The organism is Pedobacter sp. NEAU-ZC8 (genome assembly GCF_059278965.1).
The window spans coordinates 1-115,343 of sequence record NZ_JCAJXC010000009.1; the positions used below are offsets into that span (position 1 = coordinate 1).

The following is a 115,343-nucleotide window of genomic DNA, read 5'->3' on the forward strand; positions in this document are numbered from 1 at the left end:
GTTTTTGGCTGTTTTTGGCTGGTTTTCTTGGGTTCGTGAAAATATTTTTAAATTTTTTCCTCCGGATGATAGTGTAGGTCTGCGTTAAACCGCATATGTGCTGGTTGTAATCTCCTCAGTTTTTGATTATGGCGGGGTGTTGGTTAATCTATTAATTTTTAGTTAGTTGGATGATAATTCTGGCGGCTTTTAGTTAAGGATGCTTAACCATAAGTATTGGTTTTTATGGATGGTATTTGGTTGTTTTGTGCTGCTTTGGTGGGGGATGCTGGGGGCTTAGTGTATTTTTTAGGGGCTTACAGTAATCAAATACGTAGCCAAAAGGTGTATATACCGTATAAATATTTTTAAATATGGTATAAATCCCAAAATGTTGCGTAATATTGCATTGTCAAACAACAACAAAAACATCACCCTATAAAATCACACAAAATGAGGTCTACCAGCCCAATCACAAACAACAAATTCAAAGCAGCAGCATTAGCACTAGCTTTATTCGCAACCACTTTCACCGCATGTAAGAAATCCGCAGATGAGGATTTTGCACCACAGGAGTCCGTAAATCAAAGTGAAACCGTAGTTTCCACAGATGACCTGGGAGAAACCGCAGAGAAAGGCAGCTACCACTTAAAAGACCATACTTTAAAAGGAACCTTCAAGTTTCCGATTGGTGCGGCAGTAGTAAAAGAGTTACTTGATGATCCTTTGTATGCTAAAACCTTAGTTAAAGACTTCTCCAGACTAAGTTCTGAAAGTAACTTTAAATGGGGTGCTGTGCACCCGTCAATTGACAAGTATACTTTTGCAAAAGCGGACGCAATTGTAGCCTTTGCAGAAAAGAACAACATGAAAGTTCATGGCCACACCTTGCTTTGGGCACATGATGGAAATGAACCGCAATGGGTTAAGAATTTTCAAGGTGATAAAGCAGCTTGGGAGAAATTGATGAAGGACCACATCACCACTGTTATGACACACTTCAAAGGTCGTGTACAATCTTGGGATGTTGTAAATGAGCCAGTTAAAGAAGGTGGTGTTTATACCAACAGCATCTGGTACCGTAAGCTTGGTAAGGACTGGGTAATCAAAGCCTTCAAATACGCTCAGGCAGCGGATCCAAAAGCCAAACTTTTCTTGAATGACTATGGCCAGGAGTATGGTGGCAAGAAAATGCAGGAGCTTTTGAATATTGTAGATGAAGCCAGGAAACAAGGTGTTACCATTCATGGTATGGGCTTTCAATTGCACACAGTATTGCGGATGGAAACCAAGCTTATAAACAACAATTTAAAATTGGCAGCAGATAAGGGATTATTGATACATATTTCTGAGTTGGACATCTCTGTGAAATATGGCATGCCGAAAACCTTCCCGCTTAGCGATGCAATGGCAAGGGCACAAGGCGCTAAGTTCAAAGAGATTGTTGCAGGTTACCTGAATACTGTTCCTAAAGCGCAACAATGGGGTATCACCACCTGGGGTGTATCAGATAAAACTTCGTATTTCAATAAAGGATATGTAAACGCTGATCACGACTATCCATTATTATTCGGAAAAGACTACAAAGCGAAATGGGCTTACAGGGGTTTCATTGAAGCAGGTCTGAACAGATATCCAGGTTCATTCTAAAAAGAAAACATTAATAAATGCTTATAGGGAAGGTGGCTCAGCGATGAGTTGCCTTCTTTTGTTTAATGACGTTTGTTTCGTATAACCAAACAGGAATTTACCAATTAGCGCTGCATAAAAATGCCCCCAAAAGCATTGAGCTTGTGGGGGCATCTAGAGTTCAGCCTACTTAGTTATTGTTCTGGGATGTTTCAAGGGGTTCAGCATAGTCGCTCCATTGCGCAGTTCCTTTCGGTTCTGCACTTTTAACTTCTGTGCTTCTTACCTTGCTCAGCTCTTTGTTTAGCTTTTCCGTTTTTGAAAGTTCGCTCTTTTTGCTGTCTTCCATTTCTGTTAATCCATTTGTTTGCTTCACATGTGCAACCGGATCAGCAATGTATTCCCAGTCTTTGCCCATATCTGGCATTTCACCTTCATTCCATGGACCGCGGGGGCTTTTTTCTGGTGAAAGGTTGAAATATTGCTGGGTAAAACGTGGGTCAGCCTGTAGTACGCCTGGAGGGAAGTTAGGCTGGATTGTCGATAAGGCGGCTTCGAACATCTTGTAATGCGCCACCTCACGGGTCATCAGAAATGATAAGGTGTCTTTTACGTAAGGATCGTCTGTAAATTTCATCAGGTGTTCATATACCAGCTTCGCTCTGGATTCTGAAGCCAGGTTACTCCTTAAATCTACAGTTAGGTCGCCGTTGGAGTGAATATAAGATGCACACCATGGAATACCCTGACTGTTTCTTAATGTTGGTCCGCCACCGGTAATGATTGGAAACTGTGGATTGGCATGTAACGCCGCATGTATGATATTTTCTTTTGCCGCTTTACCATCCAGCACTTGCATGATTTCGCTTTGGTCTGCAGCATCTTTGAGTTCACCGTTTACCCCTTTTAGTAACATCTGGATGGTTGCACCAACAATTTCCAGGTGCGAGAACTCTTCCGTGGCAATGTCCATCAGCATATCATATTTGTCTGGGTGTGGCTGCTTAGCGCCGAAGGCTTGCGTAAAGTACTGCATGGCTGCGGCAAGTTCGCCATTTTCGCCTCCGAACTGTTCTAATAGAATATTCGCAAATGCCGGATCCGGTTTTGATACGCGGGCATTAAATTGTAGATCTTTTGAATGATGGAACATAGTTTTTCGTTTTAGCGTAGATGTAGAAATTGGTATTATATAGCCTTAACTATTTCGAAGGATAATTGGTTTAGAACTTCCACTATTGATAATGATTATAAAGAGTATGCGGTAGGTAATATTACCTGAATTTCAAGCGATGCCCCGGTCCTGAGCAGCTTGAACAAATCCCTTTAAATTTTATTTTTTGTTGTTGGTTTACAATCTTAATTTCGTTAGCTTTGTTATGCAAGCATAGTAATTAATGAAACAGCAGGAAACAGTAGATTATTTTTTAAAGGTGGTTTGGCAGAATGTATCAAACGTTTATAACCAGATTGCTTCGGGCTTCGGAATTACACAATCTATTGGCTACATGTTGATTAATATTGATAAGGAGGGCACTGCAGTTTCACAGTTAGCGGCATTGCTTGCTGTAAAAGCAACCAGCCTTTCCAGGATGTTAAATAACATGGAAGAACTTGGATTGATCTACAGGGAGGCATCACCGTCTGACAAGCGTTCGGTAAAAGTTTACCTGACGGAGTTTGGTCGCGAGAAAAGAAAGCTCGCCAAAGAAGTGGTAATAAATTTCAATGAATACTTAAATGAAAGCCTGAGTGCCCAGGAAAAGAATAATTTGATCAAAACGCTGGAGAAGTTGAACAAACTCACCTTAGCATATACAAGTACGATAGAAAATGATGAACAAAAGAATAAATAAAGTCGCCGTTTTGGGCTCTGGTATTATGGGCTCCCGTATTGCCTGCCATTTTGCAAACATCGGAGTGGAAGTTTTATTACTTGATATCCCTGCAAAAGAAGGCGATAAAAACAGCATTGTAAATAAAGCACTTGATACTGCAGTGAAGACAAACCCTTCACCAGTTTATTCCAAATCTGTTGTTAACAAAATCAGCACCGGCAACTTTGAGGATGATATGAAGAAGATTGCCGCATACGATTGGGTTATCGAAGTGGTGGTAGAAAATCTGGATATCAAGAAGAGAGTTTTTGAGCAGGTGGAACAATACCGTAAGCCAGGCAGCATCATCTCATCGAATACTTCGGGCATTCCGATCCACATGATGGCGGAGGGAAGATCGGAAGATTTCAAAGCGAATTTCTGCGGAACACACTTTTTTAATCCGCCAAGATACTTGCGTTTACTAGAGATTATTCCTACGCCATACACAAAACCAGAACTGGTGGATTTTCTGATGCATTATGGCGACAAATTCTTGGGTAAGACGACCGTGCTTTGTAAAGATACGCCTGCGTTCATTGCAAATCGTGTAGGCGTTTATTCCATCATGGCTTTGCTGCACCTGGTAGAGAAAATGGAGCTTACCGTTGAGGAAGTTGATAAATATACAGGCCCGGCCTTAGGCCGGCCAAAGTCGGCCACTTTCCGTACCACAGATGTGGTTGGATTAGATACGATGATTAAAGTGGCAAAAGGTCTTTACGACAATTGTCCTGAGGATAAAGCACACGATCTTTTTAAGCTACCTGAGTATGTAGCAAGAATGGAAAGCAACAACTGGCTGGGAGATAAAACCAGTCAGGGCTTCTATAAAAAAACTAAAACGCCTGAAGGTAAAACGGAGATCCTGGCTTTAGATCTAAAAACGCTTGAGTACCGGCCACAAGCTAAAGTGAAGTCTGCAACGTTAGACATGACGAAAGCCATTGACAATGTTCCTGAGCGGATGAAGGTTTTCGCTGCGGGCCGCGACAAAGCTGGTGAATTGTTCCGTGCGTCCTTCTTTGGTTTGTTTGAATATGTATCAGACAGAATTCCGGAGATTTCAAACGAGTTATATCGAATTGATGATGCCATGCGCGCAGGATTCGGTTGGGAAATGGGGCCGTTCGAAGTTTGGGATGCTATAGGCATCTCGGAGTCCATTGAAGGCATGCGTAAGTATGGTCATGAGCCGGCAGCATGGGTACATGAAATGCTGGAAGCTGGACATACCAGTTTCTATAAAGTGGAGAATGGGCTTAAGTTATATTACGATATTCCTTCGAAAAGCTATGTGCCTGTTCCGGGTGCAGAAGCCTTTATTGTGCTGGACAACCTGCGCAGTAAGCAAACGCTTTGGAAGAATGCTGGTGCTTCCATCATTGATCTGGGCGACGGCATCTTAAACGTCGAGTTTCATTCGAAAATGAATACGATTGGCGGCGATACCTTGCAGGCCATCAACAAAGCGATCGACATGGCCGAGAAAGACTACCGTGGTTTGGTAATTGGAAATGATGGTGCGAATTTCTCTGCCGGGGCCAATGTGGGTATGATCTTCATGATTGCGGTAGAGCAAGAGTGGGATGAGTTGAATATGGCCATTCGCATGTTCCAGAATACCTCCATGCGCATCCGTTATTCTTCGATACCCGTGGTTGTTGCGCCGCATAACCTCACCCTTGGTGGGGGCTGTGAATTCAGCTTGCATGCCGATCATGTACAGTTGAATGCAGAAACCTATATGGGGCTCGTTGAATTCGGTGTGGGTGTTATCCCAGGCGGTGGTGGCACTAAAGAATTCGCTTTGCGTGCTTCTGATGAGTTTAAAACTGAGCAGATTGCGCAGAACGTACTGAAAGAAAGATTCCTGACGATCGGGATGGCTAAGGTGTCAACATCTGCAGAAGAGGCCTTTGAGCTTGGTTATCTGCAGCAAGACAAGTATTCCATCTCTATGAACAGGAGTCGCCTGATTGCAGATGCGAAAGCAAAAGCAATCGAATTGGCAGAAGCCGGATACACGATGCCGGTGAAGCGCAGGGATATCAAGGTTTTGGGGAAACAAGGGTTAGGGATCGTTTATGCAGGTGCAAATAGCATGTATTCGGGTAAATACATCTCGGAACATGATAAGAAGATCTCCGAAAAATTGGGTTATGTACTGTGTGGCGGTGATTTGTCTGCGCCTACCGAAGTTACTGAACAATACCTGTTGGATTTGGAAAGAGAAGCATTCCTTTCTTTATGCGGAGAGCGTAAGACGCTGGAACGTATTCAGAATATTGTAACTAAAGGCAAACCACTGCGGAACTAATTATTTGAACACATTAAAGAAGAAAACATGGAAGCATATATTATAGCTGGATACCGTACAGCAGTAGGAAAGGCACCTCGTGGTGTGTTTCGCTTTACGCGGGCAGATGACCTGGCAGCGGAAGTTGTAAGGGCGCTAGTGGCCTCGGTACCGAATTTAGATAAAGAGCAGATTAATGATGTCATTGTTGGGAACGCAACCCCGGAGGCAGAGCAGGGCCTGAATATCGGCCGCATGATCTCGCTGATGGGACTGGATACAGAGAAAGTTCCAGGGGTGACGGTGAATCGTTACTGCGCATCAGGATTGGAGACCATCGCCATGGCTGTGGCGAAGATCAGGAGCGGTATGGCCGATTGTATCGTTGCTGGCGGAGTAGAGGTGATGTCGGGTATGCCTTTCGGTGGTTGGAAATTGGTTCCGAATCCGGAAGTCGCTAAAAAGAACCCAGACTGGTACTGGGGCATGGGTCTGACCGCAGAAGCTGTTGCTAATGAATATAAAGTTAGCCGTGAGGATCAGGATGCTTTTGCCTACCAGTCCAACATGAGGGCGGTAGAAGCCATCAAGAATGGTCATCTGAAAGCTGGCGTGTTGCCGATTACGGTAAACGAGACTTACCTGGATGAGCATATGAAAAAGCAAACCAGAAGTTTCGTGGTAGACACTGATGAGGGGCCGCGAGCTGATACAACAATTGAAAAGCTTTCCAAGCTAAAGCCAGTGTTTGCCGCTGATGGAACCGTGACGGCAGGTAACTCTTCCCAGACGTCAGACGGTGCTGCCTTTGTACTGGTGGTTTCTGAACAGAAATTGAAGGAATTGGGTGTGGAACCAATCGCCAGATTGGTAAGCTACACTGTTGCCGGAGTACCTCCTAGAGTAATGGGGATCGGGCCGATTGCGGCTATACCGAAGGCTTTGGAGATGGCAGGTATGAAGTTAGATCAAATGGATTTGATCGAACTGAATGAGGCTTTCGCTTCACAATCACTTGCCATCGTGCGTGAACTTGGGATCAACACCGATATTCTGAATGTAAACGGGGGTGGAATCGCCTTAGGACATCCGCTGGGTTGCTCGGGTGCGAAATTGTCTGTTCAGTTGTTCAATGAACTGAAAAGGAGAGACAAGAAATACGGCATGGTTACGATGTGTGTAGGTACAGGCCAGGGTGCAGCGGGAATTTTTGAGATGTTATAAAAAATTAAAACGGATGAGCTTGCTCAATTAAATATTACAAGTATGGACACTACAGACAAAAAAACAATAAAAGGAGGTGAATTCTTAATTTCAGAAACGCAGTACCAGGATGTTTTTATTCCGGAGGAGTTTGATGAAGAACAGGTGATGATTGCACAAACCTGCCGTGATTTCCTAACTGCAGAAGTGTTTCCAAACCTGGACCGCATTGATGCGCAGGAGGAAGGATTGATGCAGTCGCTGCTGGAGAAAGCCGGTGAGTTGGGTATTCTCGGGGTTTCTATTCCTGAGGAATTTGGTGGTTTTGGAAAGAACTTCAACACTTCCATGCTCGTTGCCGATATTATTGGTGCGGGACATTCTTTTGCTGTGGCTTTGTCGGCACATACCGGTATCGGTACCTTGCCAATTTTATATTATGGCAATCAGGAGCAGAAAGCAAAGTATATCCCGAAGCTGGGCACCGGGGAGTGGAAGGCTTCTTATTGCTTAACCGAGCCGAATGCTGGTTCTGATGCAAACTCCGGTCGTACTAAAGCAAAGTTGTCTGAAGATGGAAAACACTACATCATCCATGGACAAAAGATGTGGATCACCAATGGGGGATTTGCAGATGTCTTCATCGTGTTCGCGAAAATTGATGATGATAAGAATCTCACGGCATTCATTGTAGAGCGGGATTTCGGTGGTATTACGATGAATCCGGAAGAGCACAAGATGGGGATTAAAGGATCTTCTACCCGCCAGGTGTTTTTCAACGATTGCCATGTGCCGGTGGAGAACATGCTTTCTGAAAGAGAGAATGGATTTAAGATCGCAGTTAATATTTTGAACATTGGTCGGATTAAACTTGCGGCGGCGGCGATTGGCGCTTCAAAAAAGGTGATTGACCATGCAATAAACTATAGTAATGAAAGGGTTCAGTTTGAACGGGTAATATCGAAGTATGGCGCAATCAGACATAAACTTGCAGAAATGGCAACCAAGGTTTATGCTGTGGAGAGTGCTAGTTACCGTGCAGGTCAGAATATTGACGATGCTTATGACGCACTTGTTGCTGGGGGAATGGATGCCAGCAAGGCGAAGTTGAAGTCAACCGAGCAGTTTGCTGTAGAATGTGCTATCCTGAAGGTTTGGGGTTCTGAAGCTTTAGACTATGTAGTGGATGAAGGTGTGCAGGTTTATGGAGGTATGGGCTTCTCTGCTGATGCACCAATGGATCGTGCTTACCGCGATGCACGTATCAACAGGATCTTCGAAGGGACAAACGAGATCAACCGCCTGCTTACGGTGGACATGATGCTGAAGCGTGCGATGAAGGGTGAACTGGACCTGATGACCCCTGCCACGGCAGTAGCATCAGAATTGATGTCTATTCCCGATTTCGGCGAGCCGGATGATACTTTATTTGCTGCAGAGAAGAAGATTATCCAGAACCTGAAAAAAGCAACTTTGATGGTTGCCGGCTCAGCGGTTCAGAAGCTGATGATGAGCTTATCGAAAGAACAAGAGATCTTGATGAATATCGCCGACATGGCCAGCTATGTATATGTAGCGGAATCAGCAATGCTCAGAACAGAGAAGCTGGTGAGTTTGCGGGGTGAGGAAGCATGTGCAGGACAACTGAACATGATGCGCATTTATTTTGTGGAGGCCATAGATGCTGTTGCCAAAGCAGGTAAAGAGGCTTTATGGGCCTTCGCAGAAGGCGATGAGTTGCGCATGATGCTTGTAGGCTTGCGCAGGTTCACCAAAATGGAACCGTTTAATGTGAAAGCTGCAAGGCAAGAGGTTGCACAGCAATTGATTGCTGCAAATCGATATTGCTACTAATCAACGATAAAGAAATTACGCTCACCGTCCTGCATGAATTTGCAGGGCGGTTTTTTGTTGTTGTTAAAAAAGGTTAAAAATTGTTCTCTCACATTTAAAAGACTATTTTTGTCGATATGTTCAGAAATGCCCTTTTTATTGCTTGTACGATCCTATGCATAGGACTCTCGTCATGCGGTGATCTGGTAGAATATAACGAAGATACCCAACTACAGCTGGATGTAGATTCCATTGAACAGTTTATCGTTAAACAGAACCTTAACTTTCAAAAGGATCGAAGTGGCTTGTATAGCCTGATTATTAATCCTGGCAAAGGGGAGTATGAATTGGAGCAAGATGACGACGTTGTTGTGACCTATACGGGGAAGCTGCTGAACGGCATTATCGTTGAACGAGGAGATACCGTGCGGTTAAAGTATGCTGGCATGATAGAAGGTTGGCGGGAAGGCTTAAAGAAAATTAAACCGGGTGGAACGGTGCGTTTGCTGATTCCATCAACCATGGCTTATACGGATCGACAAGTTGGACAAATTCCCCCGAACTCAAGCCTTGATTATACCATTTTCTTTCGATCAATTGTGCGGAAGAATACGACATTGCCGAACACTGAACCGGGAGAGGACCCAGACGATGATCCGGCAACGGATGATGGTGGAGGTGTTATCCTTGAACCTGACTACTAAAAAATACAATCTAAATAAATGATGTTTAAAAAGTTATCTATATATGCTGTTGCCTTTTTTGGCGCAATAACGATCCTGAGTTCATGCGAGAAGGAATACGAGCAAATCGAGACCATCGACGATACCAAGCTGACACAATACATTGCAAGCAATAAGTTGCAGGTTACGAAGGATCCCTCTGGTTTCTACTACGAGATCGTTAACCCTGGAACAGGGGAGAACTTTAAGAATACGGACTCGGTACTGTACAACTTTGTATTGAAATCTCTGGATGGTAAGAGTTATTACGACACGCAAACAGATGCATACAATATTGCAAACCTTGTAGGTTATACGGACAGGATTGTGTTAGGCAGATCAGTTCCTGCGTTCCGGACTGTTATTTCGGCACTTAAACCTGGTGGTGAGGCTAAAATTTTATTACCCTCTTACCTGGCCTTTGGCAGAAATGGCGAGTCTGAGTTAAACGTGCCATCTAACGAACCATTGTTGGTGACACTAACAACATTGTCAGAACGTTCACAACCTGAGCGTGATGAAAACCTGATCAAGGCCTTTTTGGAACGTAATAGTTTAACTGCAACCCGCGATGTATCCGGCGTTTACTACATAATTGATAAACCAGGAAGTGGTAAAGAAATTAATGCACAATCAACGGTGTACCCTTTTTACACCGGGCGATTACTTGACGGAACAGAGTTTGATTCGAATAAGGCAGATACAGCAGTGAACTTTTCACTGAACGGTGGTGTCATTGTTGGGTGGCAACGTACCTTACCTTTGATCAAAGAAGGTGGAAAAATCAGAATTTTAATACCGTCCGGCCTTGCCTATGGTCCGAATGCACAAAGTAAGATTAAAATGAATGCTGTTCTAGACTTTGACATTGAAGTTCCGAAGGTTGTAAACTAAACCGGACCATCATTTAAAGCAGCCTTATATGTACGGAGCATTCTGTCTCTGGCAAAAGCATGATCAACTATCGGTGGGTCATGCTTTTCTTGTTTATACTGGGGTGCCCATTTGTAGATGTACTGGTTGTTTGGGTCGAACTTTTTCGCCTGAAGTTCCGGGTTGAACACGCGGAAGAACGGAGCTGCATCATTTCCGCTGCCGCATGCCCACTGCCAGCCACCCACATTACTTGCCAGTTCGTAATCGAGAAGCTTTTCGGCGAAGTAGGCTTCACCCCAACGCCAGTCGATCAGCAGGTGTTTAGTAAGAAAACTGGCGACCACCATACGTACTCGGTTGTGCATAAATCCCGTTTGGTTCAGCTGCTGCATACCAGCATCCACAATGGGGTAGCCTGTTCTGCCCTGACACCAGGCTTCGAATTCCTTTTCATTGTTCCGCCATTGAATCCGGTCGTAGGCAGGTTTGAAGGCATGGTGCTGTACCTGCGGAAAATGATCGAGGATCATCATGTAGAAGTCGCGCCAGATCAGTTCAGAGAGCCACTTTTCGGCAGCATTCGCCAGTGCGGTTCTTGCCGCTTCACGAATGCTTATTGTTCCAAATCTAAGGTGTAGTCCGATGTAACTGGTTGCATCGTCTGCAGGATAGTCTCGCCGGAGCTCATAACTGGCCAGCTTTTCAGCGAAATTGACATCCGGAAATTTGATGTCCAGGTCTTCAAAGCCCATATCCTGTAAAGATATCACCGGGTATGGCTTACAGGAGTACAGATTATCAAAGTATTTTTCCGTTGGATACGCTTTGATGTAGAAGTCGTTCAATTTGATTTTCCACTGTTTTGAATAGGGCGTAAACACGGTGTATGGCTTTCCATCAGGTTTAAGCACTTCAGCTTTTTCAAAGATCACCTGATCTTTAAGGGTGATAAAGGGAATATTTTTCTTATGCAAAACCGCCTCTACTTTCTGATCTCTTTGCTTCGCGTAGGGTTCATAATCGTGATTGGTGTACACCGCTTTAACCTTGTAGGTGGCAAGAAGATCCATGAAAACATCTTCCGGAAGGCCATATTTGATGAGCATAGAACTTCCCAGCTGCTCCAGACCTGCTTTCAGTTTTACTACGTTGCGGTGAATGAAGACCAGCCTACGGTCTGCTTTTGGTAATGGATCCAGGATGGCTTTATCGAAGATAAACAGTAATAATACCGGATAACCGGACTTTAAAGCCGCATGTAAAGCCGCATGATCTTCAAGTCTTAAATCGCGGCGGAGCCAGCAAATGCATATTTCGTCGTTCATAGATATATTTCTGCCAGGGCATCCTGAAGCTGGTTGTATTTGAAGTTAAATCCGGTGTTAAGTACCTTTTGTGCGGAGGTGTTGGTGCTGGAAAGTGCCACAGCACTCATTTCACCCATTATCGTTTTTATAAGAACTTCCGGTACGTGTATAGGCCAGAGTGGGCGTTGTAGCACTTGCGCAATCCTCCTGGTGAATATTGCATTGGTTGCCGGTGCTGGAGCTGTAGCATTAAATACGCCCTGCAGCGAATTTTCGAGCGCATGAATGTACAGGTTCAGCATATCCTGCAGATGAATCCAGGGGACCCACTGTTTTCCGGAGCCTAATGGCGCCCCCAGAAACAACTTAACGGGCAGTGCCATCAGGGGTAGTCCGCCTGTGGCCTTATCGAGAATAAAACCGGTACGCAGTTTCACAATCCTGAGGTTTTGTAAGGCACCTGCATCTACAGCAGTTTCCCATCTGATACAGCAGGTCGCCAGAAAATCATCCCCCGGGTCGCTGATCTCCGTTAGTACCTCATCGCCCCGGTCGCCATAGTAGCCCACCGCAGAAGCGGAAATCATGGTGTTCACCGTATGACTGCAACTTGCCAATCCTTTGTAGAGCAGCTTTGTGGAGTTTACTCTGCTGTCGAGTATTTGCTGTTTTCGCCTTGCTGTCCAGCGTTTGCTGGCAATATTTTCACCAGCCAGGTGAATGATGGCACTGACACCATCAAAGCAGCTGGTATCTATGGTTTGATTTTCTACATTCCAAAGGAAAACGCGGGTGTTTGGCAAGGGGCGTGCGGTTCTGCTGAGCATCGAAACCTGGTAGCCTTTATTGATAAGCGCTGGTACTAATTTTCTACCGATCATCCCACTTGCTCCCGTTATTAGTACGCGTTTTTCCATATTGTCATAACTATTTTGAGCCTAATTGGTTTTGTTTTCAGGAATATACCTGCTAAATGATGGAAAACAGGGGTGATTTGTTTCGATTGTGTAATTATTCGTCAGCTGATTTCTGCGATCCTAAAATATCGTATATTTTTGTATAACACACACTATGTCCTCGCCCTTGATGAAATCAAAACGCATATTAGTCTGGTTTAGAAATGACCTTCGCTTACATGATAATGAAATGTTGGTGGAAGCTATCGCTAAGTCGGAGGCTATTTTGCCGGTGTACTTTTTTGATCCAAGGCAGTTCGACCACGCTGGTTTTCACAAATCAAGTGTGCTTCGAACCAATTTCCTTTTAGAAAGTGTTGCAGATCTTAGAAGTTCGTTCCAGCAAATGGGCGGCGATCTGTTGATTATTCATGGCTTACCAGAGGACCATATTGCAGGTCTTGTGGAGCAGTATGGTATTACAGAGGTTTACCACCATCGCGAAGTTGCCCCTGCAGAAACCAGGGTCTCGGCAAATGTTGAGGACAGGCTCTGGAAGATTGAGGTTAATCTGAAACACTTCATCGGCCATACTTTATACAATAAAGAAGATCTTCCTTTCCCAATTAAAGACATCCCGGATGTATTTACCCAGTTCAGGAAGAAAACTGAACGCGATGCTATCGTTAAAGCATGCTTTGATGCTCCGACCGAGATTGCCTTTGTTCCCAGTGAAGAATGGGGGCAACTGCCATCCATTGAAGAACTATATGCTATAGCCGTGGCGGAAGCTAATGTTCTTGCATCTGGATTAATAGGTGGAGAACAGGAGGGGCTTAGGCATTTAAGTGACCTATTACGGCCGGACTCCAACATCTACATCAAGGTTTCTGCAAGAAATTCTGACCCTTCAGGTTTCATTTCACAGCTGTCGCCCTGGTTGTCACTTGGTTGTTTATCGCCACGCATGGTGTATTGGCGGGTGAAAGCTGCGGAAGAACGTTTTGGCAACAATACAAATTTCACCAACCTTATTCTTGGACTGTTCAAAAGGGATTACTTCCGCTTTATGTTCAAGAAGCATGGAGCGCCATATCTTGAAAGTACTACGCTGGTTCTGGAGGCAGATGACACGGTCTCAAATTCGAGCTTTGAGCAATGGAAAGCCGGCGAGACAGGCCATGCCTTGGTAGATGGCTACATGAAGTCCCTTGCAGAAACTGGTTACCTGTCTAATTACGGCCGGGTGCTTGCGGCCACATTTCTGGTGCATGTATTGAAGTACGACTGGATGAAGGGCGCCGCTTACTTCGAAGAGCAACTTGTAGACTATACCGCTGCGAGTAACTGGGGCAACTGGAAGTGTATTGCGGATAGTGTATCGGGCTTGAAATCCAAAAATGGCTTCGATGTAGATAAGTACCTGAAGATCCTTAACATTCCTGCGGTTGCTTAGCTTCTCCTTCTTTAAGTAGAATACGGCTTTATTCAATCTAAACGGTTGATTAAAAGGTTGCTGAATCTTCCTGTTTATAAACAAACCTGATTTCCAGTTGTTGTAAGCTCGTGAGGAAATATTCGATAAGCGACATAGAGGGACTGATTGGAATAAAAGCCCATACGATACGAGCCTGGGAGATTAGATACAACCTGGTGCCTCCTAAGCGTACGCCCACCAACATCAGATACTATGATGAGGAAGATCTGAAGATGTTGCTCAATATTGTGGCGCTTAATGAAAATGGATACAAGATCAGCAAGATTGCTCAGATGAGTAAAAAGAAGATTGCTGATCTGGTGCTTCAGCTTAAGACCGATTGGGGTAATGAGTCAGTTCAACTCATCAACCTTTCTAATGCGACCATAAAGTTCGACGAAGCTTCATTTTCTAAGATCCTGGCCAGTTGTATCGCCGAACTTGGTTTAACGAAAACCATGGATCAGGTGCTGTTCCCTTTCATGAAAAAGATTGGCATGTTGTGGCAGATTGGTGCAATTGATCCATCTCATGAACATTTTGCGGCGAATTTGATTCGAGACAGACTAATTGTCGAAATCGACAAGCTTGATAAGCCAAAAGCCAAAAAACCTGAAAGGTTCCTTTTATTCCTGCCCGAAGCCGAGCTTCATGAAACCGGATTGCTTTTTGCAAGGTATCTTTTGAAGAGTTGTGGTCATGAAACACTTTACCTGGGGCAAGGCATACCAGCAACAGATCTTAAAAAAGTTATTGAAAGTTATAAACCGGACTATGGTTTCGTTGTGTTTACCTCCTTAAACCTTGGAAAAGACATCAATAAAATTCTGGGAAGAGTAATTGAAAATCTAAACGTTCCTCTGATTGTAGCAGGAAGTTTAATCTCTGAATTTGATATTGTTGTTAATGATCAATTAAAGCCATTAAAAAATGTATGTGATTTAGTCGGCTTTCTGGAAGAAATATGAAGTATTTTGCCCGTTCTTATTGGTAAAATCCTAATTTTGCATGACTTATAGCACTTGAAACACATGGATAATTTGTCTTATCTCAGCGGTGAAAACGCGGAATATATCGATGCGCAGTACCAACTTTACAAACAAGATCCCCAATCTGTAGAATTTGGCTGGCAGAAGTTTTTTGAAGGATTTGATTTTGGAAGAGAAGCATCAGGAACCACAATAAATGATGTAGCCCCTGAGCAATTTTTAAAAGAAGTAAATGTTTTGAATATGATAAATGGATACCGTCAACGCGGCCATTTATTTACCAAAACAAACCCCGTAAGAGAGCGTCGCAAGCATATGCCGACCCTGGCACTTGAAAACTTCGGTTTAAGCGATGCTGATCTTGATACTGTATTTAATTCTGGTGTTGAAATTGGAATCGGGGCAGCTAAGTTGTCTGACATCATAGCTTTCCTTGAACAGACCTATTGCGGATCAATCGGCGCAGAATATAAGTTTGTTCGTACCCCTGAAGTACTTTCCTGGATTGAAAAGAAAATGGAAAGTGCGCGTAATACGCCGCGTTTCTCTGTAGAAGAGAAAATGCGTATCCTGACCAAACTTAACCAGGCTGTAAGTTTTGAAAACTTCCTTGGAACAAAGTTCCTTGGTCAAAAGCGATTCTCGCTTGAAGGTGCAGAAGCATTGATTCCTGCACTTGACTCCGTAATAGAAAAAGGTTCTAATCTTGGTATTGAAGAGTTCGTGATCGGTATGGCTCACCGTGGCCGTCTGAACGTGCTTGCCAATATTATGCAGAAAACATATAAAGACATCTTTGCTGAATTTGAAGGTAAGGCTTACAGTGCGGAATCACCGTTTGGTGGTGATGTGAAGTATCACTTGGGTTATTCTACCGACGTTACTACAAACAACGGAAAGAGTGTACACCTGAGCTTGTGTCCAAACCCATCTCACCTAGAAACGGTAAATCCGGTAGTAGAAGGTATTACCAGGTCAAAGATCGACTTTAAGTATGGAGGTGACGATTCAAGAATTGCACCGATCTTAATTCATGGTGATGCGTCAATTGCAGGTCAGGGTATTGTTTACGAGGTAATTCAAATGGCTGGTCTGGAAGGTTATAAGACTGGCGGAACCATCCACCTGGTGATCAATAACCAGATTGGTTTCACCACCAACTACAAAGACGCACGTACCAGCACTTACTGTACTGATATCGCCAAAGTTACTTTATCACCTGTTTTTCATGTTAACGGCGATGATCCTGAGGCGCTGGTTTACGCGATCAATCTTGCTATGGAATATCGTCAGCGCTATAAGAACGATGTTTTCATCGATATCCTTTGCTATAGAAGATTCGGACACAATGAGTCGGATGAGCCTAAATTCACTCAGCCATTGCTGTACAAGATCATTGAAAAGCATGCGAATCCAAGAGATATCTATATTCAGCAACTGATTAAAGAAGGCAACCTGCAACCAAGTCAGGAGAAGGAAATTGAAAAGGAGTTCCGTGCCATCTTGCAGCAGCGTTTAGATGAGGCTAAGGCTTTAACCTCTACCTACCAGGATGTGAAATTCGGTGGTGCATGGTCAGAAATGCGTATCGCAAATCCGAATGATTTTGAGACCTCTCCTAATACCGCTGTTAAAGAAGAAACCTTGCTGGATATTGCCAAACGCATCAGTGCTTTGCCTTCTGACAAAAAGTTCTTTAAGAAAATTGAAAAGCTATTTGCCGAAAGAAGCAACATGGCTAACAATACACATGTCTTCGATTGGGCCATGGGCGAGCAATTAGCTTATGGTACCTTGTTGATGGAAGGCAAACGTGTTCGTGTTAGTGGACAAGATGTGGAAAGAGGAACATTCTCTCACCGTCATGCCGTACTAACGCTGGAAGATGCTGAAGAGGAATACGTACCATTGGCGAACCTGGACAGTGCTCAGGCGACCTTTGATATCTACAACTCACACCTTTCTGAATATGGTGTATTAGGATTTGAATACGGTTATGCCATGGCTAACCCGAATGCTTTAACCATCTGGGAAGCACAGTTTGGTGACTTTAACAATGGTGCGCAGATTATCATTGACCAGTATCTGGCCAGTGCAGAGACCAAATGGCAACGTGAAAACGGCTTGGTGATGTTGTTGCCACATGGCTATGAAGGTCAGGGACCAGAGCACTCCTCTGCAAGGATCGAGCGTTTTATGGAACTTTGTGCAGATTACAACATGCAGGTGATTAACTGTACCACACCAGCTAACTTCTTCCATGCACTACGCAGGCAGTTCTCCCGTGACTTCAGAAAGCCATTGGTTGTATTTACACCGAAAAGCTTACTGCGTCACCCTAAATGTGTGTCACCATTGGTAGACTTTACCGAGAACAAGTTCCAGGAAGTGATCAATGATGTGAACGTAAACCCTGCGGATGTAAGGCGTGTATTGTTCTGCTCGGGTAAGATCTACTACGAGTTGTTGGAAAAGCAACAGAACGATCAGCTGAAACATGTTGCTATCGTTCGTGTAGAGCAGCTATATCCATTACCACTCGCACAAATGGAAGCGGTTTACAAAACCTATGAAAATGCTACTGAGGCAATCTGGGTACAGGAAGAACCGGAGAACATGGGACCATGGCCATTCTTATCCCGTAAAACAAGAAAGACCTTCTTTAAAGATATTGAAGTGATCTCGAGGAAAGAAAGCAGCAGTACCGCTACGGGTTATGCGAAACAGCATGCCGATCAACAAGCATATATCATTGCGAAAGCATTGGAGGTTCCTGTAACACAGAATGTAAAGGATATTGCTGATAAATCAGAGAGTAAAGTTTTTAATGTAGATTAAGATATAATACATCAATTATGAGTTTAGAAATAAAAGTTCCACCAGTAGGTGAATCGATCACTGAAGTTGTTTTATCACAATGGTTGAAAAATGATGGTGATGTAGTTGAAATGGACGAAGTTATTGCTGAGCTGGAATCAGACAAAGCAACCTTCGAGCTAACTGCAGAACAGGCTGGAACTTTAAAAACCGTAGCAAATGAAGGCGATACATTAGCAATTGGTGCTGTTGTATGTACGATTGAAGAAGGTGGTGCAGCTGCACCAAAAGCAGCTCCTGCTGCTGAAGAAAAACCTGTTGAAGAACAAAAAACTTCTGCACCAACGGCAACTGGAAACGGTTCAAGTTATGCAACTGGTACACCTTCACCGAGTGCAGGTAAAATCCTTGCCGAGAAGGGCATTGATGCTGGTGCGGTAAGCGGTACCGGTGTTGACGGAAGAATCACCAAAGAAGATGCATTAAAAGCGGAAAAAGCGGCTGCAAAGCCTGCACCTAAGGCTGCAGATAAAGCACAGCCAGCGGTTGCTGCTGCTCCGGGATCCAGAAGCGAAAGAAGACAGAAAATGACGCCTTTGCGTAAGACTGTTGCAAAACGTCTGGTAACCGTTAAAAATGAAACCGCAATGCTAACCACTTTCAATGAGGTGAACATGAAACCGATCATGGACCTTAGAGGAAAGTACAAAGAGCAGTTCAAAGAGAAACATGGCGTAGGCCTTGGTTTCATGAGCTTTTTCACCAAAGCAGTTTGTGAAGCATTAAAAGAGTTCCCTGCAGTTAATGCACGTATCGACGGCGAAGAAATCGTTTATAACGACTTTGTAGATGTTTCTATCGCAGTTTCTGCGCCCAAAGGCCTTGTTGTACCGGTAATCAGAAATGCTGAAAGCATGAGCCTTGCGCAGATTGAGAAATCGGTTCTTGAGCTTGCTTTAAAAGCCCGCGACAATAAATTATCAATCGAGGAAATGACAGGTGGTACCTTTACCATCACCAATGGTGGAGTATTCGGATCAATGATGTCTACCCCGATCATCAATGCACCGCAATCTGCAATCCTTGGTATGCACAACATCATTGAGCGTCCAATTGCCGAAAAAGGTGAGGTTGTGATCCGCCCGATGATGTATATCGCATTATCTTACGATCACAGAATCATTGACGGCCGTGAGTCTGTTGGCTTCCTTGTTCGTGTGAAACAACTATTAGAGGATCCAGCACGCTTGTTACTAGGTGTTTAGATCTTAATATTACCATAAACAAAAGCGGCGCACCCAATCAGGTGCGCCGCTTTTGTTTATGGATAGCGTTTTACTCGCTTGTTTGCTTAATGTTAATGTAGAAGTTAGGGTCCGTCTTAAACGAGTCCTTGTCTACGGTGCTATCTATTGATATCTCCTTCCAGGTTGTTGTCGGCTGGATCAAGGTGTATTCACCATCACCTTTCAACGTAACCTTCAATGGCATATTAAAATCTTTAACCCCCGATTGCCATCTGTAAGCAAGCTTGTTGTTACTGATCTTGTACTCAAAAGTAGGAATATCCTTGTGACGTAAGTATTGATCAAAGATCTTAGACAAGTTCAGTCCACTCTGCTTCGCGATATAGTTTTCGATTTCAGCAGTGGTTACCGTCTTGTGGTAGAAGGTCTTGTTCAATCCGCGCAGGATACTTCTGAACTTCTCATCATCGTTAATCAGCTGGCGGATGATGTGGATCATGTTGGCGCCCTTAGAGTACATGTCCCCAGAACCTTCTTTGTTAACATTGTATTGCCCAATGATCGGAATATCGTTTGCGATGCCTTGTCTGATGCCTTGAACGTAAGCATCACCTGCTGCTTTGCCGTATAAACTCTGGGTAAACAAGGTCTCAGAATAGTTGGTGAAACTTTCATGTATCCACATGTCGGCGATATCTTTTGCGGTGATGTTATTACCGAACCACTCGTGCCCGCTTTCATGAACAATGATGAAGTCGAACTTCAGTCCCCAGCCCGAGCCAGAAAGATCCCGTCCCAGGTAACCTTTTTTAAACTGATTGCCGTAGGCTACCGCACTTTGGTGCTCCATGCCCAGGTGTGGTGCCTGTACCAGCTTGTAGCCATCTTTATACCATGGATAAGGGCCAAACCAATGTTCAAAGCTCTTCAGCATGGGTTTGGTATCCGCGTCCCAATGCGCACGAGCCTTGGTGCTATCTTGTTTAAGCGCCCAGTAGTCGATCGTTAACGGACCTTCTTCGCCCTGGTAGGTGTCAGTCCAATGGGAGTACTTACCGATGTAGAAACTTACGTCATAATTGTTGATCGGATTAGAGACGAACCAGTTATGTTGCATGTAACCATCAGGTTTTTCTACACGGCTCCTTAGCCTGCCATTCGATATCTCCTGCAGATCCCGCGGCGCGGAAATGCTGATCATCATGCTATCCACCTCGTCGCTCTGGTGATCTTTATTTGGCCACCAGACGCTCGCACCCAAGCCCTGACAGGCGACAGATACAAAGGGGTTTCCTGCTTCATCCTTTCTAAAAATAAAGCCACCGTCCCAAGGTGGGCGATTTGCCACCTGCGGCTTGCCACCATAGTACACCGTAAATTCATCTTTACTGCCCTTCTTTATTGGAGCAGGGAAAGTCACGAACACCGCATTAAACTCCCGGGTAAAGGGGATATCCTTGCCTTTGTAGACCACCCGGTCAACCTTAAGGTTGGCGAACAGGTCGAATTGCAACTTGTTAAATGTATCAGTTGCGGTGAAAACAAATTTGTTACTGCCCGACACGGACCTGTCTTCAATATCAATCTTCACATCAAGATGGTAATAGTTGATGTCGTAACAGGTTCTCAAGGGCGTCAGCATGCCCCGAAGGGTATCTGCTCGCGTTGTTTGTTCGCCCTTGTGCAGGACTTGCCCGCTGGCGGAAGCATGGATTAAACAGGCCAGTGCTAAGGCACTTAGTGTTCTTTTGAACATATATTTATATTAATCTTTGAAGTTGTTAAACTACCATTATTTTTCATTTCCCTTACAACAGCGACACTACTTCAAAACCGTCACCACCAATGAAGATGGATTTGCAGCATCATGGTAAATGCGGTGTGTGGCTTTCTGGAAGTCGGAATCTTGGGCGTTGTAAATATCCACGAATTTTTGCGGATTACGGTCTACCAACGGGAACCAGGAGTTCTGCACTTGGATCATGATCTTATGGCCTTTTTTAAAGGTATGGCCTACATCAGGCAGCGTGTAATTTACCTCGGTAATTTTGCCCGGAACAAAAGGCTCTGGCTTTTCGAAGCTGTTGCGGAATTTACCGCGCATCACTTCACCACGAACCAACATCTGGTAGCCGCCCATCAACACGTTATTGGTGTTTGGCTGCGGTGCTGCTGCATCTTCCGGATAAACATCAATCAGCTTAACCACATAGTCTGCATCCGTTCCGGTGGTTGATACCCGCAACTTCGCCATCAATGGGCCAGTTAAGGTAATATCTTCGGTTAAAACATCACTTTCATAAACCTGAACATCTGGTCTACGCGCTGCAAATCGCTGATCATCGATCATATACTCGCGGGTTCTTCGTGGCTGCACACCATTCTGATAAGGCACAGGTTTGTTCGGATCACTTACATATTCATCAAAACTCTCTTTTTCTGCAGGCGCATCGAAGCTAAGTTTGCCATTAGCATGGAAATAAAGCGTTCTGTTTTCCGTCTCTTTAGGCGGCCAGCTGGCGAATTTCTTCCACTCATTACTGCCCGTCAGGAATATGCTGGCTTCAGGAATCTCTGTCGCAGGAGCACCTTTCAGATGATGCATAAAGAAAGGGAACTCGAGGTTATTTTGGTACCAGGTGCTTGTTGGCTGTCCAAACTCGATGTCATTGAAACGCTCACCAGTCCCTCTTGCCCAGCCACCATGAAACCATGGTCCCATGACCAATTTATTGTTGGCTTTGGCATCCTGATCTTCAATGGCTTTATAGGTTGCCAAAGCGCCAAAGGTATCCTCTGCATCGAAGAAGCCGCCAACAACCAACACTGCTGGCTTAATATTCTTCAGGTGTGTACGGATATTCCTGGCTTTCCAGAAGTCATTATAGGTGCCATTGGCCATCAGGTCATTCCAAAACTTAATGCTGTCACCGAAGTATTTCTCTTTGACATTCTTTAAGGCACCGATGCTCAGATAGAACCTGTAGTTATCTTCAATTGGGAATTTGAAAGGTTGAGGACCTTTATCCGGGGTAATTGGCTTAGGTCTAGGTACGCCAAAGCTGGAGTAAAAGTTGAAGGCATCCGTCAGAAAGAATGCGCCATTATGGTGAAAGTCATCACCAATAAACCAGTCTGTAACCGGTGCCTGGGGCGACACTGCTTTCAATCCAGGATGTGCTCCAGGTAAGGAGGCGGTGGAATAAAAACCGGGATAGGAAATACCGTAAATACCGGCTTTGCCGTTGTTGCCTGGTATATTTTTGATTAACCAATCAATGGTATCATAGGTATCTGAGCTTTCATCGATTTGAGTTTTACCTTTCTTATTATCCAGATGTGGTCGCACGTCCACAAACTCGCCTTCACTCATCCACTTACCGCGTACATCCTGATAAACGAAAATGAACTTTTCCCGGATGAAAAGCGGAGAGGGGCCAAGGCTAGTCTTGTATTCAGTTTCGCCATACGGGCGCACCGTATATGGTGTGCGGTTGATCATAAAAGGATATTTACCTTTCTCTTTTGGAATGTAAATGGCGGTAAACAGTTTCACGCCATCACGCATAGGTATCATCCGCTCGATTTTGGTGTAATTATCCCGCACATAAGCTGAATCGGTTTGCCCAAAGAGCATCGATCCGCAAAAGAGGATAAATAAGGTTAGTAAAAGTCTGGTTGTTTTCATATTTGTTGAACTTATCAGGTTAAACTTACAAAAAAACACGCTTATTAGCCCATTGTCATAGTTTTGTGATCTCCCAGAGCATAAAAAACTAAAATCGTAACTTTGATCCCTACTTAGCGCTATGCAGAACAAGAAATGGAGTTTGTCGTACCTGGAATCCCGCTTGCCTTTCCGGCTGCTGTCGCTAATTAAATTTGGCTTCACAGGGATGTCAGGGCTAGTCATTGACTTCTCCGTTACCTGGCTGTTAAAAGATGAACTACACCTCAATAAATTCCTGGCCAATGCTGCCGGATTTACCATGGCAGTCATCAGCAACTACATCATCAACCGGCTATGGACCTTCAGCGAAAGAGAACGAACAAAAGTGAGTCGGCAGTTTGCATCTTTTCTGATGGTGTCCTTAGTAGGGTTATTGCTCAACTCAGGTTTCGTCTATCTATTCAATGAGCAGCTGGGATTGCATTTCTACCTCAGTAAGGCCATTGCCATCATCCTGGTGTTCTTCTGGAACTTTAGTGCCAACTATTTCTTTGTCTTCAAGACCGGAAAGCCTGAATAGCAGCACTCTTATCGCGGATCTACGGAATTGCCAATTAAGCCTGTGTCGATGCCGATTTTCTTTTCGAGTTTCTTAACTTTGGAATATAAAAAAATTGATTATGCAATACGATGTAGTAGTTATAGGTTCTGGTCCTGGTGGTTATGTAAGTGCCATAAGATGTGCTCAGTTAGGCTTAAAAACGGCCGTGGTAGAGAAATATAGTACTTTTGGTGGAACCTGCTTGAACGTAGGTTGTATTCCATCCAAAGCATTATTAGACTCTTCGGAGCATTTTCATAATGCGGCGCATACATTTACTACACACGGTATTGAACTGAAAGACCTGTCTGTGAACATGTCACAGATGATTGCCAGAAAGAACGATGTTGTTGCCCAGAACACTGCGGGTATCACGTATTTATTTAAGAAAAACAAAATTGACACCTTCGAAGGTTTAGGTTCTTTCGTAGATAAAAACACCATCAAGATCAAAAAAAATGATGGTAGCGAAGAGCAGATCACTGCTAAGAACGTGATCATTGCTACTGGTTCTAAACCAACCAGCCTGCCATTCCTTCCGGTAGATAAAAAAAGAATCATCACTTCAACAGAAGCTTTAAACATCACTGAAGTTCCAAAACACCTGGTTGTAATTGGCGGTGGTGTAATCGGCTTGGAGCTTGGTTCTGTATATGCGCGTTTAGGTACGAAGGTATCTGTTGTTGAATTCATGCCAAGCATCATCGCAACGATGGATGCAGGCTTAGGTAAAGAACTACAACGTGTGCTTAAAAAATCTTTAGGCATGGAGTTCTTCATGAACCACAAAGTAACTGGTGCAAGCGTTGAAGGCGAAACCGTTACCGTTACTGCTGACAATGCAAAAGGTGAGCAGGTCAAATTTGAAGCAGATTACTGCATCGTTGCGGTAGGCCGTACTGCTTATACTGAAGGATTAGGACTAGAAAATATCGGCATCAAGACCGAAGAAAGAGGAAATAAGATTCCAGTGAACGAACACCTGGAAACCAGCGTGCCTGGCGTTTATGCTATTGGTGACGTGATCAAAGGTGCCATGCTTGCGCATAAAGCGGAAGATGAAGGCGTTTACGTTGCTGAGCACATTGTTGGTCAGAAGCCACATATCAATTATAACCTGATCCCTGGTGTAGTTTACACCTGGCCGGAAGTTGCTTCCGTAGGTTATACCGAAGAGCAGTTGAAAGCAAGCGGTACCAAATATAAAGCAGGTTCATTCCCATTCAAAGCCAGTGGCCGCGCTAAAGCGAGCATGGATACTGATGGCTTCGTGAAAGTGCTTGCAGATGCAAATACAGATGAGATCCTGGGTGTACACATGATTGGTCCGAGAGCTGCAGATATGATTGCTGAAGCGGTGGTAGCCATGGAGTTCCGTGCTTCTGCAGAAGATATTGCAAGAATCTGCCATGCACACCCAACCTATACCGAGGCGATTAAAGAAGCTGCAATGGCGGCGACAGAAAACAGAGCGATCCATATTTAGGTTCAGTTTATACAAAAGAAAAAGCCGCTTCCACAAGGAGCGGCTTTTTTGTGCTTTAATAAAAAAGAGGTTGCCCGTTTGAGCAACCTCTTTTTTATTTATAGAAAAGCTTAAGCTGTTCTATCAGCTGTATTAATCTGCATGAAGTACATCAGCATGTTCTTCAGGTTTATAATTCGCTTCCAGTTCAGCAAGTTTCTTTTTACCGTAAGCCAGTCTGGTGATTAACACAAACAATACCGGTACGATAAAGATTGCCAGAATGGTTGCCGAGATCATACCCGCTGCCACGGTCCAGCCGATGGTCATCCTGGATACTGCACCCGCACCATGGGAAAGGATCAAAGGAATTACACCCAGGATAAAGGCCAGAGAGGTCATCACGATAGGACGTAACCTCAACTTAACCGCTTCCATGGTTGCAGGAATTAAGCCCATACCCCAATCCACACGTTCCTTCGCAAACTCGACGATCAAGATCGCGTTCTTCGCGGAGAGACCGATCAGCGTGATCAAACCAACCTGTGCATAGATGTTGTTATCCAATTTAGGCAGGAAGGTTAGTGCCAGGATCGCTCCGAATAAACCTAGTGGCACTGCTAAAAGGATGGAGAATGGTACTGACCAGCTTTCGTATAGTGCTGCAAGCAATAGGAATACAAAGACAACAATCAGGGCAAAGATCAGCGTAGTACTGCTACCCGCCTCACGTTCCTCCAAACTCAAACCAGAGAAATTATAGTCGTAGTTCGCTGGTAAAGTCTGTGCTGCTACTTCCTCTAGTGCATTCAAGGCATCTCCGGAGCTATAGCCCGGTGCTGCTGCACCACTTACCTCGATCGATCGGAACAAGTTAAAGTGGTTGATGATTGATGCGGTTTCAACCAGTTTGTGTGTTACCAATGTGCTTAAAGGTACCGGTGTACCCGCTGCATTCTTAACGTACAATTGTCTCAGATCGTCAATGCTGCTTCTGAAGTTGGTATCCGCCTGTGCAACTACCCTGAAGTTACGACCGTATTTGGTAAAGTCGTTAACATAGCTACTACCCAGGTAAGTTGATATGGTGCTGTAGATTGCGCCAACAGAAACACCCATTTTCTTAGCCTGCTCGCGGTCCACCTCAAGTTTATAGTTTGGTGTTCTTGCGTTGAACAAGGTATACGCCATTGCAATCTCGGGGCGTGCATTTGCTGCTCCCAGGAACTTGCCAACGTTTGCTTCAAACTGCTTAATGTCGCCGGTTTGTTTTTCCTGGATCTGTAAAGAGAAACCTCCACTAATACCAAGACCCGGGATCGGAGGTGGTGCTACGGCAAGTACACTACCTTCTTTGGCACCAGCAAACTCCTGCGATACTTTCGCAATGGTACCGGCAGCATCGCCCTCACGGTCATCCCAGTTCTTCAACTGTACGAAGAACGTCGCGGCGTTAGACTTAAATGATCTGTTCAGAATGTTGATACCACTGATCGAAGTAATGTTCAATACCTCTGGATATTTTTTCTGAATGGTGGTTGTGATTCTCTCGATAAATGCATCCGTACGGGCTGCTGAAGAACCCTCAGGAAGGGTAACCCCCATCAGGAATACACCAGCATCCTCATTCGGGATAAATCCGGAAGGTTTGGTCATAAACAATCCAACGGTACCTACATAGATACATGCAAGCATTACCATTACCAGCGGTGCTTTTTTCAAAGCCCATTTTACACCATTGGAGTAGTTTTGAGTTACCCTGGCGAACCATTGGTTAAATCTATAGAAGAATTTATTCAATCCTTTAGAGTCAGCGTTTAAGTTCATTGGGGTTAATAGCAACGAACATAAAGCCGGTGTTAAGGATAGGGCGATAAAGGCGGAGATCAATACCGAAACGGCGATGGTAATGGCGAACTGTTGATAGAGCTGGCCAACCATACCCGGGATAAATCCAACCGGAATAAATACCGCTGCAAGGATCAAAGCGATCGCAATTACCGGAGCAGTGATATCTTTCATCGCTTTACGTGTGGCATCAGGCGCAGAAAGGCCCTCATGGTCCATATAATGCTGAACTGCTTCCACCACCACAATCGCATCATCCACCACAATACCGATTGCAAGTACGAAACCAAACATGGTCAGTACGTTTATGGAGAAACCTAGAATATTGAAGAGAATGAATGTACCGATAATGGAAACCGGAATCGCAAGTACCGGAATTAAGGTAGCCCTCCAGCTTTGCAGGAAGAAGAATACCACAATCGTTACCAGGATCAGCGCTTCAACAAGGGTATGAATTACCTCGCTGATGGATACCTTCACGATGGACACGGTCTCGTAACTGATCACATAGTCCATATCTTTCGGGAAAGACGCTTTTAACTCATCCAGGGCTTTTTGAATACCCTCTGCAGTTTGTACCGCATTACCGCCCGGCGTCTGGTTAATCGCCATCATGGACGACACTTGACCGTTAACTTTAGAGCTGGTAGAGTACGAAAACTCACCCAATTCAACACGTGCAACATCGCGCAGGTAAACTGGTGATCCTTCTGCACCATTTTTAATAATGATGTTTTCAAACTGCTCAACAGAGTTCAAGTCCGCATCTAAAACCACGGAAAACTCGAAAGTCTGGTTGTTATTCTGCGGACGGCCACCCACAGTACCACCCGGCATACGGCTGTTCTGTTCGCCAATGGCAGCGGTTACGTCTGCTGGCGTAAGGCCTAAGTTTGCAAGTTTACCAGCATCTAACCAAACACGCATACTGAATGGTTGTCCGAAGGACTGCACATCACCCACACCGGGGATACGTAATAATGCGTCCCTTACATAAAGGTTCACATAATTGGAAAGGAATTTCTGATCGTAGGTGCCTTTTGGCGAAACAAGACCCACAACCATCAAAATATCGTTGTTGGCTTTCCTGGTAGTCACACCCAAACGTCTTACCGCTTCCGGCAATGCAGGCTCTGCAATCCCCACACGGTTTTGAACATCCAACGTGGCAATGTCAATGTTTGTACCTACATCAAAGGTTACGGTAATCGCTGAACGTCCATCAGCAGTACTGTTTGAGGAAAGATATTTCATTCCCGGCGTACCGTTGATCTGACTTTCAATAGGAGTGGTTACCGTTTGCTCCACCGTTTGTGCATCGGCACCGGTATAGGTACCTGAAACGTTTACCGTTGGTGGTGCAATGTTGGGATATTGACTGATCGGTAGGGTTGTGATCACAATCGTACCAACCAGAACAATCAATATGGAGATGACGATGGCCGTGACCGGTCGCCTTATAAATACTTCTGATATCATATAGCTGAAATTCTATTTAATTATTTTGCTGCTGCAGGTTGTTGTGCGTTTGCTTGACCCGGAGGCGTTGAAGTAACAACGGCACCATTTCTAACATTCTGTACACCGTCTACAACAATCGTTTCACCTTTTTTCAAGCCTTCACTTACCACAACATTGGTTTGGAACTGTCTGCCAAGTTTTACAAGGCGTGCTTCTGCTTTGCTGCTATCGCCAACAACAAACACGTTAAACTCACCCAGTTGCTCCACAACGGCTTTGTATGGAATTACAAGTTCTTCTTTCTGGCCTCTGTTTAAAGCCTGTAGGTTAACGTTCATTCCGGCAAATAATCTACCTTCTTTATTTGGATAGCTGATCCTCACTTTGATGGTACCGGTTTGAGGATCCACTGCACGGTCAATTGCAACGATCTTTCCTTGTGCACGGTACATTGTTCCGTCCTGACCCTGAATGCTGAAAACCGAATCTGCTACTACAGCGTTGTTTTTCTGTAAAGCAAGGAAACGTGGAATCTCACGTTGGTTCACGGCAATATCAACCGCAATTGGGTCGTTTGTAGAAACCGTATTTAGTACTGTAGTGCCAGGCGTAGCAAAAGCACCCAGCTTCACCTGAGAGATTCCGATGGTACCGGTAAGAGGCGATACGATCACCGAGCGCTGTAAATCTGATGACGCAGCACTTAGTTGCGCTTCAGCAGCAGCTACCTGCGATTCTGCATTGGCAAGGTCGGTAAGGGCATAATCTACACGTTGTCTTGCTACGGCATCCTGCTCTGCTAACTTGGTGTAACGTTCTGCATCTTTTTTGGTCCTGTCGCGGTTCGATTTTGCAACGGCAAGATTTGCTTTAGCAGAATTGTATGCCGCCTGATATTTTGTGCGGTCGATCTCGTATAACTTCTGACCTTTAGTTACCCGCTGACCATCCTGAACAAATATTCCCGTAATATAACCGCCAACTTGAGGGCGTAATTCAACTTCATTAAGTGCTACCACAACACCAGGATACGAATCTACGGTTGTAACCGGTTGTTCGTCCACGGTATAGGTGGTTACCGGAGTTGCAGGAGGCGGGCCTTGCTGTGCAGGTTGCTGACCGCCACCACAGGAGGCTAATGTAACTGAGCCCAAGACCAGGACACCTAGCTTTATTCTATTAAAATTATTCATTGTATGGGTTATTGATTAACGGTTATTGTTCCTAATGCTTGTTTTACGTCTAGTTTTGATGCCAATAAACTATATAGTGAATTCAAATAGTTTAATTGTGCGGTACGAAGGTCTGTTTCTGAGGTCATCAGATCCAGATACGTTTTAATACCCTCGTCATATTGTAGTTTAATGGTGTTGTATACTGATCTTGAGATCTCCACATTCTCCCGGTTGGTTCTAAGATCATTCAGGTTAGCCTTATAGGTTGCAATTGCTGCCTCATATTGCGAGTTAATCTGATTTTTCACGTTCTCCAGGTCAAGATCAACTCTTTGTTCCTGTAACTGTGATTTTTTAATTTCATGCGTACGTTTGCCACCCTGGAAAATCGGAAGCACTAACCTTAATCCAATGATGGAACTTGGATAGTTTCTATCATAAAGGTTGCTGATTTCCTGGTTCTGGTAGTTGAAACCATAATTGTAGAAACCAGATAAGGTTGGTAGGTAGCTCCATTTATTATAGCTGGTGTTAATGCTTTGCAATTGGCGCTGTGTTTCTAGCAAGCGGAATTCCACACGGTTCTGGTAATCCAGCATCTGGGTGGTATCGATCAAAACATCTTTCTCCATATCAGCTGCAGTGAACGACAAGGTGAAGTTCTCTTTGCCCTGGTAGCCGATAAGCTCTTTCAGGTAAGCATATTTATATTTTACCAGTTCTTCTGTACGTTTTTTATCTGCAAGTGAATTACTCAAGCTGATCTGCGCACGTTGAAAGTCGGTTTTGTCTACCAGACCCGCCTCATACTGTGCACTAGCATCTTTAAGTTGCTTTTGTAAGCGGGCAATGTTCTCGTTGATGATGTTTAACTGTTCATTGCTGGTCAGAATGTCGTAGTACGCCTTACTTACTTCTACAACGGTGTTAATCCTGTTGGCTTCAGTATTCTGTCTGTACTGCTGTCTGAAATACTTGGCAGATTTTGATGCCTGAATTAAGCCGGCGTTTAAGAATTGCTGATCTGCCTGCAATACCAATGAAGAGGTGTTTTTGGCACCGAAGGTTAATAAAGAAGAAACCCCGTTGGTGGTAAGCACCTGTGATTGCTGCTTAAAGTTGTGGTTAAAGCTACCTGAAGCATTGATCTGCGGTAACCATCCAGACAAGGCAGATTTAATATCACGGTCGGCAATCTCTTCGTCAAGCACGGATTGTTTCACTTCCGGTCTGTTGCTCAACGCGTAATCAATGCACTGTTGTAAGGTGGCATTGGTAAGTGGCTGTTCTGCTTTTACGATGGACTGTGCGAATACCGATCCGGGGAGTAGGAGAGGTATCCATAAAAGCATGGTAACTAGTAAATTACGTGATTTCATATATGTATTAAAGGTATTGAGTTTAAATTGTTTGATCTTTTATTGTTTTTTGATGCCGTCCCATATCATGCTGATTACCACCTTGATGTCTTCCTCCGAAAATACCATGTGTTCCCTCAGGTGAAAGTTCGCCGCTGCCACTAGAGTTCCTTTAATGATCGGCATGAGCAACTTGGCATCGATGTTCTTGAAGTACTTGTTCTTTATGCCATAATCAAAGAAACTGATCACGTGCCTGAACCTTTCTTCATGATTATCTGCCTGGCTTTTTGCATATGGAGAGTTTGCATATTGCTCCAGAAAGTACAGCGAGTCGGGGTTACTCAGATAAAAGTTATAGTGGTTGAGCATGCATCGGGTGAACCGCTCTTTATAAGGCTGCGTTTCATCATCTCCAACCAACAAGGCAGCAGCAAGACGCGTACTTTCATGCACATACAACGCGTTGATCAATGCATCCTTGGAATCAAAGTAATGGTATATCGTTCCAGCAGCTACCCCTGCATGTTTTGCAATCATGCTCATCGGCGTACCGTGGAAGCCATACTGACGAATAAGCGCGAGTGTACTGTTCAAAACAGTCTCACGTTTGCCACAAATATCTTCTAATTGAACGTTCATTCGGCTGCAAAAGTAAGGGTTTTTCTGAGCTTAAAACATCCGAAGATCGCTTATGACCAAAAAATGATGTTGAACAAAATTAGTTAATGACATGAATTTTGTAAAAGGGCAATAAGCTAACGGTAGCTATTGCTGTACAAACGGTCGTTAAGCTTTGGGGAGGTTGCTGTTGAGATGCTGACCAGACGCAGATCAGATACAAATCAGACACACAGGCCGGTGCGCTTCATGTGCGTTCTATGTGCCTTTCATGTGGCTTTGATGTGCGTTTGATCAGAAGCTGATGATATTGATTGTCATACCTGGCTAAAAACAAAAAAGGCCGTGTCAAAAAGTTGACACGGCCTTTCCGGAAAGAAAAATACGATTAATGCGTATGTTCCATTTCGTATTCTTTGACCTCTTTATGATCGTAAGGCTCTACCATGAGTTCTTCAATGGTTACGCCTTTTTTATTATATCCAAGTTTATCAAGGATCCTGTCGAAGATCATATACATTACCGGAACGATGATCAGGGTTAGGAAAAGTGAACTTAATAATCCACCGATAATTACCCATGCCAAACCGTTTTTCCATTCCGCACCGGCACCACCTGCCAATGCAATTGGAAGCATACCAATTACCATCGCAATCGTAGTCATCAGGATTGGTCTTAGACGGGCGTGGTTAGCCAGAATTAATGCTTCGTGCGTACTCTTGCCTTCGGCCTTCATCTGGTTGGTAAAATCGACAAGGATAATCGCGTTCTTCGCAACCAAACCGATCAACATAATCAAACCAAGGATCGTAAAGATGTTCAGGGCGTTATTGGTTAAAGCCAGCGCAAGTAAAGCACCGATCACCGAAAGTGGGATCGAGAACATCACCACAAATGGATACACGAAACTGTCGTACAAGGTTACCATGATCAGGTACACCAACAGGATAGAAGATAGTAAGGCGATACCTAAAGTACCGAAACCTTCACCCTGGTTTTCTGCATCACCAGCCCAAAGATAACTTACACCTAAAGGCTTCTTTAACTCACCGGTTTGCTCGAGACGTTCCAATTCAGCTTCGAATTCAGCCACAACGGTACCGGTAGGACGGCCAATGGCCTGAGCCTTTACGGATACAGATGTACTCTTATCACGTCTTTCCAGCTGACTAGGTCCTGAACCCTGTTTAATAGCTGCAAACTGCGAAAGCTTGATCTGTTGTCCTGCGTTATTTACGAAGATCAGGTTGCTCACATCGTTGATGTCTTGTCTGTTAAAAGCCTGATATTGGATATTGATGTCGTACTCGTACTCACCTTTTCTGAACTTACCGTCAGTGTTACCACTGAATGCAGTTTGCATGGTTAAACCCACGGTTTGTAGTGAAAGGCCCAAAGCCGCCATCTTGTCGCGGTCTACCTGAACGTTAATTTCCGGGCTACCTTCTTCAACAGACAGCTTGATCTCTGCAGATCCTTTGATCTTGCGTAACACTTCCTGTGCAGCCGTTGCATAACGCATGGCGCTATCCAGGTCTGAACCCATCACCACAAGTTCGATCGGGGCATTCTCGGCAATACCCAGAATACTGATCGGTACCGTTTTAACTTTAACACCCGGTAGGCTCTTCGCTAACTCACGACTAACTTTGGTCGCGTAAATACTGGCCTCATCAGCGCGATCTTTACGGTCTACCAGTCTTACGTTGATTTCCGACTTGTATGCAGTGGCCTGTGTACCTCCAAAGTCACCACTTGCCTGACCTACCGTTGTGATCAACTGCGTGATTTCCGGCTTTTTGGTTAGGAAAGCTTCTGCTTTTTGGGTTGCATAATTGGTTTGTTCAATAGATGCATCTTTGGGCATTTCCAGCTGAACAAGGAACTCGCCTTTATCACTCTTCGGGAAGAACTCGGTACCGATGTATCCGGCAGGGATCAATCCGCAAGACGCGACAAGCATCAGGAATACCAGTCCGATGGTTTTACCCCGGTTGGCAAGCGACCACTCCAAAATTCCAGTGATCCAGTTGGTGAATTTGTGTAGCTGCTTTTCAAACCACAAGATGAATTTTCCGAATGCATTTTTACCTTCAATACGCTCCAATTTACCGAAACGGGAGGAGAGCAGTGGTACAATGGTAAAGGAAGCAACCAATGATAACATGGTCGCAATGATCACCACCACACAGAACTGTCTTAGGATGTTTGATACTAAACCAGTACTGATGGCGATCGGGAAGAATACTACCACAATTACCAGGGTAATGGATACTACGGTAAAGCCAATTTCGCTTGTAGCATCGTATGCGGCACGCACCTTGTTTTTACCCATCTCCATGTGACGGTAGATATTTTCCAATACCACAATGGCATCATCGACCAGAATACCCACTACCAGGGAAAGTCCAAGCAGCGACATCAGGTTCAGCGTGAAGCCAAACATCTGGATACCGATAAAGGTTGCGATCAGGGATGCTGGAATGGAAACCATTACGATCAGCGCGTTCCTTAAACTGTGCAGGAAGAATAGCATCACAAACGCTACCAGGATTACTGCAAGTACCAAATCGTGGATTACCGCGTCGGCAGATTCCAGGGTATATATTGAACTGTCGTTTACGACATTGATCTTAAGGTCATTGGTTTTGTAATCCTGCATCAGCTTTGCGATGGTGGCATGTACACCTTCACTCACTTCCACGGCATTCGCGTCAGACTGCTTAATGATCTGGATAGCGATCGCACCACGACGGTCGATACGGGCAAGTTTGTCAACTTCCTTTTGTCTGTCCTGCACATCAGCAACGTCGGATAGACGAATCTGAGCACCATCGGGGCTGGTTGCAACAACCAGGTTGCGCAGTTCGTCGATGTTCTGGTATTTACCCGAAAGACGGATCAGGATATCCTGTTCGTTGGTTTTAACACTTCCGGTAGGGAAATCAAGGTTCGAGCTCAGGATGGCCTGTTGTACCTGCGGTACAGAAAGGTTGTATCCTTGTAGCTTGTCAGCCATTAAGCCCACCTGAATTTCACGTTCCTGGCCACCAATCAAATTCACCTGTGCAACACCGTTTACACGGGATACGATTGGTGCGATACGGTTGTCGATCAGGTCATAAAAGGAAGCATCATCCATATTTGCTGAAGCAGACATGGTGATCACCGGAAGGTCATCCAGGGAGAATTTGCTCAGGGATGGCTGTTCAACATCATCCGGAAGATCTGCCAGGATGGAGTTTACCTTCCTTTGCGCATCATTCAATGACAGGTCGACGTTAGCTTTATCGGTCAGCGTAATGGTTACCACCGACAAACTCTCGTAAGAAACTGCATTCAGCTTCTTGATGTTCTCCATTGATGAGATTGCATCTTCAATTTTCTTGGTAACACTATTTTCCACCTCACTTGGTGACGCACCAGGGTAGATGGTAGAGATGGAGACCACGTTATTGCTGAACTTCGGCAAAAGCTCGTAGCTCAATGAGAAGTAGCTCAGCAGTCCCAGCAAGGATAGTGCGGTGAACACCACAATTACCAATGAAGGTCGTTTGATTGATATTTCTGTTATTTTCATCAGAATCTTTTTTAATGTTTATGAAAGCTATGCTTTCAATTATTTGATCACGGTTACCGGGCTGCCATCAACCAGGTTAATCTGCCCGCTTACGATTGCGGTCTCACCTTCTTTCAAGCCATCAAGAATTTCAACCTGATCACCGATGATCCGGCCGGTTACCACTTTGCGTACCCGCGCGGTATTTCCATTTTCCAGTACAAAGATCTGGTTGCTGCTAACGCTACCAATGAATGATCCACGTGGGATAGTGATGGTAGGTGCCTGATTAGGGAACTTGAAAATTGCAGTACCATACATACCCGCTTTTAACTTGTTCGACTTGGTGTTCGCCACTTCGATCTCAATTGGGAAGTTGAGTGTATTGTCTGCTTTTGCAGCGATAAAGGTGATTTTTCCGGTGAAGCTATCCGCAGGAAAAACATTACTTTTTATCTGAACCTCATCACCTACATTAAGATTGGCTACCTGGTTCTCGTTCACATTTACCCTGAGTTTAAGTTTGGAAACATCCACCAGCTCAAATAACTGGGTACCTTGAGCGGTTACAAATGCACCAACTTCGATATACCTTTTATTTACGATACCATTGATGGGGGATTTGATGTTTGCATCACTTACACGACGGGATGCACTTTGCAACCTTAATCTTGCGTTTTTCACTGCAAGGCGTGCCTGGTCCAACTGTTGCTGGGTAACACCGCCTGTAGTAAATGAGCTGCTATATCTGGCTTCGTCACGGATAGCATTTTGCAAAGCAGCTTCAGCGGTTTCTCTGTCCGTGTTCAAAATTTCGGCATCGATAAGCGCAAGCACCTGACCTTTGGTCACGCGGTCACCTTCGTCTACCATGATTCTGGTTACCCTTCCGGCATTCTCTGATAGAAAGTTAATCTCGGTGCCGGGCACAAAATTACCGTTGGCACTAAAGTCTAAATCCACGGCTTGTTTTTGAACTGAAGCAACACGAACGCTTACAGCACCACTACCTTCTGATACGATTGCAGTCTTGGCATCATTGTTTTTCTTGTTGTTATTTAGAACCAGCCATATGCCCACAAGTGTAGCGACAACAACTAAGGTTATAATAATTCCTCTTTTCATTTTAATAGTGATTTTATATTTCCGTTTGATTTTATAAGTTGAATTTCGGCGATCTTATAATTAAGCAGCGCCTGTGTATAGCTGTTCTGTGCTTCAGTTAAAGCATTTTCGGTATCCAGCAGATCTGTCAGTGCCGCCAACCCGTTGTTATAGTTGTTCTGCGTGCTTTGATAGATCTCTTCTGCAAGCTGAACGTTCTGACGTTGCGAGTTGATGGTATTGATGCTGTTGCGCAATGCAATTTTCGCATTCTCGTAGGCCAGGTTTAATGCGTTGGTTGTTTCCCTGCGATCTTCCTCTGCTTTTAAGATCTCAACATTCGCCTGTCTTACTCGTGAGCGCGTAGCGAAACCGTCAAAGATGGGCACCCTCAGGGTAAGGCCAATTGCGGAAGCGTCATACCAGAAAGCGGTGCTGTTGCTTTTGCGTTTAAACAAATCAAATTTATCACTCTGTCCGGTGGAAGAATAGTTTGCAGTTAATGACAGGGTAGGGTAGTACTCGGAGATATAAGCTTTTTTCTGAAGCCCCAGCAGTTCACGTTGCACGTCAAGTAATTTGATCTCTGTTCTGCCGCTTAAATCCACCGTATCTGCCATCGAAGGCAATCCTTTAACTTCTGTAAGTTCAGTGGTAGGAAGTTCAATCTCGGTTTCTACGGGCATACCCATGTAGAATTTCAGCTGGTTCTCCAGTTGCGTAACTGCATTGATCACCTGGTCGCGCTGATTCTCAAGATTGGTTAGGTTAACCTTGATACGGTCTACGTCGATCTTCTTCGCTAATCCATTCTGATACTGGTTCAGGATTATGCGTTCTACAACACGCACATTTTTGATATTGGTGTCGATTACATTACGTTGTTGGCGGTTTACCAACACCTGATAGTAAGTATTTGCAACTTGTTCAATGATCTGCTCCTCGGTAAGGTTCTCGTTGAGGAGGTAGTACTGTTCGCTGGTTTTCGCAGCCTTAAGCCCGGTAAACACCTGTTGATTAAAAAGCTGTTGGTTGAGCTGTACACCGCCGTTGGCATTCCATTTTCTTCCGAGCTGGAAACTTTGATCGCCTACGACCAACTGGCCGATGATCGGGTTGTATGTTAATCCGCCGTTACCGGTGATTTGCGGCAAGGCTTGTGCTCTCACTTCCTGGGTTTTGTACTTTCCGGCTTGGATGTCTAACTTGGATCTACGCACATTACTGCTGTTCTCAACGGCATAATTTACCGCATCACGGAGGGTGAGCGTTTGTTGTGCCGAAACATAGTTTGATAAAAGCAGCCCCAGCAGCAATAGCGGAATGACTTTTAACTGTTTAAATTTAATCTTCATTGTTAATTGTTTCTGGTTATTGTTTTTTTAAGCCTTTGACAAATAAGTTGGCAAGGGCCAGCTGCCTTTCAAGCATATTCTTTAAATCTTTTTTACCCGGCATCAGTTCTTTATTGCCTTGCATGATACATAATGAGGTCAAGCCATCCTGACTGTTCATGTACAGATCCGCAATTCTGTTGCTATCCTGCGCTTCGATCTCACCTCTTTCAATGGCTTCCTGAAAGAGTGCTGCATGGAAGCTCAATACCTTAGAGCGCATTTTCTCTACAAAGTTTCGCAGCTCCGCAGAATTTAATGCCGAATCCGGAGCGCCCCCACTCAAGTGAAGCATATAGTATTTCTGAAAAAAGCGGTGTTTGACCTCAATAAGCCTCGGAATAATCACCTCAATAGAGCGATGGTCTTTGTTTTCCTTGATTATTGCCTCAAAGAAATCATTGAAGATCTTTTCTACAACTCCGAGTATGAGGCTGGTTTTGTCCGGAAAATAGTAATATAATGAAGGTTTGGATACGGAAAGGTCCTCAGCAATCTCATTCATCGTAGTCTTATTGATTCCGAAATGAATAAACCGCTTGATCGCGCCTTCTATAATTTGTTCTCTTTTTTTATCTGTCTCTACCATTCTACCTTTAAACTTTCTGACTTTTATTATATTGTAGTCAAAGGTACGACCATAAAAGTTGTTATGCTATCATAGCATATTGCTCATCTGGAATATTGCATTTCTATGACGCTATGAAGCTGACAGGCCTGAAAGAAAGATCTTTGCGAGGAATTTTTCTTTGATGAAGATCTGTTTGAACTGCTCCTGACTAGGGCAGATGTTTTTATGACGGCTGAGGATATTGAAGTGTATTCCGCTGAGTGCTTCAACAAGTATTTCGGTTGTTAGATTGATATTGTCGACCTGGAATTCACCTTTTTCTACCCCGCGGCGCAGTAAGGAAGCGATGATTTTAAGCTCAAAGGCACGGGCTCTGGAAAATTTCTCATAAAGATCATCCGGTAGTTCGGGGCCGATGAGCTTATTAAATTCCATCAGGTTGTAATACTTTTGAATGTATCCCTGTCTTTTTTGAAGGACCATGAGCACACCTTCAGTGCAGGTATTGGTTTTTTCGACAGATTTAAGAATGTCTTTGCTGATGGTATGCATCAGGTGCTCAATAACGCTCACGTAAAGGCTTAGCTTGTCGGGGAAGTAGTAGTAGAGGAGGGCTTTTGAAAAGGATATATCTTTGGCGATATCTGTCATTGTTGTTTTTGCCAGTCCGTAATGTGCAAACCGCAACAAAGCAGCATTGATGATAAGGTTTCTTTTTTTATCCTGATTTTCCATTAAATATTCCTGTCCAAAAGTGTTGAGCGTAAACTATGCAGTAAATTTATTATTTAGTAAATGATATTTAATACTGTTCTTTAGAATTACTTTTGCAAGCATTTCAAAAAGCAATAAATGGGCCCTGTTATAAAAGAAAACGTATCATTAGTGAATTATAATACATTTCGTATAGATGTATCTGCGAGATGGTTTGTGGAGATTAATTCGGAAGCTGATCTGATCAGCGTGTTACAGTCTGATTTTATAAAAACGAAACAGGTGCTTGTTTTAGGCGGTGGAAGCAATATGTTGTTTACAAAGGATTATGATGGACTTGTACTCAAGATTAGTATTCCCGGTATAGCGGTGTTGGAACCAGAGGGACAAGGTAGCAGTGATGAGGTTATTGTGCGTGCCGGAGCTGGCGTATCCTGGAAATACCTGGTAGACTATTGTGTAAGTCATGGTTATGGCGGTATTGAAAATCTGAGCCTGATCCCAGGAACAGTAGGGGCTTCGCCGGTGCAGAACATCGGTGCCTACGGTGTAGAGTTGAAAGATATTTTCAATTCTTGTACTGCGGTTGAGATTGCAACTGGTGCAAAGCGGACCTTCGGTTATGACGACTGTGGCTTTGGTTATCGCGAAAGTGTCTTTAAGTCTTCTTTAAAGGGTCAATACATTATTACCTCCGTAAGTTATCATTTAAGCAGGTCGGCAAAGCTGAACGTGCAGTATGGTGCGATCCAGCAGGAGCTTCAACAACGGGGGATTGAACAGCCCAGCATAGCAGATGTTGCAAAAGTGGTTTCAGAGATCCGGGTGAGTAAGCTGCCTGATCCTGCAACCATTGGAAATGCGGGTAGCTTCTTTAAAAATCCAGTAATCTCTATGGCTGAATTTGAGCGCGTGCAGGCGAATTTTCCAGATGTTGTAAACTTCCCGGATGGGCATGGTAAGGTGAAGCTTGCTGCAGGTTGGTTAATTGAACAATGCGGATTTAAAGGTATGGTTTCCGGGAATACCGGTACCTGGAAAAATCAGGCCCTGGTGCTTGTAAATCATGGCGGCGCTACTGGACTGGAAGTGTATAATTTTTCAGAACAAATAATTGAGGCTGTGGCTGATAAATTTGGAATTTCGCTCGAAAGAGAGGTTAATATACTTTAAATCCGAGTATTTCTTTCGATATCAATCCGGTAACTACCTGAATCCGGAAAGCTAAATTCATTTGGTACATATGTTGTATAACATTTAAGTGTGCAAGATTAAACAAACTTGGAGAGCCACAGATATTCCAATTCGAGTTTGTTTTTGCATTTAAACCTTTAAAACTTAAATCATTATGACAAAAAATGAATTTAATCTTCAGCTAAACAACCATGCCGGTTCTCTACAGTCATTCGCTTTAAATTTTACTAAGGACGTGGAGGACGCTAATGATCTGGTACAGGACACCATGTTAAAGGCAGTAACTTATTACAGTAAATTTAAAGAAGGTACAAATCTTAAAGGTTGGTTATTTACCATTATGAAAAACACCTTTATCAACAACTACAGACGTCTGGTAAAGACAAACTCGCTGATTACCCAATCAGAGGAAATTTCATCATCTAATCTGCACTATAGTGCAACAAAAAATACAAGCGACAGCAAGTTTATCATTGGCGACATCAATAAGGCGCTTGCAACTTTGCAGCCAGAATATTATGTGCCTTTCATTAAGTACTTTGAAGGTTATAAATACCATGAAATTGCGGAGATATTAAATATTCCGATCGGCACGGTGAAAACCAGAATTCATGTAGCTCGTCAGATCTTGAAAAAATACCTTAAAACTTATTCTAAAGATGTATTGGGTGCTGAAGTAGTTTAAAGCTAGTTTTCTTTTAGGAATGCCAGATGATGTTGGTTTTTTGTTGATCAGCGGCGGGTTAATGGGATTAAATCCTATTTTTGAAGCTAATTCTGTTACGCTGAATGAGTACTTATCTGATATCCCTGGCCGTATTGCTGGTCATTTCCCTGATCCTCTATATTCAATCTTCCCAAGGCAAATTATGGAAAGCTTTATTGCCTGCCGTATTTGGGGCAGGGGTGATCTTTATGATTGCAACACTGGTGCTTAAAAGGATAGCGGTGTTTAGCTACGATCTTTCCCGCTTTGCAGGCGCCGATAATTCTGGTATCCCCTATGAAGTTATTCTTAGTGCTTTTGTGTTTCCATTTGCCGGGATTGCGATTTACAACTTTTTAAACGCAAGATTTCCTGCTCAGCCTTATGAGAAATACAGCCTGGCATTAAGTAATATCCTGATGGGGCTTTGTATTGCGATGATCTTTTTTGCTTATACCAAATGGTATCCGGTTTTTACATTTGCTTTGATGGTCCTGACCTTGTTTCTTGTTGAATATAAAAATAAGATCCGCTTCATGTACCGCTTCTACCGGGCCTACCTGGTTTTGGTGTTGGCGTATTTAGCCGTTGTACTGCAGTTTCATTATTTGGGCTACTTCGGGTTCAATGAACAGCATACCATTAAGTTCAGGCTTCTCTATGTGCCTTTTGAGAGCTTCTTCCTGTTGCTTAGCATTATGCTGATCGCTGTTTTTCTTTTTGAGGTGTTTAAAAAGCGCTACAAGCTTATTCAGGAAGTTGCAGGTAACTAAGGTTCATTAAGGAATGATATATGAATAGTTATACTAAGCAGCAGCTTGCATTGCGAAATGGGCAGGATAAGCCGGAGATCTGGGTCGCTTTTGAAGGTAAGATCTACGATGTGACCTCGAGCCGCTTGTGGCGTAATGGCAAGCACTACGAACATTGGGCAGGGCAGGACCTTACGGACGAGCTGAAGGATGCGCCGCATACGCATTCCGTATTTGTGAAGTTTGAAGTAATTGGAGTTTTAAACTCCTGAAAGCTTTGCTCCCAGGAGTTTATATGGTGTTATGGTTCGATCGTAAAAGCGCTTAGTTTTACAAATTCCTGGATTCTACCAGCAACTTCAGCTTCTGTAAGGTTTAAAATACGTTCTGTACCAAACTTCTCTACACAGAATGATGCTAAGGCAGAGCCATAGATGATGGCATTCTTCATGTTGTTAAAATTGATGGTTCCAACCTTGGCAAGGTAGCCGATGAATCCGCCTGCAAACGTGTCGCCAGCTCCTGTTGGATCAAAAACCTCTGCAAGTGGTAATGCCGGTGCAGAGAAAACCTGATTTTCATGGAATAATAAAGCGCCATGTTCACCTTTTTTAATGATCAGGTACTTAGGACCCATGTTAAGGATTTTCTTTGCAGCTTTAACAAGGGAATATTCTCCGGATAGCTGACGTGCCTCCGCATCATTGATGGTAAGTACGTCTACCATGCTTATGGTTTCCAGCAAATCGTCCATGGCTACGTCCATCCAGAAGTTCATGGTATCCAGTACAATCAACTTAGGTCGCTTCTGAAGGCGCTTGATGACCGTTTGTTGAACTTGTGGCGTTAGATTGCCTAACATCAGGTACTCGCAGTCCTGGTAGCTTTCTGGAATGATGGGATCGAAGTCAGCGAGCACGTTCAGCTCTGTAGCCAGCGTATCGCGACTGTTCATGTCGTTGTGGTATTTTCCAGCCCAAAAGAATGATTTCTCTCCAGCTTTAATTTGCAGTCCTTCGGTATTGATGCCGTGCTGATTGAAGGTATCGATATCTTGTTGCAGGAAGTCGTCCCCAACAACACCAACGATTTTCACTTTATTATAGAAGTAAGAAGCGGCTAAACTGGCGTAGGTAGCGGCACCGCCCACGATTTTATCTGTTTTTCCAAAGGGCGTCTCGATTGCGTCAAAAGCTACAGTACCTATGATTATCAGGCTCATATAAGTTGTGTTAAAATATTTGTAATTTTTTTCTTCGCAAAGATTGCATAAATAATTTAAAAGCCCTAATATTGCATTCCCAAAACGAACGAGGCTTGTTGTTCACGATAGGATAAATTCTTTTGGATGATCAGCTTCCCGAATAGCTCAGCTGGTTAGAGCATCTGACTGTTAATCAGAGGGTCGCTGGTTCGAGCCCAGCTTCGGGAGCAAAAACCCTGCAGAAATGCAGGGTTTTTTTATGCCTGTTTTTTCGGGAATCCGAGGTGTTTTCGGGATCAAGTCAAAAAGTTGTGGACTAGGTCTTATATTTTTAGCTTTGGTGGTTTAGATTTCTCACTTCATGCAGGACGGATACCACACCTTAATAAGCTTACTACTTCCCGATTTCATTCTTGACTTTTTCGAACTCAAAGAAGTGCGCAAAGAAGAAGATATATTTCATTTGGATTTGCAAGAGGTTAATATTACTCCGAACGTACCCGATGGAGAGAAACTGCTTTCGAAAGGCTTTTTCCCCACGATTACCGTGCAGGACTTCCCAATCCGCGGGCACAAGGTGTTCCTCCATATTAAACGTCGTCGCTGGCTCAATACCAGCACAAACAAAGTGGCTTACCGGGATTGGAATATTGTTGCAGAAGGCACGCGAATAACTGAGGGATTCGCGGCTTTTTTAAAAGAAATCAGTCAATACCAGCCCTAATTCGGTTCATACTGTAGGTGGCTTCTATGGGGTAAAAGGAAAAACACTTCAGCGGAATTATCGCGAGTCATTAAGCGGATTCAAGGACTGGAACCAAAGGTCGCATGCAAAAGATTGGCTGCTTTTCCCCGAGAACTTAGGCACTCAGTTGTCCATCGATGAAACCTCGTTATCTCATGGGGAACTTTATACAATACTAACAAATAAGGCTGCTAAGGGTAAAAAAGGCGCCATTGTCGCCATTATTGCTGGCACAAAGGCAGATACTGTCATAGAAGTGCTGCAGAAAATTCCCGAAAACTTGAGAAGGAAAGTCACTGAGATTACCCTGGATATGGCAGGTAATATGGAGCTCATTGCAAAGCGTTGCTTCCGCTCAGCAGTTCGTGTGACTGACAGGTTCCATGTTCAGAAACTAGCAACCGAAGCGCTCCAAGAGATGCGTATAAAATACCGCTGGGAAGCCTTAGATGCAGAAAATGAGGCCATAGACCAGGCTAGGAAAGCAAAGAAACCCTTCCATGCAGAAGTACTCTCAAACGGTGATACATTAAAGCAATTACTAGCCAGGAGTCGATACGCATTGTACAGAAGACCTGAAGCCTGGTCTGCAAGTCAGAAAGAACGAGCTGATCTACTCTTTGATAAGTATCCTAAACTTAAGCAAGCTTATAACCTTAGCCTCAACCTAAGCAATATCTTTGAGAAAACTACCGACAAACTTTACGGTCTGGCAAGACTCGCCAAATGGCATGAGGCAGTAAGACAATCGGGCTTTAAATCCTTCAACACGATTTCAAGATCCATTCAGTACCATTATCAAACCATCCTGAACTACTTTGATAGTCGATCTACGAATGCTTCAGCCGAGTCATTCAACGCTAAAATAAAGGCATTCAGAAGCCAGTTTAGAGGAGTAAGAAGTACTGAGTTCTTCTTATATCGCCTTACCCAACTTTATGCTTAAAAACAACCTTACTCCACAACTTTTTGACTTGATCCTGTTTTCGTCTAAACTTCGTCTCTGCGTCATACTTTCTCGAGATTATTGCTCCGCAATACTGGAATTATCCTGCATTTTATGTCCTCTTGGTTGGATCAAAGGCTTAGGCTGTTGCAGCTTGAACGGTGCTTTTGGGGGAGATTTGATCGTACCTGCGAATTGTTTTTACCGACCTTTGATATGGTTCTGACTGAGGTATTGCTACTTAGCAATTTTGTGAAATAACTTTTTGCAATAATAATTTAAAAACCATAATATTGCGGACCCAAAACAAAGGAGGTAGGTTACTTCGGTAACAGCTCATCCGTTTAGGCGCCAGCTTCCCGAATAGCTCAGCTGGTTAGAGCATCTGACTGTTAATCAGAGGGTCGCTGGTTCGAGCCCAGCTTCGGGAGCAAAGCCCTGCAGAAATGCAGGGCTTTTTTTGTTTCTCTCATTTTCAAACGATCCTGCGGATCAAGAATCAAGTCGAGTACTACTGCTTCCAGACGCGTGCTTCGTCTTTAACACGGTTCTGTTCATAACATTAGGTTCTGTTCATAACATTATTGATTTTTCTTCTTGATGTTTTGAAGTTTACCTATCCTTCTTTTTGTTCTGAACGTTCAGTTTGCGTTAAATACCGTATGACGGTAATTGCCTGCCAAAAGGGTTTTCTAATGTGGAATTTTGATCAGCCTGACCCATTAATTTTAGCTATAGACAGAACCTTCTTAGCTCCAGGCGCATTGCTAGACGATTTCCGTCGCTCCTAAAAGTTTCATTTTAAATTTATTTTCAGTTCATCTAAGTGTATTTGCGGTAATACGCAGGCGGTGGGTAAAAACATCTTATTTTCTTTCGGACTTTATTTGATTTGCGATATTGTGTTGTTAATTTATTTAAAAATGCATGTCATTGCTTATGCTTTTGTTAATATTAAGGTGTATGAAAATACTCATTCATCCTTCTTGGTTTATGTTCGTGTCTTAGTGTAAGTAGTTGAGTTTCTGATTGCTGTTCGATTGATACTTCACGTGATTTATACCGTATAAATATTAAATTAATTAGTATTTGTCGTATTTAGTTACGTACATTTGCAGTGTTAAACAACACAGTATCCATCCCTATATTCAACAACAATGAGGTTTACCGGCCTGACCTTCCTAACACAACGCAGCATTAGATTTGCTGCCTTAGCAATTTTTCTATTTTCAACTAGTCTTAGTAGCTGTTCTTCTTCCCTGGAAGATGAGTTAACTCCAGTAGAAACCAAGGACAACCTTGTTGGTGATGTTAAAACACCTGGGAAACCTGCGGGGGAGGACTCCAGTGCCGATGGCGAGGGTTCTTCAACACCTGATGGTGGCGACGAGGAAGCTGGGAATGATACAGAAAAAGGTGAGCCAGGTTCAAATGGTGGCGATACTCCTGGGTCTTCCACCCCAGAGAGCCCTGCAATACCGACGGCACCCGTGCCGCCTGCAGTAACGCAGCCAAAACCATCAACTTCTACTGTGCTAAAGAACGTGTTTGACTTTCCTGTAGGTGCAGCAGTGGTTAAGGAATTACTGGAAAACCCGCAATACGGGAATACTGTTGCCAGAGAGTTCTCCAGATTGACCTCTGAAAGTGATTTCAAATGGGGCAATGTTCACCCCTCTAAAGATAAATACACCTTCGCGAAGGCTGATGCTGTGGTTGCTTTTGCAGAAAAGCACAACATGAAAGTTCATGGCCATACATTGGTATGGTCGCATGCCACAAATGAGCCTAAATGGGTGAAAGAGTTTCAGGGTGATAAAGCAGCTTGGGAGCAACTGTTAAAAGATCATATCACAACCGTGATGAGACATTTCAAAGGTCGGGTACAATCTTGGGACGTGGTTAATGAGCCTGTTAAAGAAGGTGGTGTTTACACCAATAGCATCTGGTATCGTAAACTTGGAAAGGATTGGGTGATCAAAGCTTTCAAGTATGCTCAGGAAGCGGATCCGCAGGCAAAGTTATTCTTGAATGATTACGGCCAGGAGTTTGGTGGTAAGAAAATGAAAGAACTCCTGAACATTGTAGATGAAGCCAAAAAACAAGGAATAACAATTCATGGGATGGGTTTTCAACTGCACACTGTCCTGAGAATAGATACAAAACTAATCACTAATAATCTAAAGCTTGCCGCCGATAAAGGTTTATTGATTCACATCTCCGAACTGGACATTTCAGTGAAATACGGCATGCCGAAGACCTTTGCATTAACTGCTGAACTTGAAAAAGCACAGGGCGTTAAATACTACGAAATTGTGAGTGGGTACATGAAGGTTGTTCCAAAACATTTGCAATGGGGTATCACAACCTGGGGTGTATCTGATAAAACTTCCTATTTCAACAAAGGTTATGCGAATTCAGATCATGACTATCCTTTATTGTTCGATAAAAACTATAAACCGAAAGAAGCTTACTATGGCTTTTTGAATGCCGGGCTCGGCAAATAATCACACGCCCAATTTCTAATTATATATAGTGGGGATGGTACAGTTAAGTGCCATCCCTTTTTTAATATGCATTTTTTTCACCTTTGAGCACATTTAGAACAGTCATGATCACGATTTTGATGTCTAAAAAGGCAGACCAGTTCTCCATGTACCAGATGTCGTGTTCTACACGCTTTTCCATTAAGCCAAGTTCATTGGTTTCGCCCCGATAGCCATTTACTTGTGCCCAGCCGGTAATTCCAGGTTTCATATAGTGTCTTACCATATACTGATCTACCACTTCACGATAGTGCTCTGTATGCTTTAGCATATGTGGGCGGGGGCCGACAACACTCATGTTGCCAAGCAAGACATTGAAAAATTGCGGTAGTTCATCGAGGCTTGTTTTTCGAAGAATGCGACCGATTCTGGTGATTCGGTCATCATTTTTACTCGCCTGACGAAGATGGCTATCCGCATTTACGCGCATGCTGCGGAACTTATAGCAATAAAATTGAACGTTGTTGCGCCCACTGCGCTCTTGTTTGAAGATCACAGGGCCTGGGCTCTCCAGTTTAATGAGCAGGGCCAGAATAGGGTAGAGCCAGCTGAAGATGAAGACAATTACAAATAGGCTGAAAACGATATCGAATAGCCGCTTCACTACACGATCGTCCATGTTATCCTGAACACAGGAGCCAGTCAGGTTGATGACTTGAAAATCATTTAGGCTGTTTAAGCTTGCCTTTTTATTTAAGATCTGGCTGTAGTCTGGAACAAACTTTAGCCGGATACATTGATTTCGTGCCTCAGTAACCAGGCTATCGATGTCCCTGATTTTATCAGGAGCAAGTGAAATATAGACTTCATTGATTCCTGTATTTACCGCCTCCCGTATCTGCTCTTTAAACCCTTCAATAAGTTCAGCTGTATTGGAGCTTGTTGGCTTGTTGTTTAGAAATCCTGCAAAGCTGTATTCCTTTTCATGCTTTTGGAAATAATTTGCCAATCTTATGCTTGTGGGATTTACACCTAAAAGTGCTACCGGTGCCCTCATTTTTAAACTTCTGGATAGAATAGGGAAGATAAGGGTCGCGAAATATCGGTTGAGGAGCAGAAGTACACCAGAGGAACCATAATAAAGCGCACTGAAGATCCAGTCGAAAGGAAACCCTTTAACTGTATTGTACATTAAAAAGAACATCAAATGCAGACAAATGCATTTCAAAGTGGTTAAGAAAAGCATCTTGTGTTGGATGGTCCTCCTGTTATATAGGTCAAGCATTTTAGCCAGGAGAAACCAGCCCAAGGTAATCAGCAGGCTGAAATCCAGGTAATCAAACTTGGAATAGGTTGAATTATGCAGGAAAAAGGTCGCATATAGCGCAAAATTTATAATGGCTAAATCACTTAAAGCAATGGTTAGTCGAAATAAGTAGTTATAGCGATTTTGCATGATTGAAAGCTAAATGAACTTGAGTTGTTAATTATCAATTTACCAATAATTATTTACTCAGGAATAAATTTAGCGCCAGAATTCAGGCTATAACTGCAATACTGGGCAGTTGTGTAGGTCTTCGAGAAAGTTTGCGGGAAAGTTTGTGAAAATTGTGGTGGCGACAATAATGATGGTTTCAGGCTCCAGAATAATCGTCTGAGTTAAAGACAAAAAACCAAAAGTCTTATTGCTTTCTGGGTCTGTTATATGGCTGGACGCTGAATTTAGCTGGGTTGGCGATTTTTTACACACTCTTTTACGATAACCTACACAACAGGTCTATCGATACTATTTTTTCAATAGTTTAAAATAAATTCGTTCAGAATTAAAACATATTCTATTTGGAATGCCTCGAATAACGCAGCGATGTATTCCAAGGATTTTGGAATCCCAGTAGAACTAGAATATATACATAATACCTGAATTTTGAAATATATGGATTTGCATTATGGCCAAGTAGTTGAACGTATCATTCGCCGTAAAGGTTACAGCATCAGTGAACTTGCCCGCTTAACAAATGTAAACAGGAGATCTGTATACAACTGGTTTAATCAGAAACATTTGAAATCTGAAATCATCTTCAGGATCGGAAATGTGATCAATCATGATTTCTCAACAGAATTCCCCAGCCTCTATCCAAAAGATGAGCTGAATAAGCATCATCATTTCCTAAATGATGAAAACGAGCAGATCAATTCCACCTACTGGAAAGATAAATATATAGACCTCCTCGAGAAGTATAATCAGCTTTTGCTTGACTTTATGTCAAGCAAAGACTAGTATTTACTGGTAGGGCCTGCTGGGCTTAACATGCACCTTAACAGGAAAGAAACTTCACGAAGAAACTTAAGTTGAGCTCTCAGTTCAGGAACAGAGGTATTTGCATTGGCATTATCGATCAGTTGATCTGAAATGATCTGGGTCATTGTGTCAAATTCGTTCTGATTTGCATCCATGAACAAATCACATTGTTGCATGAAAGTTTCGATTTCTCTCAGATTTAGAGAATAGTTGATGCCATTAAGGGTTATTGTTTGTACTTCTTGTTGATTATCGATTACCATTGCCTGTTCAATTTGAGTGTTTATTACTTGGATTAACGCTTTTTTAAGCTAAAATCCTTCGGGATCTTAATTGCTGTTAAGTAGTTAACACTGCAAATTTATTTATTAGTTGCGGATAATCCTATTGTTTCCAAAAAAAATATGCGTTTTATACTTTTAATTTTGCGGAAAAAACCCAGTTATTGCATCTTCATGACCTTTAATATCTCCTCGACGTACTTTCTGTCATTCGCAAGGCGCGGAACTTTGTGTTGTCCGCCTAATTTGCCCTTGCTTTTCAGCCAGTTATAAAAAGTTCCCTGAACTGCGTTATGTACCTGTGGACGCCGCAATGCCATATCTTTAAATCGCTTTGCATCGTAGTCTGAATTCACCTCCCTTAATGTATTATCAAGTACGTCAACAAAGCGCTCGAAATTATCGGGTTGTTTATCGAATTCGATAATCCACTCATGCCCGCCGACATCGCATCCTTTAAAGTAAATTGGACAAGCAGTGTAGTCCTTGAATTTCGCACCCGTACTTTTACATGCCTGACTAACTGCGCGCTCGGCATTGTCGATGATGACTTCTTCACCGAAAGCATTAATGAAATGTTTAGTCCTTCCTGTGATTTTAATCCTGAAGGGGTAGATGGAAGTAAATTGAATCGTATCGCCGATCATGTAGCGCCATAGTCCTCCATTTGTAGAAATGATAATGGCGTAGTTTTTATTCAACTCTACTTCGTCAAGTGAAAGTGTCTTTGGATTTTCGGCTTCAATATCTTCCAGAGGCAGAAACTCGTAGTAAATACCATAGTCCAGCATAAGTAACATTTCGTCAGAGTTTACCTGATCCTGAATGCCGAAGAATCCTTCAGAAGCATTGTACGTCTCCAGGTAGTACATGTAATCACATGGAATAAGCTCTCTAAACTGGTCGCGATAAGGAGCAAAGTTCACTGCACCATGAAAATACAGCTCGAGATTTGGCCAGACTTCCAACAGGTTTTTCTTTCCAGTAATCTCCAGTACCTTTTTAGCAAGCACAAGCGTCCATGTTGGTACACCAGAGATATTGGTTACATTCTCCTTGATCGTCGCCTCTGCCATTTTCTCCATCTTCTCTTCGTAATTATCCATCAGTGCAATGGAAATCGCCGGAGTGCGGTAATACTCCGCCCACATGGGGAGGTTCTTAATTAATACAGCTGAAAGGTCACCATAGAACGAGTTTTCGTTAAGTTGATTAATCTGGTGACTACCACCGAGTACCAGTCCTTTTCCGGTTAGTATCTGGTTGTTGGGCCTATTGTTGCAGAATATGGAGAGTAAATCCTTGCCACCTTTGAAGTGGCATTCTTGTAGCGACTCTTCAGATACGGGGATAAACTTACTTCTGTCGCTGGTTGTGCCGGAAGATTTAGCAAACCACTTAATCTCCGTGGGCCACAGCAAGTTCTGTTCTCCCTTGAGCATGCGCTCAATGTAAGGTTTTAGGGTGTCGTAGTTTTGTATGGGTACCCGCTCTTTAAACTGATCGGGGGTGTCTATTGAATTATAATCGTATAAACGGCCCCACTCTGTATCAGAGGCCGTGGTAATTAACTCGTGGAACCATTCTTCCTGGACATCCAGTGGATATTTCATGAAAAGCTCAATCTGGTGGACGCGCTTCTTCATATACCAGGTAAAAAGAGAGTTGACTATCGCCATGTTTAATATTTGGTTAGTTTACAGCGTTTTCTTTCGTAGTACAAAATTAGATCCCAGGTAAACTTTCTTTACCATCTCGTTAGCAGCCAGTACTTCCGGTGTGCCTGATTCGAGAATTTTCCCCTCGAATAACAGGTAAGCCCTGTCTGTAATGGAAAGTGTTTCCTGAACGTTGTGATCTGTGATTAATATACCGATATTTTTTTCTTTTAGTCTGGCTACAATGGTTTGAATTTCTTCTACCGCAATTGGATCGACACCAGCAAAAGGCTCATCGAGTAATATGAAATTAGGGTTGGCCGCAAGGGCTCTGGCAATTTCTGTACGGCGCCTTTCTCCGCCGGATAAAAGATCGCCCCGGTTTTTCCGTACTTTATGCAGGCTGAACTCGTTAATCAGCTCTTCCAGCTTTTCATGACGTTCTGCTTTATTCAGGTCGGTCATCTCCAAAATTGCCATGATGTTATCTTCTACAGACAACTTGCGGAATACTGAAGCTTCCTGTGCCAGGTACCCTATTCCTTTTTGTGCTCTGCGGTACATGGCATCCTTGGTGATGTCTTCGTCTTCTAAAAAGATCTTTCCCTCGTTCGGCTTAATTAAACCTACAATCATATAGAAAGAAGTGGTTTTACCCGCACCGTTTGGACCCAGCAGACCAACAATTTCTCCTTGACTCACGCTGAAAGACACGTCATTAACAACGGTCCGCTGTTTATATTTTTTTATTAGATGCTCAGCTCTTAATATCATTTATCTTCTTAATCAGTGTTGATTCCCTTAATGTTCAGCTGTATGCGGTGCTGATCTTTCCAGATGTTCTCCTCTATGGTATAACACATAGAAAATGGTTTTTCTTGCATTAATATATGTTCATATTCAGCAAGACCAAAGCCAATACAGTCAAAAATAGGCGAATTTTGTTGTTTTACACTTAATTTGATATGATTGTCACCTACGATGAATACCCTGCCAACCAGTTCCAGGCCACGACTCACAAATACAGGCGCCATGTTTCCAGGCCCAAAAGGAGCCATTTGCGCAATGATGCGCTGGAATTTAGCAGTGATTTGATTTAAATGAACATCGGTATCAATACCAATTTCCGGGCATAACATCTCCTCGGTAATCGTTGCGGCAACGGTTTGTTCAAAACGTTCTGAAAACTTGTCAAGATTTTCCGGTAACATAGACAGTCCGGCTGCAAACTTGTGTCCGCCGAATTGTACCAGCAAATCTGAACAACTTAGCAGCGCTTCATAAAGATCAAATCCAGGTACGGAGCGTGCCGAACCAGTTAGATAGCCGTTCGAGTGCGTTAACACGATGGTAGGCCTGAAGTACGTTTCCGTCAGCCTGGAGGCCACAATTCCAATTACGCCCTTGTTCCATGCTTCATTGTAGACTACCGTTGTTTTTTTGTTCATCAAGATCTCACAAGTGCCGATCAGCTCCAGCGCTTCAGCAGTAATGTTCTGATCTGAGGTTTTCCTTTCCGTGTTCTGCAGGTTTATCAACAGGCTTTGCACATCTGCACTTTCTTTTTCCTCGCAAAGCATCATTTTCACCGCTTCACGTGCATGATCCATCCGGCCTGCAGCATTGATCCGTGGTGCCAGCGTAAATACAACGTCCGTAAGGGTGAAAGATTTTTTTCTGCCGGTGGTTTCCATTAACGCTTTCAATCCTGTACATGGATTGTTATTAAGCTGTATCAACCCATGGTAAGCCAGGATCCGGTTTTCGTCCACCACAGGCACGATGTCTGCCGCTATGCTCACCATAACCAGATCCATATACTTCTGGTAGCATTCGGCGCCCAACCCATGTGTCATGCAATATGCCTGTGCAAGTTTAAAACCGATGCCGCAACCAGCAAGTTCTTTGAAAGGGTAGTTGCAGTCGGCACGTTTCGGATCAAGTACCGCTACCGCGGAGGGCAATGTAGGCCCTGGCAGGTGGTGGTCGCAAATGATGAAATCGACGCCAAGCGTATTCGCATAGTCGATCATTTCAACAGACTTGATACCGCAGTCTAAAGCTATAATCAGGGTAAATTGGTGCTCCGCGGCATAGTCTATGCCCTGTTTAGATATTCCGTAGCCTTCTTTATGGCGGTCGGGGATGTAGTATTCGATCTCAGTTGTAAACTGTTTGAAGAAGCTGTAAGCGAGTGTCACCGCTGTTGTGCCATCTACGTCATAATCGCCGTAGATCAGAATGCGCTCCTGTGACGCGAGCGCAAGGTCAATTCGCTCCATTGCCTTGTCCATGTCCTTCATCAAAAAGGGGTCATGCAGGTCTTTTAATGAAGGCCGAAAAAAATACCGGGCTTCATCAAAGGTTTTAATGCCTCGCTGCACAAGCACTCCAGCAAGGCTAGGGTCTATATTCAACTGTTGTGCAAGCAAATCTCTCGTTTCCTTATCGCCTGCTACGGCCTGCACCCATCTTTTTTTCATTTGCAATAGTATTGTTTAGCTCAGGTCAAGAACATGCGATTACCGCAATAAAAAGCCTGCATCTTCGCTAAGCTAATGCGGTTTCTTATCTTTGCAGCCTGATTCGTAAAGATATCATTAATTATTCTTCTTATTAAATATCTACATCCATTGAAAGTTTTCACCTTAAATGAAGGATCCTATTCTGTAGATGCTTCCAAAAAATTCGTTCCATTTAATGCGGATACCGACAATCCGAAAGATCGTAAAGGTTCTTTATTTATACATGTCCAGCCTTTTCTGGTTCAGTTAAACAACTCTTTGTTATTATTGGATACCGGACTTGGTTATAGCGACGAACAAGGGCAACTGATTCTCCATAACAACATTAGAAAAGCTGGTTTTAACCCCGATGATATCGAATATGTATTGATGTCACATCTTCATTTTGATCACGCAGGGGGGATGATCCACCGGGTTGGTGACGAGATGGAACTGAGCTTTCCGCATGCGACCTACTTAATTCAAAGGGGGGAGTGGGAGGGTGCTTTTACCAATGCCTCTTCCTCGTACAAGCCGGAGATCTTTGAATTTCTACAGCGAAACGCACAGCTGGCATTCCTGGATGAAAGTGGCGTTTTCAATGAGCATATTCATTTTGAACTAACGGGTGCTCATACACCTTATCACCAAACATTCCTCATTACCGAAGGGGAAGAAAAGGTCTTTTTTGGCGGCGATGTATTGCCCGAGCCGGAAGAGTTGCAACGTAAGTTTATTGCTAAATATGACTACGATGGGCGGAAAGCGATGGAACTTCGGGATGAATATGGAAAGAAGGCTGCTGCAGAAAACTGGAACTGTTTATTCTACCATGCTAAAACTAAATCCACAGGTTACATCAAGTATAACGAAGGACAGTTTACAATTATCTAATTAGTCGGTCAGGCTGTCAAATAATTCAATAAGGCGATTGATGGAAAGGGGTTTAGAGATAAATCCCTTTACTGTTTTATAGGTTTTTGCTTTTTCAATATCATTCTCATAAACGGAGCTGGAGAGCATATACATATCAACACGTTGTGATATGCCCAGGTGATCATAAGCTTCCAGAAATTCCCATCCATTAAGAACGGGCATGTTAATGTCGATCAATACCAATTGCGGAAAACGCTCGTTGTTTTCAGATAACGAGCGAAGATAGTCGATTGCGAGTTGTCCATTTGTCTTGGCAACCATGTTGATGTTATAGCCCGTCTTTTCTACAATTTTCTTTATAATAAAGATGTTGATATCATCATCATCAATCACCAGCAAATCTATTTTTGAATCCATCATTGATATTGAAAACAGGAATTGGTATAATGTTTAAATATATAAATTAGATGCGAAATTGATTAAGATAGTTAAAAAAAGGGCCATTTGTAATAAATGGCCCTCATTTTTTAAATTTTAAACAAGTTCTTCCGAGTAACTTTCTATTGGAGGACAAGCACATACCAATGACCTGTCGCCGTAAGAATCATTAACACGACCAACTGCTGGCCAGAATTTATGATCTGCTACATATGGCAGCGGGAAGGCTGCCGTTTTCCTGCTGTAAGGATGTTCCCATACATCGCCTGTAACCGTTACTGCGGTATGCGGTGCATTCTTTAAAGGATTGTCTACCTTATCAGATACGCCACTTTCTACTTCAGCTATTTCTTTTCTGATGCTGATCATCGCTTCGCAAAACCTGTCAAGCTCATGTTTAGGCTCGCTTTCTGTTGGCTCAACCATCAGCGTTCCAGCAACCGGGAAGGATACGGTCGGTGCATGGAAACCATAGTCCATCAAGCGTTTTGCGATATCAACCACCTCTATACCAAATGCCTTAAAGGCTCTGCAATCCAGGATCATCTCATGCGCACAACGGCCCTGACTTCCAGAGTACAACACTGGGTAGTGTTGTTCCAGACGAGCTTTCATATAGTTTGCATTAAGAATAGCATATTTTGTTGCGGCAGTTAGTCCTTCTCCACCCATCATAGCAATATAAGCATGCGAAATGATCAGGATGGAAGCGGAACCCCAAGGAGCAGCAGAAACCGCGTGAATAGATTTTTCATTGTTAATATCTACAACGGCGTGGCCAGGGAGGTATTTTACCAGGTGCTGTGCAACACCGATCGGGCCCATACCAGGACCGCCACCCCCGTGAGGAATACAGAAGGTTTTATGTAAGTTCAGGTGACATACGTCAGCACCAATGTTAGCCGGAGAGGTTAAACCCACCTGAGCATTCATGTTCGCGCCATCCATATAAACCTGCCCGCCATTTTCATGAATCACATTACAGATCTCGATAATGCTTTCCTCGAATACGCCGTGGGTAGATGGGTAAGTAACCATTAAGCAAGACAACACCTCTTTGTATTGTTCTGCTTTCGCTTTAAGGTCGTCCACGTCGATATTACCATTCTCCAATGATTTCACCACGACGATCTTCATGCCCGCCATTGCTGCAGAAGCAGGGTTGGTTCCATGTGCTGATGAAGGAATCAACGCTACATTACGGTGGTGATCACCACGATCCTGATGGTAAGCACGAATGACCATTAGTCCCGCATATTCGCCCTGGGCTCCCGCATTTGGCTGCAAGCTCATCGCTGCAAAGCCGGTAATTTCACTTAACCATTTATTAAGCTCATTGAAAACGGAATAATAGCCAAGTACCTGATCCGCTGGTGCGAAAGGGTGTAATCTTCCAAATTCAGCCCAGGTAACCGGGATCATTTCAGAAGTTGCATTCAGTTTCATGGTACATGAACCTAGTGGAATCATGGAATGAGTCAAAGAAAGGTCTTTGCTTTCCAATGACTTAATATATCTAAGCATCTCGTGCTCAGAGTGGTGACTGTTGAAAACCGGGTGGGTCAGGTATGCTGATGTACGTTGTAGTGCAGCAGGAATAACGGTATTGATATTTTCCGTTACAACTTCTACACGATCAGCACCAATACCTTTTACTTTCGAGAAGATCTTAGTTAGAAGTTTAACATCTTCAAGGGAAGTCGTTTCATCTAAAGCGATGGTTACGATATTACCCTGATAGTTCAGGTTGATCTCGTTGTCAATACATTCGCGGTGAATGGAATCTTTAAGATCACCAAGATCAAGCTGAATGGTATCGAAATAAGCTTTGTTCAATTGTTTGTAGCCAATCTGCTCCAATGATGCTGCAAGCGATACCGCTAAACCGTGTGTGCGTTCTGCGATAAGCCTTAAGCCTTTAGGACCATGGTAAACAGCATAAAAACTTGCCATAATCGCCAATAGCGCTTGAGCAGTACAGATGTTTGATGTGGCTTTATCTCTACGGATGTGCTGCTCCCTGGTTTGGAGCGCCATACGTAAAGCATAGTTGTTATTGCTATCTATCGTTACACCGATGATACGGCCTGGGATAGATCTCTTATATTCTTCTTTGGTGGCGAAGTAGGCGGCATGTGGACCACCGAAGCCCATCGGTACGCCTAAACGTTGACTGGTACCAACCACGATGTCGGCACCCCATTCACCTGGAGGCGTAAGCAGTGTTAAGCTTAGTAGATCCGCTACAACGGTCAACTTAACGTTATTATCGTGTGCCAGGCCAGCGAATGCAGTATAATCAAATACTTCACCATTGCCTGCCGGATATTGAACGATCGCGCCAAAGAAGCCATCGCTAAGATCAACAGATTCATGGTTGCCGATTACCAGTTCAATACCAAAAGGATTGGCACGGGTTTTAAGAATGTCTATAGTTTGTGGGAATACCAGTTCAGACACAAAGAATTTCTTTGCCGACTGGTTTTTTCGCAAGCTATATTGCATAAACATGGCTTCCGCAGCAGCTGTACCTTCATCAAGTAAGGAAGCATTAGCGATCTCCATTCCGGTAAGGTCGAGCACCATGGTCTGGAAATTCAGCAATGCCTGTAAACGGCCCTGCGCAATTTCAGCCTGGTAAGGCGTGTACTGGGTGTACCATCCTGGATTTTCCATCACGTTGCGCAGGATCACTGCAGGCGTGATGGTGTCGTAATAACCTTGCCCGATATAAGATTTAAATACCTTATTAAGAGAAGCGGTTTGTTTCAGACTTTCAAGATACTCCTTCTCAGATTTCGCTGCAGGCAAATTCAAAGCTTGTTTCAATCTGATCTGCTGCGGTACGGTCTGTTCGATGAGCTCATCAAGAGAACCAACACCAATAGTGGATAACATGGCATCAGTATCCGCTGAATTGGGCGCAATATGACGGTCTTTAAAGTCTTCTTTATAATTAATATTTAAGCTCATGATAGCAATAATAAGTTGCCGCAAAGGTAGCTATTTTCCAACCCATACGCAACGTAATTATTGTTTGTAAGCTTAGTTTGACAATTGCCGTAAATACAGCTGAATGGTGTTTTCCAGGCCTAAATACAGGGCGTCGCTGATCAGTGCATGGCCAATACTTACTTCCAGTAATCCGGGGATGTTTTCGGCAAAATACTTCAAGTTATGCAGGTCCAGATCATGGCCCGCATTAAGGCCTAGTCCTAATGCATTCGCAGTCTCAGCGGCTATAATATAAGGCTTTATGGCCTCCTTCTTATTCTTAAAGAAGTCATGCGCATATGCTTCTGTATAAAGCTCAATACGATCAGTGCCCGTCAGTGCCGCAGCTTCCACCATGTCAACGACAGGATCTACGAAAATAGAAACCCGGATACCAGCTTCCTTAAACATCGCCACCATGTCTTGTAAGTAGGATTTATGGGTGATGGTGTCCCAACCGTGGTTGGATGTAATTTGTCCTAAAGCATCTGGTACCAGGGTGACCTGTGCAGGTTTATTGGCCAATACAAGATCGACGAATTTTTGCTCACTGCAATTCCCCTCAATGTTGAATTCGGTGTTGATCACTGCTTTAAGATCAAAAACATCCTGATAGCGAATATGGCGTTCGTCTGGTCTTGGATGAACCGTGATGCCTTCTGCGCCGAAGCGCTCGCAATCCAGTGCAACTTTAACCAAATCCGGGTTGTTACCACCGCGACTGTTTCTCAGCGTTGCAATCTTATTGATGTTTACAGATAGTTTTGCCATGCCCAAATATAAAGTTAATCGTGAAGAATAAACAAGCAGCGTAGCTCAAGGTTTTTGGCCAGCTTGCAATGCAGTAGGGGTACTGGCTGCTAAAGCGCTTCCCATTAAACACTTGGTGGTGTAAGATGAAAATGTTAACTCACAAAAAAGGGGAAACCGAAGTTCCCCCTTTTCCGAAAGATATGGATCGAATTAGTACCTGTAAGTGTCTGGTTTAAATGGACCTTCAACTGGAACACCAATATACTCTGCCTGATGTGGATCAAGTACATCCAGTTCAACACCGATTTTAGCAAGGTGTAAACGGGCAACTTTCTCATCCAGATGCTTAGGCAAGGTATATACTTTGTTTTCGTATTTACCAGGGTTGGTCCAAAGCTCAAGCTGTGCAAGGGTCTGGTTGGTGAAAGAGTTAGACATTACGAAACTTGGGTGACCAGTTGCGCAACCTAAGTTCACCAAACGGCCTTCTGCCAATAGGATGATGTCTTTACCATCAATGGTATATTTATCCACCTGAGGTTTGATTTCTACTTTTGTATCACCATAGTTCTCATTTAACCAGGCAACATCAATTTCATTATCAAAGTGACCGATGTTACAAACGATCGCCTTGTCTTTCATTAATTTGAAGTGTTCAGGACGAACGATGTCGCAGTTACCAGTCGTGGTCACAATAATATCTGCTTCTTTCACAGCGGTCATCAGTTTTTTAACTTCATAACCTTCCATTGCAGCCTGTAAAGCACAGATCGGGTCAATTTCGGTAACGATAACACGAACGCCTTGTGAGCTTAAAGATTCTGCAGAACCCTTACCCACATCGCCATAACCGCAAACAACGGCTACTTTACCAGCCATCATCACGTCAGTAGCACGACGGATCGCATCTACCAATGATTCGCGGCAACCATATTTGTTGTCAAATTTAGATTTGGTAACCGAATCATTCACGTTAATTGCAGGTAAGTGCAGGGTACCGTTTTTCATACGCTCATATAAGCGGTGAACACCAGTTGTCGTTTCTTCAGATAACCCTTTGATCTCAGCAATCAGTTCAGGGAACTTGTCAAAGACCATGTTGGTTAAGTCACCACCATCATCAAGGATCATATTCAATGGTTTCTGCTCTGGACCGAAGTGTAAGGTTTGCTCAATGCACCAGTCAAATTCCTGCTCATTCAAACCTTTCCAGGCATACACCTGAATACCAGCAGCAGCAATTGCAGCGGCAGCATGATCTTGAGTGGAGAAGATGTTACATGAAGACCAGGTAACTTCAGCACCTAGTGCAACTAAGGTTTCAATTAAAACTGCAGTTTGGATGGTCATGTGAAGGCATCCTGCAATGCGCGCACCTTTAAGTGGCTGCGAAGGACCGAATTCTTCACGCAAAGACATTAAACCTGGCATTTCTGCTTCAGCTAATCCGATTTCTTTGCGGCCCCATTCTGCCAGTGAAATGTCCTTAACTTTATAAGGAACGTAAGTTGTCTCTACTGATGACATATTGAATTGTTTTAAGTTCTTGTTTTTCAATCGGTTATAATGTTTGTAGGTTTTGTTTGCACACTATTTGCACACATCTTTGTAGAATCTCCGATTTTCTAATACAAAAGTAGGCAATAGTTTAAGCAAATTCAAAGTAATGTGGAAGGGGATATGAGTTTGATATTCATATGATACTTAAGAAGAAATCCTCTAATTTTAACATAAGGATGTTGAATGCTATCAGTCAAAACAACAAAGAATAAGTTCCAGCTAAATGAAGGACTTCCGGACCAACCATATTATCTCCTATAAATTCACGAAATTTGTAACAAAATCAGATAATTATATGTAGTATGTCAAATGATGTGTATAATAGTGGAGTGGTAGATGTTATAGTAGAAGGATGATCTTTTTTTAATTATGTTTGAGCAGTTTCCCTAGAAAATAGAATTTAAATGGATATAGCAAACTTCGTCGAAATCAAAACCATACACCTAGCCTTTATTGGGAATTTCAACCCAGCAATAATACAACCCTTTTGGTTGGCTAATAAAGGTTTAATCAGGGAGTCGGAAGCAAATGATGTCAAAGTCGAGATAATCCATAACGAATATGTGCGGTTTCATTTAGACTGGGTTAAGATTGAAGTTAGACAGGATCGGTTTGACGTTCAGTGTACTCAGGAGCCTTATTTTGACATTGTTAAAGATCTTTGTGTAGGTATATTTAACTTTCTTAAAGAGACGCCTTTAAAAGGTCTAGGGATAAATCATATTTGGCATTGCAATCTGAAAAATGAAGATAAGTATTATGAGTTTGGCAATAAATTAAGCCCCTTGTCAAACTTTAATTTTTTAAACGAGGGACGTATGCTTCTTCTTGAAGTGATAGAAATGAAAAGACCTGACAAAAGAAATGGAAATTATCGGGTTCGTATTGAGCCTACAGATAAAGCATCTTCCCTCTATGGTGTCGCTATTAATATTAACGACCATTATTCGTTAGAACCAAATCAATCAGGCAGAGAAGGGGAAATCATTCAAATTTTAGAAGAATGTTTTAAATCATCTTCGGAGCGAACAACCAAAGTAGTACAAGGACTGTTGGACAATCTCAAAATTTAACCATGAGCTATCAAACCCTAGTTAGGACCAATTCCATTCAAAACAGAAGAATTAGCGAGGCCGGTGAGTCAGTGAACTTAGAAAAAGCGTTTTCATCAAACTTTATTCAGAGTTTAAAGGAACAACATCTCAACGAAGCCAAACAAGAAATGCCGGCAGCAATACGAGAAACGGCAAATGTTGCTGTAGATAACCAGCGTGTTTCAACATTAGGAGAGAATCCTGTAATAGAATATTCTAACTTTTACACCCAGACTCAAAGTTGGAGGGGGACAATTTTTGAAGTTAGTGATGATGGGTTTGAAGCAAAACTAGAAGACCTAAATAAGTTTGGAACCTATGAAGTTGCTGACTTTCACATAAATGAAATTTCAAAAGAAGATAAACCGATGATCAAAATTGGTGCAGTCTTTTACTGGAGTGTTGGTTATGCAAACGATAAGGGGCAAGTAAAGAAGGAATCTATAATAAGATTTCAGAGGCTACCACATTGGACTCAGCGCGATATAGATAGAGCAGTCGATAGATCAAAAGATAAGAATATTTATTCTGAATGGCTATAGTCACATTTGACGCTCCCAATAGTGAGACAGGAGAAATAACCCTAATAGGAACCGCAGGAGGATATGGTGAGAGTATCGTTGTACATTTAGGAAACAATAATTGGATTGTGGTAGATTCTTGCCAAGATCCTGAAACCGGAGAGTCGTTACCATTAGCTTACTTGAGGTCGATAGGTGTAAATCTCGAAGTACAGGTTAAATTGATCATATGCACTCATTGGCATAATGATCATATAAAAGGATTATCTGAGTTATTGGGGCAATGTGCTTCGGCAAAAATGTGCTTTGCACCATGTACGGACGTAGATAAATTTAGATTATTTCTGGAGTTGGACCGGAACAAGGTTAAAAGTAATCGGTCGACTGAAGAATTCTACAAATGTTTAAAAATCTCAAAGGACAGAGGAAATGAGATAATTCGGGCAATTAGCGATCGATCAATATTGAACGATCCGGAAAATAGTTCGCAAGTTTTTACATTGTCTCCTTCGGATGCTACTCTCACCGCGTACGATAATGAAATATCTACGCTTATTGATGACATTAGACCTTTCAATAAAGTGGTTGTCAAAAACCCAAATTCAAAATCAGTAGCGATTTTAATTTGTATGGGGAAACACAAAGCTATTCTTGGTGCGGACCTAGAGGTTTCCCCAAACGAAAAAGAAGGATGGATAAACATCCTAGACAATTCTACCGTATTAAATAAAGATAAACCAGCGTCGTTCTTTAAGGTTCCTCACCATGGTTCGGAAACAGGTTACGAAAAACGTATTTGGAGCGAGTTATTAGCAGAGAATTCCACTGCAAAGCTTACTCCATTTGCTGCTAGCAACCTTCCGAGACAGAAAATGTTGGACATTTATGTTACTCATACAAAAAAGCTTTATAGTACTTCGAGTAACATCCAGTATGGTAAAGCCAAGAAGAGAGATAAAAGTATAGAAAAGGCGATTAAGGATTTTAGGCCCTCATTAACCGAAGTTAAATTTTCTAAAGGAATCGTTCGCTCTAGAATTACATTGAGCAATGAATCAGCTGAATGGATAACTGAGATTGATGGTACTGCAATTCAGTACTGATGTACGTGAATACCCTACCGTATGTTTCTTATTTAACCACTTTCCAACCAATCCACCAAATCCTTTTATCGGAAGAACAATCTCCCATGCTTTTTAATATACGGCACCTGGTTCTTATTGACCATAACCTGCAGCGCATGTGGTGTTTTGCTTAGAAATGCTGCAGCCTGATCAATCTTAAGATAAACATCACCCACCTGAGTATGCTGCAGCGATGCTGCATGAATCTGCTGTAAGAAATATTCAATGCTCCTGAGTCTTTGCTCAATTATTTCAAAGGATTGTCCATAGTAGCTGCGTTATACCCTCTAAAGTAGCCTCAAAGCTATACAAATGTCATTTATAACAGAGATTTCTCTAAATATCTAAACTATTTATGATCTAATTGACGGGATTATAAGTTCCGCCTTAGTGTCTACCATGGACATTATTTCCTGCGATGAGGATCATCCTATGGCGACCAGTAATAACAAGATGAATGAATTAGTCAGTGAACTATCAAAGGCAAGACAGGATATGATTGAGCTGCAAAAGAGAATAATTAACCTATTTGATGAGAATAAGAAGTTGCTCCAGCGTATGCATCAAAAACAACCCAATGCTAAGTTTGAGTAAGAACACCTTCCTTTTGATGTGGAAAACTTGCCTGGCCAACAGTGTTGTGTTTCGGATTAACACGGTAATTTAGTGGTGTACTTAAATAAGAGACATGGGAAAATTCGCAAACCAGCTTAGTGATGCTGCCACCAAGAAAGTAAGGGAAATTATGTTGGAATTATTACCAGACGAGCTGAGAGAAAGGCTACTCAGTTCCGGGGCAATAGTAACTTTCGATGTTGAAAACAACAATGTTAAGATAGCTAACTGTGATCAATCATTGATTGATGAGTGTTTTGCGGTATGGAAACAGAAAAGCGCCTAGAACTAAAAAGCCCTTACTATTGATGTGGTAAGGGCTTTTTGTATGTAAATGGCCTATCGGCAATTTTAGATAGGTCGATTTACCACTTATCTTCTTTGGCTGAAATTATGCCGGTGGATACAGACTGTAGATAAGCATTAAAAAACAGTTCTAAATTATCCCTGCCGTCTTGCTGCTTAAGTTCGCCTTTGCTGTTATAAATCTCCTTATGGTTGCGCCCACTGCCGCCGATAACTGATGCGGTCCTGTAAACATCCCCGGTTTTGGTATTCATGCTGTTAACACTCGGTTGAAACACTCTCATGCGACCGTCTTTAAATTGAAAGGTTATTGTATAGTTAACATCCCAACTAGGGTTAAGGTAAAGGACTTTCATTTATATAGCCCGCTCAGCAACGGCATTAACGGTAATGCTTTCATTTTCTACGGTGCTTAAAACATCTTAAAAGATACGTAAAGTGAGGATAGATACAGTATAAAGCACGTTTGTATAATTGAGCGTGAGTCAAGCCCCCAGTGTCAATGACAATAAAGATTTTTGTGCTGTCTGCTGCGGATACAAAGAGCTCTGCCAATATATCAGCCTATCAATATAATAATGTATCCACGTATGGATATATCCTTGGGACAATGTACCGGTGTGGATCAGATGAACAATATAGCAATGTATCAACGTATGGTGTTCAACTGCTGCATAATCTCCGCTTACCTTTGCTGTTTTACCAGTAAGCAATTACATGCCAATTAAATTGCTTTTCGTACTATGATGCTTGTGCCTGTAACTTGCACATCCAACCATCGTAAGCTATTCATACCGAAATTGAACTATTCATGATTTTAAGTGATTAGATGTGATTTAGTTCTATGGAATAAAAACAGGAACTATAATGCTTTGTCATAAATATCAGTTGCCCAATTGATTAAGGTATGTTTGTCTAAACAGCTTTATCAAGAATGAACCAATCAAATCAAGTCCCTGAAAAGCCGATATCGCAAAAGGATATTGCATCTTTTTCAAGCATCACAATGCAGACGCTAATTAAACTAAGGAATGAAGGTAAGGTGCCTCACCTCATTGTAGGCAGGAAAGTCATGTACCAACCGAGTAAGGTCGTAGAGGCATTAACCCTTTTAAGCGCCCGACCATGAGCATTCCTTGGAAATTTGAAAATCCAGAATTGGATAATGCATATATGAAAAATAAATGTTTGAACAATAAAAGTAAGGAGGATACAAATTGAGTTGGATAGCCGCAGGTGTTGCCGCAGGAGCAACCGCATTTAAAGGAATTTCAGGGGCAGTACAGGTTAGCAAAGGAAAAAAAAGAGCAGCAAATAACATCCGTCCCATTTATACGAAACCAACTGAGGTTGATCAGGGATTATCTTTAGCCGAAAAAAGTTACCAGAATGCTGTATTACCGGGCACCTCACAAGCGATAAACAATATCTCAGCTTCTGGAGCCGCTGCATTAGGATCGGTAAGAGAAGCTGCATCAAGTTCAGGGGATGTTTTAGATGCCATCACAAAGGTAAACTTCAACCAGGGCCAACAGTTCAATGACCTTGCAGTTCAGCAAGCTCTATTCAAACAGGAGCAGCTAAAAAATCTCCAACTTCAGCTTGCAAATAGCGCACAGTACGCAGATAAGGAATTTAGTTATAACAAAGATCAACCATATCAAGATGAAGCCGCCGCAGCTTCCGCTCTAATTGGCGCCGGCAATCAAAACATTGGTAGTGCAGTAAATGAAATTGGAACAATAGGAACCACAGCCATGATGAATCAAGGAACAGAACGTAAGATTAAAGAAGTACCTCAATTGACAAATGTCCCGTCAATGTCTTCATCTATATTAAATTCAGGCTTAAGCAGTAAGAAGATGATTTACGATCCTTACACAAAGAAGATGAAATTTCAGTAAGGCACTATTTCCAAATTATCTAAAAGTCCGATGCAACTAACATTCAATTAGACGCTTCAATAGACCGTTGAATGTTGTTGCTCGGTACTTACATCGATCCTTTAGGAAACGGTAGGTGCCATTAATTTAAGTTCGTATTACAATCTTCTTTATTCAATATGGTTATGTTAGATTAGCAAATCATTTGAATCTTAGAAGATTCTTGATCTACCCAAAATGGAAGCCAATAGAGAAATCTCGATCTTAAAGGACGAGCAAAAAGCAAAATTAGCCTTAAAAAAAATACTTGTATCCAACCTAGCCAAAATGAATAATGAGGACCGGCAGGTAATCAACGAAGAATTAGCGAGGAACTCAGGGTTTAGGCAGACGCGGGAAATTGTAAGGTAAATGGATGATAGGAATCCTAATGATATAAACGATGTGCCAGCATTCCCGGTGGCAAACTGACACATCTTTAATCTTCCTTAGTGATATCTAGTTCCTAAACATTCTCTGAGCAGATTGAATTTCTTTGCTACTGATGTTAAAATACCGATTTGGACCATCTTTGATTGATTTAAATCCTTCTAGTTCGAAGGCTTCAATAAGAGTCTCGTTATTACAGTATTTGTAACCTTGGTCTTTCCTGACGGCTCTGCTTACGTGCTCAAACAAGTGCTTCAAGCCGTACGAACTCGTCGCATGATAGATGTTTCTAGCCTTACTTGGAAATACAGCTTGAATAACTGCTCTTGCTTGCTCTACTGTTAAATGTGGATGGGTCTCTTTAAGGAAGGCGAGTCGGCTTACAGAACACAAGAGTTTATCGTCTTCATGAACAGATTGTTCCCTGCCTGACAAGTTAAACCAAGCTGGAATTTGTTCTTCAATATCCATTACAGCATCTAGGTCCGGATCTTTACTCCAGACCTCAACAACATCAGTATGTATCAAACGCCGCTTTGCGTCAAAAATTGGTTTAGCAATAAAGCGTGGCTCCTGCGTGTGTACAATGAATGGACCTTCGGATTTTGTTTGGGTGGGGTTAGTCCACAGGAATTTTGGGTACTTACGTGCCATAGAGTTTCTTACCAGTTTTGGTCAGGTGGTGCCCCTGTTTAAATGAAGAACTAATCTGAGGAAAATAAATGGTCTTTCCTTAAGGTTAGACTGAACTCGGTATGAGTCTTTGAGCAGCTTAGTTCAACCAGGGTACTTCAGCGGTGTCGAAAATAGTTGGGCAAAGGGTGCAATTGTAAGACAGGTACCGGTATTAGTTTACATTATGCTGGTAATCGTTACGTTAGGAAATTTTCGAATAATACCCAGCCGTACAAACTTCATCGCCCTCAAGGTACCAAACGTCAAAATAGGTTTCATCATGAACGTGGACCGGGAACCTTTCCCCCAGTTTGAGCCCGAGTGACTGCATAGAATTTAGAAGTTCATTAGAAACTTCTACTAATTCAGCCTCTCGTTTTTGCAAGAAGTATTTAGCTTGCTCAATCTGATCCTGCTTAGAAAGTAGTTGTAAGTTTCTATTTAAAGGGTCATCAATTTTTTTTAATTCATTAAGCTCATTTTTAAGATCATATTCAATTACTCTTTTTTCTTCATCATAACTGTTCTTTATACTTAAAAATGCTGCAGCTAATTGTTTTATTTCCATAATAACAATATAGATTCTTTTACAATAAATCCAAGCTGACAATCACCTATAATTTAAAAATAGACAAGAGTAGCCTAATATAGATTTATCTGCCATGCGATAAACTTTTTCAAGACTTATTTGAAAGATCATTTTTATATTGGAGGAACTAATTAAACGTTCTCAGAATGAAGATAAAACACGGAGACATCGAAATTAAGCCGGGAAAACCTTTTGCAAACTGCAAACTCGACAGGGAAGATAATGCAAAAGTACTGACTCAAATAGTTAACGCCTATGGCGATGGGTTTGTATTAGCGGTAAATAATCCATGGGGAACAGGTAAAACAACCTTTATAAGAATGTGGGAGCAATATTTAAAAGACGAAGAATTTAGAACTTTGTATTTTAATGCCTGGGAGAATGACTTTGAAAGTAATCCTCTGATAGCTATCATGTCTGAACTGAAGACTTTAACCAATAGGTCGGACGATGCCACATTTAAAAAACTGGTAAAAACAGGGGCGTTGATAACCCAAAATATATTACCGGCTTTGGCTAAAGCGGTTGCAAGTCGATATATTGATATAGAAGTCATCTCTGACACTATAGAGAATCTCACCAAGTCCGCAGTGGATATTCTGAAGGATGAGATTGATGAATATGCTCTAAAGAAGAAGGGACTGGTTGAATTTCGAATACAGCTTCAGTTGTTTGTCAAAGAAAATAATGGATCCAAGCCACTTGTGTTTATTGTTGATGAGTTAGATCGATGCCGGCCAACATACGCGGTTGAGGTTCTCGAGCAAATTAAGCACTTTTTCAATGTTTCTGGAATTGTGTTTGTGTTGTCTATCGATAAAACGCAGCTCGGTCACGCTATTAGAGGTTTTTATGGAAGTGATCTTATTAATTCTGATGAATATCTAAGAAGATTTATAGACTTGGAATATTCTATCCCTGCTCCGGAGCCCGAATTATTTACAAAGTACCTGTATGACTATTTTGGCTTCAAAGAATTTTTCAAATCCGAACAACGATCCAGAACGGCACTAAAGGATGACGGTGCTGAATTCTTGCAATTTGCGACCTTGCTTTTCAGCACGATAAAAATTACACTTCGGCAGGAAGAAAAAATGTTTTCACATGCACGCCTTGCACTGAAAGCATTCAATCATACAACATACTTGCTACCGAGTGTCTTTATTTTTCTAATCTATATTAAGGAGTTTCATCCTACGGTGTACAAGCTCATCCAAATGGCTGATGTACCGACACAAGATATCTTAGATCAACTAAAAAACGTTTTCCCAAAAAACATCCGGGCAAATGATCTCCAGATTTTTGTTGCTACAGAGGCATATCTTGCATTACTTTATAACAATGCGTATAGTGAAGAAAATAGATCGGCAAAAGATTTGATTCAAGCCGTTACTGGAACAGATCAAAAGATACTAACGTTCAAATCCAACTTCGAAGGGCAAAATTCAAATACCATATATTATCTAGAAAGCTGTATACGCGTTTATTACGGACTGAAAATTAGCCATTTGACTAACAAAATTGATATGATTAATAGGCTAATTATCTAGAATTATACGTCCACTATTGGACACTAAATTTCGTTGAATGCAAAAGAAGTAAGGAAATGCAATTTCCTTACTTCTTTTGACGCTCGTACATCTAAACGGCTAGTCCATTACCACTATCTAACGGTATTTTTCTCAATCCAGTCTTCAACATCTGCCCGATTGTATTTCACTTCCTTAGAACCGGCTATCCATTTTAAAGTTCCTGCAGCCCTGGCGCACCGTTGAATATGTGGGCTAAGTTTGAACTCAGAAGCAACATCTTTGACCGTTAATATTTTCTGCGTTGGGACTGTATATCTGTCCTTTTCCGTTAGCATTGATAACATAACCATGCACCTGTCTATTTTGCGTTCCAGTCTGTTGAAATCTTCTATTCCTGGTATTTCCATTGTACGAGATTTTGCGTTTATGAAATGGGCTGAACTCCCGTCCAGCCCATACTGCTTTAAATGTGAATGCTATATCTGGGATTATAGTTACCCTGGTTAGTATCTCAATAAATTTAAAAGTTCTGGGCTGGATATTGAACTACCAAGCACCGCAATCATTGATTCATCAAACATCCACAATAGTTGCTCATCATTAGGATTTTGATTGGTACCTATGTATTGTCCGTCTTTCATATTAACCATATAAATTTCTTTGCTTGCAAAATCTTCATGGGAATAAGAGACTTCAATAATATCTCCCATAAATAAAGGTAGCCCTGCCTTAGAATTAAATGGCGTGGAAGGAATTCTGATGCTATTAATCACTTTTACAATTGGAATAAAAAACATATCGCTTTCGATTGCTTTAATATTCAGATCATTTAATGTTGTGTTGATTACTTCGTTGAAGGTTGTTGAAGTAGCATCAATTGTTTTTTTGTTTCCGTTTAGCATGGGATTGAGTTTTGTCTTTTAAACCAGGTCGCTGCTAAACGGCCCAAAAGGATTGATTAGGTACTTTCAACCTATCGCCTGGTGTTATTGTAGATGAATGAATTTAGTTAGGAGTTTCTTTCCCGTTTAGCATTACAAAGGAACTGTTATAAATTAACGTTCACAAATAAAAACATGAGACAACATGTTGTAAAACAGCATTTTGAATAAAATTAAAACATATGTTTTATAAAAATAACATAGAATTTATTGACATTTTGTAAAGCATTGTTGCCTAACCAATTAAGCAGGACATTTTAATTTTGTCATAATAGTCTTAGATTAGCGTGCATGATCAAAAATAAATATGCACGTTCAAAAAGCACGACTTAAAAAGCTTGGATTACTGTCCAGCGATTATCGGATATGCATCTTATAACTAAATTGATTCATCGTTATAGAGGTGCAGTAGCACTTTTAATATTATGTGGCCTTATCGGAATGGCTGGATTCCTGTCAAATGAAATTGTCGGATCCTGTTTCGATCTCAATACCAGTTCCGAAATACTGAAAGCTGTTTATGGCTGGCTTTTATATATAATAGGAATTCCTTGCTTTCTAGTGCCCTGGTATATTCTTATTCTTGTTTGGAGAGACATAAAGAAACAATATTTAAACGGTTAACAAAGAACTACCGCTTCATCTTAAGTAATTTGCTTTCCAACAACAGGTTTAAACTTTGCACTGCACGTTTACCCTCTACAGTAATAACATAAGCTATTAATGGTACATGCTTGCCAATGTTCGTAGGTCGTTTGCAATTAACCGAACGTATTAGTCCTAATTCTGTTAATGTCCGTAATACCTTGGTAATTACGCCGAAGGAAAATCCATACATAAGTCTCAGATCAGTCTGAATATTTTTAGTGTAGTGGTTTAAATGAAGTAACACAATGAACGCAGCACGAGCCACTGGAAGACCTCTAAAGTTTGTATTGAGGATTATGTTGAGGTCACGGGTTTTAGTTGAGTAGAACGGACCTAAAAGAGCATAGGTACTTAACTGTGTATTTAATATTGTGGCAGATGTTGTAAGGTGGTTACTGTTGATTGGTAGCTGGTTATTCATGATCTGTTATTTTGTTTTTATATTCTGGTGCCGGTATTAACCCGGTAAAATGGATTGTAAATGGTGCCTAAATTGGTGCCTGTGTTTTGATACCGTATAGACATTCATCGTTTAAAGGCTATAGAGTACGCATTTTAAGTTAGCGTCGAATCCCTAACGGATTGCATGTTTGTTTATTCACGCTTACTGTCGTTGACTGGTTTGTATGTCCTTTGTCTGTGATTCTGGGGCCATAATGCGTTCAATCCTGAAAGTCAAGCCACCCGGTTCTGAAAAACGCACTTTGGGAAAGGGGATCATATGGGGGTATCGTATATAGTAACTGTCAATGCATACTTCCATCAAATTATTTCGTTCGGGTACCCACCCCATTTTATGACGATATTCCAAGCCAACCAATAGAATAAGAGAGCACACCCTTTGAAAAAAAATTAAAAAAAAATTTTTTGTGCAAGACTATGTTGACCATTAATCCAGTGGGACGCTATGTATGAAAGGGAAAATTTGTGCTCGGATGTTTTTATGAGCAGCGTCCCAATAATCAAGATCATAATCAGTGTCAGGAAGAATGAATACAAATCCCTTACAATGCTTAGTTTTTAAAAACTTGTTAATCTTCTTGTAAAATGGTGTTTGAAAAAGCATATGGTATTGCAGCATTGGATTAGACTTATAATCCTCAACATAAAAGCCATCAATACAATCTTCCCATTCTGATAATGAAACAACTTTTTGGTTTATAAAATACTCTGGAGTTAAATGATCTGGTAGATCAAAACCTGCTTTAATTAATTTCTTTGCTTCTTTCTTTGTAAGTGGCTTCATGTGCTTTATATAAGGTTTAAAGTGGTGTACGAATTAAGGTACTTGTGAAGTGCTTACATCGAAAATGTTTTTTGAATATCTGAAAACTTCATACGAGCTCCATCAAATTGTAATCCCACAGTATCGATTTCGCCATTTCTATTTTTGGCAAAAATTATTTCTGTCATACCGACTAGACTCTGGCCCTGTTCATCCTCAGTAATGCCGTAGTAATCAGGTCTGAATAAAAAGACAACCTGATCTGCATCTTGCTCAATGGAACCAGATTCACGTAAATCGGAAAGCAACGGCCTTTTTCCATTCATTCCGGGCCTAGTTTCAACAGCTCGACTCAATTGAGAAAGTGCGATCACTGGAACATTTAGTTCTTTAGCTATCGCTTTTAGTCCTCTTGAGATACTGCTTATCTCTTGCTCTCTATTGTTTTTGTACTCAGATTCACCTTTCATCAATTGCAGATAATCAACTAAGATAAGCCCGATTCCATTATTTCGTTTGAGTCTCGCGCACTTGGATCTTAGTGCTTGGATACTTAAGGATGGAGTGTCGTCTATAAACATGTTACTGCTGAATAGATCGTTCATTTTATGCATTTCTTCATAATGCCATGGTGAAAGGCACCTGTCTTTGATTGTTTTTAACGGAATGCCAGATTCTGCAGAAATAAGTCTGTCTGTCAATTCCTCCTTACTCATTTCAAGCGAAAATATAGCCACCGGTTCATTACCAATTACCGCAGCATTCCTTGCAATATTTAGCATAAAGGCAGTCTTTCCCATTCCTGGTCGTGCCGCTAGAATGACTAAGTTGGATCTTTGCCATCCAGAAGTTATCTGGTCTACATTGCTAAAGCCAGTTGCGATGCCTGACAATCCATTTTCCCCTTCGGTTTCATAATGGAGCAATCGAGACTTTATTATATCGTTCAGTTCAGAGATATTGCCTAAACTTGATTCTGTGAGTTTCTGTATTGAGTTTGTTAGATGTTCCTGTAGTGTAAAAATGTCATGAGTCTCCTCATATATGTTCTTGATAATCTCACTAGCTAATCTTATAGTTTCCCTTTCAACATATTTTTGCTGTATAATCCCAGCGTGATAAACAATGTTCGCGCCTGAGGATACTCTGCTAGTAAGATTGGTCACTGCAAATGGCCCACCAACTTCATCTAAGGATCCCTGTTTCCTTAACTCAGCCGACACAGTGATAATGTCAACTGGATTTGACTTCGATACAAGCGATTTAATAGCTTTGAATATTTTTCCATGTGCTGCTTTGTAGAAACTATTCTCGTTTATAAGGGAGGCTATTTCATGGTAGGATTCGCTCTCTAGCATTAATACTCCTAAGACGACTTCTTCAACATCCAGTGCTTGCGGCGGAACTAAACTCTTTATGTCAATATCTCTCATACACTGTTTTTATAGTTTACTGATCCTTTTGGTTTTGCTCCGAAGACAAATCCACTATTTTCTGAGGCAATTGAAGCTGCCTGGTTGGTTTTTAATTCATCATTCCACCTTTCTTGACCTAAATAGGTGGTCGGATGTAGATGCTGGTAGTCAGCAAATGGTTTGTATTTCACGTAAGCATCAATGGTGTCCATTATTTTCTGCTTATCGACTTGCTTTATCGCCACCCACAGAGTGCGCGCTTTCTTCTTAGCGACCTTTACCGGGTATTTACTCCAGAATAATTCAAAGTCTATGTTCTTATCTTCCTTTAATGCTTCTTCATTAAATCCGTCAAGAGAAAAAATGGTAATATCTTTTGTTTTCTTGTTTAGTTGTTTAGAAGGTTTAGGTATATGCACCTTGCTTGATACTTGCTCTTCCGTGTGCATGCTACTTGCATGCGACTTGCTTGATACTTGCTCTTCCAAATTTTGGTAAAGCACATTTATTGAGAATGATGCAGCCTGGTGTTGGTTTTTTGACTTATTCCAGATTAAGTATTTTTTATTTACGAGTTCCTCTAATGCTGAATAGTAAGTTTTATGATTTGCAATTCCGGTCATACTAAGGACCTGGGCATAAGTAGCGAGAAATGGATCCTTCCATCCACAGCTATTATTAATTTGCAATAGGGACAGGTAAACTACTACTGAAGTCGATTTTATATAACACCCACCTTCACCTTGCAGTTCCCAGAATGCGTTTAACTGTCGGATATAATTGATTCTGTCCATAGCTATAACCATTTATAAGAATGTATCACGGTAAATGCGAGTGATCGAATTCGTGATATATCTGCGTTGAACTTATTCGCAAATTCTATTATTTTTTCTTCGGTAAAGTTCGCCTGCTGTGTTTTCAAGAATTTAATGATTTGAAAGTCAGAATATATTTTGGTTGTTTTTTGCATAGCAAAAGTTGATGTTTAAGTAAATGAATGGTCTACCTTATGTTTCAATTCGATGTGCTTGCAAAACGGTGAATCTACTTGGAGGAATTTGCCACGTCATTAAACTTCTTACATTTTACCAATGCATTTAGCTTTAGCGGAATAATGATCATATCACCCCCCGCTTTCACTATTTCCAGACAGCCATTTTTCCAGATAATCACGATCAAAGTAGTGTCGAGAACCTTTTTTAAAAGATTTAAGTTTACCCTTGGAGATTTGAACTCGTAGTGCATTGGCACTTTTACTGGTAATGTTTACCGCCCCATTCATATCAACGTACTTTGGCACTGGCAGAAGATTGTTAGATTCTTTTAATTGATCCGGAAACAGATCTTTACATAGCTCGGAAAATTCGGCCACAGTTAAACTGTATAGTGGCCTATCGTTCAATTCAATCATTCTTTCTCTCCTCTCTAACTTCCGTTCTCCTAGTGATCCAATTTCTAATCTCCAACTCGTCAAACTTCAACCTTGATAGGAACTTACTGTGAGGGATCTCTCTTTTCATGCATAGATTGTGGATTGTCCGTTTTGCCAATCCGGTCATTTTACTCACTTCGCTAACATTCATAATTTTAATTCTAATGTGAAAACCTGAGCTTTTTCCACAGTCAAAACTCTGTGAACAATAGTGGTTCTCTGGTTATTAGATGTAAAGTTATGTGTAGGTAGTGTATAAAAGTGTACGCTCTTTTCCACAAATAAAACGGATTAATTACTGAAAACACAGAATGTCATAAACATATAATCAAGTCCTACCAAAGAGATACTAATCTTATCATCCTTTTGTACTGTTTATTGCTATGAAGCGGATGTGGATAACTTTTCCAAATCATAATTTAAATAACCGAAGCACAAAAAAAGGGCGTAAAAGCCCAAGTATTAATTGATAAAAGATTAGTAATAATTGTTAAAGTGCATACCCTTAAATAAAGGTCCTTAAAGTTGTTTTGAGTACGTTTCGGATGAAAGGTTGGGAGCTGCAATGTGTAGCGCTAGGCAATCCTATTTTTGTCGAGCAGATTGCTTTGGTATTCTGATGCTTTCTCAGTGGTGAAGCTATCCAGGTAATTCTGAGTTGTTTTAAGATCTGTGTGACCTAACTGTTTCGATATAAACGCAAGCGGCACCTCGTTATTCATAAGGTTGGTAGCAAATGAGTGACGTGCATAATAGGTGGAAATATCTGTAGTAATTCCAAGCTTCCCGGCAATCCTTTTTAAATTGATGTTTATGCTGCTTATTGCAGTCCTTACTTTCTGCAGTATTTCTTTCTCTGACGCATTATTTGGGATTATATTGAAGATGTAGCCATTATGGATTTTACGGGCGCCATGGCGGTTCATGATAGCAGCAAGGTCGTCGGATAGGTTTATAATAATCTTATTGGCGCCGCCGGTCTTGTTTTCTGTTTTTTTGCGGATAAATGAAAACTCCTTGCCTTTGATGTCGGACCACTTCAAACGAAATATGTCAATCACATTCATACCGCTTGATAGATAACTAAAGATGAAGACATCCTTTGCAAATTGCTCCATGTCATTTTCCGGCTCATAGTTGTAGATCAACATTATTTCACCCATGGATAGAGCCCGTTTATTCCCCGTGCCTTTTGGGATTTTATACCCCAGCTGATTGTCGGCCTTATAGAAAGGGTAAGCGCTGCGGTTAATATCGTTGCTTGTGATCGCATCATTAAATACCGATCGTACTCGGATCAGGTACATACCCAGGGTGGTTTTACCATATTCCTGAATAATATCACCGGCTGCGGTCTTGCGTTTTAACTTAAGCGCCCACTTCTCAAAATCTTGTAACCACATAGGGGTAATGCTGCTTATAGGAAGTTCTGCAGATTTATTTAATGTAGCATTATACCGGGCCAATAATACTGCAGCTTGTTTATAAAGGTTCGAGTTGCCATGTTTGTCATCATCCCGCAGCAAGTTGGCTTTATTATTAAGTAAGAACAGCAGATCTGATTTATTACCCTTCTGGGTAAATCTCAAATTGAAAGCATCAAAGGAAAAGGGGCGAAGGTCTTCTATAATCTCATTGGCTTTAGCAATGAGTGCATCTAGTTTTGCTTTGGCTGGCTTCAGATTCTCACTTAGCTTTTTGCCTTCCATAAGCTTCCTAAACTCTTCTGGGCTTAAAGCATAAATGGTTGAATAAAACTTCCATGCTCTGCCCTCAGCAATTCTTATTTTAACAGGAAAAAGTCCGTTAGATTTTGCGCGTCTTTCGTCTAAGATTACCCTTGCTGTTGCCATACATTAAAGATACAGCTATTATTGTATTTGCACGCTATTTGCACACAAGTATTTAATATAGGGAAACGTTAAGAAATGTAAAAGCCTAATCTAAAGTGTAATTAAGGGGTTTGTTAATGTCGGGAAATGTAGCGAAACATTAGATTTTATCACTACTGATGACATATTTAATTGTTTTAAGTTCTTGTTTATAGGTAGTTAGCGGATCGTTAAAGCTTTGCAAAATTATAAAGTCCAGCTAGAAAAGACCTGCTAATTATTTACAAAAGTAGGTAATAGTTTAAGCAAATTCAAAGAAGCAATAACATGCTGTGTGATAAGGATTTTAATTTGACATAAAACGATTATGCTGCTGCTTTCTAAATAGGCTCCCTGATCCTCGTTTGCCATTAAATATTTTTATTATCTTCAAAGCTTTTGTAATTAACGCTCAACTTCATGCCAATTTCCGGGTGCAATAACCTTTTTAATCGCTTATGACTTCATACAAAACCATTCTTCTGGCTGTAACTGCTATGCTCTTGCTATGGTTATCGGGCTGGATATTCAACCATTTCAATCCCTACGCCGGTATTTTGCTGGGCATTACAACACTTATAATCCTGATTAACTATATAATAAAACAATATGATAAGAAACATTAGTATCGCGCTCCTGGTGGTTGCAGCCGCCTTAATTTTAACCATATCTTCCTGTGAAAGAGTTGCACCCAACTATGTGGGTGTTCTGATGGAAAATTATGGAAAAGCAGGTAAAGCAGATTTTAGTACTACAAAGGGCAGGGTAAACACCCTGTATCCTGGAACTGAACTGTTCCAGGTGCCTTTATTTGAACAACGGGCGAAGTTTGATGATCCATTAAGCCTTAAAGCGGCAGATAATACGGCATTTCAATCAAATCCCACTTACAGTTATGCCGTTATAGAAAGCCGTGCAGTGGACGTTGTTTTCCAGAATAAGCAATTGGGTTCTGGTGAGGACTTCATGCGTGCACTTGAAGACAATATTCTGGAAGCGAAAATTTATGACATCATGAAGGAAGAAAGCCGGAAGTTCACCACGGATAGTCTGATGGCAAATGGAGGTTCACTGCGCTTTGAAGAACGTGTGCAAAATCTGGTGGAAAAAGAGTTTAACAACAGGGGATTAAATCTGACCACCTTCTCCAGCCAACTTGAATTTAGCGATAAAGTAACCAAGAAAATCGATAACCGTAATGAAGTAAATACAAACGTATCCGTCTTGGATCAGCAGATCATTGAACAGCGTAAACGAAACCAGCTGGCTGAGCTAAAAGCTTTGGAGAATAAAATTATTTCTTCAGGAATTACGCCTGAGTTGCTTCAGCAACAAGCGATCGAAAAATGGGACGGTAAGTTACCTTCCACCTGGTCAGGCTCTGCTCTGCCATTCGTAAAAACCGTGAAATGATTTCTGGGAAATGCTACCCCCCGGATGGCATGCAGCTTACACCTGCATGCCATTCAGGACAATGTATAATGAAAAAGAACCTTGAACTTCTCAGCAGCCCTTCCACAACAAAAGATAGTGATCTATCCTTTTCTGGTTTTAAGTAATCGCTCAGCGACACAGTAAAAGGTGACTGCAAAGCCCATTACAATCCACCAAATGGCAACGTATTTGGAACTAAAGTAGCCCCAGTCTTGAATGTTCCAGGAACCATTTTTTAAATAACCAAAGCCCATTCCGAAGGCGAATACCAGAGTGTATAAAAGTATAAGTTTTTTCATTTCAATGTCAAAACTCAAATATACACATTTTCTCACTTTTTCATAATTTTTGAATTCTTCTTTACTGGTAAGATCTTGTTTGCTAAATGATTATGGGAGCATTACTGCTTCATCAAAGTGAGCTTAAATAGCTGTGGTTTCAATCCTTTCCTAGCGTAAACCTTCTGGAAATTCCAAATCCCCAGCGGTATTGACCTTTGGTCCAGCTGCTGGTCGTCTCGGGAATAAACTGCACCTCCTGTATCGCTGTGGCATTGGTGAAATTTAGATGGAAGACGTGACCACCAGTTTCAATTTCCAGTCCGACGCCTAGGGGATCGTAAAATTTCCTGTTCCCCACCTGTTCCAGGTAGGTTTGATCTTCTTGGTTTCTAAAAGGGAGAAAGTAGTCGATCACTACAGCCATGCGCTTGCTGATCTTAGCCCGGCCACCTGCGCCGATAGCAAAAAGATCATTCTGGTCCCGGAATACCGTGAAATTGCGCTGCACATAGGTTGGTGTAATCACAATAGAGAAGTTGCTGTTGAACTTTCGGGCAATGATCATTTGTGCCACATAGTTTAGCCGATCCTGAAAGTTGTAATAGGCCGTCGCCGAGCTGGGATCTTCGCGGTTTGCCCGCACTGCAGCAATGGTGCTGCTTCCAAACAGGGTTACCGCCACAGGAATATGTTCATCTACGGTTTGTTCCAATAACCTGAACTTCAAACTGCCTTCATACAATTGCTGCACTGTTGTGGCACCCTTTGCACGTGCGAAGCCGGCAGTAAGGCGGTCGGATATGCCATACTCAAAACCAATTCTAATGTCGGTGGAATTGTCAAGACCAAAAAACTGCCTTAATCCCCCGTTGCTTCCTGCAATATCTCCAAAGCGGTGGTCTACCTTAAAATCCAGTTCGTTCTTGTGAATGGTCTCATTTGTATGTCCATTGATGAGCCGGGTGGACTTAAAGGTTGCGCTCACCTTTTCACGGGCTCCGCTTGTACTGATTAGCTCTTTCTCCAGCTCAACCTGTCCATAACTATAAGAGGCACTTAGCATCAGCGCCATAAATATTTTTTTCTTCATGTGCATTTTACTTTTTTGGTTGATAAAGTGCCTGTATTCGTACCTCAACGATTTCGGCGATGTTCTTGAATACCAGGCTTGGAATTTTGATGTTGTGGTCGGCAACCTTCACCTTAAACACCGATTTTGCAGTTGCTATACCGTTGTTCACGACGATCTCGGCCACACTTCGATAGTCTTTCGTAACCCCGTGAACAGTGAGCTTACCACTTACGTGGACGTTGTAACTGCCATTTTTACTTACATCAATGGGCTTTTCGAGCTTGCCTTTAAACTCAGATACGGGGTACTTATCAGATTCCATGTAGTTCTCATTAAAGTGTTCCTGCATCAGCTTTTTCTTAAACCGAAACGAGGTGTTGGGTACTTTAAAAATGATATCACCGGTGTTTGCATTGATGGCAGAGCTACCCAGGCTGCTTTTGCCCTCAATATCTTCCAAAATGGTACTGGAGAAGAAAGAAACCGCAGCATTATTGCTGATCAGGATGTTCTGTGCCTGAGTAACTACATTAAACAGGCTACATATTAAAATTAAGGGGATGATTTTCATGGCTATTAGTGATTATTGTTCAGGCATTCCGTCTTCAAGCCATTTACTTAAGGATTGCAGTTCTGCAGCGGATAAGCTTCCATTGGGAGGCATACGCTTGGTGACAATCACAGCCTGTCTGATCCGTTCCGCATTCGCGGTTACAGAGGTATAGCCGTTGAAAGTGAATGCAGCGGCTGCGGGATTTCCCGGAGCGTGGCAGCCGCTGCATCTGGTTTGAAAAAGCGCCTGAGCAAAGTTATTGTAGGTTACTTTTTGTGGTTCGGGCTGTTCTGGGGCAAGTTCTTCAGCCTGGTTCTTGCTGCAACTCGCCAGCAGCAGATAGATCATGGTGATGGCGAGGAAAATACGAAAATGCTTGTTCATAGGACTTAGTTTTCAAGTGCTGGAGAATTGAGCGTTAACACCGGCCATACACCTGGTGCAGGTACACTGACGCCTTTGGTTTCGCCTCTTTTGGTGTCTGGGCCGTAATAGTACAATGGGTGACCTTTAAACGTAAGCTGTTTTTTACCAGCAGATGTAATTTCCAACACCATGTTTTCCGTGATTACAGATGGCAGGACCAGCTCTGAAGATCCGTAGATCGGCCAGATCGCATCGTTGGAGAGATCATCCTTGGTCCAATTGTTTTTGTTGAAGGTATCTGGTGCATAGGCATAGAGCGTCCGGCCCGCACCATCAGTAAGATATCGCGTAATGCCTGTGCCTTCTTTGTTATCTGCGGTGTAGTTCTTGCCATCCTCACCAACCAATTGCGCCTCACCAAGCATGATCGCATAATTGCTCTTCGCTACGAACCAGTTGTCATCGATGCCGTCGCCCTTTACTTCGCCGCTTGTTGCATCCTGCGCATAATAGTACAATGGCCAGCCTTTATAGGTCGTCTGCTTTTTACCATCTGCACGGGTGATTGTTGCAACATCTGCAGCGGTCAGGCCTGCCGGCAAAGTAGCATCGTCGGCATAAAATACTCCCCACACTGCCTCACAGCCTTCGATACATTCAGATGTCCCTTTAACATCCGGCGCAAAAAAGTAGAGCGCTCTCCCGTTTCCATCCGTCAGGATGTCACCAAAGGTGGTGTTCGCCGAAATCTTCAATATGGTTTTTGTGCCATTTGCTGGCGGTTCGCCACCCGGAGGTGTGTCGGGGCCGTCGTTTTTTGAACAGGACGACACGAGTATGATCGCCAGAATAGACAAAAAACGCAGCGCATTTTTGTAGTTGATTAACATGGTGCTCAGTTTAAGATTGACAGTTAGGTTTATTGATGAGGTTACGCTGCTGCAGTCCTTAAGGTTGCCCGGATTGCAGATATTTTATTTTTTGTAATCCAGGCAACCTTATTCGGATTTTGGACGTATACGCCTCAGATACGGCATATTTTAAAAGTATATTTATAGGGTGCAGGCAATCATCAAAGGATGTATTCAGAAAGACAGATCCAGTCAGTATCTGCTCTATAAGGAATTCTATAGCTATGGAATGGGTATATGTCGGAGGTATGCGTTAAATGAATTTGACGCGGGTGATGTGTTAAATGAGGGCTTTCTAAAGGTGTTTACCCATATAGACAAGTACGATGAATCCAAACCCTTCAAAACCTGGCTTGCAAGGATCATTACCAATACTGCAATCGACAAATACCGGCTGAACTTAAAGTTCAGTAATCATGACGATATCAACGATCATATCCATATTGGTCAGGAAGCGGCTATACACGCGGATTTAGCTTATAAAGATCTGTTGATCATGATTCAAAGTTTGTCGCCAGCCTATCGAATGGTTTTTAACCTCTATGCCATTGATGGCTATACCCATGAGGAAATTGCAGAACTGCTGAATATTTCTGTCGGAACATCGAAGTCAAACCTGTTTAAGGCACGACAGAAATTGCAGGAAAGGCTGCTGGCTTTTGAGAAGAACAACGACAGTATAGGTGGGGAGGCAATGCAGCAAATAAATAAACACGAATGAAAAAAGATAATAAAATAGATCGGTTATTTAAACGGGGGATGGATGATCCGGATATCCCTTTTAACGCGCTGGACTGGGAAAAGATGGCAGAAAAGCTAGCTGCCAGCGAGGCCAGTAAAAGGCGTTCGCTTTGGATCTATGCCGGAGCTGGGATTGCCGCGGCTTTGTTACTGGTTATGTTCCTGTTTTTGTCTGATCAAACGGCCCCAATAGATCCGGCTAAAGATTTTAATGCTAAAGCTAAGCCTGGCAGGATCGATAGTAATTCCGCGCCCTTAGGTCCAATGAAGCCTGCTGACGAAAAGAACAAGTTAGGTACCCTGCCTCCACAAACCTATGCAAAGAACGCTCGCCGTTCAGCCCTGCCGGTGAATCCGCAATTGAACCGACCAACGATCGCGGCTTCGGAAAAGGAAATTCCAATGCTATATGGGGTTTCTCAGGCTCAGATCCGGTCTAACATTGAGTTAAGAGAAAGTGACAAAAACATGCCAATCGGCCTGGAGCTTGTGCAGCAAAGCGGGCAAATTGAAGCTGCGGGGCAAAAGGCTGACCGGAAGGTGGTGGGTGTTGAACATTTTACTCCTAGGCCAGGAAAGCTTACCCTTTCCTTGTTGGCTGCCCCCGACGTTACCGATTCCAGGACCAGTATAGGTACCAAGATCAGCACTAACTTTGGACTCCTGGTCACCTATCCAATAAGCAAAAAGCTTAGCGTATCCAGCGGTGCAATATATGCCCGGAAATTATATGATTATGGCGGTACTCTTAGCTCCGCATACGGCGAAAGTGCGAGGCCCTGGGCCTTGAATGCCGATTGCTTTGTTATCGATGTGCCAGTAAATGTAAATTACCAGCTCTTAAGAAAAAAGAATTACAGTGTGAGCGTAAACTCCGGACTTTCAAGCTACTTTATGCTTAAGGAAAAGTACAAGTATAGGAATACTGGTCCGGATGGGGTAGAACAGACTACCGCTTTAGAGATCAACAATCAAAATCAGCATATTTTCGGTGTTGCCAATCTTTCTATAAGTGTCGATCGAAAAGTGTCGGATAAAGTCAGCATCGGTGTACAGCCGTTTTTAAAGTTACCTTTGACGGGCATTGGTTATTACGACTATAATCTAAGGTCACGGGGTATAGCCGTTTCACTTAGCGTAAAACCATTTGGTACGAAGAAGTAGCCTGCTTTTGTAGATCTAGTTCTGCTCGTAACTAAACTCTTGTAAAAAGCGCTCTGTGATATTCGGATTTTTGATTTTTACAACTTCGTTCTCCACGACGCAAATAACCCTGTATCCAGCATGCTGGCATTTTTCAATAAATCGGTCACTAGGATTTTTATGAAGATCCAGCTTGTAAAGCTTATTTTGGGTATTAATAAAGATGATTTTATACATGAGCTTCTGAAATTTGATGTTTACGCTCCTCATACTCAAGAAGCATATTGTATCGCTCCAGCAGATCCAGGTACTTTTCTCTCCAAATGTCGAACTCTTCAACATCAGGGGCTACTGCTGGTTCAGCTTTTTGTTTAGTCCTGAAGTCTTCGGAGGTAAAAAGATCAGGAAATTCAATTGAAAAGTCATGGTCAATGACACGCCCAATCCGGTGGATGATGTCGGGCTTAAGTTTTGGCTTCATAAACCAGTTGTACACCGATCGTCTGTTTACTCGTGCCAGCCTTGCTACATCGGTTAAAGAATGTCCCTCTCTTCTGATTACTTTCTCGATGGTGTTTCCGTGGTGTAGTGGCATTTTACTCAACTTTTTAAAAAATTTTACAATACTTGATTATTCGACTTGTACAAAGCCTCCGCAAAGTGTTGCTTTTTTCCCCATCGCTTTTTCCTTTCGGACGAATGGATACTGAGTTTTAACCACCATGGAGGGCCTTAATGTCTTATTCGGTTTTTTATATGCAGTATACTGCAATTGGCAGTCCTGCTTTAGACCCAGTGTATTCTCTGGTAAGTGCTTGACGCTAATTCAGAAGAAAAGCGCAATTAGCACGGGCGTTTGTTGCAGTAGAAACACCGTATTCTCAGTACGGAAAAGGGGATTTATTGGGTTGTCAGGCTCTATAAATTTGAACTCTTTTGTTTAAACCGCGATTTTATGTACAGACTTATCTATTTAGAACCCGATGCCGGTTATAGGTCCTTTGATTCCGATAATGGTGCAGAGATCCACGCAAATGCAGAACAGCTTCGTAAACAGAAAATCCTGGTGATCTGTGTGGTCGATTATGCAAGGCAATCCATCAAGCAGAAATGCACTGATTTTAGCAATCATTGCGACAGCATTGATGGAATGATTTTCGATCCCTTGTATGTGACCCAATTCTAAGTCAAAAAAAAAATATCTCCTGAACTACAGGATCTGTTTTACCGTTTAAAGCGGAAAATTTTGCAACATGTACAGAATTATCTATTTCGACACCCATATGGGCTACCGGAAGTTTGACTCAGACGATTATGATGTCATTGCAGAACAGCACATGAATTTAAAAAAACATGGCTGTAAAATAATCTGCATCGTAGACTACAGTGCGAGCGTGGTACTAAACAAATGCCCTGATTTTAAAGCGCATGTGCACGAAGTTGAACGCCTGGTTAATTAACCCAGCGTAATATAAAGGTAAAAACACCTGGATCATTGCCGATTAGCTTTGATGCCAGAACCTTGTACGCTATCTTTGATTATAATTTAAGAACCTTTTAAAAATTAAGATATGTATCCAGAATATTTGGTAGAACCAATGCGTGCAGAATTAACCAACGTAGGTTTTCAGGAATTGAAAACTCCAGAAGAAGTAGATTCTGCTATCAACAGCGAAGGAACCGTGTTCGTAGTCGTTAACTCCGTTTGTGGTTGTGCAGCTGCTAATGCGCGCCCTGCTGCAAAGATGGCTGCTTCGAATGAAAAACACCCTGACAAATTGGTTACTGTTTTTGCAGGCATGGAGAAAGATGCAGTAGATAAAGCAAGAGCACACATGATGCCTTTCCCACCATCGTCTCCTTCAATGGCATTGTTCAAAGATGGTAAGTTGGTTCATATGATTGAGCGTCATCAGATTGAAGGCCGTCCGGCTCAAATGATTGCCGACAGCTTAATTGGCGCTTTTGAACAATATTGCTAATCAAAGATTGAACGCATTACCGCGTGGAAAGGACTGCCACTGGCGGTCCTTTCCTTTTTGGTGTCTTTTCATAACCTCCAGCTGTTCGATTAAGTACAAACAAGGTCTTAGCCTGGGCTTCACAAGGGGTTGACTAGTCGGAGGCCATGTCAAGGCCTTGTCAACCCCTTGTCAACCCCCTGTTAACCCCACGTTAATGGGCTTAATGGTCTAGGCTAATCTACAGGATGAGTACCTGATGGTAAAATGTTTAATGGAGGGGGTGTAAGTGCCTGAAAATCAAAAATCCTTGTTCAGCAGTTTTTCGAGTTCGCCAAAGGATACATTCATCCTTACCCGACCTTGTTTAGCATAGGCAATCTCGCCAGTCTCTTCGGAAACGATTACCGCAACTGCATCGGTGTTTTCTGAAATACCGATTCCTGCCCGGTGGCGCAAACCAAACTGCGGAGGCAAAGTATCATTGTCTGTCAAGGGGAGAATACAGCTTGCGCTTTTAATCTTATTCTCCGAAATAACCACGGCACCATCATGCAATGGGCTGTTTTTCTGGAAAATGCTTTCGAGTAGTCTTTTGGAGATCCGGGAGTCGATGGTTTCACAGCTGTTGGCAAACAGCTGATCATCGTAATATTTCACAAACACGATAAGTGCACCGGTCCGGCTCTTTTTCATGCTTTTACAAGCTTCAATAATTGGCCGGATGCGAACCAAATTGTTCACTTCTATCGTTTTACTACCGAAAAGGTAACCCCACCACGCTTTATTCTTCTGTAGAAAGGTGTTCTTCCCGATAAGCAGGAGGAACCGCCTTATTTCGGGTTGGAAGATGATGATGAGTGCGATGATGCCGACATCCATGAACTTCTTGATGATTGTTGATAGCATGTTCATGTGCAGCTTATCCACAACGAACCAGAAGATCAGGATCATGAACATCCCCAGAAGCAGGTTTACGGCGAGCGTGTTCTTGATCAGACTATACACATAGTAGATCAGCATGGCAACCAGAAAGATGTCTACGACATCCGTTGCAGTGATCTTTATGAAATCGAAATCAAAATCAAAACCTTTCATTCTGGCAATTTAAGTAAAATATATCAACGGCGTTGTGTGCGCTCCACCAACTTTATACACTCCAAAGCAGGAGTAACATCGTGTACACGCAAGATGCTGGCACCTTTTTGCAACGCAATAGTATGGAGTACAGTAGTTCCATTCAGGGCATCTGCCGGATCAACCTTCAGGAACTTAGAAATCATGGATTTACGCGAAAACCCGACAAGATAGCTCAAGCCAAATATTTTAAGATCTTCCAGATGGTTCAGCAATTCATAACTGTGGTTTCGTGTTTTTGCAAATCCGAAACCGGGATCCAGAATGATATCCTTAACGCCCAGTGCCCGAAGTTGTGCGATCTTTTTGGCAAAGTAATCCACGACTTCTAAAACGACGTCATCGTAGGCTGCCTCGTGTTGCATTGTTTGCGGCGTACCCTTCATGTGCATGAGGATGTAAGGAACGTTTAGCTTTGCCACCGTTTCAAACATCCGCTCGTCGAGCGTCCCGCCTGAAATGTCATTAATGATGTGTGCGCCAGCCTCTACACTTGCCTCAGCAACCGCCGCACGGAAGGTATCTATGGATAAAACGGCTTCAGGATACCTCGCCACCAAAGCTTCTACTACAGGTACAATCCGGTCCAACTCTTCCTGTTCGCTTACATCGGCCGCACCCGGGCGGGAGGAATAGGCACCAATGTCGATCATTGTTGCACCGGCATTCAGGAAATTCCCGGTTTTTTGTAGCGCTTCTTCAATAGAGGCGGTGCGGCTGGCTGAATAGAAAGAGTCGGGGGTGATATTGAGAATTGCCATCACCTGCGGTGTACGCAGATCAAACAATCTGCCCTTGATGTTGAGTGTCGTCTTTCGGTTTAAAAATGTATCTTTAGCCATGTTTTGATGCAAAAATACAGTATTAGAACAGCTTTAGACTAAATTTTTCATTGTTTTGGCAAAAGATACCTCATTAGAATACGACGAAGTTATTGCGGTTTGTAAGTCGCTTTTTCTTAAGAAAACCAAAGATTATGGTACCGCCTGGCGCATCCTCCGGTTGTCGTCCATTACCGACCAGATTTTCATCAAAGCGCAAAGAATTCGTACGCTGGAAGAAACTAAAGTTAATAAGGTCGGCGAAGATATCACCTCGGAATACATTGGCATTGTAAATTATTGCGTCATTGCGCTGATGCAAATGGACCTGAGTGCCGAAGATCCATATGAATTGGATGTTAACTTAGTGCAAAACCTATTTGAGAAGCACGTTAACACGACCAAGGAGCTGATGTTTGCGAAAAATCATGACTACGGAGAGGCTTGGCGCGATATGCGGATCAGTTCCTTAACAGACCTGATTTTGATGAAGATCTTACGCGTGAAACAGATTGAAGATAATGCCGGGCAAACCGTGGTATCTGAAGGTATTGCGGCAAACTACCAGGATATGATAAACTATGCTGTTTTTGCGTTGATAAAGCTGGGGCTGAAATAAACCATTACCATGAAAAACATCGCTTTGAACTTTTCCCGCGGATTCGTAGGACTGCTTTTTATACTATCTGGCTTGATCAAGGCTAATGATCCGATGGGATTTGGCTATAAATTGCAGGAGTATTTCGATGTTTTTCATATTCCCTTTTTAGGCGAATTTGCCACTGGTATCGCCATGCTGCTTTGTGTGGTGGAGATTGTCCTTGGTGTTCTGTTGCTTTGTGGCTTCTGGAGTAAACAGGTGACGCTCGCATTACTGGTAACCATCATCTTTTTCACTTTCCTGACTTTTGTCTCTGCCGTATTTAAGGTCGTTACTTCCTGTGGCTGCTTTGGCGATGCAATTCCATTAACGCCATGGCAATCCTTTGGAAAAGATCTGGTGCTTTTGCTGATGATCATCTATTTATACCTGAACCGGACCAGAATTGTGCCTATTACAAAGACTTCAAAGCTGGCAATGGGGATCCTGATTGTAGTTACAGCACTATCCTTTGCTTTTACGTTATACACCTATTACGCGCTTCCGATCGTAGATTTTCTGCCTTATAAAGTTGGGAACAACGTGCCGGAACTCATGAAAATTCCGGCGGGAGAAAAGGGTGATGAGTTTGAGATTGTGTATCAGATGAAGCATAAAGGCAGTGGTGAAACCAAGTCTATGAACGACAAAGAATACATGAAGTCCGGGATCTGGGAGGATGAAAGCTGGGAGATCATTGGTGATCCGGAACGTCGCCTGGTAAAGAAGGGTTATGAGGTGAAAATAAAAGATCTGAACATTTCTGATGCTTCGGGTACTGATTATACTAAAGAATTGATCGAAAATCCTTACTACAACCTGGTTGTGGTGGCCTATGATCTCCGAAAGACCGATACTGCTTCCTTCGGGGCCATTAATGCGCTGGCATTGAAGGCTGCAGAGGAGTTCAATGTTCGTACGGTGCTGCTTACCTCGAACGCTGCACAGGATGCACAAGCGTTTAGCCAGCGGCACAAGCTGTTCATAGAAGTTTTTTATGCAGACGCGGTGCCTTTAAAAAGCATGGTACGCTCCAGTCCAGGTTTACTTTTGTTTAAAAATGGCGTTGTTGTGGACAAATGGAGTGCGGCTTTTCTGCCGGATTATGAAGAATTAAAGCAGCAATATTTCAATAAATAATATGTGGCCATACATCTTTAGAAAGTTTCTTTATGGCCTGGCTGTTATGGCAGGGGTGATCGTAATCGTTTTCCTGTTATTCAACGTGCTTCCCGGCGACCCTGCAAGGATGACCATGGGCCAACGTGCAGATGTACAATCCTTAGAAGCTGTGAAAAAGGAATTTGGCCTGGATAAATCTAAGCCGGCGCAGTTCTTTTTATACCTGAACGATCTGTCGCCCATAGGGCTCCATGGGAAAGATCAGCAGGAGAAATACAACTATGTGAAACTTATTGGGCTGGGGGAGGAAGTTATCGCTTTGAAAGTACCTTATCTACGCCGTTCCTATCAGACCAAAAGGGATGTGACCACGATATTGGCCGAAACTGTACCCAATACTTTTATCCTTGCTGCGACTGCAATGATCTTTGCAACGCTGATTGGCGTGTTCCTCGGGATATTGTCGGCAGTGAATCGTGATAGCTGGATAGATCATGCGGCAAATTCCTTTGCCATACTGGGCATTTCGGCACCTTCTTTTTTTGCGGGGATCATCATCGCCTGGCTCTTTGGATTTGTACTAAGCGATTTTACGGGACTGAACATGTCGGGCAGCTTATACAGCTACGATCCTTTTGAAGGGGAGATCATGACCTGGAAAAACCTGTGGCTGCCAATGATTACCCTTGGATTAAGGCCTTTAGCCATCATCGTGCAGCTAACGCGCAGTGCGATGCTGGATGTACTTGCGCAGGATTACATTCGCACAGCCCGGGCAAAAGGACTTGGCAGGAACGCCATCATCTATAAGCACGCTTTGAAAAATGCCATGAATCCGGTGATTACCGCAATTTCCGGCTGGTTTGCATCGTTGCTGGCAGGATCATTCTTTGTGGAATATATCTTTGGATATAATGGCTTGGGGCGAGCGACGGTTTTCGCCTTGGAGATGTCGGATTTCCCGGTCGTGATGGGCTCCATCCTGTTTATCGCATTTGTATTCGTGGTGATCAATATATTGGTAGATATCTTGTATGCTTTTGTAGATCCCCGGGTAAAGCTGGCATAGTAAGCCCGCTTGAACAACATTCCTTTGATATGAAAATATTCTTAATCGGTTTTATGGGCAGCGGCAAAACAACTTCAGGAAAGCGCCTTGCAGCAGCATTAAACTACCCATTTTTTGATCTGGATCATCAGATCACTACGGCAACAGGCATGTCCATCCCAGCGTATTTCGCGGCATATGGAGAGGAGGCATTCCGGCAACTGGAGCAGGAGACACTACAGACCTTTGCCTATCCAGACAGCTGTGTGATCTCCACGGGTGGGGGCACACCTTGTTACTACGATAATATGGACTGGATGAATCATCATGGTCTTACTGTTTTTATTGATATGCCACCTGTAGCGCTTGCCAAAAGGTTGGAGCAGGGAAAACATAAAAGGCCCTTGTTGAAGGACCTTAATTCGGATGAAATGGTTGAGTTTATCCGGGAGAAACTGGAAGACCGCCTTCCTTATTACAATAAAGCTAAGGTCATTATCAATGGAATTAGCCTATCTACGGAGTCGCTTCATTCCGCGGTGCGTAATGCCGGACTTAAATAGGTATCCAGATATCTGCCGACTGGTTCTGTAGAAATGAAGAGAATTCTTCTCTTGGCGGCAGGTTTAGATAGGGGTAAGTTACCTTGGATAGGTAAAGTCCCTGCGGATGTGCCGGGGTAATCAGTTCGGGTGTTTCCCTGGAGATCAGATAATGTTCGAAGCCATCAACACTCAACTGCCCCTTGCCGACCTTCAACAGCTGTCCCATAATAATACGGATCATTTTACTCAGGAACCGGTTAGAGGAGATTTGAAAACGAAGCTTCTCGCCCTTTTGATCGGTTAACAGATCAGCAGACATCACATTGCAAATCGTGTGTTCGTACTTATCCGGACTGGTACAAAAACAGCGGTAATCCTTGTATTTCGGCAGTAAATCTACAGCCCGCTTCATCTCGTCTAACTTCAGGTCATTCAGCAGGTAATACGAGCTTAATCCATGTAAGAAGGGGTTTTTATAGGTATGCAGGAAGTAGTCGTAGGAACGTTTTACGGCATCAAAGCGGGCATGGCGCTGCGCTTCTACCGGTATGATGTCGAACACGGCAATATTGTGCGGCAGGAGTTTGTTGAGCCGGAACATCAGATCGAAATCCCATTCCTGCTCAACATCCATATGAAAGAAAAACTGACTGGCATGCACATGGGCGTCTGTTCTGCCACAGCCATTGATGGCTATGGGTGTTTTAAGCGCCTGGCTGAGGAACTTCTCCAGAACACCCTGCACGTTTGCAACGCCTGGCTGCTTCTGCCAGCCGCCATAATGCAGGCCGTTATAGCCAATATGAACGAAATACCTCAAGTTTTATCTTTTTCCTGCTCTTTTATTCAACTCGTCAATCGGCATACTGATGATGCGACCGACTTTCTTTTTTCCTTTGTAGGTCACTACTCTAAACATCGTGGCGTCTTTCGGCGGCGTTAGTTTTCCGCTGTACTTTGGATAAAAACGATCCGGCTCAGAGTTATCAAAACTATAGTAGATGTCGATGCCCGGGGCTTCGGTGCTCAGGTCTATCACTAAGGATCGGTCTGCAGCTCTTGAAGCTTTAAAGATCGGGTCGTACACACTTGGAGAGTACTTGGTTTCGGCAAGATCAAGACGGTCAAAATGATCTTCAACCTTGCTGAAGAAGTTGTTCCAGTTCTTTTTAGATGAGGGTGACCAGATTGATTCTGCAATAGCCATTCCCCGCGGCCAGGTCATGTATTCCGCCTGGCGGATGTTGTACACCTGTTCTGTCCATAGGTTTGCTTGCCCACCTTTGATTAACTTGGCATCTACACCTTTTGGAACGGGTTCGAACTCGTACGAAGTGTTTAGCCTTAGCGTTGCGTAAACCTTAGGCTCGGTGATCGCGTCGCCCTGCATATAGTCGATATAGGCATAGGTGGTTGGGCTCATGATGACCTCATGCCCTTTGTGTGCGGCTTCAATGCCATACTTCATACCTCTCCAGCTCATTACCGTAGTATTGGCCGGCATTGGGTTCTCCAGGATTTCATCCCATCCAATGAATTTTTTGCCTTTGGACTCCACGATTGTTTTTACGCGGCGTTCAAAATAGCCCTGAACTTCTTCAATCCTTTTCATGCCTTCACGCTGCATCAATGCTTTAATGGCATCGTTCTTTTGCCAGAAGTTGATGGGTGCTTCATCGCCGCCCATATGGATGTACTCGAATGGGAATAGTGCTGCGACCTGTGTAAGCACCGTATCCAGAAAAGCATAAACTTTCTCGTTTGCAGGGCAGAGGGTGTTATCTACAAGGGCGATAGGGGGAGCGCCGCGGGACCAGTCCATGATTTTTTCGCCGGAACGTACCTGGTATTTTTCCGCACCTGGTGTGCAGGAAAGCTCTGGATAAGATGCGATGGCCGCAAGACTATGGCCTGGCACGTCAATCTCTGGCATAATATCTACATACCGGTCTTTAGCGTACTGAATGATCTCTTTGATATCATCTTGCGTGTAAAATCCTCCGTAATCTTTGGGTTCATTTGGGGTAGGGGGAACGAAATCGCCGAAGTTGCCTTCTTTTTTAACCCGCCATGCACCAACTTCCGTTAATTTAGGCAATCCTTTGATTTCCAATCTCCAGCCTTCATCATCCGTTAGGTGCAGGTGTAATAGGTTGTATTTATATTTCACCATGGCATCGATGTACTGTTTTACTTCATTTTTAGTAAAGAAATGACGTGCTACATCGAACATTAGGCCTCTCCAGGCAAGTTTAGGATAGTCGGTGATCTCAACACATGGTAAGGTCCATTTTACGCCTTCAACAAGTTCTTTAGACGCAATTTCCTTTGGAAAAAGTTGTAAAAGGGACTGAACACCATAAAATAAGCCGGCACCGGTATTTGCTTTGATGGTGATGAGTTTAGGTGTTACTGAAAGCTGATAACCTTCTTTGCCCAAGGTCGGGTTTGCTTGTGGGTTTAACACAAACCTGATGGTTTCTGTCGTGGCATCAGTCTGTGTCGTTACAAAGCTGCCTGTTGGAATGGATAAATGCAGCTGTAGATAATCAAGGGCCGGTTTTACAGATGTTGATTTATCTGCTTGTATGAGCACCTTTTTTGGCAGTACGAATACGCCGGCATTTTTTACCAGGGATACGGGCTCAGGTATAATGGCGATGGGTCTGGTCACCGCAACTGGAGCGGTTTCTACCTCTGTCGTGCTGGCAATTTGATTTTGTTCCTGGCTGTATGCCTGCCCGGCAACACACAGCAGGCATAATAATTGAAATATTTTCTTCATCAAGATTCTATAAATGGACGATTCAATCGCAATTTAAAGAATTTATGAGGAAGTCGCTCAAAAGTGGCTATTATGTTACCGGTAATCTGCAGCCATTATTTTAGTACATCGAGTACCCGGAAGAGTTTACCTGATATTTTTGAACCGGAGTAGTTGTTGATGTTGATCACGATGACGTATTTTTTACCATTTGCTGCGGTGTAGTATCCTGCATAGGCTTGTACATCACTTATTGAACCACTCTTGAGCTGCATACCATTATTGATTGGCAGGGATTTCAGGAAGTCCGGATACCAGGTTTCTTTTTGCACCTGAAAGAGGATGTTTGCCATCGCGGCTGGGGTTACCCGTGTACCCGGTGAAAGTCCGCTACCATCTACAATATTCAACGCGTTTTTGTCTATTCCCTTGGCTGCCCAGAAATTCAGCTCTTCTTTAACACCATTTCTGGTGGTAGCATCTTTATTTGCCTGCCACGCGAGGGTACGGATGAGGTGTTCACCGTAAAGGTTGATGCTCTTTTTGTTGAACCAATAAATGATCTCGCTGAGTGCCGGGGAACTCAGGGTGGCAAGCTTGGCCGTAATGGTTGGCTGGTTCTTCTTTTCTGCGATTAATCTTCTGGCGGTAGTAGGTTCTTCGGTGCTGGAGATGCCCAGGCGTTTAAGTGTATCCTGCAGCCGGTAAGCGGCATCAAAAGCGGGGTCTGGTAATGCCGCGGAAATACCTTTCTTGGATATTCCGGCGCCCAATGTGCCGCGGAGATACGCGATGTTCGCTAATGGCGGAAGAAACGCATAGGCGTTATCACCTGAACCCGCAGGACCAGTCTTAAGTTCATTGATGATGTTGATGTAAGGCATCTCGGGTACAGCCCTTAGCAGCGCTACCGGACGCCCGGTACCATTACCCGGTCTTAAGTGCAGGTCGAACTGGTTTTCCCGCCACGACAGGGCGGAAGGAGAGGCCCCGTAATAGTTACCAATATCTTGCCATATCCATCCTTCCGGCAGCGAGCTGCTGCCCCAAAGCGAATCATCTCCCACAACCTTTCCCGCTATCGATTTAATTCCTGCTTCCCGAATGGCCTTCACCCATTGGTTCAGGATCTGATGTTCCTTTGTTTCTGCATATCTCCAGGACCCTAATGTCGGATCGCCACCACCTACGATCAGCAGATCCCCATGAAGCACGCCGTCTGGAGCAATGTTTCCCGAATAGGCCAGCGTGGTTTGATACCGGAAATCCTTACCCAGCAGGCTAAAAGCCGTTGCTGAGGTGATGACTTTCAGGGTTGATGCCGTGGCTAAACCCACATGCTCGTTTCGACCATAGATTTGCTTACCTGTTTCCGCATCAAGTACCACTAAAGCTGTAGTTGCATATTTGGCCTGGCTGTCGGCTTTAAGTACATTAAAAGCCCGATCGAGCCTTTGTGCAAGCTGGGCATTTGCCGAAGTGCAGATGAACAGCAGCGATAATGAAAGTAGCTTTATGGAGGACTTTAACATGTGGCGAAGTTTTTGGGCATAAAAAAATGTGATGCCGAAATTGCTTACAATTTCAACATCACATTCTGATGTTTATAAATTAAATTAACTCTTTTTGGATTAACAGTTCTGCAATCTGCACGGCGTTTGTTGCAGCACCTTTACGTAGGTTATCCGCCACAATCCACATGTTTAAAGTGTTTGGCTGTGATTCATCTCTTCTGATGCGGCCAACAAAGACATCATCTTTTTCATGTGCATCTTTCGGCATTGGATACTTCAGGTTGGCAATGTCATCAACTACTGTAATGCCTTTTGACTGCGCCAAAATTGAACGTACCTCTTCTACATTAAAATCCTGTTCAAACTCAATGTTTACAGATTCTGAGTGTCCACCCATTACAGGGATACGTACAGTGGTAGCGGTTATGCGGATCGTGTCATCATCAAGGATCTTTTTCGTTTCCTTGATCATCTTCATTTCCTCTTTGGTATAACCATTTTCCTGAAACACATCAATCTGAGGAATTACATTCAGGTCGATAGGGTAGGCGTAAGCCATTGGACCATCGGTAATACCTTGACGTTCGTTCATCATCTGGGTAACCGCCTTTACACCCGTTCCGGTTACAGACTGGTAAGTTGATACCACCACACGTTTAATCTTGTATTTGGCGTGCAGCGGTTTTAAGGCCACAACCATTTGAATAGTGGAACAGTTTGGATTAGCAATAATGGTATCGTCTATATTAAGCACATGTGCATTAACTTCCGGTACGATCAGCTTTTTCGTTGGATCCATTCTCCAGGCAGAGGAGTTGTCGATAACAATGGTTCCTGCTTCTGCAAAACGAGGAGCATGTTCAAGAGAAGTGTCTCCACCAGCAGAAAAAAGGGCTATAGCAGGCTTCATCGCAATTGCAGTATCAATGTTTACGACAGCATACTTCTTACCCTTATAGCTGATTTCCTTACCAACACTCTTTTCTGATGCTACAGGGATTAATTCAGTTAACGGGAAGTTACGCTCTTCTAATACTTTCAACATTACAGTGCCTACTAAACCTGTGGCACCTACAACTGCGACTTTCATCTATATATTACGCTTTTTCTAATACGCCACGAAATTGTGGGCTTTCTTTTCAACAAATATGCTTAAACTTTATAACACTTTAAAGTAATTCAGTTTTAATGTAGTTCTGACTTTGGGTGATGCTCGCATAAGGCTCCATATCAAAGTTTTCCTGCTCCATGATGGCATGCTTTAAGCCGGCTTTTTTAGCACCTTTGAAGATCGTTTTATAGTCGATTCCACCACTTCCAACTTCAATGTTTTTTTCGTTGTTCGCCTTGTCCATGTCTTTAACATGCCACATGGTGAATCTTCCAGGGTATGCGTCGAAAAGTTGTATGGGATCTTTGCCTGATCTCACTACCCAGTAAATGTCCATCTCAAAATCCACTAACTTCGGATCGGTTTCCTTAAGCATGATCTCCAGTCCGGTGGTGTCGCCCCAGGACTTCAGTTCGAAGTCATGATTGTGATAAGCGATCTTTAAACCTGATGCCTTACATAAGGCACCTGCCTGATTGAGTTTTGCTGCAACTTTCTTGTAGTCGTCTGCATTCTGGCGAAGCGCGTCACCGAGGTAAGGTACCGTAAGGTATTCACTGCCGATTGCACTTGCTGCGGCGATGAAAGATTTTAGTTCTTCTTCGTTACCATCCTGTATGTATTTGTCGATACCGTAGTGCCCGCTTGGAGCGGTCAGGCCATTTTCAATCAAAAGGTTTTTAAACGACTTTGGATCCAGGCCCCAAAATCCGCCTTCAGCAGAATAACCGTAGGTCTCTACCTCTTTATAACCTGCTGCAGCCACTTTGGCGATGACGCCTCTCGGATCCTGCGGAAGCAACTCTCTTAAGGAGTATAACTGTAATCCTACAACTTTGGATGATTTAACACAGGCAAAGGAAGGAAGCACTAAGCCGGCTGCTGCTGCAATACCGGCTTGTTTAATGAATGTTCTTCTGGAGTTCATAGTAATTTTTTATTGGTCGCAAATATTGATCGCTGCTCTCAAGGAGCCAAGTTTATCCTTTGCCCGCGGGATAAACTCCTGTGCTAAAAAGCCTTTAAATCCTGTTGCAAGAATGGCTTTCACAATTGCAGGATAATAGAGTTCCTGGCTTTCATCAATCTCCGCTCTTCCAGGTACACCCGCGGTATGGTAGTGCCCGATATATTGATGATAATCTCTGATGTTTTGAATAACGTCGCCTTCATCAACCTGCATATGATAGATGTCATACAATAACTTGAAGTTTTCAGAGCCCAGGCGTTTGCATAGTTCAGCTCCCCAGGAGGTGCGGTCACACTGATAGTCTTTGTGATCCTTCTTGCTGTTAAGCAATTCCATCACCAGTACAACATTGTGCTTCTCGGCAATGCCGATCACTTGTTTGAGGCCTGCTACACAGTTGTTCCATCCAGTTTCATCATCTTTCCCGCGTTTGTTTCCGCTGAAACAAATCAAGTTTTTATATCCTGCCTTAGCAACAAGCGGAATCATTTCCGAGTAGCTCTTAATGAGCGTTTCATGAAACTTTGGGTCGTTCCATCCGTCTACAAGATTAATCTCGGCACCATTGCACATGGAAGAGGTAAGACCATGCTTCTTTAAAGTTGGCCAATCCTTTGGACCGACAAGGTCAATCCCAGTAATGCCCATCTTTTTTGATTCGATACATAATGTATCAAGATCGATGCTATCGAAGCACCACCTGCATACTGCATGGTTTACGTTGCCTTTTAGTGCCAATTTTGTATCAGATTTTAGCGTGAATCCCTGAAGTGTCATGGGTGTACCCAGCGCTACACCAGCAATCGCAAGACTCTTCAAGGCATCCCGTCTACTTTTTTTTTGTTCCATTTTTATCTTTTAAATACCTTCTACTTTTACCTTCTCCTTGTCATTAAAGAATAATGCGAAAAGAATAAAAACTACTGCAGCAATTCCAGCTGGAATAATCCAGATCATGCTCCAGTCGAAAGTCCCATCAGCTTGCTTGTATGTATCCGTAATCATCCCGGCAACTTCAAATCCGATTAGCATTCCGATACCGTAAGTTGCAAGGGTAATTAAGCCTTGAGCAGCACTCTTGAATTGCTCACCCGCTTTTGAATTGGTATAAATTTGACCCGATACAAAGAAGAAGTCATAACAAATACCGTGTAATGCAATACCGATGATCAGCATAAAACTTAAATCGCCAGCATTTCCATACGCAAACAGTGCATATCGAACTGCCCATGCAAGCATACCCACCAGAATTGTTTTCTTAAAGCCAAATCTGGTAAAGAATACTGGTAACAACAGCAGGAATAAAACTTCAGACATCTGACCGATCGTCATTTTGCCGGTAGGATTATCCAGTCCGATGTTTGACAAGAAAGGATTCGCATTTTGGTAGTAGAACGCTAATGGAATACAGATCAGAATAGAGGATACAAAGAAAATAGCAAAGTTCCTATCTTTTAAAAGTTTAAGCGCATCCAGTCCTAAAATCTGAGACACACTAACTTTTTCACCAGTTGATACTTTTGGCGGTGTCGCTGGAAGTGTGAAACTGAATAAACCTAGAACAAGAGATCCGATACCAGCCATCAGGAATGTATACTTTAAAAATCCTGCTGAAATACCTTCAGGAGAATCCCAATGATAGACGAAGCTGATCAATAAACCTGCGACGATCCAGCCGATGGTTCCCCAAACGCGTATGGTTGAAAATTCCTTTTCAGGGTCTTTCATCTGGTTAAAAGAAACGGAGTTTACCAGCGCCAAGGTTGGCATGAACAAGATCATGTACGATAGTACATAAGGATAAAACGAGGAGATATCCGGTGTCTGATACATTTGATACATTAGTACTGCACCAATCAGGTGTAGAACCCCTAAGATTCTTTCCGCATTAAAAAATCTGTCTGCAATAAGCCCGATGATGAACGGGGCAATGATCGCTCCCCAGGATTGTGTGGAAAAGACTGCGGCACTTTGAGAACCTGTGGCCTGCAGGTTATTTCCGATAAAAGTACCCAGTGTAACAAACCATGAGCCCCAGATGAAAAATTCCAGGAACATCATGCTTGATAGTTTAATACGGTTAGTTAAGTTCATTGTGTATTCAGCGTTAATTAGATTTAAGTTCTTTAATAGAAATGTTTCTGTACCATACCTCGTCGCCGTGGTCCTGTAAGGCTATTCTACCTTTTTTGTAGGCAGCAAAGCCTTCCCAGCCTTTGAATTTACTACCTTCTACAAGAGCCTTGAAGTTCTCATCCCATAGGGTCGTTGAAACAATCTTCACGCCGTTCAGGGTGAAATCAAGCTTACCGTTTTTACTTACGACCTTTACTTTGTTCCATTCTCCAACCGGCTTTACAGGCTCTGAAGTACTTTTAACCAGGTCGTACAAGTCTCCCGCACGGTGTTTGGTGATCTTGCCGTCTGGATGTCCCTCATTGTCTAAAACCTGCATCTCTAGTCCTGTAGCATAGGTCTGCTTGTATTTAGGATCTTCGTGAACATATAGCATGACGCCACTATTGCCTTTAGGTGCAATCTTCCACTCCAGGTTCATTTCGAAGTTCTCATATTCTTTATCGGTTACAAGGTCAACGCCGTGTCCCTGGCGTAGTTTTGGATCCAGGTGGATCACACCTTTTTCAAGGGTCCAACCGTGTGCAGCGCTTTCATCGCCATACGGATGCCAGCCTGCTATTTTCTTTGATTCCTGTGCATTCACAGCATTTGTATTGAATAATGCGGTAAGCACTAAAGCGGAAAAAATATATTTTTTCATCATTTGAGTTTAATCATAACGCCCGGCTTTACCGGGCGTTATTTAGGTTAGAAGATCTTATTAAGCGCCAAGGGTCCAGCCTTTGCGGTATTCTCTTTTTACAAACTGGTTAACAGCATCGAAGTTGGTAACCTTCATATTGTCGTTATCCCACAGTAACTTGATGTTGCGTCCTGGGTAAATGGTTCTGCCCTGTGCATCTTTCGCCTGAACATCTACGCCGCGGATAGCAAGGTTTGCCATAAGCAGTGCTTCGGTAAGCGGACCTGCAATTTCAAAAGGGGAACTAACTTCTTTTTTGCCATGTCCGGCAATACAAGCCTCAACCCATTGTGCATAGTGACCATTGGCACCATCTTTTACTCTTGCAAAACGTTCCGGAACGTTAATGCTCTTATTTCTGCTTAATGGAAGTAGTCTAGGATCTGCAGAGTAGGTGCTTGCCATCATTTTACCTTTGGTTCCGATGAACAAGGTTCCGTTTCCACCATCTCCGAATACTTCATTTGCTTCCAGTTCTTCAGGTCTTTCCGGCTGTATACCGCCATCCATCCAGTGAACAGTTACTTCGCCTTTAGTTTTATCTGTTTTAGGGAACTTTAACGTTACGTGGCTCGATGGAGGACAGCTATCCGGGAAATAACCGCGTTTAAACTCGTCAACATAAACCGTTCCTACGCTTGCTTGAACTTCACTGGCATATTTCAGGTTCAACACGCTGAATGGAGCTTCCAACAAGTGACAGCCCATATCACCTAGTGCACCAGTTCCGTAATCCCACCAACCTCTCCAGTTGAAAGGAACAAGTTTATCTACGTAGTCTTTATATGGAGCTGTACCCAACCATAGATCCCAATCCAGCTCTTTTGGTACTTCCGCTTTGTTGGTAGACCATGGAATACCTTGTGGCCAAACCGGTCTGTCGGTCCAGGCATAAACGGTATGTACATCACCGATAAGCCCTGCATCATACCATTCCTTCATTTGACGGGGACCATCATTCGAGGCACCCTGATTACCCATTTGGGTCACGACTTTATATTTCTTCGCCGCTGCGGTTAAGGCACGCGCTTCATAAATGTCGTGTGTCAGTGGTTTTTGTACATACACGTGTTTGCCAAGCTGCATTGCAGCCATAGCCTGTACAGCATGGTTATGGTCTGGTGTAGAAACAGACACAGCGTCGAAGTTCTTAGATTCTTTATCTAACATCTCGCGCCAGTCTTTATAGAATTTAGCCTTTGGAAATGCTTTCACTGAGTTTGCGGCACGACGGGTATCCACGTCACAAAGAAATCCGATGTCCGCTTTACCGCTTTTGTGGAACATCGCAATGTCCGATTGTCCCTTTCCACCAACACCTATGCCGGCGATAATCAATCTGTCACTAGGTGCTAAAAAGCCGTTTCCACCTAAAACGTGACGTGGTACAATTGTAAAGGCAGCTGCCGCAATCGCACCAGATTTCAAAAATGAACGCCTGGTTGTGACGTTTTGATCATTTGTCTTGTTTTCCATTGCTTATATTTGGTTTAAAAGAATGATTATTTTTTCAAAGACAAGATGTAGTTAACCATCTCTTTTGCGTCTTCTTTAGATAAATCCGGGTGTGGTGTCATTGGTACATCGCCCCAAACACCAGCTCCACCACGAATGATCTTATCCGCTAATTCGTCTACGTTCAATTCGCTCATTGGATATTTCTCTGCCACATCAACGTAAGAAGGACCGATCACCTTTGTGGTTTCATTATGGCAACCCAGGCAGTCCGATTTATCGATCAGCTGTTTTCCTTTATGAACAGCACCTGATTCACCGGCAGCTGCAGTGGTCTCTGTATTGGTTGTGGCAGACTCTGTTTTCGTTGAATCGCCACCACCGCAGGATGCAAAAACAAAGGTCAGGCATCCAAGTAAATAAGTTAGTTTTTTCATAAGTGTATTGTTGTTCCCGGCTCTTCGGGCTATAATCCTAAAATCTTGTTGTTAAAGTCTTCATCAGCGCCTGTTGCAGCAAAGTCGTCAAAGGCTCTGTCTGTCACTGGAATAATATGTTTTTTAATGAACTCAGCACCTTCTCTTGCACCAACATTGGAGTCTTTAAGACTGCATTCCCATTCCATTACCGCCCAACCTTTAAAGTCGTATTGCGTCAATTTGCTGAAGATGGTTTTAAAATCCACCTGTCCATCACCTGGCGAACGATATCTGCCTGCACGATTTGCCCAGCTCTGATAGCCGCCGAATGTGCCTTGTTTCCCAGTAGGGTTAAACTCGGAATCCTTTACATGAAAGGCCTTAATACGCTCGTGATAGAAGTCGATATACTGAATATAATCAAGTTGCTGCAGTACAAAGTGTGATGGATCATAAAGCAGACATGCACGAGGGTGGTTGTTTACTTTCTCCAGGAACATCTCGTAAGTTATGCCGTCAAATAGATCCTCACCCGGGTGGATCTCGTAACAAACGTCAACTCCACATTCATCAAATGTGTTTAAGATCGGCAACCAACGCTTTGCAAGCTCCTTGAAGCCAGCCTCCACCAATCCCTCAGGACGTTGTGGCCATGGGTGAAACATATGCCATAACAGTGATCCACTAAAGGTGGCATGCGCATTCAGACCAAGGTTCTGGGAGGCTTTTGCCGCATATTTCAGCTGCTGTACCGCCCATGCGGTTCTTGCCTGAGGGTTGCCATGAAGCTCTTTTGGTGCAAAAGCATCAAAGGCCAGGTCATATGCAGGGTTTACCGCTACCAGCTGTCCTTGCAGGTGTGTGGATAATTCTGTTATTTCCAGACCAAAGCTGTTCACTTTTCCTTTTAACTCCTCCGCGTAAGTCTTACTTTCAGCAGCCAGTTTCAGATTGATAAAACGATCATCTAAAGTTGGCATTTGTATGCCGACAAATCCTAATCCTGCCGCCCACTCACATATCCCTTCAAGGGAATTGAATGGCGCCTGTTCCTGAATAAACTGGGCTAAGAAAATAGCCGGTCCTTTTATTGTTGTCATCTTTAAATTTTAAATTCATACCACTTCTGGTCTGATTTACCTGAAGCGACTACATGCTCAATAAATGCCATTCCGCGTACACCATCTTCCGAAGTAGGGAAGTCCAGCATCTCCTCCGAAGGAGTTTCACCAGCGCTTACCATATCTATTGTACTCACAAAATTGCGGTAGATATTTGCAAAAGCTTCCAAATACCCTTCCGGATGGCCTGATGGTGTTCTGGTGTTGTGCTTAGCGTATGAACTTAGGTAATCATGCCCTGTTCTGTAGATCTGTGCTGGCGCATCAAGCCATTTCAGCTTCAAGGTATTCGGCTCTTCCTGATGCCATTCCAAGCCGCCTTTTTCTCCATATACCTTTATAGACAAGGCATTTTCTTCGCCGGCTGCAATTTGAGAAGCCATCAAGATTCCATTTGCGCCATTATCAAACTTCAGCAGAATATTTCCATCGTCATCTAAGGCACGCCCGTCAACAACGATGTTTAGATCTGCACACATATGTGAGATCTTCTGGTTAGATATATACTCTGCCAGTTGCGCAGCATGCGTACCAATATCTCCCATGCAGCCGCTGATGCCGCTTTTGGATGGATCAGTACGCCATGAAGCCTGCTTGTTACCTTCATTTTCAGAAGGCAGGCTCAACCAGCCTTGCGGATACTCGACACAAACTTTTCTGATGCGCCCAAGTTCACCGGCTTTCACCATCTGTCTTGCCTGTTTCACCATCGGATAACCAGAGTAGGTGTGCGTTAAACACACCAATAATCCGGTTTCTGTAGCTTTTGAATGCAATTTCTTTGCTTCTTCCAGAGTTAGCGTCATCGGCTTGTCGATCAAGACATGAAATCCCGATTCCAGTGCCAACATCGCAGGCTCAAAATGTGCAAAGTTAGGCGTAACAATACTCACAAATTGCATCCGCTGATCTGCAGGAAGCTGACTTTCTGCTTCAAACATTTCGGCATAACTGCCGTAGTTTCTACTATCTTCTATAAAAAGGGCACGGCCGGAAGCTTTTGCCTTTTCGGGATTAGAACTGAATGCACCGCAGCACAATTCAATTAATCCGTCCATGTTTGCAGCTATACGGTGAACGGCACCAATAAAGGCATCCTTGCCACCGCCAACCATTCCCATTCTTATTTTCTTTTCTGCCATTATAGATTTCCCTTTTTAAGTTCGGAAACAGCATAATCAGCTGCTCTGGCGGTAAGTGCCATGAATGTTAATGATGGATTCTGACAACCAATCGAAGGCATACAAGCACCGTCAGTCACGAATACATTGCTAACCTCATGCATTTGGTTCCATTTATTCAATACAGAAGTCTTTGGATCATTACCCATCCTTGCAGTACCCTGCTCATGGATTGCCATACCTGGAGTAGAACCATTGTCATAAGTAACAATGTTTTTCAAACCGGCAGCTTCAAGCATCTCAGCAGCATCATTTTTCATCGCTTCACGCATTTTGGTTTCGTTTTCTCTGAAAGTACAGTCGATGGCCAAAACAGGTAAGCCCCATTTATCTTTCTTGGTTTTGTCAAGTGTAACCTTGTTATCGTGGTATGGTAATGCCTCTCCGAAACCACCAAGGCCCATCTGCCAAACACCTGGAACAGTCATTTGATCTTTGAAATCACCACCAAACGCAAGTTCGGCAACATCCTGGTGCCAGCCGGTGCGGCTCGCACCACCCTGATAACCGAAGCCTCTTAGGTAATCACGTTTGTCGTTACCCATGTTTTGGTAGCGAGGTACGTAGATGCCATTTGCTCTTCTGCCGTAAGTGTATTTATCATCAAAACCTTCCGCAATACCAGATGCACCGCAACGGAAGTGGTGGTCCATCAAATTGTGTCCAAGCTCACCACTAGCATTGCCCAGTCCATTAGGATGTTCGTCTGAAGTGGAGTTTAAAAGAATATGGGTAGTACCTAATGTTGATCCGTTTACAAACACAATCTTTGCAAAGAATTCCATGTTTTCGTTAGTCTCGGAATCAATCACCATCACACCTTTAGCTTTCTTGGTCTCTTTATCATGGATGATGTGGCTCACCAATGAGTAAGGACGTAAGGTCAGGTTTCCGGTTGCAACAGCAGCCGGTAGGGTAGAAGATTGAGTACTGAAGTAAGCACCAAAAGGACAGCCTCTGCTACATAGGTTACGATACTGACATTTTCCACGTCCTTTATGAGGAACTGTAAGGTTTGCAGTACGGCCAATCGTTAAGATTCTTTCTCTTTTGTAGTGATCCTCAATACGTTTTTTAACGGACTTTTCTACACAGTTCATCTCCATTGGAGGCAGGAACTGTCCATCAGGAAGCGCAGGCCAGTTTTCATTTTGTCCACTGATACCGGCAAAACGCTCCGTGTAGTCATACCATTTTTCCAGGTCCTTATAACGAATCGGCCAGTCATTTCCATGACCATCCTTTAGGTTATCCTCGAAGTTAATGTCGCTGAAACGGTAGCTCTGACGGCCCCACATAAGTGACTTTCCACCAACATGAAAACCTCTGTACCAGTCAAAACGTTTTACCTCCGTATAAGGGCAATCTAAGTCATTTACCCAGAAACTTTCGTTAAATTCCTGATATGGATAATCACGCATTTGTACCGGGTGCGTTCTTTTTTGTTCTTCTGTCAGGCGGCCGCGGTGCTCAAATTCCCAAGGCTTTTTCATTGCCGTAGTATAGTCCTTAATGTGTTCTATATTTCTTCCGCGTTCCAGTAAAAGTACCTTTAAACCTTTTTCTGTTAATTCTTTTGCAGCCCAACCACCACTGATTCCCGAACCGATTACGATGGCATCATAGGTATTTTGTGCTGTAGCTTTTGTATTTAAGTTCATTTCTATAAAAAATTATGCGTAAACTCTTTGACCTGGTTTCATATCCACACAACCGTCATATCTGCCTGGAATATCAATGTATTCGTAAGCTTGTGTTGCGCCGATCTCAGAGGTAAAGTATCCAAGGATGGTCAGGTCACGGGCAATCGCGAAGAAGTAATGTTTGGTTGCTGGTTTTTTAGCAGCCATTGGATTTCCTGCTCTTTCTTTTTCTGGTTTCTTTTCAAGCTCTGCAGCTTCTTTCTCCTGAAGTTTGGTCGCCTCTTCTTTATCTTTTTTCTGCGCAGCGATGGTTTCTTCTCTGAATTTACCTAAAATTTCTGTGCGTTGTTCAGGCGTCAGGCTCACAAAAGAATTTTTGAATTTATCTTTTGATTCTTTTTCCAACTCCTCAAGTCCTTCAACGAATGCCTTTTGTGCCTCTTCAGGATAGCAATCTTTCATCATCAGTGAAATAAAAGGTCCCACACCAGCAGCTTTAGCACCAGGAGTTTTTGTAGTAGGAATGATGGTGTCAGCTAACTCAGCGAGCATTTTCTCCTGATCTGCTGAAAATAAATTTTCCGAAGAATTTTTCGAAGGCTGGCATCCTTCAAGGAATACGCCAATAGTTGTAGCAGATAATGCGCCTCCCATTAAAAAGGCGAAACTTTTAACTGCGTCTCTTCTATTCATGTGGTTTATATTTAGTTGTTAAAGGATTCAATTTCTTACAAAATCTAAAATAGAGAAAAATTTATTTGGAAAGCCTAATACCTAAACATTAATTTTTACTCTATAATGTATTTGTTACGCGTTTTGTGCAGTATGCACACATTACACATAGCGGCCGTGTCATGATTTTGGATTTTGTAAAAGCTATTATAATAGTCTTGGTTTTACTGCTGACTGGTCGCCAAACTCCAGGTATTCTGGACAACTTCAAAAATCGTGTAAACGCAAAAGAGGCTGAATCAGTGTGATCCAGCCTCTTTTGATCCAGGATTATGATATTAATAACCAGGATTCTGTTTCAGAATACCGTTACTTCTATCTAACTGATCCTGAGGAATTGGGAAATACTCATCAGCTGGGTCAATCGTTACTCCTTTTAAAGTAGAGAGATAATTGCCTTCGAAATTGAAGTAGCTGTCAAGTGTTTGCTTAAGGATACCCCAACGTACCAGATCATAGAAACGATGACCTTCCATGGCCAATTCAAGTCTTCTTTCAAACCTGACAGCGTTTCTTGCGTAAGTTGCATCCGGGAAAGAAGGATATGGGTTAACACGGTAGGTTGCTGCAGGAGTTCCCCCAACAACTTTGTCCGTGGCAACAGGAAGTTTTGCTGCACGAGCTCTAACGGCATTTACAAGTGTCAAGGCCCGTCCAAGATTGCCTAACTCCACTTCACATTCCGCAGCCATCAGGTAAACGTCTGCCAGACGAATCACATTCACGTTCAATCCGTTCACGTTTGTTGCTCCAGGCGCTGTTCCACTTGTAAATTGTGCGAATTCAATGGAGTTTTTGTACGGTACAAATGGACCACCCGTTGATGCTTCACGAATCCAGGTGTCACCTTCCATAATTCCCCAATCACGATAGGGTACGCCTCTTCTTCCCATAGTATAATCCATACGTGGATCGACCGTCAGTGAGCGCTCTAGTTGATACGCTGCTTTTTCAGTAGCACTTAGGCCGAAATCAGATTTGAATGGTGCATTTCTGTAGGTGTTATCCAAAAATGGAAGACCAGCCGCATTCACTTTGTATGAACTTGCAAGGTCAATCGAAGGTTGGAAGAACCCACAGCAGGTTGTTTTCGCTGTACCGCCGTAAGGATAATTTAACATGTCACCTACGTTTCCGTTATCTCCTCCAGTACCGTCACCGTTAACAGAATGTTGAACTGCAAAGATTGCTTCCGGACCGTTTTCTTTGGTAATATCAAAGTTGTCCTTAAATGGCATATCCACCAAATCAGGTTTTGAAGTGATCACTTCATTGAATAAAGGCAAAGCCTCAGCATATTGTTTCTGATACAAATAAACTTTACCAAGATAAGCTTGTGCAATGGTCTTGTTCATACGTCCAACTTGTCCTTTCGAGTTGGTCACGCCAAGGTTTTGAACTGCAAAAGTTAAGTCTGAAACAATTGCAGGATAAACATCTGCGGTATTGTCAACAGCTGGTTCGGTGGTCGCCTCCGTAATCAACGGAACGTTTTTGAATGCACGAACCAGGTAAAAATAATAATGCGCCCGCAATAATCTTGCTTCTGCTTGTACTTCAGTAGCTCTGGCATCCGAAAACTTAACTCCATTAGAGGATGATTGTAGCAAGGCCAACACACGAAGTGTATTGTTACAACGTGCAATGCCCTCGTAATATCTTTCCCAAAGGTTTGCTAAGTTGTCATTCGTGCTGGTCGGCGCATGCCTTTCAAGGGCATTCATGTTTGGTTGGTCACCGTTATCGCTACCTTTATGCGCGTTGTCTGATGTTACCTCTCCCAATAACCATTGGCTTGGTCCAGCTGCGTAGTTACCCCAGGTGCCATTCACGTTTCCGTTTAACAAGCCGTAAGCTCCAGTTAGTAAACCTTCAACGCCATCAATACTTGTAATCTGATCGACGTTCAACTGGCCCTGCGGCTTTTTATCTAGGAACTCTTTCTTACAACTTATCGTCGCAGTAGAGAGCATCACCGCTAATAATATATAATTAATCTTTTTCATAACTGTTTCTATTTAATCATTAAAAACCTACACTTAAGCCCAATAAGAATTGACGTGAGTTCGGATAAATACCACGGTCAATACCTGGTGCAGAGAATGTACTTGATTCCTGACTTACCTCTGGATCCAGGCCGGTATAATCTGTAATGGTGAATAGGTTAGTTGCACTTGCGTAAATACGAAGTTTGTTTATTCCGATTCTAGGTCCAAATACTTTTTGTGCCGGTAATGAATAGCCAATTTGCAAGTTCTTCATACGGAAGAAACTGCCGTTCTGCACATAATAGCTGGAAGAAGCATATTCAATTTCTGCAGCATTATTATACGGGGAAGGAATTAGACTAGAAGTGTTGGTCGGACTCCAGGCATTTAACAGACGCGTACTTCTAGCACCGGCGAATGTTGAAAAGTCGGTGAAGTACCGGTTTGCGTCATACAAGTCGTTTCCTTGTACGCCATTGAAGAACATGGCGATATCGAAGTTCTTGTATGAAGCGTTTAAGCTAAATGAATAATAAAAATCCGGATTAGGATTACCAATGATGGTTCTGTCCTTTGGATCGATGATGCCATCGCCATTGATATCTTGGTATTTAAATCCACCAACACGAGCACCGCTGTAAGCTGGACTTCCGGCGATATCAGCATCATTCTGGAAAATTCCAGCAACCTGGTAACCATAGAATGCACCAAATGGTTGACCTTCCTGAAGGATACTAGTTGTTAAGCTTCTAAAGCTACCGTAAGGCTGTTGAGCAATTCCTGGGGCAAGCGTTACAATTTTGTTAACGTTTCTAGAAAAGTTAACACCTAAATCAAACTTAAATGGATTGTCTGCATTTCTTCCATAGTGATAGTTTAAGGAAAGCTCGATACCTTTATTGCTCATATCACCCACGTTAACATAAGGTGAACTTCCTAGACCAACGGCCGTAGACGGCAATGGTACCGGATAAAGCATATCACTGGTCTTTTTATCATACCAGTCAAAAGATCCATCAATAGCGGAATCAAACAAAGTAAAGTCCACACCAATGTTAAGCGATCTTAAGGATTCCCATTTGATAGAAGGATTCGCATAATCTTGTTGCCATAGTCCGGTCGTTACTGCATTTCCGCCACCGAAGCCGTAAGCAGCACTCGAGATCGAAGATTGGAAGCGGTTTACGTACTGGTTAACCGGAATTCTTTGGTTACCGGTACCACCGTAACCTGCACGGAATTTCAAGTCTTGAAGCCAGGTTACTTTATCTTTCAGGAAGCTTTCCTCAGATAAACGCCATGCGATACTTGCTGCAGGGAAATAACCGTATTTATTTTCTTCACCGAAGTTTGATGATCCGTCACGACGAATAGTCACACTTGCTAAATAACGATCGTTGAAAGCGTAATCTGCACGACCAAATAATGAGTACAAAGAACCCACACTTCCGGAACTTGCATTGCTGATGTTTGATGAACCTACATTTAAGTAATAGTAGTCCATATCACCAAGTAAAAAGAAATCATTACGACCGCCATTCAGTTGTCTGTTTCTGGAACGGATGGCTTCAGTACCTGCCAACAAGTTGATTCTGTGCTTTTCTGCAATGGTAGTGGCATAAGTTAAGGTGTTTGTCCAAGTCCATTCTGTGGTATAACCTTGGAATTCGTTCAAGTTATTGGAGTTATTACCTTCAGAGAATTCAAGGTTTGGATAGCGCATGCTAATACCGTTGTAGTTTTCGTAACGTAAACCAAAGCTTGTTTTAGCAGTTAGCCCCTTTACAATGTCCAACTCAGCAAATGCATTTCCGAAAAAGAAATTGCTTTTGTTCAAGTTGTCTTTACCACGGTAAAGTACTGCAAGCGGGTTTTCAGCATTACCCAACTGGCTACCTTTACTACCAGCATAGTTACCCATGATGTCGTAAACCGGGATGATCGTTGGAATACGGTATGCCCATCCAATTGGACTACCTTCATCTTGGTATTCACCAGAAGTATTTTGGTTAACACCTAAGCCTACACCTTCGGTATAGCTGTATTGCAGGTTTTCACCAAAACGCAATCTTTTATCTAGTGCAGATACAGAGGTGTTTGCGCGAACGTTATAGCGTTTGAAGCCAGTGTACTTAATCGTACCTTCCTGATTTAAATAGCCGGAAGAAAAGCTGTAGGTAGAGTTTTCACCACCACCAGAAGCTGCAAGCTGATAATTTTGGATCGGCGCAACTTCTGTAATTTCTTCAAACCAATTAGTTCCCGCTTGGTTTGCTCTTGTAATTTGATACCAGGTATTTGGATTATTACTGTATTTTGCAGGATCAGCATCAGCAGGAGTCACTTCCTGGCCAGATTTACTGCCAGCAAGAAGATACTCTGGCAATACAGGTGTTGCACCATTACCATAGTTATTTCCTGTTGGCGTTTGCCCCGCATTACGGAATGTTGCGAAAACATACTCTGCATATTGTTGAGGGTTCATCATCTCCGGGAAAGAACTCTTTCTCGGTGCCTGTAAACCGTAATAAGTGTCAAAAGTAATTCTTGGTGGACCTTGAACACCTTTTTTAGTGGTGATGATCACGACCCCATTGTTCGCTCTGGCACCATAGATAGATGCGGAGGATGCGTCTTTTAACACCTGCATGCTTTCAATGTCATTCTGGTTTAACCAGCTGAGTTTTCCTTCGTAAGGAACACCGTCAACAACATAAAGTGGATCATTGTTGTTAATGGTAGTCACACCCCTTACCCGAATTTGTGGCGTAGAACCTGGTGCACCGTCAACAACGATCTGAACACCGGATGCTTTACCTTGTAAAGCTTCAACGGCACTGGCTGCTGGTTGTGACTTTAATTGTGCAACGTCCACAACGGCAACAGAACCTGTTAGATCCTTTTTACGTTGAGCGGTATAACCAGTTACAACAATTTCGTTCAGGTTATTGTCTTCTTGTCTCAAAGTGACGTTAACCGTGGTACGGCTACCTACGGTGACCTCCGTTGATTGATAACCAACGAAAGAAATAACGAGCACGTCGGATGGACTTGCCTGTATAGCGAATGCTCCATTTCCATCGGTCATGGTACCTTGTGCCGAATTTTTGATTTTAATGGAAGCGCCGGGAATCGGTGACTGATCGTCACTGCTGGTAACTCTACCGGTGATTCTGACCTGTGCATGCAATCCTAAAGACAGGAGCATGCAAGTAAGTAAAAGAAAGATCTTTCTTTTAGAACTTAGTAAATTTTTAAACATAAAATATTTGGTTAGTTGGTGAATTAATTTGGTTAGAAAAGGGGGTTCCTACATATGCTAAAATTTAAAGGTTAGAAAATCAGTTATCTATCGCTTAATACAATATTTAAACTTAACTAATATTCAGTCAATCTACCAACACATTCTAACAAAATTTTTACCGAGTGTGAAATTTCGTGAACAAAACGTGAAAATGCATTGACATTCCATTGAATGACTATTGTAAATTACGTTTAAAGCGTATATTGTTGATACAAAAGTTAGTAGAAATTCTCTTCATGTTTTTTGCTCTTATATGATGATTTTTTAACTAACTCTAATATTATTAACCAACCAAATAAAACATTATGAACAGAGCTCTACCTCCAGGGAACCGAGGCATTTTTTACAATGTCCCTTGTTTCTCAAAGTTTCAAAAACTTATCCTATGCTGCTTTCTGTTGCTGTTTGTTAATGCAGCAGCATTTGCGCAAACTGTAATTCGCGGTACTGTCCGGGATAATGAAAACAATGCACTCCCAGGTGCCACCGTTTCTGCTGTCGGTGCAACCGTCAAAGTGCTAACCGATGCAAGTGGTCGTTTTGCCATCACGGTGCCAGCAAATGTCACCCAACTAGCTTTCAGTTTCGTCGGACTGGAAACCCAAACCTTACCAATAAATAATCGCACTACAATTGACGTAGCCCTCGCTGGCTCTACCGAGCTTGATGTGGTGACGGTTGTTGGCTATGGTTCCGTTCGAAAGAGCGATCTCACCGGTGCAGCAACCACGGTATCCGCCAAGGACTTTAACAAAGGTCCTCTGAACGCACCCGACCAGTTGATCCAGGGTAAAGTTGCCGGGGTGCAGATGATCAACAACAGCGGTCAGCCCGGTGGTTCTACTACCGTTCGTATCCGTGGAAATACCGCCATCACCGGTTCTGGTCAGCCACTCTACGTTGTAGATGGTGTTGCGCTCGATAACCGCTCCGCACGTCCTTCTGCAAGCGGTGGAGTAGGAAATGTACCCGGAGGAAATCCATTGAACTTTATCAACCCTGCTGATATTGCCAGCATGGAAGTCTTAAAGGATGCTTCTGCAACAGCAATCTACGGTTCACGTGCGGCATATGGTGTCGTATTAATCACAACCAAACGTGGTCAGACTGGCGCCTCCAAAGTTGATGTTTCAGCATCAGCCGGCGTAAGCAACATGGCCAGAGAAATTGATGTTCTTGATGGAGATGAGTATCGTGCAGCATTAAACAGATATGGCGTTAGCCAGTTTGACTTTGGTGCAAACGTGAATGCTATGGATGAGATTACCCGTAGCGCTTACAACCAAAACTACTCTTTAGCTGTGAGTGGCGGTAATCAGGACAATACTTACCGGGCATCTTTCGGCTACCAGGATCAGCAAGGTATTATCCGGAAAACCGATTTCAAAAAGTACAGTGCTGCGGTAAATGGCAATTTTAAATTCCTCGATAGCAAAAAGCTTGGAATGGACGTTAACTTGGTGACCAGCCAGTATTTGGAAAACATTGCACCCATCACTACTGACGCAGGATTCAGAGGCAGTTTGATCAGTCAAGCACTATCCTGGAATCCAACCCGCGCATTCCGCAACCCTGATGGTTCCTTATTTATTGAACCGAGATCATCGATTGTTAATCCGCTAGCAATGTCAGAAGCTTCTAGCGACAAGTCAAAGGTTTCTACAATTCTGGGATCGGTGTCTCCATACTATAAAATTACAGACTTTTTAGAATATCGAATGCTGGCTAGTATCAACTACAGTACAGGTATTAGAAGAGCCTCTACCAGAAGCTACCTGAACCTTCCCGGCATTGAAGCAGATCTACCAAACTTCCTGGGCGGTTTTGCAAGTTATGCCAATAGTGAACTGGTTACACAGCAATTTACAAACACCTTAAACTTCAACAAGGAGATTGCTTCAAAATTGAACTTGAACGCTGTCCTTGGTTATGAGTATACGAACTATATTAATAAAGGTCTTGTAAGCACTGCCAGGGGATTTGGCGATCTTGATGCTGATTATACTGACGTGATGCAGGCGACCACCCCGGCAAACCGCAGTCTTAGCTCGTTCAATGATCCAACCACGCAGTTGCAGTCGTTTTTTGCAAGAGCTATTTTTAATTACGCAGATAAATACCTTCTAACAGCAACCTTCCGTGCGGATGGTTCGACCAAATTCGGATCTGAAAACCGGTATGGATACTTCCCGTCGTTTGCAGCAGCATGGAACATCAAGAATGAAAGTTTTCTGACAGATGTTGCCTGGCTAAACCAATTGAAGATCAGGGCTGGTTATGGTCTGACTGGAAATCAGGAATTCCCATCAGGTGCAGCTTTGCAACGATACAATTTAACTTACACCGGTGGGCCATCCACAGCAGGGGTAAACAATGCCAACAGGTTCCTGAAATGGCAGTCAGATACACAGATCAATCTTGGTGCTGATTTCGGACTATTTAATAACAAGCTGAGCGGTTCCATTGATTACTTCCATAAAAAGACCACTGACCTGTTGTTCCCTCGCACACCGTTCTATCCTTCTACCCCTGGAGCTTCCATTACCTGGACCAACCTGCCAGCAGAGATCATCAATAAAGGTTTAGAAGTTGCATTGTCTGGAAGTATCATTGAGAAAGAAGATATTTCATGGTCATTGGGTGGAAACGCAACCTTCATGAATAACACCGTGAAGAATCAAAATACTGGTCTCATCAATACCGGTGCTTTAAGCGGACAAGGTTTAAGCGACGTTACTGTTCAGGTCATCCAGAGTGGGCTTCCGCTTTTTGCATTCGTAACCAGAGAATTCAATGGTCTTGATGCAAATGGTTTTTCTACGTATACTGACGAAGGTTATACCTATTATTATGTAGGTAATCCGAATCCTAAAGTGATACTGGGATTAACCACAAACTTCCGCTATAAGAATTTAAGCTTAACGGCAAACTTTAACGGATCGCTCGGTCAAGACCTGTATAACAACACTGCAAACTCGGTACTACCGCTTTCCAACCTTGGAACTGGCAAGAACATCGCTAGTGGATTGTTAAATTCCCCAATTCAGGAGTCATTGGCAAACCCGATTGCTGCTTCCTCCCGTTACCTGGAAAAGGGCGACTATCTAAAACTTGCTAACGCAACCATCAACTACAACATTGGAAACGTGGGCAAGTCCATCAAAGCCCTAAACATCTTTGTGAACGGCCAGAACTTATTTGTAATCACCAAGTTCAAAGGTTTCGATCCGGAGGTGAATGTCGACAAGAATGTTAATGGTGTTCCATCAGCAGGTATCGAGTACATTTCTTATCCAACGGCAAGAACTTTCAACTTTGGCGTAAACTTTTCACTATAATAAAATTTAAAGAACATGAAGAATAGATATATAGCAGCTTTTGTCGCAGTCGCGCTTTTTGCGACGGGCTGCACCAAACTGGACGAAAAATTAAATGGACAAGTGGGTAATGCTGATTTAGGTGCAGGCAACGTTCCATCATTATTAGATGCAGCCTATACCTCAATGCGTAGTCCCTATCAAGGTACCTACGGTTGGTGGGCCTTGCAGGAGTTTCCAACTGATGAAGCCATTGCACCGACGCGAGCAGGTGACTGGGATGATAATGGCGCCTGGCGGGCATTACACTTACATAGATGGTCTGCAGATCATCCGCGGATATCCAGTGTTTTCCGTGATTTAAATAGTGTTACTTATGCGGCGACCAACCTTTTGCAATTCAGTCCCACACCTGTACAGGAAGCAGAAGCACGCTTTCTCCGTGCAATGGCACAATTCTCTATTCTTGATGGATGGGGTCAGGTGCCTTACCGCGATCCTGGAGAAGAAGTTACGGAGCCATCAAGGGTTCGCCCGGCAGCAGAGGCCTGGGACTTTATCGTCGCGGAGCTAAACGAGATACTTCCTAATCTTCCGGATGGACCTGTCCATGTTGCGAATAAAGATGCAGCTAGGGTATTACTAATGAAGTGCTACCTGAATAAGGGCGCTTTCCTGAACCGCCAGACGCCAACTTTTGACGCTGCGGACATGAACCAGGTGATTACCCTTGCCGATCAAATCATCAATTCCGGTAAATACACCTTATCTGCAAACTACTTTGACAATTTTGCACCGAACAACGATGCACTTTCCAAGGAGAATATCTTTACTGCGCAG

Annotated in this window: 99 protein-coding genes, 2 tRNA genes and 1 pseudogene (1 of these 102 running past the window's edge); 43 read left to right on the forward strand and 59 right to left on the reverse strand. The window is 42.8% G+C overall.

Translation table 11 applies throughout. From position 1 onward, the window contains the following. Positions 1-432: 432 nt before the first annotated feature. The gene (locus tag AC5WJX_RS08760) at positions 433-1,629 is read left to right on the forward strand and encodes an endo-1,4-beta-xylanase (protein WP_494482823.1); all 1,197 of its coding nucleotides are present in this window, start codon (positions 433-435) and stop codon (positions 1,627-1,629) included. 169 nt (positions 1,630-1,798) lie between these two features. On the opposite strand, the gene AC5WJX_RS08765 is transcribed toward AC5WJX_RS08760, so the two are convergent. After that, a complete protein-coding gene (locus AC5WJX_RS08765) occupies positions 1,799-2,761 on the reverse strand; it encodes a manganese catalase family protein (RefSeq protein WP_494484208.1) in 963 nt (320 codons plus the stop codon). A gap of 244 nt (positions 2,762-3,005) precedes the next feature. Here AC5WJX_RS08765 and AC5WJX_RS08770 point away from each other — a divergent pair, with 244 nt between their 5' ends. From AC5WJX_RS08770 to AC5WJX_RS08795, 6 genes are all read left to right on the forward strand, one after another. After that, complete coding sequence (locus AC5WJX_RS08770; protein WP_440431876.1) at positions 3,006-3,464, forward strand: MarR family winged helix-turn-helix transcriptional regulator; 459 nt, start codon at positions 3,006-3,008, stop codon at positions 3,462-3,464. Continuing rightward, positions 3,445-5,805: a 3-hydroxyacyl-CoA dehydrogenase/enoyl-CoA hydratase family protein gene (locus AC5WJX_RS08775; protein ID WP_494484310.1), complete on the forward strand. Its 2,361-nt coding sequence runs from the start codon at positions 3,445-3,447 to the stop codon at positions 5,803-5,805. The genes AC5WJX_RS08770 and AC5WJX_RS08775 overlap by 20 nt, the downstream gene beginning before the upstream one ends. A 27-nt stretch (positions 5,806-5,832) precedes the next feature. Next, complete coding sequence (locus AC5WJX_RS08780) at positions 5,833-7,008, forward strand: acetyl-CoA C-acyltransferase (protein WP_494484209.1); 1,176 nt, start codon at positions 5,833-5,835, stop codon at positions 7,006-7,008. A 42-nt stretch (positions 7,009-7,050) separates the two neighbouring features. Beyond that, positions 7,051-8,841, forward strand: coding sequence for an acyl-CoA dehydrogenase FadE (locus AC5WJX_RS08785; RefSeq protein WP_494484210.1), 1,791 nt, complete (start codon positions 7,051-7,053; stop codon positions 8,839-8,841). 116 nt (positions 8,842-8,957) lie between these two features. Beyond that, positions 8,958-9,524, forward strand: coding sequence for an FKBP-type peptidyl-prolyl cis-trans isomerase (locus tag AC5WJX_RS08790; protein ID WP_494484211.1), 567 nt, complete (start codon positions 8,958-8,960; stop codon positions 9,522-9,524). Between the two features lie 18 nt (positions 9,525-9,542). Further along, positions 9,543-10,436 (forward strand): FKBP-type peptidyl-prolyl cis-trans isomerase, encoded by an 894-nt coding sequence (locus AC5WJX_RS08795; protein WP_494484212.1) that lies wholly within the window; start codon positions 9,543-9,545, stop codon positions 10,434-10,436. On the opposite strand, the gene AC5WJX_RS08800 is transcribed toward AC5WJX_RS08795, so the two are convergent. Together AC5WJX_RS08800 and AC5WJX_RS08805 are read right to left on the reverse strand one after the other, a co-directional pair. Next, positions 10,433-11,743, reverse strand: coding sequence for a cryptochrome/photolyase family protein (locus AC5WJX_RS08800; protein ID WP_494484213.1), 1,311 nt, complete (start codon positions 11,741-11,743; stop codon positions 10,433-10,435). The two genes, AC5WJX_RS08795 and AC5WJX_RS08800, sit on opposite strands and share 4 nt — an antisense overlap. Beyond that, on the reverse strand, positions 11,740-12,642 hold the full coding sequence (locus tag AC5WJX_RS08805; protein WP_494484214.1) for a TIGR01777 family oxidoreductase: 903 nt from the start codon (positions 12,640-12,642) through the stop codon (positions 11,740-11,742). The genes AC5WJX_RS08800 and AC5WJX_RS08805 overlap by 4 nt, the downstream gene beginning before the upstream one ends. 169 nt (positions 12,643-12,811) lie before the next feature. Between AC5WJX_RS08805 and AC5WJX_RS08810 the strand changes: the two genes are divergently transcribed. The 4 genes from AC5WJX_RS08810 to odhB all read left to right on the forward strand — a co-directional run bounded on the left by AC5WJX_RS08810 (position 12,812) and on the right by odhB (position 19,169). After that, positions 12,812-14,077, forward strand: coding sequence for a DASH family cryptochrome (locus AC5WJX_RS08810; protein ID WP_494484311.1), 1,266 nt, complete (start codon positions 12,812-12,814; stop codon positions 14,075-14,077). 110 nt (positions 14,078-14,187) lie between these two features. After that, positions 14,188-15,066 (forward strand): MerR family transcriptional regulator, encoded by an 879-nt coding sequence (locus tag AC5WJX_RS08815; RefSeq protein WP_440431862.1) that lies wholly within the window; start codon positions 14,188-14,190, stop codon positions 15,064-15,066. 63 nt (positions 15,067-15,129) lie between these two features. After that, positions 15,130-17,925, forward strand: a complete 2,796-nt coding sequence (locus AC5WJX_RS08820; RefSeq protein ID WP_494484215.1) for a 2-oxoglutarate dehydrogenase E1 component — start codon at positions 15,130-15,132, stop codon at positions 17,923-17,925. A gap of 17 nt (positions 17,926-17,942) precedes the next feature. Continuing rightward, positions 17,943-19,169 carry a 2-oxoglutarate dehydrogenase complex dihydrolipoyllysine-residue succinyltransferase gene (odhB, locus tag AC5WJX_RS08825; RefSeq protein ID WP_494484216.1) on the forward strand — a complete coding sequence of 409 codons (1,227 nt, stop codon included), beginning with the start codon at positions 17,943-17,945 and terminating at the stop codon, positions 19,167-19,169. A 70-nt stretch (positions 19,170-19,239) separates the two neighbouring features. Here the strand turns inward: odhB and AC5WJX_RS08830 are convergent, their stop codons facing one another. Both AC5WJX_RS08830 and AC5WJX_RS08835 read right to left on the reverse strand, forming a co-directional pair. Further along, on the reverse strand, positions 19,240-20,907 hold the full coding sequence (locus AC5WJX_RS08830) for a M1 family metallopeptidase (protein WP_494484217.1): 1,668 nt from the start codon (positions 20,905-20,907) through the stop codon (positions 19,240-19,242). Positions 20,908-20,973: 66 nt separating this feature from the next. Further along, positions 20,974-22,839 carry a CocE/NonD family hydrolase gene (locus AC5WJX_RS08835; protein ID WP_440431854.1) on the reverse strand — a complete coding sequence of 622 codons (1,866 nt, stop codon included), beginning with the start codon at positions 22,837-22,839 and terminating at the stop codon, positions 20,974-20,976. 121 nt (positions 22,840-22,960) lie between these two features. Here AC5WJX_RS08835 and AC5WJX_RS08840 point away from each other — a divergent pair, with 121 nt between their 5' ends. Together AC5WJX_RS08840 and lpdA are read left to right on the forward strand one after the other, a co-directional pair. Further along, positions 22,961-23,401 carry a GtrA family protein gene (locus AC5WJX_RS08840; protein ID WP_494484218.1) on the forward strand — a complete coding sequence of 147 codons (441 nt, stop codon included), beginning with the start codon at positions 22,961-22,963 and terminating at the stop codon, positions 23,399-23,401. A gap of 100 nt (positions 23,402-23,501) precedes the next feature. Next, positions 23,502-24,908 (forward strand): dihydrolipoyl dehydrogenase, encoded by a 1,407-nt coding sequence (lpdA, locus tag AC5WJX_RS08845; RefSeq protein WP_494484219.1) that lies wholly within the window; start codon positions 23,502-23,504, stop codon positions 24,906-24,908. A gap of 132 nt (positions 24,909-25,040) precedes the next feature. Here the strand turns inward: lpdA and AC5WJX_RS08850 are convergent, their stop codons facing one another. The 9 genes from AC5WJX_RS08850 to AC5WJX_RS08890 all read right to left on the reverse strand — a co-directional run bounded on the left by AC5WJX_RS08850 (position 25,041) and on the right by AC5WJX_RS08890 (position 38,713). Then, complete coding sequence (locus AC5WJX_RS08850; protein ID WP_494484220.1) at positions 25,041-28,214, reverse strand: efflux RND transporter permease subunit; 3,174 nt, start codon at positions 28,212-28,214, stop codon at positions 25,041-25,043. Between the two features lie 20 nt (positions 28,215-28,234). After that, entirely contained in the window at positions 28,235-29,389 is a 1,155-nt protein-coding gene (locus AC5WJX_RS08855; protein ID WP_440431847.1) for an efflux RND transporter periplasmic adaptor subunit, read from the reverse strand. Positions 29,390-29,397: 8 nt separating this feature from the next. Continuing rightward, positions 29,398-30,750, reverse strand: coding sequence for a TolC family protein (locus AC5WJX_RS08860; protein ID WP_440431845.1), 1,353 nt, complete (start codon positions 30,748-30,750; stop codon positions 29,398-29,400). Between the two features lie 39 nt (positions 30,751-30,789). Then, complete coding sequence (locus AC5WJX_RS08865) at positions 30,790-31,371, reverse strand: TetR/AcrR family transcriptional regulator (RefSeq protein ID WP_494484221.1); 582 nt, start codon at positions 31,369-31,371, stop codon at positions 30,790-30,792. 367 nt (positions 31,372-31,738) lie between these two features. Beyond that, entirely contained in the window at positions 31,739-34,930 is a 3,192-nt protein-coding gene (locus AC5WJX_RS08870; RefSeq protein WP_440431841.1) for an efflux RND transporter permease subunit, read from the reverse strand. 39 nt (positions 34,931-34,969) lie between these two features. Then, complete coding sequence (locus tag AC5WJX_RS08875; RefSeq protein WP_440431839.1) at positions 34,970-36,034, reverse strand: efflux RND transporter periplasmic adaptor subunit; 1,065 nt, start codon at positions 36,032-36,034, stop codon at positions 34,970-34,972. After that, positions 36,031-37,368 carry a TolC family protein gene (locus tag AC5WJX_RS08880; protein ID WP_440431837.1) on the reverse strand — a complete coding sequence of 446 codons (1,338 nt, stop codon included), beginning with the start codon at positions 37,366-37,368 and terminating at the stop codon, positions 36,031-36,033. Before AC5WJX_RS08880 ends, AC5WJX_RS08875 begins: the two co-directional genes overlap by 4 nt. A gap of 16 nt (positions 37,369-37,384) precedes the next feature. After that, on the reverse strand, positions 37,385-37,996 hold the full coding sequence (locus AC5WJX_RS08885) for a TetR/AcrR family transcriptional regulator (protein WP_494484222.1): 612 nt from the start codon (positions 37,994-37,996) through the stop codon (positions 37,385-37,387). A gap of 111 nt (positions 37,997-38,107) precedes the next feature. Further along, positions 38,108-38,713: a TetR/AcrR family transcriptional regulator gene (locus AC5WJX_RS08890; RefSeq protein ID WP_440431833.1), complete on the reverse strand. Its 606-nt coding sequence runs from the start codon at positions 38,711-38,713 to the stop codon at positions 38,108-38,110. Between the two features lie 117 nt (positions 38,714-38,830). Between AC5WJX_RS08890 and murB the strand changes: the two genes are divergently transcribed. The 4 genes from murB (at position 38,831) to AC5WJX_RS08910 (ending at position 41,616) form a co-directional block, all read left to right on the forward strand. Next, on the forward strand, positions 38,831-39,865 hold the full coding sequence (gene murB, locus AC5WJX_RS08895) for a UDP-N-acetylmuramate dehydrogenase (protein ID WP_494484223.1): 1,035 nt from the start codon (positions 38,831-38,833) through the stop codon (positions 39,863-39,865). A 175-nt stretch (positions 39,866-40,040) separates the two neighbouring features. Continuing rightward, complete coding sequence (locus AC5WJX_RS08900; protein WP_440431829.1) at positions 40,041-40,571, forward strand: RNA polymerase sigma factor; 531 nt, start codon at positions 40,041-40,043, stop codon at positions 40,569-40,571. A gap of 104 nt (positions 40,572-40,675) precedes the next feature. Next, a complete protein-coding gene (locus AC5WJX_RS08905) occupies positions 40,676-41,365 on the forward strand; it encodes a lycopene cyclase domain-containing protein (protein WP_494484224.1) in 690 nt (229 codons plus the stop codon). Between the two features lie 20 nt (positions 41,366-41,385). Next, entirely contained in the window at positions 41,386-41,616 is a 231-nt protein-coding gene (locus tag AC5WJX_RS08910) for a cytochrome b5 domain-containing protein (RefSeq protein ID WP_494484225.1), read from the forward strand. A 29-nt stretch (positions 41,617-41,645) separates the two neighbouring features. Here the strand turns inward: AC5WJX_RS08910 and AC5WJX_RS08915 are convergent, their stop codons facing one another. Beyond that, positions 41,646-42,566, reverse strand: coding sequence for a PfkB family carbohydrate kinase (locus AC5WJX_RS08915; RefSeq protein ID WP_440431823.1), 921 nt, complete (start codon positions 42,564-42,566; stop codon positions 41,646-41,648). 136 nt (positions 42,567-42,702) lie between these two features. Between AC5WJX_RS08915 and AC5WJX_RS08920 the strand changes: the two genes are divergently transcribed. The 5 genes and pseudogenes from AC5WJX_RS08920 to AC5WJX_RS08940 all read left to right on the forward strand — a co-directional run bounded on the left by AC5WJX_RS08920 (position 42,703) and on the right by AC5WJX_RS08940 (position 46,746). Next, positions 42,703-42,776 (forward strand) — tRNA-Asn (locus AC5WJX_RS08920). A 133-nt stretch (positions 42,777-42,909) separates the two neighbouring features. After that, positions 42,910-43,272 (forward strand): ISAon1 family transposase N-terminal region protein, encoded by a 363-nt coding sequence (locus tag AC5WJX_RS08925; protein ID WP_494484226.1) that lies wholly within the window; start codon positions 42,910-42,912, stop codon positions 43,270-43,272. Positions 43,273-43,318: 46 nt separating this feature from the next. Then, a pseudogene (locus tag AC5WJX_RS08930) lies at positions 43,319-44,239 on the forward strand (ISAon1 family transposase); the annotation flags it as partial. 357 nt (positions 44,240-44,596) lie between these two features. Next, positions 44,597-44,670 (forward strand) — tRNA-Asn (locus AC5WJX_RS08935). A gap of 726 nt (positions 44,671-45,396) precedes the next feature. Then, a complete protein-coding gene (locus tag AC5WJX_RS08940; RefSeq protein WP_494484227.1) occupies positions 45,397-46,746 on the forward strand; it encodes an endo-1,4-beta-xylanase in 1,350 nt (449 codons plus the stop codon). A 61-nt stretch (positions 46,747-46,807) separates the two neighbouring features. On the opposite strand, the gene AC5WJX_RS08945 is transcribed toward AC5WJX_RS08940, so the two are convergent. Continuing rightward, positions 46,808-48,181 (reverse strand): undecaprenyl-phosphate glucose phosphotransferase, encoded by a 1,374-nt coding sequence (locus tag AC5WJX_RS08945; RefSeq protein WP_494484228.1) that lies wholly within the window; start codon positions 48,179-48,181, stop codon positions 46,808-46,810. 477 nt (positions 48,182-48,658) lie between these two features. Between AC5WJX_RS08945 and AC5WJX_RS08950 the strand changes: the two genes are divergently transcribed. Next, entirely contained in the window at positions 48,659-49,003 is a 345-nt protein-coding gene (locus AC5WJX_RS08950; RefSeq protein WP_151154096.1) for a helix-turn-helix domain-containing protein, read from the forward strand. Here AC5WJX_RS08950 and AC5WJX_RS08955 read toward each other — a convergent pair. From AC5WJX_RS08955 to recJ, 4 genes are all read right to left on the reverse strand, one after another. Next, on the reverse strand, positions 49,000-49,287 hold the full coding sequence (locus tag AC5WJX_RS08955) for a hypothetical protein (protein ID WP_494484229.1): 288 nt from the start codon (positions 49,285-49,287) through the stop codon (positions 49,000-49,002). The two genes, AC5WJX_RS08950 and AC5WJX_RS08955, sit on opposite strands and share 4 nt — an antisense overlap. Before the next feature lie 179 nt (positions 49,288-49,466). Continuing rightward, positions 49,467-50,984: a GH3 auxin-responsive promoter family protein gene (locus tag AC5WJX_RS08960; RefSeq protein WP_494484230.1), complete on the reverse strand. Its 1,518-nt coding sequence runs from the start codon at positions 50,982-50,984 to the stop codon at positions 49,467-49,469. Between the two features lie 18 nt (positions 50,985-51,002). Continuing rightward, positions 51,003-51,737, reverse strand: coding sequence for an LPS export ABC transporter ATP-binding protein (lptB, locus tag AC5WJX_RS08965; RefSeq protein ID WP_440431813.1), 735 nt, complete (start codon positions 51,735-51,737; stop codon positions 51,003-51,005). A gap of 8 nt (positions 51,738-51,745) precedes the next feature. Further along, a complete protein-coding gene (gene recJ, locus AC5WJX_RS08970) occupies positions 51,746-53,446 on the reverse strand; it encodes a single-stranded-DNA-specific exonuclease RecJ (protein ID WP_494484231.1) in 1,701 nt (566 codons plus the stop codon). A gap of 150 nt (positions 53,447-53,596) precedes the next feature. Here recJ and AC5WJX_RS08975 point away from each other — a divergent pair, with 150 nt between their 5' ends. Then, a complete protein-coding gene (locus AC5WJX_RS08975) occupies positions 53,597-54,361 on the forward strand; it encodes an MBL fold metallo-hydrolase (RefSeq protein ID WP_494484232.1) in 765 nt (254 codons plus the stop codon). On the opposite strand, the gene AC5WJX_RS08980 is transcribed toward AC5WJX_RS08975, so the two are convergent. The 4 genes from AC5WJX_RS08980 to ahcY form a co-directional block, all read right to left on the reverse strand. Continuing rightward, the gene (locus AC5WJX_RS08980) at positions 54,362-54,763 is read right to left on the reverse strand and encodes a response regulator (protein ID WP_494484233.1); all 402 of its coding nucleotides are present in this window, start codon (positions 54,761-54,763) and stop codon (positions 54,362-54,364) included. Between the two features lie 114 nt (positions 54,764-54,877). Continuing rightward, the gene (gene gcvP, locus AC5WJX_RS08985) at positions 54,878-57,754 is read right to left on the reverse strand and encodes an aminomethyl-transferring glycine dehydrogenase (RefSeq protein WP_494484234.1); all 2,877 of its coding nucleotides are present in this window, start codon (positions 57,752-57,754) and stop codon (positions 54,878-54,880) included. A gap of 72 nt (positions 57,755-57,826) precedes the next feature. Beyond that, complete coding sequence (locus tag AC5WJX_RS08990) at positions 57,827-58,546, reverse strand: pyridoxine 5'-phosphate synthase (RefSeq protein WP_494484235.1); 720 nt, start codon at positions 58,544-58,546, stop codon at positions 57,827-57,829. Positions 58,547-58,738: 192 nt separating this feature from the next. Then, positions 58,739-60,055, reverse strand: a complete 1,317-nt coding sequence (gene ahcY, locus AC5WJX_RS08995) for an adenosylhomocysteinase (protein WP_494484236.1) — start codon at positions 60,053-60,055, stop codon at positions 58,739-58,741. A gap of 437 nt (positions 60,056-60,492) precedes the next feature. Between ahcY and AC5WJX_RS09000 the strand changes: the two genes are divergently transcribed. From AC5WJX_RS09000 to AC5WJX_RS09020, 5 genes are all read left to right on the forward strand, one after another. Then, positions 60,493-61,161, forward strand: a complete 669-nt coding sequence (locus AC5WJX_RS09000) for a hypothetical protein (protein ID WP_494484237.1) — start codon at positions 60,493-60,495, stop codon at positions 61,159-61,161. Between the two features lie 2 nt (positions 61,162-61,163). Next, positions 61,164-61,724, forward strand: a complete 561-nt coding sequence (locus tag AC5WJX_RS09005; RefSeq protein ID WP_494484238.1) for a hypothetical protein — start codon at positions 61,164-61,166, stop codon at positions 61,722-61,724. Then, entirely contained in the window at positions 61,715-62,806 is a 1,092-nt protein-coding gene (locus AC5WJX_RS09010; RefSeq protein ID WP_494484239.1) for an MBL fold metallo-hydrolase, read from the forward strand. The genes AC5WJX_RS09005 and AC5WJX_RS09010 overlap by 10 nt, the downstream gene beginning before the upstream one ends. Before the next feature lie 420 nt (positions 62,807-63,226). Continuing rightward, positions 63,227-63,421 (forward strand): hypothetical protein, encoded by a 195-nt coding sequence (locus AC5WJX_RS09015; protein ID WP_494484240.1) that lies wholly within the window; start codon positions 63,227-63,229, stop codon positions 63,419-63,421. 94 nt (positions 63,422-63,515) lie between these two features. After that, positions 63,516-63,728 carry a hypothetical protein gene (locus AC5WJX_RS09020; protein WP_494484241.1) on the forward strand — a complete coding sequence of 71 codons (213 nt, stop codon included), beginning with the start codon at positions 63,516-63,518 and terminating at the stop codon, positions 63,726-63,728. Positions 63,729-63,807: 79 nt separating this feature from the next. Here the strand turns inward: AC5WJX_RS09020 and AC5WJX_RS09025 are convergent, their stop codons facing one another. Next, positions 63,808-64,002 (reverse strand): hypothetical protein, encoded by a 195-nt coding sequence (locus tag AC5WJX_RS09025; RefSeq protein WP_494484242.1) that lies wholly within the window; start codon positions 64,000-64,002, stop codon positions 63,808-63,810. 963 nt (positions 64,003-64,965) lie between these two features. Here AC5WJX_RS09025 and AC5WJX_RS09030 point away from each other — a divergent pair. Further along, on the forward strand, positions 64,966-65,652 hold the full coding sequence (locus AC5WJX_RS09030; RefSeq protein ID WP_494484243.1) for a hypothetical protein: 687 nt from the start codon (positions 64,966-64,968) through the stop codon (positions 65,650-65,652). Positions 65,653-66,129: 477 nt separating this feature from the next. Here the strand turns inward: AC5WJX_RS09030 and AC5WJX_RS09035 are convergent, their stop codons facing one another. Further along, positions 66,130-66,714: a hypothetical protein gene (locus AC5WJX_RS09035; protein ID WP_494484244.1), complete on the reverse strand. Its 585-nt coding sequence runs from the start codon at positions 66,712-66,714 to the stop codon at positions 66,130-66,132. 223 nt (positions 66,715-66,937) lie between these two features. Continuing rightward, positions 66,938-67,303, reverse strand: a complete 366-nt coding sequence (locus AC5WJX_RS09040) for a hypothetical protein (protein WP_494484245.1) — start codon at positions 67,301-67,303, stop codon at positions 66,938-66,940. A gap of 167 nt (positions 67,304-67,470) precedes the next feature. On the opposite strand from AC5WJX_RS09040, the gene AC5WJX_RS09045 reads away from it, so the two are divergent. Continuing rightward, positions 67,471-68,874: a KAP family P-loop NTPase fold protein gene (locus AC5WJX_RS09045; protein WP_494484246.1), complete on the forward strand. Its 1,404-nt coding sequence runs from the start codon at positions 67,471-67,473 to the stop codon at positions 68,872-68,874. A 113-nt stretch (positions 68,875-68,987) separates the two neighbouring features. Here the strand turns inward: AC5WJX_RS09045 and AC5WJX_RS09050 are convergent, their stop codons facing one another. From AC5WJX_RS09050 to AC5WJX_RS09085, 8 genes are all read right to left on the reverse strand, one after another. After that, positions 68,988-69,263: a hypothetical protein gene (locus AC5WJX_RS09050; protein ID WP_494484247.1), complete on the reverse strand. Its 276-nt coding sequence runs from the start codon at positions 69,261-69,263 to the stop codon at positions 68,988-68,990. A 96-nt stretch (positions 69,264-69,359) separates the two neighbouring features. Next, complete coding sequence (locus AC5WJX_RS09055) at positions 69,360-69,758, reverse strand: hypothetical protein (RefSeq protein ID WP_494484248.1); 399 nt, start codon at positions 69,756-69,758, stop codon at positions 69,360-69,362. Between the two features lie 1,576 nt (positions 69,759-71,334). Beyond that, positions 71,335-71,691: a hypothetical protein gene (locus AC5WJX_RS09060; RefSeq protein ID WP_494484249.1), complete on the reverse strand. Its 357-nt coding sequence runs from the start codon at positions 71,689-71,691 to the stop codon at positions 71,335-71,337. A gap of 53 nt (positions 71,692-71,744) precedes the next feature. Continuing rightward, entirely contained in the window at positions 71,745-73,103 is a 1,359-nt protein-coding gene (gene dnaB / locus AC5WJX_RS09065; protein WP_494484250.1) for a replicative DNA helicase, read from the reverse strand. Then, on the reverse strand, positions 73,100-73,879 hold the full coding sequence (locus AC5WJX_RS09070) for an LvrA C-terminal domain-related protein (protein WP_494484251.1): 780 nt from the start codon (positions 73,877-73,879) through the stop codon (positions 73,100-73,102). The genes dnaB and AC5WJX_RS09070 overlap by 4 nt, the downstream gene beginning before the upstream one ends. Before the next feature lie 250 nt (positions 73,880-74,129). Continuing rightward, complete coding sequence (locus AC5WJX_RS09075) at positions 74,130-74,330, reverse strand: hypothetical protein (RefSeq protein WP_494484252.1); 201 nt, start codon at positions 74,328-74,330, stop codon at positions 74,130-74,132. Positions 74,331-74,488: 158 nt separating this feature from the next. Continuing rightward, complete coding sequence (locus tag AC5WJX_RS09080) at positions 74,489-74,668, reverse strand: helix-turn-helix domain-containing protein (protein WP_494484253.1); 180 nt, start codon at positions 74,666-74,668, stop codon at positions 74,489-74,491. Positions 74,669-75,092: 424 nt separating this feature from the next. Continuing rightward, positions 75,093-76,370 carry a site-specific integrase gene (locus tag AC5WJX_RS09085; protein WP_494484254.1) on the reverse strand — a complete coding sequence of 426 codons (1,278 nt, stop codon included), beginning with the start codon at positions 76,368-76,370 and terminating at the stop codon, positions 75,093-75,095. A 627-nt stretch (positions 76,371-76,997) separates the two neighbouring features. Between AC5WJX_RS09085 and AC5WJX_RS09090 the strand changes: the two genes are divergently transcribed. Continuing rightward, positions 76,998-77,801 (forward strand): SPFH domain-containing protein, encoded by an 804-nt coding sequence (locus tag AC5WJX_RS09090; protein ID WP_494484255.1) that lies wholly within the window; start codon positions 76,998-77,000, stop codon positions 77,799-77,801. Between the two features lie 122 nt (positions 77,802-77,923). Here the strand turns inward: AC5WJX_RS09090 and AC5WJX_RS09095 are convergent, their stop codons facing one another. The 5 genes from AC5WJX_RS09095 to AC5WJX_RS09115 all read right to left on the reverse strand — a co-directional run bounded on the left by AC5WJX_RS09095 (position 77,924) and on the right by AC5WJX_RS09115 (position 80,984). Beyond that, on the reverse strand, positions 77,924-78,121 hold the full coding sequence (locus AC5WJX_RS09095) for a hypothetical protein (protein ID WP_440431799.1): 198 nt from the start codon (positions 78,119-78,121) through the stop codon (positions 77,924-77,926). A gap of 139 nt (positions 78,122-78,260) precedes the next feature. Continuing rightward, entirely contained in the window at positions 78,261-79,193 is a 933-nt protein-coding gene (locus AC5WJX_RS09100; RefSeq protein WP_494484256.1) for a DUF5777 family beta-barrel protein, read from the reverse strand. Positions 79,194-79,200: 7 nt separating this feature from the next. Continuing rightward, positions 79,201-79,746, reverse strand: a complete 546-nt coding sequence (locus tag AC5WJX_RS09105) for a YceI family protein (protein ID WP_494484257.1) — start codon at positions 79,744-79,746, stop codon at positions 79,201-79,203. Positions 79,747-79,758: 12 nt separating this feature from the next. After that, the gene (locus AC5WJX_RS09110) at positions 79,759-80,112 is read right to left on the reverse strand and encodes a c-type cytochrome (RefSeq protein ID WP_494484258.1); all 354 of its coding nucleotides are present in this window, start codon (positions 80,110-80,112) and stop codon (positions 79,759-79,761) included. A 5-nt stretch (positions 80,113-80,117) separates the two neighbouring features. Further along, the gene (locus AC5WJX_RS09115) at positions 80,118-80,984 is read right to left on the reverse strand and encodes a hypothetical protein (protein WP_494484259.1); all 867 of its coding nucleotides are present in this window, start codon (positions 80,982-80,984) and stop codon (positions 80,118-80,120) included. 169 nt (positions 80,985-81,153) lie between these two features. Here AC5WJX_RS09115 and AC5WJX_RS09120 point away from each other — a divergent pair, with 169 nt between their 5' ends. Further along, positions 81,154-81,726, forward strand: a complete 573-nt coding sequence (locus tag AC5WJX_RS09120; protein ID WP_494484260.1) for an RNA polymerase sigma factor — start codon at positions 81,154-81,156, stop codon at positions 81,724-81,726. Continuing rightward, complete coding sequence (locus tag AC5WJX_RS09125; RefSeq protein WP_494484261.1) at positions 81,723-82,910, forward strand: porin family protein; 1,188 nt, start codon at positions 81,723-81,725, stop codon at positions 82,908-82,910. The genes AC5WJX_RS09120 and AC5WJX_RS09125 overlap by 4 nt, the downstream gene beginning before the upstream one ends. Before the next feature lie 208 nt (positions 82,911-83,118). On the opposite strand, the gene AC5WJX_RS09130 is transcribed toward AC5WJX_RS09125, so the two are convergent. Then, positions 83,119-83,484, reverse strand: a complete 366-nt coding sequence (locus tag AC5WJX_RS09130) for a hypothetical protein (RefSeq protein ID WP_440431786.1) — start codon at positions 83,482-83,484, stop codon at positions 83,119-83,121. 360 nt (positions 83,485-83,844) lie between these two features. Here AC5WJX_RS09130 and AC5WJX_RS09135 point away from each other — a divergent pair, with 360 nt between their 5' ends. The 3 genes from AC5WJX_RS09135 to AC5WJX_RS09145 all read left to right on the forward strand — a co-directional run bounded on the left by AC5WJX_RS09135 (position 83,845) and on the right by AC5WJX_RS09145 (position 84,871). Further along, the gene (locus tag AC5WJX_RS09135) at positions 83,845-84,075 is read left to right on the forward strand and encodes a hypothetical protein (protein WP_494484262.1); all 231 of its coding nucleotides are present in this window, start codon (positions 83,845-83,847) and stop codon (positions 84,073-84,075) included. Between the two features lie 67 nt (positions 84,076-84,142). Beyond that, positions 84,143-84,349 (forward strand): hypothetical protein, encoded by a 207-nt coding sequence (locus AC5WJX_RS09140; protein WP_494484263.1) that lies wholly within the window; start codon positions 84,143-84,145, stop codon positions 84,347-84,349. 111 nt (positions 84,350-84,460) lie between these two features. After that, a complete protein-coding gene (locus AC5WJX_RS09145) occupies positions 84,461-84,871 on the forward strand; it encodes a BrxA/BrxB family bacilliredoxin (RefSeq protein WP_494484264.1) in 411 nt (136 codons plus the stop codon). 279 nt (positions 84,872-85,150) lie between these two features. Here AC5WJX_RS09145 and cdaA read toward each other — a convergent pair whose 3' ends face one another. After that, positions 85,151-85,948, reverse strand: coding sequence for a diadenylate cyclase CdaA (gene cdaA, locus AC5WJX_RS09150; protein ID WP_151154077.1), 798 nt, complete (start codon positions 85,946-85,948; stop codon positions 85,151-85,153). 23 nt (positions 85,949-85,971) lie between these two features. Continuing rightward, positions 85,972-86,829, reverse strand: coding sequence for a dihydropteroate synthase (folP, locus tag AC5WJX_RS09155; RefSeq protein WP_494484265.1), 858 nt, complete (start codon positions 86,827-86,829; stop codon positions 85,972-85,974). 55 nt (positions 86,830-86,884) lie between these two features. Between folP and AC5WJX_RS09160 the strand changes: the two genes are divergently transcribed. Genes AC5WJX_RS09160 through AC5WJX_RS09175 form a run of 4 tightly spaced genes read left to right on the forward strand, consistent with a single transcriptional unit; the run spans position 86,885 to position 90,181 of the window. Next, on the forward strand, positions 86,885-87,427 hold the full coding sequence (locus AC5WJX_RS09160; RefSeq protein ID WP_494484266.1) for a DUF1599 domain-containing protein: 543 nt from the start codon (positions 86,885-86,887) through the stop codon (positions 87,425-87,427). Positions 87,428-87,436: 9 nt separating this feature from the next. Then, the gene (locus AC5WJX_RS09165) at positions 87,437-88,588 is read left to right on the forward strand and encodes a BT_3928 family protein (protein WP_494484267.1); all 1,152 of its coding nucleotides are present in this window, start codon (positions 87,437-87,439) and stop codon (positions 88,586-88,588) included. A gap of 1 nt (position 88,589) precedes the next feature. Next, positions 88,590-89,639 carry an ABC transporter permease gene (locus AC5WJX_RS09170; RefSeq protein WP_494484268.1) on the forward strand — a complete coding sequence of 350 codons (1,050 nt, stop codon included), beginning with the start codon at positions 88,590-88,592 and terminating at the stop codon, positions 89,637-89,639. A 29-nt stretch (positions 89,640-89,668) separates the two neighbouring features. Continuing rightward, positions 89,669-90,181, forward strand: a complete 513-nt coding sequence (locus tag AC5WJX_RS09175; RefSeq protein ID WP_440431770.1) for a shikimate kinase — start codon at positions 89,669-89,671, stop codon at positions 90,179-90,181. Here the strand turns inward: AC5WJX_RS09175 and truA are convergent. The 16 genes from truA to AC5WJX_RS09255 form a co-directional block, all read right to left on the reverse strand. Further along, complete coding sequence (truA, locus tag AC5WJX_RS09180) at positions 90,174-90,983, reverse strand: tRNA pseudouridine(38-40) synthase TruA (protein WP_494484269.1); 810 nt, start codon at positions 90,981-90,983, stop codon at positions 90,174-90,176. The genes AC5WJX_RS09175 and truA overlap by 8 nt on opposite strands. A gap of 3 nt (positions 90,984-90,986) precedes the next feature. Beyond that, the gene (locus tag AC5WJX_RS09185) at positions 90,987-92,948 is read right to left on the reverse strand and encodes a beta-N-acetylhexosaminidase (RefSeq protein WP_494484270.1); all 1,962 of its coding nucleotides are present in this window, start codon (positions 92,946-92,948) and stop codon (positions 90,987-90,989) included. A gap of 95 nt (positions 92,949-93,043) precedes the next feature. Further along, on the reverse strand, positions 93,044-94,459 hold the full coding sequence (dacB, locus tag AC5WJX_RS09190) for a D-alanyl-D-alanine carboxypeptidase/D-alanyl-D-alanine endopeptidase (RefSeq protein WP_494484271.1): 1,416 nt from the start codon (positions 94,457-94,459) through the stop codon (positions 93,044-93,046). Positions 94,460-94,538: 79 nt separating this feature from the next. After that, complete coding sequence (locus AC5WJX_RS09195; protein ID WP_440431762.1) at positions 94,539-95,531, reverse strand: aspartate-semialdehyde dehydrogenase; 993 nt, start codon at positions 95,529-95,531, stop codon at positions 94,539-94,541. 79 nt (positions 95,532-95,610) lie between these two features. After that, the gene (locus AC5WJX_RS09200; RefSeq protein ID WP_494484272.1) at positions 95,611-96,480 is read right to left on the reverse strand and encodes a sugar phosphate isomerase/epimerase family protein; all 870 of its coding nucleotides are present in this window, start codon (positions 96,478-96,480) and stop codon (positions 95,611-95,613) included. A 9-nt stretch (positions 96,481-96,489) separates the two neighbouring features. After that, positions 96,490-97,371 carry a hydroxypyruvate isomerase family protein gene (locus AC5WJX_RS09205; RefSeq protein WP_494484273.1) on the reverse strand — a complete coding sequence of 294 codons (882 nt, stop codon included), beginning with the start codon at positions 97,369-97,371 and terminating at the stop codon, positions 96,490-96,492. Between the two features lie 9 nt (positions 97,372-97,380). Further along, positions 97,381-98,616 carry a nucleoside permease gene (locus AC5WJX_RS09210; RefSeq protein ID WP_494484274.1) on the reverse strand — a complete coding sequence of 412 codons (1,236 nt, stop codon included), beginning with the start codon at positions 98,614-98,616 and terminating at the stop codon, positions 97,381-97,383. A gap of 13 nt (positions 98,617-98,629) precedes the next feature. Further along, positions 98,630-99,301: a 3-keto-disaccharide hydrolase gene (locus tag AC5WJX_RS09215; RefSeq protein ID WP_494484275.1), complete on the reverse strand. Its 672-nt coding sequence runs from the start codon at positions 99,299-99,301 to the stop codon at positions 98,630-98,632. Positions 99,302-99,361: 60 nt separating this feature from the next. Further along, a complete protein-coding gene (locus AC5WJX_RS09220; protein WP_494484276.1) occupies positions 99,362-100,819 on the reverse strand; it encodes a Gfo/Idh/MocA family protein in 1,458 nt (485 codons plus the stop codon). Positions 100,820-100,845: 26 nt separating this feature from the next. Continuing rightward, entirely contained in the window at positions 100,846-101,235 is a 390-nt protein-coding gene (locus AC5WJX_RS09225; RefSeq protein ID WP_440431750.1) for a c-type cytochrome, read from the reverse strand. A 29-nt stretch (positions 101,236-101,264) separates the two neighbouring features. Then, complete coding sequence (locus AC5WJX_RS09230) at positions 101,265-102,317, reverse strand: sugar phosphate isomerase/epimerase family protein (protein WP_494484277.1); 1,053 nt, start codon at positions 102,315-102,317, stop codon at positions 101,265-101,267. Between the two features lie 2 nt (positions 102,318-102,319). Further along, positions 102,320-103,480, reverse strand: a complete 1,161-nt coding sequence (locus tag AC5WJX_RS09235; protein ID WP_494484278.1) for a Gfo/Idh/MocA family protein — start codon at positions 103,478-103,480, stop codon at positions 102,320-102,322. Then, positions 103,480-105,180 (reverse strand): GMC oxidoreductase, encoded by a 1,701-nt coding sequence (locus AC5WJX_RS09240; protein WP_440431744.1) that lies wholly within the window; start codon positions 105,178-105,180, stop codon positions 103,480-103,482. The genes AC5WJX_RS09235 and AC5WJX_RS09240 overlap by 1 nt, the downstream gene beginning before the upstream one ends. A 12-nt stretch (positions 105,181-105,192) precedes the next feature. Beyond that, complete coding sequence (locus AC5WJX_RS09245; RefSeq protein WP_440431742.1) at positions 105,193-105,855, reverse strand: gluconate 2-dehydrogenase subunit 3 family protein; 663 nt, start codon at positions 105,853-105,855, stop codon at positions 105,193-105,195. Positions 105,856-106,172: 317 nt separating this feature from the next. Continuing rightward, positions 106,173-107,900 carry a RagB/SusD family nutrient uptake outer membrane protein gene (locus AC5WJX_RS09250; RefSeq protein ID WP_440431740.1) on the reverse strand — a complete coding sequence of 576 codons (1,728 nt, stop codon included), beginning with the start codon at positions 107,898-107,900 and terminating at the stop codon, positions 106,173-106,175. 19 nt (positions 107,901-107,919) lie between these two features. Further along, positions 107,920-111,144, reverse strand: a complete 3,225-nt coding sequence (locus tag AC5WJX_RS09255) for a SusC/RagA family TonB-linked outer membrane protein (RefSeq protein ID WP_494484279.1) — start codon at positions 111,142-111,144, stop codon at positions 107,920-107,922. A 347-nt stretch (positions 111,145-111,491) separates the two neighbouring features. Here AC5WJX_RS09255 and AC5WJX_RS09260 point away from each other — a divergent pair, with 347 nt between their 5' ends. After that, a complete protein-coding gene (locus AC5WJX_RS09260; protein WP_494484280.1) occupies positions 111,492-114,524 on the forward strand; it encodes a SusC/RagA family TonB-linked outer membrane protein in 3,033 nt (1,010 codons plus the stop codon). Positions 114,525-114,539: 15 nt separating this feature from the next. Continuing rightward, on the forward strand, positions 114,540-115,343 hold the 5' portion of the coding sequence (locus AC5WJX_RS09265) for a RagB/SusD family nutrient uptake outer membrane protein (protein ID WP_494484281.1). It continues 708 nt past the right edge of the window; the window shows 804 of its 1,512 coding nt (coding positions 1-804); the start codon lies at positions 114,540-114,542; the stop codon falls past the right edge of the window.

What these genes read in the sequence shown, in the direction of transcription:
- AC5WJX_RS08760 (WP_494482823.1), top strand. Translation starts at nt 433, where the DNA reads ATGAGGTCTACCAGCCCAATCACAAACAACAAATTCAAAGCAGCAGCA.
- AC5WJX_RS08765 (WP_494484208.1), bottom strand. Translation starts at nt 2,761, where the DNA reads ATGTTCCATCATTCAAAAGATCTACAATTTAATGCCCGCGTATCAAAA.
- AC5WJX_RS08770 (WP_440431876.1), top strand. Translation starts at nt 3,006, where the DNA reads ATGAAACAGCAGGAAACAGTAGATTATTTTTTAAAGGTGGTTTGGCAG.
- AC5WJX_RS08775 (WP_494484310.1), top strand. Translation starts at nt 3,445, where the DNA reads ATGAACAAAAGAATAAATAAAGTCGCCGTTTTGGGCTCTGGTATTATG.
- AC5WJX_RS08780 (WP_494484209.1), top strand. Translation starts at nt 5,833, where the DNA reads ATGGAAGCATATATTATAGCTGGATACCGTACAGCAGTAGGAAAGGCA.
- AC5WJX_RS08785 (WP_494484210.1), top strand. Translation starts at nt 7,051, where the DNA reads ATGGACACTACAGACAAAAAAACAATAAAAGGAGGTGAATTCTTAATT.
- AC5WJX_RS08790 (WP_494484211.1), top strand. Translation starts at nt 8,958, where the DNA reads ATGTTCAGAAATGCCCTTTTTATTGCTTGTACGATCCTATGCATAGGA.
- AC5WJX_RS08795 (WP_494484212.1), top strand. Translation starts at nt 9,543, where the DNA reads ATGATGTTTAAAAAGTTATCTATATATGCTGTTGCCTTTTTTGGCGCA.
- AC5WJX_RS08800 (WP_494484213.1), bottom strand. Translation starts at nt 11,743, where the DNA reads ATGAACGACGAAATATGCATTTGCTGGCTCCGCCGCGATTTAAGACTT.
- AC5WJX_RS08805 (WP_494484214.1), bottom strand. Translation starts at nt 12,642, where the DNA reads ATGGAAAAACGCGTACTAATAACGGGAGCAAGTGGGATGATCGGTAGA.
- AC5WJX_RS08810 (WP_494484311.1), top strand. Translation starts at nt 12,812, where the DNA reads ATGAAATCAAAACGCATATTAGTCTGGTTTAGAAATGACCTTCGCTTA.
- AC5WJX_RS08820 (WP_494484215.1), top strand. Translation starts at nt 15,130, where the DNA reads ATGGATAATTTGTCTTATCTCAGCGGTGAAAACGCGGAATATATCGAT.
- odhB (WP_494484216.1), top strand. Translation starts at nt 17,943, where the DNA reads ATGAGTTTAGAAATAAAAGTTCCACCAGTAGGTGAATCGATCACTGAA.
- AC5WJX_RS08830 (WP_494484217.1), bottom strand. Translation starts at nt 20,907, where the DNA reads ATGTTCAAAAGAACACTAAGTGCCTTAGCACTGGCCTGTTTAATCCAT.
- AC5WJX_RS08835 (WP_440431854.1), bottom strand. Translation starts at nt 22,839, where the DNA reads ATGAAAACAACCAGACTTTTACTAACCTTATTTATCCTCTTTTGCGGA.
- AC5WJX_RS08840 (WP_494484218.1), top strand. Translation starts at nt 22,961, where the DNA reads ATGCAGAACAAGAAATGGAGTTTGTCGTACCTGGAATCCCGCTTGCCT.
- lpdA (WP_494484219.1), top strand. Translation starts at nt 23,502, where the DNA reads ATGCAATACGATGTAGTAGTTATAGGTTCTGGTCCTGGTGGTTATGTA.
- AC5WJX_RS08850 (WP_494484220.1), bottom strand. Translation starts at nt 28,214, where the DNA reads ATGATATCAGAAGTATTTATAAGGCGACCGGTCACGGCCATCGTCATC.
- AC5WJX_RS08855 (WP_440431847.1), bottom strand. Translation starts at nt 29,389, where the DNA reads ATGAATAATTTTAATAGAATAAAGCTAGGTGTCCTGGTCTTGGGCTCA.
- AC5WJX_RS08860 (WP_440431845.1), bottom strand. Translation starts at nt 30,750, where the DNA reads ATGAAATCACGTAATTTACTAGTTACCATGCTTTTATGGATACCTCTC.
- AC5WJX_RS08865 (WP_494484221.1), bottom strand. Translation starts at nt 31,371, where the DNA reads ATGAACGTTCAATTAGAAGATATTTGTGGCAAACGTGAGACTGTTTTG.
- AC5WJX_RS08870 (WP_440431841.1), bottom strand. Translation starts at nt 34,930, where the DNA reads ATGAAAATAACAGAAATATCAATCAAACGACCTTCATTGGTAATTGTG.
- AC5WJX_RS08875 (WP_440431839.1), bottom strand. Translation starts at nt 36,034, where the DNA reads ATGAAAAGAGGAATTATTATAACCTTAGTTGTTGTCGCTACACTTGTG.
- AC5WJX_RS08880 (WP_440431837.1), bottom strand. Translation starts at nt 37,368, where the DNA reads ATGAAGATTAAATTTAAACAGTTAAAAGTCATTCCGCTATTGCTGCTG.
- AC5WJX_RS08885 (WP_494484222.1), bottom strand. Translation starts at nt 37,996, where the DNA reads ATGGTAGAGACAGATAAAAAAAGAGAACAAATTATAGAAGGCGCGATC.
- AC5WJX_RS08890 (WP_440431833.1), bottom strand. Translation starts at nt 38,713, where the DNA reads ATGGAAAATCAGGATAAAAAAAGAAACCTTATCATCAATGCTGCTTTG.
- murB (WP_494484223.1), top strand. Translation starts at nt 38,831, where the DNA reads ATGGGCCCTGTTATAAAAGAAAACGTATCATTAGTGAATTATAATACA.
- AC5WJX_RS08900 (WP_440431829.1), top strand. Translation starts at nt 40,041, where the DNA reads ATGACAAAAAATGAATTTAATCTTCAGCTAAACAACCATGCCGGTTCT.
- AC5WJX_RS08905 (WP_494484224.1), top strand. Translation starts at nt 40,676, where the DNA reads ATGAGTACTTATCTGATATCCCTGGCCGTATTGCTGGTCATTTCCCTG.
- AC5WJX_RS08910 (WP_494484225.1), top strand. Translation starts at nt 41,386, where the DNA reads ATGAATAGTTATACTAAGCAGCAGCTTGCATTGCGAAATGGGCAGGAT.
- AC5WJX_RS08915 (WP_440431823.1), bottom strand. Translation starts at nt 42,566, where the DNA reads ATGAGCCTGATAATCATAGGTACTGTAGCTTTTGACGCAATCGAGACG.
- AC5WJX_RS08925 (WP_494484226.1), top strand. Translation starts at nt 42,910, where the DNA reads ATGCAGGACGGATACCACACCTTAATAAGCTTACTACTTCCCGATTTC.
- AC5WJX_RS08940 (WP_494484227.1), top strand. Translation starts at nt 45,397, where the DNA reads ATGAGGTTTACCGGCCTGACCTTCCTAACACAACGCAGCATTAGATTT.
- AC5WJX_RS08945 (WP_494484228.1), bottom strand. Translation starts at nt 48,181, where the DNA reads ATGCAAAATCGCTATAACTACTTATTTCGACTAACCATTGCTTTAAGT.
- AC5WJX_RS08950 (WP_151154096.1), top strand. Translation starts at nt 48,659, where the DNA reads ATGGATTTGCATTATGGCCAAGTAGTTGAACGTATCATTCGCCGTAAA.
- AC5WJX_RS08955 (WP_494484229.1), bottom strand. Translation starts at nt 49,287, where the DNA reads ATGGTAATCGATAATCAACAAGAAGTACAAACAATAACCCTTAATGGC.
- AC5WJX_RS08960 (WP_494484230.1), bottom strand. Translation starts at nt 50,984, where the DNA reads ATGGCGATAGTCAACTCTCTTTTTACCTGGTATATGAAGAAGCGCGTC.
- lptB (WP_440431813.1), bottom strand. Translation starts at nt 51,737, where the DNA reads ATGATATTAAGAGCTGAGCATCTAATAAAAAAATATAAACAGCGGACC.
- recJ (WP_494484231.1), bottom strand. Translation starts at nt 53,446, where the DNA reads ATGAAAAAAAGATGGGTGCAGGCCGTAGCAGGCGATAAGGAAACGAGA.
- AC5WJX_RS08980 (WP_494484233.1), bottom strand. Translation starts at nt 54,763, where the DNA reads ATGATGGATTCAAAAATAGATTTGCTGGTGATTGATGATGATGATATC.
- gcvP (WP_494484234.1), bottom strand. Translation starts at nt 57,754, where the DNA reads ATGAGCTTAAATATTAATTATAAAGAAGACTTTAAAGACCGTCATATT.
- AC5WJX_RS08990 (WP_494484235.1), bottom strand. Translation starts at nt 58,546, where the DNA reads ATGGCAAAACTATCTGTAAACATCAATAAGATTGCAACGCTGAGAAAC.
- ahcY (WP_494484236.1), bottom strand. Translation starts at nt 60,055, where the DNA reads ATGTCATCAGTAGAGACAACTTACGTTCCTTATAAAGTTAAGGACATT.
- AC5WJX_RS09000 (WP_494484237.1), top strand. Translation starts at nt 60,493, where the DNA reads ATGGATATAGCAAACTTCGTCGAAATCAAAACCATACACCTAGCCTTT.
- AC5WJX_RS09005 (WP_494484238.1), top strand. Translation starts at nt 61,164, where the DNA reads ATGAGCTATCAAACCCTAGTTAGGACCAATTCCATTCAAAACAGAAGA.
- AC5WJX_RS09010 (WP_494484239.1), top strand. Translation starts at nt 61,715, where the DNA reads ATGGCTATAGTCACATTTGACGCTCCCAATAGTGAGACAGGAGAAATA.
- AC5WJX_RS09015 (WP_494484240.1), top strand. Translation starts at nt 63,227, where the DNA reads ATGGACATTATTTCCTGCGATGAGGATCATCCTATGGCGACCAGTAAT.
- AC5WJX_RS09020 (WP_494484241.1), top strand. Translation starts at nt 63,516, where the DNA reads ATGGGAAAATTCGCAAACCAGCTTAGTGATGCTGCCACCAAGAAAGTA.
- AC5WJX_RS09025 (WP_494484242.1), bottom strand. Translation starts at nt 64,002, where the DNA reads ATGAATACCAAAACCGGGGATGTTTACAGGACCGCATCAGTTATCGGC.
- AC5WJX_RS09035 (WP_494484244.1), bottom strand. Translation starts at nt 66,714, where the DNA reads ATGGCACGTAAGTACCCAAAATTCCTGTGGACTAACCCCACCCAAACA.
- AC5WJX_RS09040 (WP_494484245.1), bottom strand. Translation starts at nt 67,303, where the DNA reads ATGGAAATAAAACAATTAGCTGCAGCATTTTTAAGTATAAAGAACAGT.
- AC5WJX_RS09045 (WP_494484246.1), top strand. Translation starts at nt 67,471, where the DNA reads ATGAAGATAAAACACGGAGACATCGAAATTAAGCCGGGAAAACCTTTT.
- AC5WJX_RS09050 (WP_494484247.1), bottom strand. Translation starts at nt 69,263, where the DNA reads ATGGAAATACCAGGAATAGAAGATTTCAACAGACTGGAACGCAAAATA.
- AC5WJX_RS09055 (WP_494484248.1), bottom strand. Translation starts at nt 69,758, where the DNA reads ATGCTAAACGGAAACAAAAAAACAATTGATGCTACTTCAACAACCTTC.
- AC5WJX_RS09060 (WP_494484249.1), bottom strand. Translation starts at nt 71,691, where the DNA reads ATGAAGCCACTTACAAAGAAAGAAGCAAAGAAATTAATTAAAGCAGGT.
- dnaB (WP_494484250.1), bottom strand. Translation starts at nt 73,103, where the DNA reads ATGAGAGATATTGACATAAAGAGTTTAGTTCCGCCGCAAGCACTGGAT.
- AC5WJX_RS09070 (WP_494484251.1), bottom strand. Translation starts at nt 73,879, where the DNA reads ATGGACAGAATCAATTATATCCGACAGTTAAACGCATTCTGGGAACTG.
- AC5WJX_RS09075 (WP_494484252.1), bottom strand. Translation starts at nt 74,330, where the DNA reads ATGCACTACGAGTTCAAATCTCCAAGGGTAAACTTAAATCTTTTAAAA.
- AC5WJX_RS09080 (WP_494484253.1), bottom strand. Translation starts at nt 74,668, where the DNA reads ATGAATGTTAGCGAAGTGAGTAAAATGACCGGATTGGCAAAACGGACA.
- AC5WJX_RS09085 (WP_494484254.1), bottom strand. Translation starts at nt 76,370, where the DNA reads ATGGCAACAGCAAGGGTAATCTTAGACGAAAGACGCGCAAAATCTAAC.
- AC5WJX_RS09090 (WP_494484255.1), top strand. Translation starts at nt 76,998, where the DNA reads ATGATAAGAAACATTAGTATCGCGCTCCTGGTGGTTGCAGCCGCCTTA.
- AC5WJX_RS09095 (WP_440431799.1), bottom strand. Translation starts at nt 78,121, where the DNA reads ATGAAAAAACTTATACTTTTATACACTCTGGTATTCGCCTTCGGAATG.
- AC5WJX_RS09100 (WP_494484256.1), bottom strand. Translation starts at nt 79,193, where the DNA reads ATGAAGAAAAAAATATTTATGGCGCTGATGCTAAGTGCCTCTTATAGT.
- AC5WJX_RS09105 (WP_494484257.1), bottom strand. Translation starts at nt 79,746, where the DNA reads ATGAAAATCATCCCCTTAATTTTAATATGTAGCCTGTTTAATGTAGTT.
- AC5WJX_RS09110 (WP_494484258.1), bottom strand. Translation starts at nt 80,112, where the DNA reads ATGAACAAGCATTTTCGTATTTTCCTCGCCATCACCATGATCTATCTG.
- AC5WJX_RS09115 (WP_494484259.1), bottom strand. Translation starts at nt 80,984, where the DNA reads ATGTTAATCAACTACAAAAATGCGCTGCGTTTTTTGTCTATTCTGGCG.
- AC5WJX_RS09125 (WP_494484261.1), top strand. Translation starts at nt 81,723, where the DNA reads ATGAAAAAAGATAATAAAATAGATCGGTTATTTAAACGGGGGATGGAT.
- AC5WJX_RS09130 (WP_440431786.1), bottom strand. Translation starts at nt 83,484, where the DNA reads ATGCCACTACACCACGGAAACACCATCGAGAAAGTAATCAGAAGAGAG.
- AC5WJX_RS09135 (WP_494484262.1), top strand. Translation starts at nt 83,845, where the DNA reads ATGTACAGACTTATCTATTTAGAACCCGATGCCGGTTATAGGTCCTTT.
- AC5WJX_RS09140 (WP_494484263.1), top strand. Translation starts at nt 84,143, where the DNA reads ATGTACAGAATTATCTATTTCGACACCCATATGGGCTACCGGAAGTTT.
- AC5WJX_RS09145 (WP_494484264.1), top strand. Translation starts at nt 84,461, where the DNA reads ATGTATCCAGAATATTTGGTAGAACCAATGCGTGCAGAATTAACCAAC.
- cdaA (WP_151154077.1), bottom strand. Translation starts at nt 85,948, where the DNA reads ATGAAAGGTTTTGATTTTGATTTCGATTTCATAAAGATCACTGCAACG.
- folP (WP_494484265.1), bottom strand. Translation starts at nt 86,829, where the DNA reads ATGGCTAAAGATACATTTTTAAACCGAAAGACGACACTCAACATCAAG.
- AC5WJX_RS09165 (WP_494484267.1), top strand. Translation starts at nt 87,437, where the DNA reads ATGAAAAACATCGCTTTGAACTTTTCCCGCGGATTCGTAGGACTGCTT.
- AC5WJX_RS09170 (WP_494484268.1), top strand. Translation starts at nt 88,590, where the DNA reads ATGTGGCCATACATCTTTAGAAAGTTTCTTTATGGCCTGGCTGTTATG.
- AC5WJX_RS09175 (WP_440431770.1), top strand. Translation starts at nt 89,669, where the DNA reads ATGAAAATATTCTTAATCGGTTTTATGGGCAGCGGCAAAACAACTTCA.
- AC5WJX_RS09185 (WP_494484270.1), bottom strand. Translation starts at nt 92,948, where the DNA reads ATGAAGAAAATATTTCAATTATTATGCCTGCTGTGTGTTGCCGGGCAG.
- dacB (WP_494484271.1), bottom strand. Translation starts at nt 94,459, where the DNA reads ATGTTAAAGTCCTCCATAAAGCTACTTTCATTATCGCTGCTGTTCATC.
- AC5WJX_RS09195 (WP_440431762.1), bottom strand. Translation starts at nt 95,531, where the DNA reads ATGAAAGTCGCAGTTGTAGGTGCCACAGGTTTAGTAGGCACTGTAATG.
- AC5WJX_RS09200 (WP_494484272.1), bottom strand. Translation starts at nt 96,480, where the DNA reads ATGAACTCCAGAAGAACATTCATTAAACAAGCCGGTATTGCAGCAGCA.
- AC5WJX_RS09205 (WP_494484273.1), bottom strand. Translation starts at nt 97,371, where the DNA reads ATGGAACAAAAAAAAAGTAGACGGGATGCCTTGAAGAGTCTTGCGATT.
- AC5WJX_RS09210 (WP_494484274.1), bottom strand. Translation starts at nt 98,616, where the DNA reads ATGAACTTAACTAACCGTATTAAACTATCAAGCATGATGTTCCTGGAA.
- AC5WJX_RS09215 (WP_494484275.1), bottom strand. Translation starts at nt 99,301, where the DNA reads ATGAAAAAATATATTTTTTCCGCTTTAGTGCTTACCGCATTATTCAAT.
- AC5WJX_RS09220 (WP_494484276.1), bottom strand. Translation starts at nt 100,819, where the DNA reads ATGGAAAACAAGACAAATGATCAAAACGTCACAACCAGGCGTTCATTT.
- AC5WJX_RS09225 (WP_440431750.1), bottom strand. Translation starts at nt 101,235, where the DNA reads ATGAAAAAACTAACTTATTTACTTGGATGCCTGACCTTTGTTTTTGCA.
- AC5WJX_RS09230 (WP_494484277.1), bottom strand. Translation starts at nt 102,317, where the DNA reads ATGACAACAATAAAAGGACCGGCTATTTTCTTAGCCCAGTTTATTCAG.
- AC5WJX_RS09235 (WP_494484278.1), bottom strand. Translation starts at nt 103,480, where the DNA reads ATGGCAGAAAAGAAAATAAGAATGGGAATGGTTGGCGGTGGCAAGGAT.
- AC5WJX_RS09240 (WP_440431744.1), bottom strand. Translation starts at nt 105,180, where the DNA reads ATGAACTTAAATACAAAAGCTACAGCACAAAATACCTATGATGCCATC.
- AC5WJX_RS09245 (WP_440431742.1), bottom strand. Translation starts at nt 105,855, where the DNA reads ATGAATAGAAGAGACGCAGTTAAAAGTTTCGCCTTTTTAATGGGAGGC.
- AC5WJX_RS09250 (WP_440431740.1), bottom strand. Translation starts at nt 107,900, where the DNA reads ATGAAAAAGATTAATTATATATTATTAGCGGTGATGCTCTCTACTGCG.
- AC5WJX_RS09255 (WP_494484279.1), bottom strand. Translation starts at nt 111,144, where the DNA reads ATGTTTAAAAATTTACTAAGTTCTAAAAGAAAGATCTTTCTTTTACTT.
- AC5WJX_RS09260 (WP_494484280.1), top strand. Translation starts at nt 111,492, where the DNA reads ATGAACAGAGCTCTACCTCCAGGGAACCGAGGCATTTTTTACAATGTC.